We start from the raw sequence: 115,343 nt of genomic DNA on the forward strand, positions 1-115,343 counted from the left end.
ACCTCACCGGTCTTGATGTACCGGGCGAGATTGAGCTCCGGGGCGTCGAACCGCTCACGGACGCCCTCACCCCACAGCACCGACTGGGTGCCCTCGTGCTTGACCATCCCGGGCGAGACGCCCAGCCGCCATCCTCCCGGCAGCGGCTTGCCCTCCCGGTACGGCAGGAAGTCGAGCGGGGAGGGCCCGTCGGCCGCGTAGACGGCGCAGTCGGAGAGGATGGCGACCGGATAACGGCCGGTGAACGACGCGTGCTTGAGCACCTTGCGGTGCATGTTGACCCGGGTGCGGGAAATGATGGCGGCGCGGATGTCCGGCCGCCACGTCGGCCGGGACAGGGCTTGCCACGGCTGCCCGGGCTTCCAGCCCTCGCCCCGCGGACGCTCGCGCAGTTTGCCGATTCCGCCCTTCACCGTGGCCTTGATCGCGGACACCACGATCGCCATGTCGGGGTCGCGGTCCCGGTAGCCGTCCATCGCCGCGAGGAACTCCTCCGGGCTCGCCGTGCCCGGCACGCCGAGGTCGCCCATCGTCGTCACGTACGCGTCGCGCAACCGGTTGTACCAGGCGTCCAGGTAGCGGCCGTTGTCGTACCGGACGTACGCCTCGGCCGGACGAACGTCGTAGCCCAGCTCCATCGCGTAGGCGACGGTGGGCGTGGCGTACCAGGCCGGCCCCTCGGGTCGCTCGCCGGTCGGGGTGAACGGGCTGGGCAGCAGGTCACTGTCCAGATCCGCCCACTCCTTGCCGAGCTTCACACGCGACAGGTCGACATGGGAGAGGTCGACCAGCCAGGAACCGGGCAGCTTCGGGTCGAAGTCCGGCCGCTCGACGTGCGTGGGAGCGCCCAGGCCGACGACCAGCCCGTTCGCGCCCGCGGCGAAGGCCATGTTGACGTCGATGCCGACCAGGTGGCGCCGGGTGCACTCCTCGTCCGTGAGCGGTCGCGCCCAGTCGTACGCCTCCTCCCGCAGGACCTCCGCGGGGGTACGGCGATGGAAGCGCGGCAGGTCCGCGAGGAGCGGGTGGCCGTCCGGGGCCTCGCAGGGGGCACAGTCGACCGGATCCTGCCCGAGGGACCCGGGGTTGGGTTCGCTGTGCCTGCGGCCCGTCTCGTCCGGTTCGGATGCGCGGGTGGGCGGGTGCAGGGCGGTCATCAGCTCCAGGCCGGTCACCGCGGTCGATCCGCGCGGCGTCATCACCCGGGCCGCGTACGTGCCCAGGAGCCGGGCGAGGTCCGCCGGGTGGAGCCGGGCGGCGTCCGCCCAGTGCCGCGTGTCGAGCGCGCCCCACGCCGGAACGCACAGCTGCACGCAGTTGCGCGCCGAGCCCTGTGCCGGGCGGTAGATCCGGGCCCAGGGTCCGAATCCGCGCCGGGTGAGCTTCCAGTCGGCGCGCGCCAACTGCCTGACGATCTTGTGGTTCTCCGGCAGCCGTCCGGCCCGGCGCTCCTCGTCGGTGAGCTGGACGGGCAGGCCGTAGCGCCGGCACGCGGCTTCGCTGAGCACGAGCAGCGGGTCGGCGTCCTTGCCCGGTCCGGACAGCCTCGGCTGCCCGAGCCGGGCCTCCTTGAGCGTCCAGTCGACCAGGGCGGGCAGGGACTTGGCCGGTACGTCCAGGATGAGGCCGCCCGCGCAGTGCGCGAGAACGTCGCCGTCCACGACGTCCAGGACGGCGAGCGGGCCGTTCTCGAAGCGTGCGTCGCCATCCGTGGCAGCGGCCGGGGTTGGGGACGAGGTCGAGGTTGGGGGCGAGGCCGGGCCCGACCGCCTGCGCGTCGGCGGCGGCCCGCCGGCTCGTCCCGGACGCGGTGCCGTCACCGGGGCGACCGGGGTCTCCGTCGGGGCCGGGTGGGGGCGAGTGTTCCGGGAGGCGGGCTCGGCCGGGGTTTCGGGTCGCGAGTGGGCGGGTGCCTGCGGCGTCGGTGCGGTCGGTGCGGTCGGTGCGGTCGGTGCGCCGGCGGTGGCGGTGGCAAGGGAGGAGGTGAGTGGCCGGGTCGTCGGCGGCTCCTGCGGGGGCACTGCGGGCGCGGCGGCGGGGGAGTCGGGGGGATAGAGCTCCGCGAGTTTGCCGAGCAATCGCGCATAGGCGTCGCGTTCCGGTGGCCTCGGTTCCGTCTTGCCGGACTCCCAGCCGCTCGCCGTGGCGCGGCGGACCCGCAGCGCCTGGGCCACCTCGTCCACGGTCAGGCCGTGGGCCTTCCGCAGCCGCTTGCGTTCCTCCGGCGGCGGCAGCGGGGCGCGGGACGCGACCAGGGCGTCGATCGCGTCGAACAACTCCGACATGGGCACCTCCTGGGCGTCAGGCTACCGCGAGATGACACCCTTGCCGTACATTTCGCGTACGCGACGCGTACGGCAAGCGTGCTGTCCCGGTATTGGCGTCTACGCGTGACGGTCATCGGCGGCGGTACGGTCAGCCGTGCCGTATGCGAAGACGCCCCGCTATACCGAGACGCCCCAGGGTGACCCTGTCCCGGGAGTCATCAAGGACGTCCTGAGCGCCGTACCTCATTGACGTGACGTTAATGAGGTACGGCGCTCAGGACGTGTCGGTTCGCGTGCGCGTCAGGTCGCGCGACGCAGCGGGACGACGACGTTCTCGCCCAGGTGCTTGGGGTCGAGCCGGTAGTACCTGATGTGGCCGATCTTCTCCGTCTCCTCGAGCCAGCCGGCCTCGATGACCTGCTTGCGGGTACGGGAGAACACCGGAGGTGCCATGCCGACCAGTTTCGCGAGGTTCGCGGCGGTTTCCAGGATGGCACCGGACCGGTCGGTGGGGTGCAGGGCGTACAACATCACGACGAGACGCTGGTTGGCGGTCATGCCGACCGTGGCCTTCAGCAGGTCCAGGTTCTTCTGCTTGTCGTCGCTGGTCACTGGGCCTCCCACCGCGAGGGGGTCTTCTTGTCGAAACCGGGGATGTCCGGCGGGTTGCACGCCTTCACCGCTTCACGCTGCTCCAGCCCTGTCCCGTGGAAAGCAATGTAAGGGCTGATGCGGTAAAGCTTGTAGTTACCGATGCGCCCTCGCACGACCAGGATGCGGTGCTTGACCAGCTTTCTGTTGATCTTTCCCACCGCGTCCGTGGACATTCCCACACGTTTGCCGATGTCCGCTCCGGTGGCCCTCAGCGGCTCCATCCCCTCGGGGGACACGCCGATCCACCACAGCACCAGGAACTTCTGGCTCGGTGTGAACGCCTTGGACTCGGTGATCGCCTCGACTCGTGCCTTGTCGACCTGGGTGTGCCTGCCGGAGAAGGCGTACGGCGCGTAAGGGACCGGCTCGCCGGTGTCGGCGTCGACCAGCCTGCGTACTGCTCCCAAAGGGCCCTCCACGCGTGGGCTTTGACGGTGTTCGCGGCAGACGGCCGTGAGGCCGACCAAATGAACCTAACGTACATGATCAGGAAGTCAATCAACCGCGCTCGTGGGCCGTGTTCCTTGCCGGCCGACAGTACCGCCTGCCCCCCGTCGCGGGCGTCCGGCCGCGGGCCGCCGACCTGGCAGACATGTACGTGAGATCAATCTAGGGCGTTCTCAGGATCGTGGTACCCAGTTCCTGTGGACGTGGTGGCAGTTCCTCAGAACCGGGTACCACGATCGCTCGGACCGGGTACCAAGACCCGTCGATCCGCCTCTACTGCTGACGGAACTGCCTGGCAGTTCTGCCGAACTGGGTCGGACCGGGTGTATGCGCAGGTCAGAGGCCAAATGGGCGGGGGACTCTCTCCCCTTGGCGAAGGCGGGTCCACGTTCTCGCGCAGTGGCCTTCCCCGCACCCGGGCAACGGCCTTTCGTGCACCCGGGCAGCGGTCGGGCAAGCCCGGCCGCACGGGATCGACCCCGGCTGTCGGCGTGCGGCGGTCACCGGTGACGGCACCGCATGACGCGCCGACCCTGCTCCACCCGGACTCGAGTTCCTCTCCGCCCGTTCTGAACCCGCACCACCGAAAGTCAGCCACGACGACACCCGCGCTTCGAAGGCCAGGCGCGCGTGTGCCTCCAGCAACCACTGCCGGTCCCGGCCACGCCGCATCGCAGTGGCCGTACCCCGGAAGGCCCGCACTGTGCCTGGCCGGTCCGCCGTCCAGCCCGCAGGACCGGGCCACCGAACCAGGCCCCCGAACCGGACCGGTTGGGACTACTCACGTTGGTGATGGCCGCCGCTGGGGGAGCGGGCGAGACTGATCAGGCTGCGGACCCATGGGATGTCGGCGGCGACGGATACCGTGAAGAGGAGCGGGTGACGCCGTGCGACAGCTGGAGACGGCACTGATCGGCGCGGGACTGATAGCGCGGATGCACTTGGAGGCGTGGATCGCCGCCGGGGCGTCCGTGCGCGTCCACTCCCTGGACGGGCGTGCCGCGGAACTGGCCGCCGAGTTCGGGGTGAAGGCAGTGGACTCCCTGGAGGAGGCCCTGGACGGCGCGGACGCCGTGGACATCTGCTCGCCCACGGACACCCACCGGGAGATCGCCCTGGCCGCCATCGCCAGGGGGGTGGCCGTGGTGTGCGAGAAACCGCTCGCGGCCGACGTCACCGAGGCCGAGGAGATCGTCGACGCGGCAGAGAAGGCCGGTGTGCCCGTCTATCCGGCGCACGACATCCGTTTCGCGCCCGCCTACGCCCGGCTCCACGAGCTGGTGGCCGCGGGCCGTCTGGGTACGGGCACGGTGGCCCGGTTCACCGTGGCGGGGTATCACCCGCGTCCCTGGAGCGGTCATGCCTCGGCGGAGTCGGGCGGCATCCTGACCGATCAGCTGCTGCACGGCGTGGACATCGCCTATTGGCTCTTCGGAGACGTCGTACGTGTGCACGCCCTCTACCAGGGGGAGATCGCCGCGCCGGCGCCCGAGGGCACCGCCGCGGTCGGCACGGTCGTTCTCACCCACGCCGGCGGCGCGCTGAGCCAGGTGGTGAGCCGGTGGACGCCGACGCCGCAGCCGCCCATCCGTGTCACCTTCCACGTCTCGGGCACGGGAGGGACCATCGTCCACGACTCCGAGTGGCCTCAGGAGATCCAGGTGTCTGGTGGACCCGCCGGAACCTTCGGCTACTACGGGGAATCACCGTTCACCTGCGAGATCCGAGAATTCGCCCAGGCGTTGAGGGGCGGTCCCCAGCCTCGGCTGGTGGCCCACGACGCCCTGGCCGCCGTCCGCATCACCCAGGCCGCGGCACGCTCCGCCTGGACCGGACGCGCCGTCGAACTGCCCGTGAAGGGGGCTGCCGCATGAAGGTCGCCGTGTTGTCGTTCGCCCACGAGCGGGCCGCGGCGTACGCCCGGCTGCTGCATGACATGCCGGACGTGGACCTGCTCGTCGCGGACCCCGACGGCTCACCGGACGATCCGGCACGGGGGAGGGCCACGGCACACCGGCTCGGTGCCACCTACGCGGCAGACTGGGACGCGCTGTTCGGGCTGCGCCCCGATGCCGTGGTCGTCACCAGTGAGGCGGACCTTCGCCGGGGACTGGTCGAGCGGGCCGCCAAGGCCGGGGCCCACGTGCTGTGCGAGTTTCCGCCCGCCGCCGACGAGGTGGACGTCGAGGCCATGGTGCGGGTCTGCGAGGACTCGGGCGTGCGGCTGAGCATCGCCTCGCCGGTCTGTTTCGGCCCGGCGTTCACCGCCGTACGCCGGGAGATCGCCGAGGGAGAGGTCCTCGGCGGCCTCACGACGATCCACGGGGCGTACAACAGGCCACGCCCGTCCGGCGCGCAGGCGGCGCGAAGTGGAGCCCTCGGTACGAACGCGCCCCCGCTGCTCGACATGGTGGACGCGGTGCTCGGCGGCGTCGACGCCGAGCAGGTCTACGCGCAGTCGAACAGCGTCCTCGGGGCAGAGCCCGGCATGGAGAGCGCGGCCCTGGTCACGGTGCGCTACGCGGACGGTACCGTCGCCTCGGTCGACTGCAGTTGGGGTTCTCCGGAGAGCGGGCCGTTCGCGGGCGGCCCGGTCATGACCTTCATCGGCAACCGGGCGAGCGTGGAGTTCAACGCCTCCCCGCGGCTGCTCGGCGGCTTCGACTCCGGCGTGTCCGGCGAGCGGTGGGAGACGCGCGGGGACGATCCGTACGCGGTCATGCTCGGCGAGTTCGTCGCCGCGTCACGCCGGGGGAGCGGGGCGGGCCCGGACGGAGCGGCGGCCGTGCGCACGCTGCGCGTCATCCGCGCGGCGCGTGAGTCGGTACGTACCGGCCGGCCCGTCGAGGTGGCTGTGCCGCAGACCGTACTGCCCTGACCGCGCCACCGCGCCACTGGGCCACTGGGCCACTGGGCCACTGGGCCACTGGGCCACGGTGCTTGGAGGGGAAGACGGTATGGCCGGTTCCCGCCGTGGGTCCGCCGCCCTCGGGGCACTCTGATGACCTTGCTTTCGACCTCGCTACTGACCTTGCACCAGGGAGACACGCGTGACCACCATCGGCATCATCCTCGGTACCACCCGTCCCGGCCGCGTCGGGCCGCAGATCGCGGAATGGATCCAGAAGACGGCCAGTGCCCGCGAGGACGCGGACTTCGAACTGGTCGACATCGCCGACTACGCCCTCCCGCTCTTCGACGAGCCGCGTTCACCCCGGATGGGCGCCTACGAGCACGACCACACCCGCGCCTGGGCCGCCAAGATCGACCAGCTGGACGGGTTCGTCTTCGTCACGCCCGAGTACAACCGGTCGATCCCGGCCGCGCTGAAGAACGCCATCGACTTCGTCTACAACGAGTGGAACAACAAGGCCGCCGGATTCGTCGGGTACGGCAGCAACGTCAGCGGCGCCCGCGCCGTCGACCACCTGCGCCACATCGCCGGTGCCGTTCAGCTGGCGGCGGTGAGCACCCAGCTTCACCTGTCGCTCCAGGCCGACTTCGAAGGGTTCCGGACCTTCACGCCGGCCGAGCGCCACGAGGTCGCTCTCCAGCAGTTGCTCACCGAGGTGGTCACCTGGACCGACGCGCTCGCCCCGCTGCGTCAGGCCTGACCCAGCCCCCCGACGGGGTCTGACCCGGCCTCGACGGGGCCAGGTCCGACCGCCCGACGGGCGGCGACCGCCCTTTCTCACCGGCGGCATGCGGTGCACTCGACGTGCACCGCATGCCGCCGGTTCTGCTTTCCAAACGACCCCCGGAGCGCTTCCCGACGGATGCGTGGAGATCTCTCTTGGTGGAGATCTCTCTCGAATGAATTCCGCGCGGAGCTGGATCAGGATTCAAGCGCTCTGAGTTCGTATTTCCGGTGGGTGAATCAGCCCTTGGAATCAGCCCTTCGACGACCGCTCGTACTCGGCTTGAGGTTTCAGCCTCCCTACCAGTCCTGAGGATGGCACGCCGTGACCGCTCGTCTAGTCTCTCCCCTCGTAGATACGGGAAAGCGGCGTCGTCACGACGGTGAGAATGCCATCGCGGGACGCAAACGCGTATCTCATTTCCTGACGGCCGAGCGGGCATTTCCCTGATCGGGAAGGATTCCATGAGCGACGCAATCTCCTTCGAGGAGCCGTGGGCGCGTACCCATCAGTTCGATCCGCCTGCGATATTCGATTCGCTGCGCGAGAAGAATCCGCTCGCGAGCATGGTGTACCCCGACGGTCACGTCGGCTGGATCACCTCCGGCTACGAGTTGGCGCGCGAGGTCCTCAGCGACCCCAGGTTCAGCCACAGCACGGAGATCGGCCACTTCCCGGTGACGCACCGCGGACAGGTGATGCCCAACCATCCGCGGATTCCCGGGATGTTCATCCACATGGACCCGCCCGACCACACCCGCTACCGGCGCCTTCTCACGGGCGAGTTCACCGCGCGCCGGGCCAACCGGCTCACGGCACGGGCCGAGGCGGTGGCCGCCGAGCAGATCGACGCCATGCGGGAACACGGCTCGCCCGCCGACCTCGTGAAGTACTTCGCCAAGCCGCTGTCCCTGCGCGTGCTGTCCGAGCTGGTCGGCCTGCCCTACAGCGAAGTCCACCGTTACGGTCACGCGCCGACGCTCCTGCACGACCCGGAGTCGGACCCGCAGGAGGCCATCGCCGCGATGGGCCAGGCGGCCGCCTTCTTCGGCGAGGTCATCGAACGCAGGCGCGAGAAACCCCAGGACGACCTCATCAGCCGCCTCGTCGCCGACGGCGGGCTCACCACCGAAGAGCTGTGCAACATCGTCACGCTGCTCCTCTTCGCGGGCTACGAGACCACGGAGAGCGCCCTCGCCGTCGGCGTGTTCGCCCTTCTCCACCACGCCGACCAGCTGGCGGCGCTCCGTGCCGACCCCTCGAAACTCGACGCCGCGATCGAGGAACTCCTCCGCTACCTCACCGTCAACCAGTACGACACGTACCGCACCGCCCTGGAGGACGTCGAACTGGGCGGTGAGACGGTCAAGAAGGGCGACAGCGTCACGGTGTCGCTGCCCGCGGCCAACCGGGACCCGGCCAAATTCAAGTGCCCCGCCGAGCTGGACATCGACCGCGAGACCTCCGGTCACATGGCGTTCGGTTTCGGCATTCACCAGTGCCTGGGCCAGAACCTGGCACGCGTCGTACTGCGCGCCGGCTTCTCCACCCTCCTGCGCGCGTTCCCCGACCTCGGCCTCGCCATGGCCTTCGAAGAGGTGCCGTTGCGGCTCAAGGGGTCCGTCTTCGCGGTGAAGAGCCTGCCCGTCTCCTGGTGAACCCGTTTTCTCCGAAAGGACCCGCGGCACAGTGCGCACCGACCTCATCAAGCCCCTGCCCGTCGCACTCCTGGAGAACGCGGCCCGTTTCCCCGACAAGGTCGCCTTCGCGGACGACCGGCGAGCGGTCACCTACGGAGACCTCGAGGCACGGACGCGCAGACTGGCCGGACATCTGGCGCACCTCGGCGTCGAGCGCGGCGACCGGGTGGCCATCTGCCTCGGCAACACAGTGGCCACCGTGGAGAGCTACCTGGCGGTCGTGCGCGCCGGAGGCGTCGGCGTGCCGCTCAACCCCGCCTCCGCACCCGCCGAGCTGGAGTACCTGCTCACCGACAGCGGCGCCGCACTGGTCATCACCGACGCCGCACGGGCGCCGCGCTTCCGCGCCGGGCCGGCGAGGGGCCCGGGGACCGTACTCCTCGTGACCGGCGAGGTGACGCAGGGCCTGCCCGAGGGACCGGGCGTCCACGCGTACGAGGAACTGGCGGGCAACGAGCCGCCCGTGCCCGCCAGGGACGACCTCGCCCTGGACGACGTGGCCTGGATGTTCTACACCTCGGGAACGACGGGCCGCCCCAAGGGCGTGCTGTCGACACAGCGCAACTGCCTCTGGTCCGTAGCCTCCTGCTACGTACCGATCCCCGGGCTCACGGACCGGGACCGGGTGCTGTGGCCGCTCCCGCTCTTCCACAGCCTCTCGCACATCGCGTGCGTGCTGTCCGTCACCGTCACCGGCGCCACCGCCCGGCTCATGGACGGCAGCTCCGCCGACGATGTCATGCGGGTGCTGCGCGAGGACCGCTCGACCTTCCTCGCCGGCGTCCCCACCACCTACCACCACCTCGTGACGGCGGCCCGGGACAGCGGCTTCCGCGCACCGGACCTGCGCATCGGCCTGGTCGGCGGCGCGGTCACCGGTTCCGGCCTGCGCCGCGACTTCGAGGAGACCTTCGGGGTGCCGCTGGTCGACGCCTACGGCAGCACCGAGACCTGCGGCGCCATCACCATGAATCCGCCGGACGGCGCCCGGGTGGACGGCTCCTGCGGCCTGCCCGTGCCCGGCGTCGACGTCCGCATCGTCGATCCCGCCACGGGAGCCGACACCCCCACGGGAGCGGAGGGGGAGGTCTGGGTCAGCGGGCCGAACGTCATGGTGGGCTACCACAACGCCCCCGAGGCGACCGCCGAGGCGATGCGCGACGGCTGGTTCCGCACCGGAGACCTGGCCCGGCGCGACGAGGCCGGCTACTTCGCCATCCGCGGCCGGATCAAGGAACTCGTCATCCGAGGCGGGGAGAACATCCACCCCGAGGAGGTCGAGGCGGTCCTGCGCACCGTCGAGGGCGTCGCGGACGCGGCCGTCGCCGGCGCACCGCACGACACGCTCGGCGAAGTACCGGTCGCCTACGTGATCCCCGGACCGTCCGGTTTCGACCCGGAGGCGCTGATCGCCCGCTGCCGCGAGCGGCTCTCCGCCTACAAGGTGCCGGAACGCGTCCACGAGGTCACGAGCATTCCCCGCACACCGTCGGGCAAGACCAAGCGCCTCCTCCTGGCCGAGCAGCCGGGCCGACTGCGCTTCGCGGCGAGTGGACACCACGACGCACTCACGCGGGTCGAGTGGATCACCGCGACGGGCACCGCCGGCGCCCAACCGCCGAGCGGCCACTGGGCGGTGGCCGGTCCGGTGGCCGGTCCCGCAGCCGGGCTCGTGACCGGGCTCGTGGGTGCCCTGGAGACGGCGGGCGCCCAGGTGCGCCACTACGCGGACCTGGCGGCGGTACGCGCCGCGGTGACCGACGGCGACCCGGCCCCGGACGTGACGGTCCTGGTGCCGCCGCCCGCCGCCGCGTCCGGGCAGCACGCGGACGCGGTGACCGCCGGGCGGGAACGGGCCCGCCAGCTGGCCCGGGACGTGGAAACCTGGACGGCCCGACCGGAATCGGAGGCCGGCAGGCTGGTGCTCCTCACCCGGGGCGCGGTCGCGGCCACCGGGACGGACCCGGTCCAGGACCTCGCCGAGGCAGCACTGTGGGGGGTCGCGCGTTCCCTCCAGAAGACCCGGCCGCAGTCGCTGACGGTGCTGGACGTGCTGGACGAGCACGACGGCCCGGACGGCCCGGATGGTCCCGTCCCGTCCCCGGGCACTTTGGCGGCGGCACTCGCGAGCGACGAGCCGCAGATCGCGGTGCGCTCGGCGGCCCTGCTCGTTCCCCGGCTGACGCCGCTTCCCGTCACCGACCGGCCGCAGAAGGCCCCCCGGCCGGAAGCCACCGGCGCCACCACCGGCACCGTGATGGTCACCGGCGCGGACACGGAACACGGCGCGGCGCTCGCACACCGCCTGGCCACGGCCCACAACGCGACCTCCCTGCTCCTCGTCAGCGCTCCCGGCAGCCCCGACGCCACACCCGGCGACGCCCTGCCCTTCGCCGGTACGAGCGTCGTCCGGATCACCGCGGACGCGGCGCGCCCCGAGCCGCTGCGCACGGCTCTGGCCGACCTGGCCGATCTGGGGCAGCCGGTCACCGCGTTGGTGGATGCCGCCGGAGACCCCGGACTGACCCTGTGCGTCGACCACATGATCGCTGGGCAGGACCTCTCCGCCTTCGTCGTGGCGACGCCCGGCGCCGCAGGTCTGCCGGCCGGCGCCGACACCCCGGCCGCGGCCGTCGACGCCACCCTCTGCGAAGCCGTGGTGCGCAACCGCCGACTGCGGAACCTGCCCGGCGCGTTTTTGACCTGGAGCGGACGCCTGGCCGGTGCTGACGCCGACGAGAACGCGGACGCGGACACGGACACGGACACGGATGCAGACGCAGACGCCGGTGTCGGCGTCGGTGCCGGTGCCGATCGGCTGCGGCGGGAGATACTCAACGCCTTCGACGTCGCCCTGACGACCAACCCCCCGGCGCCGCTGGCCGCCCTGCCGGGCCACGCGGCAGGGCGCGGGCAAGTGCCCGCCCTCCTGCGTGCCCTGGACGGTACGCCCACACGACAGGGCGAGCCGGACGCGGCCGTCACGGTCTCCCTGCGCGACGAACTGTCCACAATGGACGACCGCGCGCAACTCGCATTCCTCGAAGACCTGGTCCGCGGGCTGGCCGCCGACGTGCTGCACCTGGCGGGCACCGGGTCGGTTCCCGCCGACCGAGCCTTCCGCGACCTGGGCTTCACCTCGATGGCCGTCGTCGCACTGCGCAACCGGCTGACGGAGCGGACCGGGCTGCGGCTGCCGACCACGGTCGCCTTCGACCACCCCACCCCGGCGGATCTGGCCGCCTTCCTGCGGTCCGAGATCCTCGGCGCCCTCCAGCCGGCACCGGTCACCGACCCGGCCCTGGCCGCCGCCGACCCCGAGGAGCCGGTCGCTATCGTCGGCATGGCCTGTCGGCTGCCCGGCGGGGTGTCCTCGCCGGAGCAGCTGTGGAGGCTGGTGGCAGACGGGGTCGACGCGGTCTCGGACTTCCCCGAGGACCGCGGCTGGGACCTGGAGGGCCTGTTCGACCCGGAGCACCCCGACCGCGCGGGTACGTCGTGCACCGACCAGGGCGGCTTCCTGGACGGGGCGGGCCTTTTCGACGCGGGGTTCTTCGGGATCTCGCCGCGTGAGGCGCTGGCGATGGACCCGCAGCAGCGGTTGCTCCTGGAGAGCTCCTGGGAAGCCTTCGAGAGCGCCGGGATCGACCCGCTCTCGCTCAAGGGCGCCGATGTCGGCGTCTTCTCCGGGCTGTTCGGCCAGGGATATGGAACCGGTGCCGTCCCGCCGGAACTGGAGGGTCTCGCGAGCACCGGTACGGCGTCGAGTGTGGCGTCGGGCCGGGTGTCGTACGTCTTCGGCTTCGAGGGCCCGGCGGTGTCGGTGGACACCGCTTGTTCGTCGTCGCTGGTGGCGATGCATCTGGCGGCTCAGGCGCTGCGCCAGGGCGAGTGCTCCACTGCCCTCGCCGGCGGCGTGGCGGTGATGGCGACACCCGACAACTTCGTGGCGTTCTCGCGGCAGGGAGCACTGTCCGCGGACGGTCGCTGCAAGGCGTTCGCGGAGGGTGCGGACGGGACGGGCTGGGCGGAGGGCGTCGGGGTCGTGGTCCTGGAGCGTCTGTCGGTGGCGCGGGAGCGCGGGCATCGGGTGCTCGCGGTGCTGCGGGGCAGTGCGGTGAACCAGGACGGTGCGTCCAACGGTCTGACGGCGCCGAGCGGTCCTTCGCAGCAGCGGGTGATCCGGCGGGCTCTGGCGAGTGCGGGGCTGGCGTCGACGGACGTGGATCTCGTCGAGGCCCATGGGACGGGGACGGCGCTGGGTGATCCGATCGAGGCGCAGGCGTTGCTGGCCACGTACGGCAAGGGGCGTGAGGCGGGGCGGCCTTTGTGGCTGGGTTCGTTGAAGTCGAATGTGGGTCATACGCAGGCGGCCGCGGGTGTGGCTGGTGTGATCAAGATGGTGCAGGCGTTGCGGCATGGTGTGATGCCGGCGACGTTGCATGTGGATGCGCCGACGTCGCAGGTGGACTGGTCGGTGGGCGGCGTGGAGTTGCTGACCGAGGCGCGGGAGTGGCCGCGTGACGGCCGTCCTCGCCGGGCCGGTGTCTCGGCCTTCGGGGTGAGTGGGACGAACGCGCACCTGATTCTGGAGGAGGCGCCCGAGGACGAGGCGCCGTCGCCGTTGCCTTCTGGTGGTGTGGTGCCGCTGGTGGTGTCGGCGCGTAGTGCGGGGTCGCTGGCCGGGCAGGCCGGGCGGCTGGCGGACTTCGTGGAGGAAGCCGGCGGGGTGTCGCTGGGTTCGGTGGCCGGTGCGTTGGTCGGTGGGCGTGCGGTGCTGGGTGAGCGTGCGGTGGTGGCGGCCGGCTCGGACGACGAGGCGCTGGTTGGTCTGCGGGCTCTGGCGCGGGGTGAGGGTTGCGCCAATCTGGTGTCCGGTGGTGCTGGTGCGCTGGGCAAGGTGGTGTGGGTGTTTCCGGGGCAGGGCTCGCAGTGGGCGGGTATGGGCCGGGAACTGCTCGACTCTTCAACCGTGTTCGCGGAGCGGATCGGAGAGTGTGCGGCGGCCCTGGAGCCGTTCATCGACTGGTCGTTGGAAGATGTGCTGCGGGGGGATGCTGACCCGGGCCTGTTGGATCGGGTCGATGTCCTTCAGCCGGCCAGTTTCGCGGTGATGGTGGGTCTGGCGGCGGTGTGGGCGTCGGTGGGTGTTGAGCCCGACGCGGTGCTGGGGCATTCGCAGGGTGAGATCGCTGCCGCGTGTGTGTCGGGTGCGTTGTCGCTGGAGGATGCGGCCCGGGTGGTGGCGTTGCGTAGTCAGGCCATCGGCGAACAGCTTGCCGGGCGTGGCGGTATGGCCTCCGTCGCCCTGAGTGAGAGCGAGGCGGTTGCGCGGCTGGAGCGTTGGGCGGATCGGGTCGAGGTCGCGGCGATCAACGGGCCGTCGTCGGTGGTGATCGCTGGTGATGCCGGGGCGCTGGACGAGGCGTTGGAGGCTCTGGCCGCTGAGGGTGTCCGAGTCCGGCGGGTGGCGGTGGACTACGCCTCCCACACCCGGCATGTGGAGGACATCCGCGAGATCCTCGCCGACACGCTCGCCGGTATCGAAGCTGCACAGCCGTCCATTCCGTTCTACTCGACCGTCACCGGCGAGTGGGTCGATCAGGCGGGTGTCCTGGACGGCGGCTACTGGTACCGCAACCTCCGCAGCCAAGTCGGTTTCGGCCCGGCGGTGGGGGAGTTGATCCGTCAGGGCCACGGTGTCTTCGTCGAGGTCAGTGCCCACCCGGTACTGGTCCAGCCGATCACCGAGACCGTCTACGCCGCCGACGGGGACACGGAAGCCGTGGTCACCGGTTCGCTGCGCCGTGAGGACGGTGGGCTGCGTCGTCTGCTGGCCTCGATGGCCGAGCTGTTCGTACGCGGTGTCACCGTCGACTGGACCGGCGTACTCCCGGCCGGGGCGACCTCGGCACGGCTCGACCTGCCGACGTACGCCTTCGACCACCAGCACTACTGGCTCCAGGCGACCGACGCCCCCACCGACGCGGCGTCCCTCGGACTGGCCGGGACCGATCACCCGCTGCTCGGCGCGGTCGTCGGCATGCCGCGCTCGGGTGGGCTGGTGGCCACCTCCAGGTGGTCGCCCAAGACGCAGCCCTGGCTCGCCGAACACCTGCTGTCCGATGCCGTCGTCGTACCGAACGCCGCTCTGGTCGAGCTGGCCATCCGGCTCGGTGACCTGGCAGCAGTCCCCTACCTCGACGAACTGACCGTCGACATGCCCATCGTGTTGCCGCAGGGAGGCGATCGCAGCATCCAGGTCGTCGTGGGCGAGTCCGACGGGGCGCGGCGGCCGGTGGAGGTCTACTCCCGTGCCGCCGACGCCCCGCTGGACGCGGAGTGGACACGGCACGCGCACGGCATGCTGGCGCCCGCCGCCGAAGGCGAGACACACGTCGTTCCCAAGCCGGGCGGTGAAGCCACCGAGATCCAGCTGGACGGCGCCGCCGCGCATGACGCGGACCGTTACGGCCTGCACCCCGCACTGCTCGACGCCGCCGTCCGTACGGTCGTCCCGGTCGGCACGGTCCCGTCCGTGTGGTCCGGTGTGGCTCTCCTCGCGTCGGGCGCCACCGCACTGCACGTGCGTCGGGGAGAGGGAGCGGGCGAGGACACACGCCTCCTGTTGAACGACCCCACGGGGCGACCCGTGATGACGGTCCAGGGCATCCGCGCGACGCCGTTCTCTCCTGAACAAGCCGGAATCGCCGGGGCGTTGACGCACGACTCGCTGTTCCGTGTCGACTGGACCCGGCTGTCGCTGCCGACCGCGGACCGGGCTCCGGTCATGGTGTCGGTCGGGAACGGCGGTGACGTCGTCGCGGCGGCAGTGGCGGACGGGCCCGTTCCCGACGTCCTGGTGTACGACGCCCGCGGCGCGTCCGCGGCGGGTGACGTCCGTGCGGCGGTCGGTGCCGTCCTCGCCGTACTGCAGGCCTGGTTGGCGGAGCCCGTACTGGAGGAGACCCGGCTCGCCGTGGTCACGGGGGCGTGCGACGCGCTGGACGCGGCGGCGGTGTGGGGGCTGGTGCGATCGGCGCAGTCGGAGCACCCGGACCGGATCGTCCTCGTGGACCTCGGCGACGACTCCCCGTCTGTGCTCGCGCTCGCGATCCCGAGCGGTGAGCCACAGCTGAGGGTGCGTGGTGGCGTCACGCAGGTGCCCCGACTCGTGCGGGTGCGCGGCACGGTGTCCGAGACCGGGCCGCTCGCCCGCCCGCTCGACCCGGAAGGCACGGTCCTGATCACCGGCGGCACCGGGACGCTCGGTGCGCTGACCGCGCGGCACATGGTCACCGCGTACGGCGTCCGTCATCTGCTCCTGGCCGGCCGGCGCGGCAGCGCTCCGCGGCTGCGCGAGGAGCTGACCGCGCTGGGCGCGTCCGTCACCGTCGCCGCCTGTGACGCGTCGGACCGGGGGCAGGTCGAGGCGCTGCTGCGGACGATACCGGCCGAGCATCCGCTGACGGCCGTCGTGCACACCGCCGGAGTCCTGGACGACGGGGTGCTCACCGAGCAGACCCCGGACCGGTTCGACACCGTGTTGCGGCCCAAGCTCGACGCGGCGCTCCACCTGCACGAGCTGACCCGGGACATGGACCTTGCCGCGTTCGTGCTGTTCTCCTCGGCGGCGGGCGTCCTCGGCAACCCGGGGCAGGCCAACTACGCCGCGGCCAACGCCTGCCTGGACGCGCTGGCACGGCAGCGGCACCGGCTCGGTCTGCCGGCCGTCTCCATCGCCTGGGGCTACTGGTCGACGGTCAGCGCCATGACCGAGCACCTGGACGCCGCGGACCTGCGGCGCAACCGGCGGATCGGCATGGCCGGCCTCACCGCCGCCGAGGGCATGGCCCTGCTGGACGCCGCCCTGGGCGCCACGGCGGAAGCGGACGGCGCGCTGCTGGCGGCGAAGTTCGAGATGGCGGTCCTGCGTGCCACGGCGGCCGACGGCCCCGTGCCGGCGCCGCTGCGCGCTCTCGCGCCGGCGCCACGCCCGGTGGCCGGAACCGCCACCCCGGCCCTGCGCGGTTCCGTGGCGGAGCGCCTCGCCGGCCTGAGCGGCACCGAGCAGACCGAGGTACTGGTCGACCTCGTACGCCGGCACGCCGCCGAGGTCCTCGGGCACGGCTCCGCCGACGCGATCCGTGCCGACCGGCCGTTCAAGGACGCCGGCTTCGACTCGCTGACCGCGGTGGAACTGCGCAACCGGCTCGTGGCCGCGACCGGCCTCACCCTCTCCCCGGCGCTGATCTTCGACTATCCGAAGCCCGCGGTGCTCGCCGAGCAGTTGCGGAACAGGCTCCTCGGTGATGTGGCGCCGCGTACGGCCGCCCTCGCCGCCACAGCCACCCCTGGCATCCCCGCCGCCCCCAGCACCCCCGCCGCCACAGCCGTCCCGGCCGTTCCGGCAGTCCCGGGCACGGGTGAGGAGCCGATCGCGATCGTGTCCATGGCCTGCCGCTTTCCCGCCGGTCTGCACAGCCCGGAGGACCTGTGGCGCGTGGTGGCCGACGGCGTCGACGTCGTCACCGAGTTCCCCGACGACCGCGGCTGGGACACCGAGCGGCTCTACGATCCGGACCCCGATCACACCGGCACGACCTACGTGCGCCACGGCGCCTTCCTCGACGACGCCGCCGGATTCGACGCGGCCTTCTTCGGCATCTCGCCCAACGAGGCGCTGGCGATGGACCCGCAGCAGCGGCTGCTGCTGGAAACGTCCTGGGAGGCCTTCGAGCGGGCCGCGATCGACCCGACGACCCTCGCCGGGCAGGACATCGGCGTGTTCGTCGGCGTCAACAGCCACGACTACAGCGTGCGCATGCACCAGGCGACCGGTGTCGAGGGCTTCCGCCTCACCGGCTCCTCCGGCAGCGTCACCTCGGGCCGGGTGGCCTACCACCTGGGCACCGAGGGTCCCGCCATCACCGTCGACACGGCCTGCTCCTCCTCGTTGGTGGCCCTGCACCTGGCGGCGCAGGCCCTCAACCGGGGCGAGTGCACGATGGCGCTGGCCGGCGGAGTGATGGTGATGGGCACCGTCGAGACCTTCGTCGAGTTCTCCCGGCAGCGCGGACTGGCGCCCGACGGTCGGTGCAAGGCGTTCGCGGACGGCGCGGACGGTACCGGCTGGTCGGAGGGCGCGGGGCTGCTGCTGGTGGAGCGGTTGTCGGACGCCCGCCGCCACGGCCACCGCGTCCTGGCCGTCGTCCGGGGCTCGGCCGTGAACCAGGACGGCGCGTCGAACGGCCTGACCGCGCCCAACGGCCCCGCGCAACAGCGGGTGATCCGCAAGGCGCTGGCCCACGCCGGCCTGCGGACCGCGGACGTGGACGCCGTGGAGGCGCACGGCACGGGCACGACGCTCGGCGACCCGATCGAGGCGGACGCGCTGCTGGCGACGTACGGTCAGGACCGGCCGGCCGACCGACCGCTGTGGCTCGGCTCGGTGAAGTCGAACATCGGCCACACCCAGGCCGCGGCGGGCGTAGCCGGCGTGATCAAGATGGTCATGGCGATGCGACACGGCATGTTGCCCCGCACCCTGCACGTGGACCGGCCGTCGACCCACGTCGACTGGTCCGCGGGTGCCGTGGAGCTGCTGACCGCAGCACGCGAATGGCCGCGCGACGGCCGCCCGCGCCGGACCGGAGTGTCCTCCTTCGGCATCGGCGGCACCAACGCGCACGTCATCCTCGAAGAAGCCCCCGACCTCCCGCCGTCCCCCGTGCCGGAGACCGAGCCGCAGCCGGGCGCCCACCGCTCCGCCCCCATACCTCCCGCACCCTCCGCGCCCCCCGTGCCTGTGCCTGTGCCCGTGCCGGTGTCGGGGCGGACATCGGCCGGACTGCGCGGTCAGGCCGACCGGCTCGCGCGCTTCCTCGACGAGCGGCCCGGTACACCGCTCACGGAGACCGCTCACGCGCTCGCCACCACACGCGCCCAACTCGACCACCGAGCCGTAGTCCTGGCCTCCGACCGGCACCAGCTCAGCGCCGACCTCACCACCCTCGCGCAGGGCGGAGTGACCCCCGCGGCCGTCACCGGCACCCCCACCACGGGCAAACTGGCCGTCCTCTTCACCGGCCAGGGCAGCCAGTGGGCCGGCATGGGCCGCCAACTCGCCGAGACCTTCCCGGTCTTCAGGGACGTCTTCGACGCCGCGTGCGATGCCGTCGACACACATCTGCGCGGACACGCGGACCGCCCGCTGCGCGAGGTCGTCCTCGGCGCTCCCGCAGCTCCCGGCAGCGAGCTGCTCGACCGCACCATGTACACGCAGGGGGCCCTGTTCGCCCTGGAGACCGCGCTGTACCGGCTCTTCGAATCCTGGGGAGTACGCCCGGACCTCTTCGCCGGACACTCCGTCGGGGAGATCACCGCCGCACACGTCTCCGGCGTCCTCCGCCTGGAGGACGCCGCCGAACTCGTCGCCGCACGCGGCCGGCTGATGCAGGCCCTGCCCGAAGGCGGCGCGATGGTCGCCGTCAAGGCCACCGAGACCGACCTCGCGCCGCTCCTCGCCCGGGCACAGGGAGAGGTCTGCGTCGCCGCGGTGAACGGCCCCGACGCGCTGGTGCTCTCCGGCGCCGAGGACGCCGTGCTCGCCGTCTCCGGCGAACTGAGCCGGCGCGGCCACAAGACACACAGGCTGACCGTCAGCCACGCCTTCCACTCCTCGCTGATGGAACCCATGGTCGACGAGTTCCGTACCGTCGCGGAGCGCCTGCCCTACCAGCCCGGTGCCGTGCGCGTCGTCTCCACCGTGACCGGCGAACTCGCCGGAGACGGACAGCTCACCACCCCCGGCTACTGGGTCGACCAGGCCCGCGCCGCGGTGCGCTTCGGCGACGCCCTCACCACGCTCGGCGAACAGGGCGCCACGACCTTCCTCGAACTGGGCCCCGGAGGCGTCCTCGCCGCACTGGCCCTCGGCTCGCCCGGCGTCCAGGAGGAGGGCTGCGTCGCCACCCTCCGCAAGGACGGCGCCGAACCCGCCGACGTCCTGACGGCGCTCGCGCACCTGCATGTGCGCGGGGTACCCCTGGACTGGCCGGCCGTCCTCGGACGTACGACGCCCGCCACCGCCACCGGGACCGAGCTGCCCACCTACGCGTTCCAGCACCAGCGGTACTGGGTCGACACCGACGCCACCACGACGGGCGGAGCCGAGGCCCTCGGCACCGTCGGCGCCGGACACCCGCTGCTCGGCACCGTCGTCGACATGCCCGGCGACCACGGCCCCGGCGGCGTCGTCCTCACCGGACGGCTGTCGCCGCGCACCCGGGGCCTGCACACCGCGCACCCGGCGGCGGACGGCGCCACCAGGGCCCCGGCCGCCGCTCTGCTGGAGATGCTCGTGAGGGCCGGCGACGAAGTGGGCTGCGGAGCCCTCGAAGACGTCACCGTCGAGACGCCGCTGTCCGTACCGGAGCACGGCCACACCGACATACGGGTCTCGGTCGACGCCCCTGGCCCGGACGGGCGTCGCCGCGCCGCCGTCCACGGCCGCACACTCGACCCCGAGCACGGACCGTGGACGTGCCACGCCCGCGCCGTCCTGGTCCCCGGAACGCCGAGACCGGACTTCGACCTGCGGTCCTGGCCGCCGCCCGCGGACGGTGCCGGCTCGCTGCCCGGCGCGCACCGCGTGTGGCAACGGGACGGACACACCTTCGCGGAACTCGCCCTTTCCGACACCTCGGCCGAGGAGGCCGCCGAGTTCACACTCCATCCGATGCTCGTCGACGCCGCGCTGCGCGTACTGGACGCCCACATCGCGGGAGGGCCACCCACGGCCGACACCCGACGCGGCGCCCGTGTCCTGTCCGACTGCGCCACTGTGGCGGTGTACGCGGAAGGCGCCGACACGCTGCGACTGCGGATCACTCCGGTGGAGGGCGACCGGCATCTCCTGGAGCTGGCGGACTCCTCCGGCGAGCCCGTCGCCGTACTGGGACCGCTGACCCTGGGCCCCGCCCCCGAAGCGCGGACCCAAGAGCACGCGGCGCCGCGCGCGGACGACACCACTGCCACCGACGCTTCTTCGGCTACGGCTACGGCTACATCCGCATTCGCATCCACGGCCGGCCCGTCACGGCGAGTGGTGGCACGCAGTGGAACGGCCGACGAGGAGTTCGCCGGACGGCTGGCCGGCCTCTCGGCCCAGGAGCAGCACCGCCTGGTGACGGACCTGCTCAAGGAGAGCGTCGCCGTCGTGCTCGGCCACCGGGACCCGGACGCGTTCGACTGGGACGCCCAGCAGTCCTTCAAGGGTCTCGGCTTCGACTCGCTCGGCGCGGTCAAGCTCCGCAATCGGCTCCGTGACCTCACCGGCGTCGAACTGCCCGCCACGCTCGTGTTCGACTACCCCACCCCTGAAGCACTGGTCGGCCACCTACGAGCCGAACTGCTCGGCGAGCAGCCGCGGACACCCGCCCCGGCCACCGTGGTCGCGCCGGCCACGGACGAGCCCATCGCGATCGTCGCCATGAGCACACGGCTGCCGGGCGGGGTGGACAGTCCCGAAGCACTGTGGGAACTCGTGACGGAACGGCGGGACGCGATCTCCGGCTTCCCCCTGGACCGTGACTGGGACCTCGACGGCCTGTATCACCCGGACCCGGACCACCCCGGTACGAGCTACACCCGCTCCGGCGGATTCCTGCACGAGGCCGCGCGGTTCGACGCCGCGCTGTTCGGGATCTCGCCGCGCGAGGCGCTGGCGATGGACCCACAGCAGCGACTGCTCCTGGAGACGTCGTGGGAGGCGCTGGAACGGGCGGGCATCGACCCGCTCTCCACCAGAGGCAGTGACATCGGCGTCTTCACCGGGATCGTCCACCACGACTATGTCACCCGGCTCCGCCACGTGCCCGAAGAAGTACAGGGCTATCTCATGACCGGTACGGCGTCGAGTGTGGCGTCGGGCCGGGTGTCGTACGTCTTCGGCTTCGAGGGGCCCGCGGTCACCGTGGACACCGCCTGTTCGTCGTCGCTGGTGGCGATGCATCTGGCCGCGCAGGCGCTGCGCCAGGGCGAGTGCTCCATGGCGCTCGCCGGCGGCGCGACCGTCATGGCCGGCCCGGACGCCTTCATGGAGTTCTCGCGTCAACGCGGCTTGTCCGCGGACGGTCGTTGCAAGGCGTTCGCGGAGGGTGCGGACGGGACGGGTTGGGCGGAGGGCGTCGGGGTCGTGGTCCTGGAGCGTCTGTCGGTGGCGCGGGAGCGTGGGCACCGGGTGCTCGCGGTGCTGCGGGGCAGTGCGGTGAACCAGGACGGCGCGTCCAACGGCCTGACGGCTCCGAACGGTCCTTCGCAGCAGCGGGTGATCCGGCGGGCCCTGGCCAATGCCCGTATCGCCGCGACGGACGTGGACGTCGTCGAGGCTCATGGGACGGGGACGGCGCTGGGTGACCCGATCGAGGCGCAGGCGTTGCTGGCCACGTACGGCAAGGGGCGTGAGGCGGGGCGGCCTTTGTGGCTGGGCTCGTTGAAGTCGAACATCGGGCACACGCAGGCGGCCGCGGGTGTGGCTGGTGTGATCAAGATGGTGCAGGCGTTGCGGCATGGTGTGATGCCGGCGACGTTGCATGTGGATGCGCCGACGTCGCAGGTGGACTGGTCGGCGGGCGGCGTGGAGTTGCTGACCGAGGCGCGGGAGTGGCCGCGTGACGGTCGTCCTCGCCGGGCGGGCGTGTCCTCGTTCGGGGCCAGCGGGACCAATGCGCATCTGATTCTGGAGGAGGCGCCTGCCGAGGAGGCGGAGGCGTCGCAGCCGTCGCCCTCTGGTGGTGTGGTGCCGTTGGTGGTGTCGGCGCGTAGTGCGGGGTCGCTGGCCGGGCAGGCCGGGCGGCTCGCGGCCTTCCTCGAGGAAGCCGGTGAGCATTCTCTGACGGGCGTCGCCGGTGCGTTGGTCGGTGGGCGTGCGGTGCTGGGTGAGCGTGCGGTGGTGGTGGCCGGCTCCGACGACGAGGCGCTGGTTGGTCTGCGGGCCCTGGCGCGGGGCGAGGGTTGCGCCAATCTGGTGTCTGGTGGCGCTGGTGCGCTGGGCAAGGTCGTGTGGGTGTTCCCGGGGCAGGGCTCGCAGTGGGCGGGTATGGGCCGGGAACTGCTGAACGCGTCGCCGGTGTTCGCGGAGCGGATCGGAGAGTGCGCGGCGGCCCTGGAGCCGTTCATCGACTGGTCACTCGTCGAGGTGCTGCGCGGGGATGCTGACCCGGGCCTGCTGGAGCGGGTCGATGTCCTTCAGCCGGCCAGTTTCGCTGTGATGGTGGGTCTGGCGGCGGTGTGGGCGTCGGTGGGTGTTGAGCCCGACGCGGTGCTGGGGCATTCGCAGGGTGAGATCGCTGCCGCGTGTGTGTCGGGTGCGTTGTCGCTGGAGGATGCGGCACGCGTGGTGGCGCTGCGCAGTCAGGCCATCGGCGAACATCTCGCCGGGCGTGGCGGTATGGCCTCCGTCGCCCTGAGCGAGAGCGAGGCGGTTGCGCGGCTGGAGCGTTGGGCGGACCGGGTCGAGGTCGCGGCCCTCAACGGACCGTCCTCCGTGGTGATCGCTGGTGATGCCGGGGCGCTGGACGAGGCGTTGGAGGCCCTGGCCGCTGAAGGTGTCCGAGTCCGGCGGGTGGCGGTGGACTACGCCTCCCACACCCGGCACGTGGAGGACATCCGCGAGATCCTCGCCGACACACTCGCCGGTATCGAAGCTGCACAGCCGTCCATTCCGTTCTACTCGACCGTCACAGGCGAGTGGATCGACCAGGCCGGTGTCCTGGACGGCGGCTACTGGTATCGCAACCTCCGGAGCCAGGTGGGCTTCGGTCCCGCTGTCGCCGGCCTCCTGGAACAGGGCCACGGTGTCTTCGTCGAGGTCAGTGCCCACCCGGTACTCGTCCAGCCGATCACCGAGACCGTCTACGCCGCCGACGGGGACACGGAAGCCGTGGTCACCGGTTCGCTGCGCCGTGAGGACGGAGGGCTGCGTCGTCTGCTGGCCTCGATGGCCGAGCTGTTCGTGCGCGGCGTCACCGTCGACTGGACCGGCGTACTCCCGGCCGGGGCTGCCTCGGCACGGCTCGACCTGCCGACGTACGCCTTCGACCACCAGCACTACTGGCTCCAGGAGGCGGAGGGGGCCGACGGGGCCGCCGACACCACGGAAGGTGCGGACTCCGATTTCTGGGAGGCGGTGGAGCACGCCGATCTGAACGCCCTCACCGAAATCCTGGAGACGGCGTCGGCCGAGGAACGCGACGCGCTGAGCAGTGTCGTGCCCGTCCTCGCCGAGTGGCGTGGGAGGCGGCGTGAGCGGTCCAGTGCGGAGAAGTTGCGCTATCACGTCACCTGGCAGCCGCTGGAACGCGAAGCCGCCGGTGTGCCGAGTGGGCGGTGGCTGGTCGTCGTACCGGCCGAGCGCCCGGACGACACCGCCCTCGACGCACTCCTGGATGAGCTGACCGGTCAAGGGTTCGGCATGGTTCTGCTGGAGGTCGATGACTCCGACCGGACGCGTGAACGCCTCGCCGAGCGGCTGGCCACCGTCTCGGCCGGACACGATGTGTCCGGAGTGCTGTCGCTGCTCGCCCTGGACGAGCGGACGTCGGGTGGCCCGCAGGACCCGCTCGCCGTCACGGCCTCGACGCTCGCGCTGATCCAGGCCCTGGCGGACAGCCCTGTCACCCAGCCTCTGTGGTGCCTCACCCGGGGCGCGGTGAACATCGGCATTCACGACACGCTCACCTCGCCGGCCCAGGCGGCCCTGTGGGGTCTCGGCCGGGCCGCCGCTCTCGAACACCTCGACCGGTGGGGCGGTCTGGTCGACCTGCCCGCCAGGACGGACGCGCGTACGGCCCAGTACCTGCTCGGTGTACTGAACGGTGCCGGCGATGAAGACCAGCTGGCGGTCCGGCGCTCGGGTGTCTACAGCCGCCGCCTGGTGCGCAAGCCGGCGCCGGACTCGGCGGCCGGTGACGGCCGCTGGCAGCCGCGGGGCACCGTCCTGGTGACCGGTGGGGCCGAAGGGCTCGGCAGACACGTCGCGGTGCGGCTCGCACTCGCCGGCGCCGACCGGCTCGTCGTCACCACCACCGCGCAGGCACCCGAGAGGGCCGTGCCGGAGCTGAGTGCCGAACTGGCCGGGCTCGGTCTGGCCACGACGGTGGAGTCCTGTGCGGACACGGACCGGGACGCCGTCACCCGTCTGCTGGCCGGTACGGAACAGCCGCTCACCGCCGTCGTGCACGCCGCCGACATCACCCGGACCAGCTCCATCGACGACACCGGCGTGGCGGATCTCGCCGAGGTGTTCGCGGCCAAGGTGGACACCGCCGTGTGGCTGGACGAGCAGTTCGAGGACACGCCGCTCGACGCGTTCGTGGTGTTCTCCTCGATCGCCGGTGTGTGGGGCGGTGGCGGGCAGGGCCCGTCCGGAGCGGCCAACGCCGTCCTCGACGCCCTGGTCGAGTGGCGACGCGCCCGAGGGCTGAAGGCGACGGCGATCGCCTGCGGCGCGCTCGACGAGATCGGCGTGGGCATGGACGAGACCGCCCTCGCCCAGCTGCGGCGACGCGGCGTGCTTCCCGTGGCGCCGCAGCTGGCGGTGACCGCGATGATCCAGGCGGTGCAGGTCAACGAGAAGTTCGTGACCGTGGCCGACATGGACTGGGGTGCCTTCGTCCCGGCGTTCACCTCGGTCCGCACCAGCCCCCTGTTCGCCGATCTGCCCGAGGCGAAGGCGGTGCTGCGGGCGGCGCGGCGCGACAGCGAGGACAGTGACGCCGCCGCGACCCTCGCCGACTCGCTGCGGGCCGTCACGGACACCGAGCAGAACCGGATCCTGCTCCGCCTGGTGCGCGGCCACGCCTCCGTCGTCCTCGGCCACGGCGGTGCGGAGGGCATCGGCCCGCGCCAGGCGTTCCAGGAGGTCGGCTTCGACTCGCTGGCCGCCGTGAACCTGCGCAACAGCCTCGGCACGGCCACCGGACTGCGGCTGCCCGCCACGCTGATCTTCGACTACCCCACTCCGGAGGCACTGGTCGGCTATCTGCGTACCGAGCTCCTCCAGCAGGCCGACGACGGGCCGGACGAGCACGAGGACGAACTCAGGCAGGTTCTGGCGTCCGTGCCGTTCGCCCGCTTCAAGGAGGCCGGCGTACTCGACGCCCTCCTGGCTCTCGCCGACAACTCCGACGGCGACGGCAGCGACGACGGCAAGGACAACGACACCGACGACGAGAACGCGGACGCGTCGCCCGCCGGGGTGCCGCGGGCCGGCACCGAGGAACTGATCGACGCAATGGACGTTGCCGACCTGGTGCAACGGGCTTTGGGCAAGACGAGCTGATCACCGATGGTCAAGGAATCGTGGAGGATGGTTATGTCCGCGCCGGACGAGCAGGTTGTCGAGGCACTGCGAGCCACGCTGAAGGAGAACGCCCGGCTTCAGCAGGAGAACAGCGAACTCGCGGCCGCGGCCACCGAGCCCATCGCGATCGTCTCCATGGCCTGCCGGTACGCCGGTGGGATCCGCAGTCCCGAGGACCTGTGGCGGGTGGTGTCCGAGGGCGCCGACGTCTACACCCCCTTCCCCGAGGACCGAGGCTGGGACCTGGAGGGCCTCTACCACCCCGACCCCGACCATCCCGGTACGACGTATGTGCGTGAGGGTGCCTTCCTCCACGACGCGGGCCGGTTCGACGCCGCGTTCTTCGGCATCTCGCCGCGCGAGGCCCTGGCGATGGACCCGCAGCAGCGGCAGCTGCTCGAAGTGTCCTGGGAGGCCCTGGAACGGGCCGGCCTCGACCCCCACTCGGTGCGGGGCAGCGACATCGGCGTCTTCGCCGGCATGGTGCACCAGGACTACGCCCCCGATCTGAGCGGCCACGAGGACTTCCTCAGCCTGGAACGCGCTCTGGGCACCGCCGGCGGCGTCGCGTCCGGACGCGTCGCCTACACGCTCGGGCTGGAGGGACCCGCCGTCACCGTCGACACCATGTGCTCCTCCTCGCTGGTGGCGACGCATCTCGCGGCGCAGGCACTGCGCCGCGGGGAGTGCTCGATGGCCCTCGTCGGCGGCTCCACGGTGATGGCCACGCCGGGCGGGTTCGTCGGCTTCGCACGGCAGCGGGCGCTGGCCTTCGACGGGCGCTGCAAGTCGTACGCCGCCGGCGCCGACGGCTCGGGCTGGGCCGAGGGTGTGGGCGTCCTGCTCCTGGAACGGCTGTCGGTCGCCGAGGAGCGCGGCCACCGGGTCCTCGCGGTGCTGCGCGGCAGCGCCGTCAACCAGGACGGCGCGTCCAACGGCCTGACCGCGCCGAACGGTCCCGCGCAGCAGCGAGTCATCCGCAAGGCTCTGACCAGCGCCGGACTCTCCCCGGCCGACGTGGACACGGTGGAGGGTCACGGCACGGGCACCGTCCTCGGCGACCCGATCGAGGCGCAGGCGCTGCTCGCCACGTACGGACAGGGCCGCGACCCGGAGAAGCCGCTGTGGCTCGGCTCGGTCAAGTCCGTCATAGGGCACACCCAGGCGGCGTCCGGTGTGGCCGGTGTCATCAAGACGGTGCAGGCGCTGCGGAACCGGGTGCTCCCGGCAACCCTGCACCTGGACGCGCCGACCCCCCAGGTGGACTGGTCGACGGGCGCGGTGAAGCTGCTGACCGAGGCGCGGGAGTGGCCGGACGACGGCCGTCCGCGCCGCGCCGGTGTGTCTTCGTTCGGGGCCAGCGGGACGAACGCCCATCTCATCCTGGAGGAAGCGCCGCGGGAGACGGCGACCGCCCACGAGGACGTGCGGGACGCCGGGCCGGCCAGCGCGGTCCCACTGGTGGTCTCGGCGGGAAGCCCGGCTTCCCTGGCCGCCCAGGCGGAACGGCTGGCGTCGTTCCTGGAGACCGGTGGCGCCGACGGTGCCTCGCTCACGGACGTCGCCGGCGCGCTGGTGACCGGCCGCGCCGTGCTGGGCGAGCGTGCGGTGGTGGTGGCCGGCTCGGACGACGAGGCACTGGCCGGACTGCGCGCCCTCGCCCGTGGCGAGAGCACGGCCGGAGTCCTTTCCGGTTCTGGGACGCCCGGCAAGGTCGTATGGGTCTTCCCGGGTCAGGGCTCGCAGTGGGCGGGCATGGGCCGGGAGTTGCTGGACGCGTCGCCGGTGTTCGCGGAGCGGATCGCGGAGTGCGCGGCAGCCCTGGAGCGGTGGGTGGACTGGTCGTTGGTCGATGTGCTGCGCGGTGATGCCGATCCGGGTCTGTTGGACCGGGTCGACGTCCTCCAGCCGGCCAGTTTCGCCGTGATGGTGGGGCTGGCGGCGGTCTGGGCGTCGGTGGGGGTCGAGCCCGACGCCGTGGTCGGGCACTCGCAGGGTGAGATCGCTGCCGCGTGCGTGTCGGGCGCCTTGTCGCTGGAGGACGCGGCGCGGGTGGTGGCGCTGCGCAGTCAGGCCATCGGCGAACAGCTCGCGGGGCGTGGTGGCATGGCCTCCATCGCCCTGAGTCAGGACGAGGCGGTCGCGCGTCTGGAGCGTTGGGCGGACCGGGTCGAGGTGGCCGCCGTCAACGGACCGTCGTCGGTCGTGATCGCCGGTGACGCCCAGGCACTGGACGAGGCCCTGGACACCCTCGAGGACCAGGGCGTGCGGGTGCGGCGCATCGCCGTGGACTACGCCTCGCACACCCGGCACGTCGAGCGCATCCGCGACACCCTCGCCGACGCCCTGGCCGGCATCGGCGCGCAGGCGCCGTCCGTTCCCTTCTACTCGACCGTCACCGGTGAATGGATCGAGGACGCCGGTGTCCTGGACGGCGGCTACTGGTACCGCAACCTCCGCGGTCAGGTCGGTTTCGGCCCGGCGGTGGGGGAGTTGATCCGTCAGGGTCACGGTGTCTTCGTCGAGGTCAGTGCCCATCCGGTGCTGGTCCAGCCGATCACCGAGACCGTCTACGCCGCCGACGGGGACACGGACGTCGTGGTCACCGGTTCGCTGCGCCGCGAGGACGGTGGGCCGCGTCGGCTCCAGACCTCGATGGCCGAGCTGTTCGTGCGCGGCGTTCCCGTGGACTGGACCAGTTTGCTGCCCGACGGCGCCACGTCGGCACGCGTGGACCTGCCGACGTACGCCTTCGACCACCAGCACTACTGGCTGCGGATGGGCGGCTCGGCCACGGACCAGGCGTCACTGGGGCTGACCGGAGCCGATCACCCGCTGCTCGGCGCGGTGGTGGAACTGCCGCAGTCCGACGGCCTGGTCTTCACCTCGCGACTGTCGCTCCAGTCACACCCCTGGCTCGCCGGGCACGCCATCGGCGGGGTCGTCATCGTCCCCGGCACGGTCTACGTCGATCTGGCCGTGCGCGCCGGCGACGAGTTCGGCCACGGCGTCCTGGAAGAGCTGGTGATCGAGGCGCCCCTGGTGCTGCCCGAGCGCGGCGGTGTGCGAGTCCAGGTCGCGGTGAGCGGACCGGGCGCGAACGGCCTGCGCACCGTGGACGTGTACTCCCTGCGCGAAGACGCCGTCGGCGAGGGCGGCACGGACGGGTGGACACGGCACGCCACCGGACTCCTGTCGGCCGCGCCCTCCGCCCGGGAGAGCGACTTCGACTTCGCCGCCTGGCCGCCGCCCGGCGCGGAGCCGGTCGACGTCGAGAACTTCTACGGCGACCTGACCGAGCGCGGCTACGCCTACGGGGCGGCCTTCCAGGGGCTGCGCGCGGTCTGGCGGCGTGGCGACGAGGTCTTCGCCGAGGCATCCCTGCCCGAGGAACAGCGCGAGGACGCGGGCAGGTTCGGTATCCACCCGGCACTCCTCGACGCCGCACTGCACACCAACGCCCTCGCCGCCCCGGACGACGGCCGCAAGGTGCTGCCGTTCGCCTGGAACGGCCTCGTGCTGCATGCCACGGGCGCCTCGGCGCTGCGGGTGCGGGTCGCACCGTGCGGCCCGGACGCCCTCTCCTTCCAGGCCGCCGACGAGACCGGTGGCCTGGTGCTGACCATGGACTCGCTGGTGTCCCTGCCGGTCTCCACCGACCAGCTGGACGCCGCGGCGGCCCACGACACCCGCGACGCGCTGTTCGGAGTGGAGTGGACCGAGCTGCCCCCGGCCCAGAGCGCCACCACCGTCCCGACGTGGACACCCCTCGCCACGGCCGAGGACGTGACGGACCTGGCCGCCCGCAGCACCGGTGGCGCTCCGGCGACGGCGGTGCTGGAGGCCGTCGCCGCCGACGACGGTGAAGGCGCCGTACTGGCTCTGACATCCCACGTGCTCCGTGTGGTGCAGGCGTGGCTGGCCGCCGACGAGCTGGAGAACTCCCGGCTCGTGGTCGCGACCAGGGGCGCGGTGCCCGCCGGTGACGGCGTGGTGACCGACCCCGCCGGGGCGGCCGTGTGGGGTCTGGTGCGCGCCGCGCAGGCCGAGAATCCCGACCGGATCGTCCTCGTCGACACCGACCCGGTCTCCGCCGACGGGCGGGCCGCCGTTCCGGCCGTCGTGCCGGACATCGTCCTGGGCGCCGTGGCGGCCGGTGACGAGCCGCAGATCGCGGTGCGCGGCACCACCCTCTCCGTGCCCCGCCTCGCCCGGGTCACCGGCCAGGTCCCCGACGACCCCGAGGTCTTCCGACCGGAAGGGACGGTCCTGCTCACCGGCGGCACCGGCTCCCTGGGCGCCCTGGTGGCCCGCCACCTCGTCACCCGGTACGGCGTACGGCACCTCGTTCTGGCCGGCCGTCGCGGCCCGGACACCGAGGGCATGCCGGAGCTGGTCGCCGAACTGACCGAACAGGGCGCGGCGGTCTCGGTGGTGGCCAGTGACGTATCCCGGCGAGGCGACGTCGAAGCCCTGCTGGCATCCGTGCCCGACGAACACCCCCTGAGCGGCGTGGTGCACCTCGCCGGCGTGCTGGACGACGGAGTGATCGGGGCACTCACCCCGGAGCGCCTCGCGACGGTGTTCGCCCCCAAGGTCGACGCGGTACGTCACCTCGACGAACTGACCCGGAACCTGAACCTCGACGCGTTCGTCGTGTTCTCGTCCGCCGCCGCCCTCATGGGGTCGGCGGGCCAGGGCAACTACGCGGCCGCGAACGCCTTCCTCGACGGTCTGATGGCCGGGCGCCGCGAGGCGGGGCTGCCCGGCCTGTCCCTGGCCTGGGGCCTGTGGGAGCAGAGCACCGGACTGACCGCCCACCTCGGCACCGTCGACCAGGCCCGGATGAGCCGTGGCGGAGTCCTCGCCCTGACGCCGGCCGAGGGGCTGCACATCTTCGACCTCGGCCTGCACATGGGCCAGGCACTCCTCGTACCGATCAAACTGGACCTGCGGACACTGCGCGGCCAGGCCGCGGAGGGCGGGGGAGTACCGCACCTGCTGCGCGGCCTGGTCCGCGCGGGCCGCCGCACCGCCCGGGCCGCCGCCGGCGACAGCGGCGCGCTGGTCCGGCGGCTCGCCGGCCTGCCCCGGGAGGAGCAGGAGAGCGTCCTGCTCTCCGTCGTGCAGAGCGAGGCGGGCGCCGTACTCGGCTTCACCAGCCAGGAACTGACCCAGGGCACACGCGGATTCAGCGACATCGGTTTCGACTCCCTGACCGCCGTGGAACTGCGCAACCGGCTCAGCGCGGCCACCGGCGTGAAACTCCCCGCCACCCTCATCTTCGACTATCCGACGCCGACCGCCCTGGCCCGCCACCTGCGCGAGGAACTCGGCGACACGGACCCCGCGGTGGCCGACCCGCCCGCCGGGGCAGCGGCAACCGCGAGCGCCGACCCCGAGGAACCCATAGCGATCGTGGGCATGGCGTGCAGGCTGCCGGGCGGCGTCACGAGCCCCGACGAGCTGTGGCGCATGGTGCGGGAGGGCCGCGAGGGCATGTCCGGCTTCCCCGAGGACCGGGGCTGGGACCTGGAGAGCCTCTTCGACGCCGACCCCGACCACGCCGGCACGTCCTACTCCACCCAGGGCGGCTTCCTGGAGGGCGCGGGCCTCTTCGACGCGGGCTTCTTCGGCATCTCGCCCCGTGAGGCCCTGGCGATGGACCCGCAGCAGCGGCTGCTCCTCGAAGCCTCCTGGGAGGCACTGGAGCGGGCGGGTATCGACCCGAGCACCGCGCGGGGAGACAACATCGGCGTCTTCTCCGGTGTCTCCATCCACGACTACCTCGAGTCCCTGAGCAACATGCCCGCCGAACTAGAAGGCTTCGTGACGACCGCCACCGCGGGAAGCGTGGCGTCGGGCCGGGTGTCGTACGTCTTCGGCTTCGAGGGCCCGGCGGTCACCGTGGACACCGCCTGCTCCTCGTCGCTGGTGGCGATGCACCTCGCCGCGCAGGCGCTGCGCCAGGGCGAGTGCACCATGGCCCTCGCCGGCGGAGTCGCCGTCATGGGATCACCGATCGGCGTCCTCGGCATGTCGCGCCAGCGGGGCCTGGCCGCCGACGGCCGCTGCAAGGCCTACGCCGACGACGCGGACGGCACCGTCCTGTCCGAGGGCGTCGGACTCGTCGTCCTGGAGCGTCTGTCGGTGGCACGGGAGCGCGGGCACCGGGTGCTCGCGGTGCTGCGGGGCAGTGCGGTGAACCAGGACGGCGCGTCCAACGGCCTGACGGCTCCGAACGGCCCGTCGCAGCAGCGGGTGATCCGCAAGGCGCTGGCCAGTGCCGGTCTCTCGGCGGCGGACGTGGACGTGGTGGAGGGACACGGCACGGGCACGGTTCTCGGCGATCCGATCGAGGCGCAGGCGCTACTGGCCACGTACGGCAAGGGGCGTGGCGCGGAACAGCCTTTGTGGCTGGGCTCGTTGAAGTCGAATGTGGGTCATACGCAGGCCGCCGCGGGCGTGGCCGGTGTGATCAAGATGGTGCAGGCCCTGCGGAACGGCGTCATGCCCCCCACGCTCCACGCGGGGCAGCCCACGACTCGGGTCGACTGGTCCGACGGCGCCATTGAGCTGCTGACCGAGGCGCGGGAGTGGCCGCGTGACGGCCGTCCCCGCCGGGCCGGTGTGTCCTCGTTCGGCATCAGCGGGACGAACGCGCATCTGATTCTGGAGGAGGCGCCCGAGGACGAGGCGGAGGCGTCGCAGCCGTCGCCCTCTGGTGGTGTGGTGCCGTTGGTGGTGTCGGCGCGTAGTGCGGGGGCGTTGGCCGGGCAGGCCGGGCGGCTCGCGGACTTCGTGGAGGAAGCCGACGGGGTGACGCTGGGTTCGGTGGCCGGTGCGTTGGTCGGTGGGCGTGCGGTGCTGGGTGAGCGTGCGGTGGTGGTGGCCGGCTCCGACGATGAGGCTGTCGCCGGTCTGCGGGCTCTGGCGCGGGGCGAGAACACGTCTGGTGTGGTTGTCGGGAGTGCCGGTGCTGGTGCGCTGGGCAAGGTGGTGTGGGTGTTCCCGGGGCAGGGCTCGCAGTGGGCGGGTATGGGCCGGGAACTGCTCGACTCCTCACCCGTGTTCGCGGAGCGGATCGCGGAGTGTGCGGCGGCCCTGGAGCCGTTCATCGACTGGTCGTTGGAAGATGTGCTGCGCGGTGATGCTGACCCGGGCCTGCTGGAGCGGGTCGACGTCCTTCAGCCGGCCAGTTTCGCTGTGATGGTGGGTCTGGCGGCGGTGTGGGCGTCGGTGGGTGTTGAGCCTGACGCGGTGCTGGGGCATTCGCAGGGTGAGATCGCTGCCGCGTGTGTGTCGGGTGCGTTGTCGCTGGAGGATGCGGCCCGGGTGGTGGCGTTGCGTAGTCAGGCGATTGCCGGGCAGCTTGCCGGGCGTGGCGGTATGGCCTCCGTCGCCCTGAGCGAGAGCGAGGCGGTCGTCCGTCTGGAGCGTTGGGCGGATCGGGTCGAGGTCGCGGCGATCAACGGGCCGTCGTCGGTGGTGATCGCTGGTGATGCCGGGGCGCTGGACGAGGCGTTGGAGGCTCTGGCCGCTGAGGGTGTCCGAGTCCGGCGGGTGGCGGTGGACTACGCCTCGCACACCCGGCATGTGGAGGACATCCGCGAGATCCTCGCCGACACGCTCGCCGGTATCGACGCTCAGCAGCCGTCGATTCCGTTCTACTCGACCGTCACGGGAGAGTGGGTCGATCAGGCGGGTGTCCTGGACGGCGGCTACTGGTACCGCAATCTCCGGAGCCAGGTCGGTTTCGGTCCCGCTGTGGCCGGCCTTCTGGATCAGGGTCACGGTGTCTTCGTCGAGGTCAGTGCCCATCCGGTGCTGGTGCAGCCGATCGTCGAGATCCTCGACGAGAGTGACGGCTCGGGTACCGGCACGGTGGTGACGGGTTCGCTGCGTCGTGAGGACGGAGGGCTGCGTCGTCTGCTGGCCTCGATGGCCGAGCTGTTCGTACGCGGTGTCACCGTCGACTGGTCCGGCGTACTCCCGGCCGGGGCTGCCTCGGCCCGGCTCGACCTGCCGACGTACGCCTTCGACCACCAGCACTACTGGCTCCAGACGGCGGGGTCGGTGACCGACGCGGCGTCGTTGGGGCAGGTGGCGGCGGATCATCCGCTGCTCGGTGCGGTGGTGCGCCTGCCGCAGACCGACGGGCTGGTCTTCACTTCCCGGCTGTCGCTGAAGGCGCAGCCCTGGCTGGCCGATCACGCCGTGGGCGGTGTGGTGCTGCTGCCGGGCACGGGACTGGTGGAGCTGGCGGTCCGGGCCGGTGACGAGGCCGGGTGCGGTGTGCTGGAAGAGCTGGTCATCGAGACACCGCTGATCGTGCCGGAGCAGGGCGGGGTGCGGGTGCAGGTCGCCGTGGGCGCGCCGGGCGAGAACGGGTCGCGCACCGTGGAGATCTTCTCCCAGCGCGAGAACGCCTCCGGCGACGGGGACGCCTGGACACGGCACGCCACCGGGCTTCTGTCTGCGTCGGCCTCGTCCCGTGGTGGGGCATACGACTTCACGGCGTGGCCGCCGCCCGGTGCGTCCGCCGTCGAGACGGGTGACCTCTACTCAGGTCTGGTGGAGCAGGGGTACGAGTACGGCCCGGCGTTCCAGGGGGTGCGGGCGGTGTGGCGGCGCGGCGAGGAGGTCTTCGCCGAGGTCGCCCTGCCCGAGGAACACCGTGAGGAAGCGGGAAGGTTCGGCATCCACCCCGCCCTCCTCGAAGCCGTTCTGAACGTCTCGTCGGTCGGTGGCGCGGCGGCGGACGGTGACGACGTTCGTCAGCCGCTCGACTGGAACGGCGTGACGCTGCACGCCGTGGGCGCCTCGGCACTGCGGGTGCGACTGCTGCCCACCGGGCCCGACGCCCTGACGCTGGAGGCGGCCGACGAGACCGGTGGCCCGGTGCTGACGGTGGACTCGCTGGTGATCAGGGCGCTGCCCGCCGAGAAGTTGGCGCGGAACGGAGACACGGCGACCGCGAACTCGCTGTTCCTCTTGGACTGGCGGGAGGCGCCCGCGCCCCCGAGTGGCGCGCCGGTTCTGACATGGACGCCGGTCGGCACCCGTGAGGACGTGGCTGGCCTGGCCGACGGGGCCGACGCTCCATCGGTGGCGGTCCTGGAGGCAGTCGGCGGCGACGGGGACGACGCGGTACTCACACTGACCTCGAAGGTCCTCGCGGTGGTGCAGGCATGGCTGACCACGGAAGGCCTGGAGGAGTCGCGCCTCGTGGTGGCGACCAGGGGCGCGGTGCCCGCCGGTGACGGCGTGGTGACCGACCCCGCCGGGGCGGCCGTGTGGGGTCTGGTGCGCGCCGCGCAGGCCGAGAATCCCGACCGGATCGTTCTCGTCGACGCCGACCCGGCATCCGCCGACGGGCCGGCCGCGGTCGTGGGCGCCGCGACGGCCGGTGACGAGCCGCAGATCGCGGTGCGCGGCACCGCACTCTTCGTGCCCCGACTCGCCCGCGCCACCGACGGACGACTCCCGGACGCTTCACCGGCGATCGCCGCCCAGGGGACCGTTCTGGTCACGGGAGGCACCGGCTCGCTGGGTGCGCTCGTGGCCCGGCACCTGGTCACACGGTACGGCGTGCGGCATCTCGTCCTGGCCAGCCGTCGGGGCCCGGAGGCCGAGGGCGCCAAGGAGCTGGTCGCCGAGCTCACCGAGGAGGGCGCGGCCGTGGAGGTCGTGGCCTGTGACGTGTCCGACCGTGCCCAGGCCGAGGCTCTGCTCGCCAAGGTGTCCGATGAGCACCCCCTGCGCGGAGTCATCCACACGGCCGGTGTCCTTGACGCCGGGGTGATCGGGGCGTTGACCCCGGAACGGCTGGCGAGGGTGTTCGCACCCAAGGTGGACGCCGTACGGCACCTGGACGAGCTCACCCGCCCCCTGGCCCTGGACGCCTTCGTCGTCTACTCGTCCGTCTCGGCGGTCTTCATGGGCGCGGGCAGCGGCAGTTACGCGGCGGCCAACGCCTACCTGGACGGCCTCATGGCCAACCGCCGGGCGGCGGGCCTGCCGGGACTGTCGCTGGCCTGGGGTCTGTGGGAGCAGACCGACGGCATGGCGGCGAACACCGACGACCTCACCCGCTCCCGGATGAACCGGCGCGGCGGCCTCCAGGCGATGACTCCGACCGAGGGCATGGAACTGTTCCACGCCGCGCTGGGGACCGGGCAGTCGCTCCTGGTGCCCGCCAAGCTGGATCTGCGAGGAGTACGGGCAGACGCCGCAGCCGGAGGGGGAGTCCCGCACATGCTGCGCGGCCTGGTCCGCGCCGGCCGCCAGTCGGCTCGGACGGGCTCCCGCCAGGACGGCGAGCTGCTGCGCCGCCTTGCGGGACTCCCCACCTCCGAGCAGGAGAAGGCCCTGGTCGACCTGGTACGCGGCCAGGCCGCGTCCGTGCTGGGGCATGACGGGCCGGACGGGGTCCGAGCGGACACGGCGTTCAAGGACACCGGGTTCGACTCGCTCACATCCGTGGAACTGCGCAACCGACTGCGGGCGGCGACGGGACTGCAGCTTCCCGCCACCTTGGTCTTCGACTACCCGAACCCGCAGGCCCTCGCCCGCCACCTGCACGGCGAACTGTTCCCGGACGGCGACACGGCCGGCCAGGACGTGGACGAGGAACGGCTGCGGCGCGCACTCGCGTCGCTCCCGCTGGCCCGGTTCCGGGCAGCCGGGCTGATGGACGCCCTGGTCAAGCTGGTCGCCCTCGACGACGGCGCACCGGCGATCGGCGCCCTCGACGACGCCGACGAGGAGAGGGCGGTCGCCGAGCTGGACGTCGACGACCTCGTGCAGCTGGCGCTCGGCGACAACTAACCCTGCGAAACCGCTGAAGGATTGGGGAAATCAAGTGAGTGCGTCGTATGAGAAGGTCGTCGAGGCGCTACGGAAGTCGGTCGAAGAGGTCGGCTCGCTGAAGAAGCGGAACCGCCTGCTCGTCGACGCCTCCCGTGAGCCGGTGGCCGTGGTCGGCATGGCGTGCCGACTGCCCGGCGGGGTCGCGGGCCCCGAGGACCTGTGGCGACTGGTCCGTGACGGCCGCGACGCCGTGACAGGGTTTCCCGAGGACCGGGGTTGGGACCTGGAGGGCCTGTTCGACCCCGATCCGGACCGTGCGGGGACCTCGTACACCAGGCAGGGCGGCTTCCTCCACGAAGCGGGCCTCTTCGACGCGGGGTTCTTCGGGATCTCGCCGCGCGAGGCGCTGGCGATGGACCCGCAGCAGCGGTTGCTCCTGGAGACCTCCTGGGAAGCCTTCGAGAGCGCCGGGATCGACCCGCTCTCGCTCAAGGGCGCCGATGTCGGCGTCTTCTCCGGAGTGTTCGGTCAGGGTTACGTCGCTCCCGGCGCCAGCGTGGTCACACCCGAGCTGGAGGGTTTCGCGGGCACGGGCGGGTCCACGAGTGTCGCGTCGGGCCGCGTCTCGTACGTCTTCGGCTTCGAGGGCCCGGCGGTGACGATCGACTCGGCGTGTTCGTCGTCGCTGGTGGCGATGCATCTGGCGGCTCAGGCGCTGCGGCAGGGCGAGTGCACCATGGCCCTCGCGGGCGGCGCCACCGTCATGGCCAACCCCGGCGCGTTCGTGGAGTTCTCGCGTCAGCGGGGCCTGGCCGACGACGGCCGCTGCAAGGCGTACGCCGACGGCGCGGACGGGACGGGCTGGGCGGAAGGCGTCGGGGTCCTCGTCCTGGAGCGTCTGTCGGTGGCGCGGGAGCGCGGGCACAAGGTCCTGGCGGTGCTGCGGGGCAGTGCGGTGAACCAGGACGGTGCGTCCAACGGCCTGACGGCGCCGAACGGCCCCGCTCAGCAGCGGGTGATCCGAGGAGCGCTGGCGAATGCGGGGCTCAGCCCGGCGGACGTCGATGTGGTGGAGGGACACGGCACGGGCACGGTCCTCGGCGATCCGATCGAGGCGCAGGCGTTGCTGGCCACGTACGGCAAGGGGCGTGAGGAGGGGCGGCCGTTGTGGCTGGGTTCGTTGAAGTCGAATGTGGGTCATACGCAGGCGGCCGCGGGTGTGGCTGGTGTGATCAAGATGGTGCAGGCGTTGCGGCATGGTGTGATGCCGGCGACGTTGCATGTGGATGCGCCGACGTCGCAGGTGGACTGGTCGGCGGGCGGCGTGGAGTTGCTGACCGAGGCGCGGGAGTGGCCGCGTGACGGCCGTCCGCGCCGGGCCGGTGTCTCGGCCTTCGGGGTGAGTGGGACGAACGCGCATCTCATTCTGGAGGAGGCGCCTGCCGAGGAGGTGGAGGCGGAACGATCGTCTGCGCCTGGTGGTGTGGTGCCGCTGGTGGTGTCGGCGCGTAGTGCGGGGTCGCTGGCCGGGCAGGCCGGGCGGCTGGCGGACTTCGTGGAGGAAGCCGGCGGGGTGTCGCTGGGTTCGGTGGCCGGTGCGTTGGTCGCTGGGCGTGCGGTGCTGGGTGAGCGTGCGGTGGTGGTGGCCGGCTCGGACGACGAGGCGCTGGTTGGTCTGCGGGCTCTGGCGCGGGGCGAGGGTTGCGCCAACCTGGTGTCCGATGGTGCTGGTGCGCTGGGCAAGGTGGTGTGGGTGTTCCCGGGGCAGGGCTCGCAGTGGGCGGGTATGGGCCGGGAACTGCTCGACTCCTCACCCGTGTTCGCGGAACGGATCGCGGAGTGCGCGGCGGCTTTGGAGCCGTTCATCGACTGGTCGTTGGAAGATGTGCTGCGGGGGGATGCTGACCCGGGCCTGTTGGATCGGGTCGATGTCCTTCAGCCGGCCAGTTTCGCGGTGATGGTGGGTCTGGCGGCGGTGTGGGCGTCGGTGGGTGTTGAGCCCGACGCGGTGCTGGGGCATTCGCAGGGTGAGATCGCTGCCGCGTGTGTGTCGGGTGCGTTGTCGCTGGAGGATGCGGCCCGGGTGGTGGCGTTGCGTAGTCAGGCCATTGCCGGGCAGCTCGCGGGGCGTGGCGGAATGGCCTCCGTCGCCCTGAGTGAGAGCGAGGCGGTTGCGCGTCTGGAGCGGTGGGCGGACCGGGTCGAGGTCGCGGCCGTCAACGGGCCGTCCTCCGTGGTGATCGCTGGTGATGCCGGGGCGCTGGACGAGGCGTTGGAGGCTCTGGCCGCTGAGGGTGTTCGGGTGCGGCGGGTGGCGGTGGATTACGCCTCCCACACCCGGCATGTGGAGGATATCCGCGAGATCCTCGCCGACACGCTCGCCGGTATCGAAGCTGCACAGCCGTCGATTCCGTTCTACTCGACTGTCACCGGCGAGTGGATCGACCAGGCGGGTGTTCTGGACGGCGGCTACTGGTACCGCAATCTCCGGAGCCAGGTCGGTTTCGGTCCCGCTGTCGCCGGCCTTCTGGATCAGGGTCACGGTGTCTTCGTCGAGGTCAGTGCCCACCCGGTACTGGTCCAGCCGATCACCGAGATCCTCGACGAGAGCAACGACTCGGGCACCGGCACGATAGTGACGGGTTCACTGCGCCGTGAGGACGGAGGGCTGCGTCGTCTGCTGACCTCGATGGCCGAGCTGTTCGTGCGCGGTGTCACCGTCGACTGGTCCGGTGCACTTCCGGCCGGGGCTGCCTCGGCCCGGCTCGACCTGCCGACGTACGCCTTCGACCACCAGCACTACTGGCTCCAGGAGGTCGCGTCGGCGACGGACGCGGCGTCGTTGGGGCAGGCGGCGGCGGATCATCCGCTGCTCGGTGCGGTGGTGCGCCTGCCGCAGACCGACGGGCTGGTCTTCACCTCCCGTCTCTCGTTGAAGGCGCAGCCCTGGCTGGCCGATCACGCCGTGGGCGGGGTCGTCATCCTCCCCGGTACCGGGCTGGTGGAGCTGGCCGTGCGGGCCGGTGACGAGGCCGGGTGCGGTGTGCTGGAGGAGCTGGTGATCGAGGCGCCGTTGGTGGTGCCGGAGCACGGCGGGGTGCGGGTGCAGGTCGCCGTGGGCGCACCGGGCGAGAACGGGTCGCGCACCGTGGAGATCTTCTCCCAACGCGAGGACACCCCCGGCGACGGGGACGCCTGGACACGGCACGGCACGGGCACGCTGTCGGTCGCGCCGTCGGCACGGAAGGCGGAGTTTGACTTCACCGTGTGGCCGCCGGCCGGCGCGGAGTCCGTCGAGATCGGTGACTTCTACGGTGACCTGAACGAACGCGGCTACGGCTACGGACCGGCGTTCCAGGGGGTGCGTGCGGTGTGGCGGCGCGGCGAGGAGGTCTTCGCCGAGGTCGCCCTGCCCGAGGACCACCGCAAGGACGCCGACCGCTTCGGCGTCCATCCCGCGCTGCTCGACGCCGCCCTCCAGGCCGGCACGATCGGGGCCGCGGGCGACGCGGAGGAGTCCGGGGAGCCGGTGCTGGCGTTCGCGTGGAACGGGCTGGTGCTGCACGCCGCGGGTGCCTCGGCGCTGCGCGTACGGATCGCACCGAACGGTCCGGACGCCCTGTCGGTCCAGGCGGCCGACGAGGCCGGTGGCCCGGTGGTGACACTGGACTCGCTGGTGTCCCGGGCGGTGTCCACCGAGCAACTGGAGACGCCGGCCGACACGACGGTGGCGAACGCGCTGTTCCGCCTGGAGTGGAGTGAACTGCCCCTGCCTCAGGGCGCGGAGTTCCCCCCGTCCTGGGTGCCGGTGACCACACCCGAGGACGTGTCGGCTCTGTCCGCGAGTGTCGGAGTACCGGCGGTGGCGGTTCTGGAGGCCGTCGGCGACGACGGGGACGACGCGGTACTCACGCTGACCTCCAGGGTCCTCGCGGTGATGCAGGCGTGGCTGACCTCGGACGGCCTGGAGGATTCGCAGCTGTTGGTCGCGACCCGGGGCGCGGTGCCCGCGGGTGACGGTGTGGTGACCGACCCGGCCGGAGCGGCGGTGTGGGGTCTGGTGCGTGCGGCCCAGTCCGAAGCCCCGGACCGAGTCCTCCTCCTGGACACGGACCCTGACGCCGAAGGCGGTGTGGACTCGGTCCTGGACTCTCTGCTGGGCCCGGTGATGGCCTGCGGTGAACCGCAGGTCGCCGTACGTGGAACGGTCATGGCGGTTCCCCGTCTCGCCCGCGTCACCGACCGCGTCACCGACCGCGTCGCGGACGCGGCAGAGGCGTTCAGCAACGAGGGGACCGTTCTGGTCTCGGGTGCCGGGTCGCTGGGCGGCCTGGTCGCCCGGCATCTGGTCACACGGCACGGCGTGCGGCATCTCGTCCTGGCCAGCCGCCGGGGCCCGGATGCCGAAGGGGCGACGGAGCTGGTCGCCGAGCTGGCCGAGCAGGGTGCGGCCGTGGAAGTCGTGGCCTGCGACGTGTCCGACCGCACCCAGGTCGAGGCACTCCTGGGCGCGGTGCCCGACGAGCACCCCCTGCGCGGTGTCGTCCACACGGCCGGCGTGTTCGACGACGGGCTGATCGGGGCGCTGACCCCGGAGCGCCTCGCGGGGGTGTTCGCGCCCAAGGTGGACGCCGTACGCCACCTCGACGAACTGACCCGTGGCACGGACCTCGACGCGTTCGTCGTCTTCTCGTCCGTGGCAGGCCTGTCCGGCGGCGCCGGGCAAGGCAACTACGCTGCGGCGAACGCCTTCATAGACGGCCTCATGAGCAGCCGCAGGGCCACGGGGCTGCCCGGTCTCTCCCTCGCCTGGGGTCTGTGGGAGCAGTCCCTCGGCATGGCCGGGCACCTCAGCGCTGTCGACCAGGCGCGGGCCAGCCGCAGCGGTGTGCTCGAGATATCGGCGGCCGAGGGCATGGAACTGTTCGACGCCGCCCTCCTGTCCGAGCGCGCGCTGCTCGTACCGGTCAAGCTGGACCTGCGGGCCGTACGTGCCGACGCGGCGGCGGGTGGCGGAGTGCCGCACCTGCTGCGTGGTCTGGTCCGCGCGGGCCGACAGCAGGCTCGAGCGGCGAGCACCGTCGCCGACGGCGGTCAGCTGTCCGACCGGCTGGCCGGACTCGCCCCCACCGAGCAGGAGACGCTCCTGCTCGACCTCGTGCGGGCCCAGGCCGCGGTCGTACTGGGCCACACCGAACCCGGCGGCGTCCGGGCCGACACGGCGTTCAAGGACGCCGGATTCGACTCGCTGACGTCCGTGGAGCTGCGCAACCGGCTGCGCGAGGCGACCGGCCTCAAGCTGCCTCCTACGCTCGTCTTCGACTACCCCTCTCCCCAGGCCCTCGCCCGGTACCTGAGCGAGGAGTTCGGTGAGGTGGCGGCGCCGGAACCGGAAGCACCGATGGTCGTCACGGCCGATACGGACGAGCCGGTCGCCATCGTCGGCATGGCCTGTCGGCTGCCCGGCGGGGTGTCCTCGCCGGAGCAGCTGTGGAGGCTGGTGGCCGACGGGGTCGACGCGGTCTCGGACTTCCCCGAGGACCGTGGCTGGGACCTGGAGGGCCTGTTCGACCCGGATCCGGACCATGCCGGTACGAGCTACACCAGTCAGGGCGGCTTCCTGGACGGGGCGGGTCTCTTCGACGCGGGGTTCTTCGGGATCTCGCCGCGTGAGGCCCTGGCGATGGACCCCCAGCAGCGGCTGCTCCTGGAGACCTCCTGGGAAGCCCTGGAAGAAGCGGGCATCGACCCCACCTCCCTGAAGGGCACGGATGTCGGAGTGTTCTCCGGTGTCTCCGGCCAGGGCTACGGGATCGGCGTGCTCGCGCCGGAAGTGGAAGGATTCGCGGGCACCGGTCTGGCGTCGAGTGTGGCGTCGGGCCGGGTGTCGTACGTCTTCGGCTTCGAGGGCCCGGCGGTGTCGGTGGACACGGCCTGTTCGTCGTCGCTGGTGGCGATGCATCTGGCGGCTCAGGCGCTGCGGCAGGGCGAGTGCTCCATGGCGCTCGCCGGCGGCGCGATGGTGATGGCGACACCCGCCACGTTCATGGCGTTCTCGCGCCAGCGAGGCCTGGCCGACGACGGCCGCTGCAAGGCGTTCGCCGAGGGCGCGGACGGCATGGGCCTGTCCGAAGGCGTCGGGATCGTGCTCCTGGAGCGTCTGTCGGTGGCGCGGGAGCGCGGGCACCGGGTGCTCGCGGTGCTGCGGGGCAGTGCGGTGAACCAGGACGGCGCGTCCAACGGCCTGACGGCTCCGAACGGTCCTTCGCAGCAGCGGGTGATCCGGCGGGCCCTGGCCAATGCCCGTATCACCGCGACGGACGTGGACGTGGTGGAGGGGCACGGTACCGGCACGGCACTGGGCGATCCGATCGAAGCCCAGGCGCTGCTCGCCACTTACGGCAAGAACCGTGACGCGGAGCGGCCGTTGTGGCTCGGCTCGTTGAAGTCGAACATCGGCCATGCCCAGGCCGCCGCGGGGGTCGCCAGCGTCATCAAGATGGTGCAGGCCCTGCGGTACGCGACCCTGCCGCCCACCCTCCACGTGGACGCGCCTACGACTGAGGTCGACTGGTCGGCGGGTGCGGTGGAGTTGCTGACCGAGGCGCGGGAGTGGCCGCGTGACGGCCGTCCGCGCCGGGCCGGTGTCTCGTCCTTCGGGGTGAGTGGGACCAATGCGCACTTGATTCTGGAGGAGGCGCCCGAGGAGGAGGCGTCGTCGCCGTTGCCTTCTGGTGGTGTGGTGCCGTTGGTGGTGTCGGCGCGTAGTGCGGGGTCGTTGGCCGGGCAGGCCGGGCGGCTTGCGGACTTCGTGGAGGAAGCCGGCGGGGTGTCGCTGGGTTCGGTGGCCGGTGCGTTGGTCGCTGGGCGTGCGGTGCTGGGTGAGCGTGCGGTGGTGGTGGCCGGCTCGGACGACGAGGCTGTCGCCGGTCTGCGGGCTCTGGCGCGGGGTGAGGGTTGCGCCAATCTGGTGTCCGGCGGTTCGGGTGCGCTGGGCAAGGTGGTGTGGGTGTTCCCGGGGCAGGGCTCGCAGTGGGCGGGTATGGGCCGGGAACTGCTCGACTCCTCAACCGTGTTCGCGGAGCGGATCGCGGAGTGTGCGGCGGCCCTGGAGCCGTTCATCGACTGGTCGTTGGAAGATGTGCTGCGCGGTGATGCTGACCCCGGCCTGCTGGATCGGGTCGATGTCCTTCAGCCGGCCAGCTTCGCTGTGATGGTGGGTCTGGCGGCGGTGTGGGCGTCGGTGGGTGTTGAGCCTGACGCGGTGCTGGGTCATTCGCAGGGTGAGATCGCTGCCGCGTGTGTGTCGGGTGCGTTGTCGCTGGAGGATGCGGCCCGGGTGGTGGCGTTGCGTAGTCAGGCGATTGCCGGGCAGCTCGCGGGGCGTGGCGGTATGGCCTCCGTCGCCCTGAGCGAGAGCGAGGCGATCGCCCGGCTGGAGCGGTGGGCGGATCGGGTCGAGGTGGCCGCGATCAACGGGCCGTCGTCGGTGGTGATCGCTGGTGATGCCGGGGCGCTGGACGAGGCGTTGGAGGCTCTGGCCGCTGAGGGTGTCCGAGTACGGCGGGTGGCGGTGGACTACGCCTCGCACACCCGGCATGTGGAGGACATCCGCGATGCTCTTGCCAAGACGCTGTCGGGTGTCGAGGCCCAGGCGCCTTCGATTCCGTTCTACTCAACTGTCACCGGCGAGTGGATCGAGGACGCCGGTGTCCTGGACGGCGGCTACTGGTACCGCAACCTCCGGAGCCAGGTGGGTTTCGGTCCCGCTGTGGCCGGCCTGCTGGATGAGGGGCACGGTGTCTTCGTCGAGGTCAGTGCCCATCCGGTGCTGGTGCAGCCGATCACCGAGATCCTCGACGAGAGTGACGGCTCGGGCACCGGCACGGTGGTGACGGGTTCGCTGCGCCGCGAGGACGGAGGGCTGCGTCGTCTGCTGGCCTCGATGGCCGAGCTGTTCGTGCGCGGTGTCACCGTCGACTGGACCGGCGTACTCCCGGCCGGGGCTGCCTCGGCCCGGCTCGACCTGCCGACGTACGCCTTCGATCACCAGCACTACTGGCTCCAGACGGCGGGGTCGGTGACCGACGCGGCGTCGTTGGGGCAGGTGGCGGCGGATCATCCGCTGCTCGGTGCGGTGGTGCGCCTGCCGCAGACCGACGGGCTGGTCTTCACTTCCCGTCTCTCGTTGAAGGCGCAGCCCTGGCTGGCCGATCACGTGGTCGGCGGTGTGGTGCTGCTGCCGGGCACGGGACTGGTGGAGCTGGCCGTGCGGGCCGGTGACGAGGCCGGGTGCGGTGTGCTGGAGGAGCTGGTGACCGAGGCGCCGTTGGTGGTGCCGGAGCACGGTGGGGTGCGGGTCCAGGTCGCCGTGGGCGGTCCGAACGAGAACGGGTCGCGCACCGTGGAGATCTTCTCCCAGCGCGAGGACGCCCCCGGCGACGGGGACGCCTGGACACGGCACGCCACCGGCATGCTGGCCGTCGTGCCGCAAGCCGGCGACAGCACTTCCGGATTCGACTTCGCCGTCTGGCCGCCGACCGACGCCCAGCAGGTGGAGCTGGACACCGGTGACCTGTACGACGGTCTGCTCGAGCGTGGTTACGCGTACGGTCCGGCGTTCCAGGGCGTGCGTGCCGTGTGGCGGCGCGGCGAGGAACTCTTCGCCGAGGTCGCTCTGCCCGACGGGGAGCGCGAGGAGTCCGGAGCCTTCGGTATCCACCCCGCGCTGCTCGATGCCGCCCTCCAGGCCGGGACCTTCGCCGTCGCGGCGGACACACCGGAGGAGGAGGCCGGGCAGCCGGTGATGCCGTTCGCGTGGAACGGCCTGGTGCTGCACGCGGCGGGTGCCTCGGCACTGCGGGTGCGGGTCGCGCCGAACGGTCCGGACGCCCTGTCCGTCGCGGCGGCGGACGAAGCGGGCGCCCCGGTGCTGACGATGGACTCGCTGGTGATGCGGGCGGTGTCCATCGAGCAGTTGGGTGCCAAGGCGGCGGAGGAGAGCCGCGACTCGCTCTTCGCGGTGCGGTGGACCGAACTGCCCTTGGTCCAGGAGGTGGAGCCCGCGCCACCGTGGCTGCCGGTGGCGACGGCCGACGAGCTGGCCGCCCTGACCGCCGGCGGTGGAGCCCCGGCGGTGGCGGTCCTGGAGGCCGTCGGCAGTGAGGGCGACGACGCCGTACTCGCGCTGGCCTCCAGAGTCCTGGAGATGGTGCAGGTGTGGCTGGGCGCCTCCGGCGGCGAGGAGTCGCGCCTCGTGGTGGCGACCCGGGGTGCGGTGCCCGCCGGCGAAGCGGGCGCGGTGACCGACCCGGCCGGGGCGGCGGTGTGGGGTCTGGTGCGCGCCGCTCAGTCCGAGAACCCCGACCGTGTCGTCCTGATCGACACCGACCCCGACGCCGAAGGCGGTGCGGAGTCGGTGCTGGACTCCGTCCTCGCGGCGGTGCTGGCCAGTGGTGAGCCGCAGATCGCGGTGCGCGGCACCACCCTCTCCGTGCCCCGCCTCGCCCGCGCAGGCGTCCCCGAGGCGGTCGAGGCTCCGGTGTTCCGGCCGCAGGGGACCGTACTGGTCTCGGGCGGCGGCTCGCTGGGCGCCTTGGCGGCCCGGCATCTGGTCACGCGGCACGGCGTGCGGCACCTGGTCCTGGCCAGTCGCCGGGGCCCGGACGCCGAGGGTGCCAAGGAACTGGTCGACGAGCTGGCCGAGCACGGGGCGACGGTCTCCGTCGTGGCCTGTGACGTGTCCGATCGTGCACAGGTCGAGCACCTGCTCGCCCGGATTCCGGAGGAGCACCCTCTGCGGGGTGTGGTGCACACGGCCGGTGTGTTCGACCCGGGGGTGATCGGAGCGCTCACCTCGGAGCGGCTGGCGAAGGTGTTCGCGCCGAAGGTGGACGCCGTACGCCACCTCGACGAGCTCACCCGCCCCCTGGCACTGGACGCCTTCGTCGCCTATTCCTCCGCCTCGTCCGTCTTCATGGGCGCGGGCAGTGGCGGCTACGCGGCGGCCAACGCCTTCCTGGACGGGCTGATGGCCCACCGGCACGCGGCGGGTCTGCCCGGGCTCTCGCTGGCCTGGGGACCCTGGGAGCAGGTCACCGGCATGGCCGGCAACATCGACGACCTCACCAGGACCCGCATGAGCCGGCGTGAAGGACGCGGCGGAGTCCTGGCGCTCCGGTCGGCCGAGGGCATGGAGCTGTTCGACGCCGCGCTGCGGTCCGAGCACTCGTTGCTCGTACCGGCCGATCTGGACCTGCGGGCCGTACGTGCCGACGCGGCGGCGGGCGGCGGAGTGCCGCACCTGCTGCGCGGCCTGGTCCGCCCGGGCCGGCAGTCGGCGCGGTCGGCCGCCGGCAGTGGTGGCGACCGGCGACAGTTGTCCGACCGGCTGGTGGGGCTTTCCGCGGCGAAGCAGGAAGCTCTGCTCCTCGGGGTCGTCTGCGCGCAGGCCGCGGTCGTGCTCGGCCACAGCGGTCCGGAGAGCGTCCGGGTGGAAATGGCCTTCAACGAAGCCGGATTCGACTCACTCACGTCCGTGGAGCTGCGCAACCGGCTGCGCGAGGCGACCGGCCTCAAGCTGCCCGCCACGCTGGTCTTCGACCACCCGACCCCGCTGGCCCTCGCCCGCTATCTGCGGACCGAACTCGCGGTCGACGAGGCGGCTCCCGCTGACGCGGTGCTGGCCGGTCTCGCCGGTCTGGAGGCGGCCATCGAGACCGCGGGAGCAGACGAAGAGGCCCGCGACCGGATCACCGCGCGTCTGCTGGAACTGCTGCGGGTGGCCGAGGCGACGGACGGCCCCGGCGAGGGACCGGGCGGTGCGGACTCGTCCGACGAGGATCTCGACACCGCCAGTGACGAGGAGCTGTTCGCGCTCGTCGACCAGCTCGACTGACGCGGTCGAGACGCAGGAGACGCACGAGACGCACCCGTGCGGGCCGCGCCCCCGTGAGCCCGGCCCGCACGGCTCCGCACGGTCCGCACGGACGGTGCGGGATCCCACCCATGGCCATCGCACACATTCATTTCCTGGGGGTTGAATCCAGTGGCTGACGAGGCAGAACTCCGCGACTATCTCAAGAGGGCCATCGTCGACGCCCGCACTGCCCGCAAGCGGCTGCGCGAGGTCCAGGAGGAGGCGCGCGAGCCGATCGCCATCGTCTCCATGGCGTGCCGGTACCCGGGGGGTGTCTCCTCGCCCGAGGAACTGTGGACGCTGGTCGCCGAAGGCGTCGACGCGGTCTCGGACTTCCCCGAGGACCGGGGCTGGGACCTGGAGGGACTCTTCGACGCAGACCCCGACCACGCGGGCACGTCGTACGTCACCCAGGGCGGCTTCCTGGAGGGCGCGGGCCTCTTCGACGCGGGCTTCTTCGGGATCTCGCCGCGTGAGGCGCTGGCGATGGACCCGCACCAGCGGCTGCTTCTGGAAACCTCCTGGGAGGCGGTCGAGCGGGCGGGCATCGACCCGCTCTCGCTCAAGGGCGCCGATGTCGGCGTCTTCTCCGGACTGTCCGGTCAGGGTTACGGTGCCGGCGCCGGTGTGGTGACCCCGGAAACCGAGGGTTTCGCGGGCACCGGCGCGTCGTCGAGTGTGGCGTCGGGCCGGGTGTCGTACGTCTTCGGCTTCGAGGGCCCGGCGGTGTCCCTCGACACCGCCTGCTCCTCGTCGCTGGTGGCCATTCACCTGGCGGCTCAGGCCCTGCGCCAGGGCGAGTGCTCGATGGCGCTCGCCGGCGGTGCGATGGTGATGGCCACTCCCGGCAACTTCGTGGCGTTCTCGCGTCAGCGGGGCCTGGCCGCCGACGGCCGCTGCAAGGCGTTCGCGGACGGGGCGGACGGCATGGGCCTGGCCGAGGGCGTCGGGGTCGTGCTCCTGGAGCGCCTGTCGGTCGCCCGAAAGCGCGGGCACAAGGTCCTGGCGGTGCTGCGGGGCAGTGCGGTGAACCAGGACGGCGCGTCCAACGGCCTGACGGCTCCGAACGGTCCTTCGCAGCAGCGGGTGATCCGGCGGGCCCTGGTCAGTGCCGGTCTCTCGGCGGCGGATGTGGACGTCGTCGAGGCCCATGGGACGGGGACGGCGCTGGGTGACCCGATCGAGGCGCAGGCGCTGCTCGCCACGTACGGCAAGGACCGTGACGGGGAAAGGCCGTTGTGGCTGGGCTCGTTGAAGTCGAACATCGGGCACACGCAGGCGGCCGCGGGCGTGGGCAGCGTCATCAAGATGGTGCAGGCGCTGCGGTACGGCGTCATGCCTCCCACGCTGCACGCCCAGCGGCCCTCAGACCAGGTGGACTGGTCGGCGGGTGCGGTGGAGTTGCTGACCGAGGCGCGGGAGTGGCCGCGTGACGGCCGTCCGCGCCGGGCCGGTGTCTCGTCCTTCGGGGTGAGTGGGACGAACGCGCACTTGATTCTGGAGGAGGCGCCCGAGGAGGAGGCGTCGTCGCCGTTGCCTTCTGGTGGTGTGGTGCCGTTGGTGGTGTCGGCGCGTAGTGCGGGGGCGTTGGCCGGGCAGGCCGGGCGGCTCGCGGCGTTTGTCGAGGAAGCCGGTGAGCGTTCTCTGACGGGCGTCGCCGGTGCGTTGGTCGGTGGGCGTGCGGTGCTGGGTGAGCGTGCGGTGGTGGTGGCCGGCTCGGACGACGAGGCTGTCGCCGGTCTGCGGGCCCTGGCGCGGGGCGAGAACACGTCTGGTGTGGTTGTCGGGAGTGCCGGTGCTGGTGCGCTGGGCAAGGTGGTGTGGGTGTTCCCGGGGCAGGGCTCGCAGTGGGCGGGTATGGGCCGGGAACTGCTCGACTCCTCACCCGTGTTCGCGGAGCGGATCGGAGAGTGTGCGGCGGCCCTGGAGCCGTTCATCGACTGGTCACTCGTCGATGTGTTGCGTGGGGATGCTGATCCGGGCCTGTTGGATCGGGTCGATGTCCTTCAGCCGGCCAGTTTCGCTGTGATGGTGGGTCTGGCGGCGGTGTGGGCGTCGGTGGGTGTTGAGCCCGACGCGGTGGTCGGGCATTCGCAGGGTGAGATCGCTGCCGCGTGTGTGTCGGGTGCGTTGTCGCTGGAGGATGCGGCGCGGGTGGTGGCGTTGCGTAGTCAGGCGATTGCCGGGCAGCTTGCGGGGCGTGGCGGTATGGCCTCCGTCGCCCTGAGCGAGAGCGAGGCGGTTGCGCGGCTGGAGCGGTGGGCGGACCGGGTCGAGGTGGCCGCGATCAACGGGCCGTCGTCGGTGGTGATCGCTGGTGATGCCGGGGCGCTGGACGAGGCGTTGGAGGCTCTGGCCGCTGAGGGTGTCCGAGTACGGCGGGTGGCGGTGGACTACGCCTCGCACACCCGGCATGTGGAGGACATCCGCGATGCTCTTGCCAAGACGCTGTCGGGTGTCGAGGCCCAGGCGCCTTCGATTCCGTTCTACTCGACCGTCACCGGCGAGTGGATCGAGGACGCCGGTGTCCTGGACGGCGGCTACTGGTACCGCAACCTCCGGAGCCAGGTCGGTTTCGGCCCGGCGGTGGGGGAGTTGATCCGTCAGGGCCACGGTGTCTTCGTCGAGGTCAGTGCCCACCCGGTACTCGTCCAGCCGATCACCGAGATCCTCGACGACAGCAACGACTCGGGCACCGGCACGATAGTGACGGGTTCGCTGCGCCGTGAGGACGGAGGGCTGCGTCGTCTGCTGGCCTCGATGGCCGAGCTGTTCGTGCGCGGTGTCACCGTCGACTGGACCGGCGTACTCCCGGCCGGGGCTGCCTCGGCACGGCTCGACCTGCCGACGTACGCCTTCGACCACCAGCACTACTGGCTCCAGGCGACCGACGCCCCCACTGACGCCACTTCCCTGGGGCTGGCCGGGACCGATCACCCGCTGCTCGGCGCGATGGTGGAGCTGCCGCACTCCGACGGGCTGGTGTTCACCTCCCGCCTGTCGCTGAAGTCTCATCCCTGGCTGGCCGAACACGCGATCGGCGGCATGGCGCTGCTGCCGGGCACGGGACTCGTCGAGCTGGCGGTCCGGGCCGGTGACGAGGCCGGCTGCGGCATGCTGGAAGAGCTGGTGATCGAGGCACCGCTGATCGTGCCGGAGCAGGGCGGGGTGCGGGTGCAGGTCGCCGTCGGCGCACCGGACGGCAACGGCGCACGCACCGTCGAGGTGCACTCGCAGCGTGACGAGGTTCCCGGCGACGGGGACGCGTGGACGAGGCACGCCACCGGAATCCTCGCCGCGTCGGCCCCGACGCGCGCAGCCGGGGTCGACTTCGCCGCCTGGCCGCCCCCGGGTGCCCGGCGGATCGAGGTCGATGCCGCCGACTTCTATGACGAACTGCGTGAGCGCGGTGTCGGCTACGGCCCGGCGTTCCAGGGAGTGCGGGCGGTGTGGCGGCGCGGTGAGGAGGTCTTCGCCGAGGTCGCCCTGCCCGAGGAACACCGCAAGGAGGCAGGAAGGTTCGGCATCCACCCCGCCCTGCTGGACGCGGCCCTGCAGACGGGCACGTTCGGTGGTGCGCTCGATGCGGACACGCCGGAGGAGGAAGCCGGTCGGCCGGTGCTGGCGTTCGCGTGGAACGGCCTGGTGCTGCACGCGGCGGGTGCCTCGGCGCTGCGGGTGCGGGTCGCGCCGAGCGGGCCGGACGCCCTGTCGGTCGAGGCGGCGGACGAGACCGGCGCCCTGGTCGTGACGATGGACTCGCTGGTGTCCCGGGCCGTGTCCGCCGAGCAACTGGACACGGCGGCGGGAACGGCCGCCGCCGACTCGCTGTTCCGCGTGGACTGGCGTGAACTGCCCCCGGCCCCGGCGGCGGAGTCGGTACCCACGTGGGCGGCGGTGGGGACCGCCGACGAGGTCGGCGCGCTGACCGAAAGCGCCGTGGCCCCACAAGCGGCGGTCCTGGAGGCCGTGGGCGGTGCGGGCGACGATGCCGTACTGGCGCTGACCTCCCGTGTTCTCACCGTGGTGCAGACGTGGCTGGCCGCGGGCGGGCTCGACGACGCGCGGCTCGTCGTCGTCACCCGGGGCGCGGTGGCCGCCGGCGGCGACGCCACGGTGACCGACCCGGCCGGGTCGGCGGTGTGGGGTCTGGTGCGGGCCGTGCAGGCCGAGAACCCCGACCGTATCGTCCTCCTGGACACCGACCAGCTCTCCGCACACCCGGCGGCCCCCACAGACCCGCCGGCCCCCGCAGATCCGGCGGACACCGTGCCGGAGGCCGTCCTCGCGGCGGTGCTGGCCAGTGGCGAGCCGCAGATCGCGGTGCGCGGAACCGCCCTCTCCGTGCCGCGCCTCGCCCGCGCCGACGCTCCCGGCACGCACCCGGTGTTCGGGCCGAGGGGGACCGTCCTGGTGTCGGGCGGCGGGTCCCTGGGTGAACTCGTCACGCGGCACCTCGTCGTCCGGCACGGCGTGCGGCACCTGGTCCTGGCCAGTCGCCGGGGCCCGGACGCCGAGGGCGTGCGGGAACTGGCCGCCGAGCTCACCGAGCACGGGGCGACGGTCTCCGTCGTGGCCTGCGACATGTCAGATCGTGCGCAGGTCGAGTCTCTGCTCGCCGGGATTCCGGAGGAGCACCCCCTGCGGGGTGTGGTGCACACGGCCGGTGTGTTCGAGGCCGGGCTCGTCGAGACCCTGACCCCGGAGCGGCTGGCGAGGGTGTTCGCACCCAAGGTGGACGCCGTACGCCACCTCGACGAGCTCACCCGTCCCTTGGCCCTGGACGCCTTCGTCGTCTACTCCTCCGCCTCGTCCGTCTTCATGGGCGCCGGCAGCAGCGGCTACGCGGCCGCGAACGCCTTCCTGGACGGACTGATGGCCCACCGCCGCGCGGCGGGTGTGCCCGGCCTCTCCCTGTCCTGGGGCACGTGGGCACACGCCACCAACATGACCACCCACCTCAGCACCGACGACCAGGCCCGGATGAGCCGGCGCGCGAACCGCGACGGAGTCGTCGCGCTCCAGCCCGCCGAGGGCATGGAGCTGTTCGACGCCGCGGTCGGCACCGTGGACTCACTGCTGGTGCCGGTCAAGCTGGACCTGCGAGGCGTGCGGGCCGGTGCGGCGGGCGGCGGAACGGTGCCGCATCTGCTGCGCGGCCTCGTACCCGCCGGCCGGCAACAGGCGCGGACGGCCGTCGCACAGGACGGCGACCTGCTGCACAGGCTGTCCGGGCTCCCCGGGCCGGAGCAGGAGGCCATGCTCCTCGACCTGGTGCGCACTCAGGCCGCGGTCGTGCTCGGCCACAGCGGGCCGGAGAGCGTCAAGGCGGAGACCGCGTTCAAGGACGTCGGATTCGACTCCCTCACGTCGGTGGAGCTGCGCAACCGGATGCGCGAGGTGACGGGCAGGAAACTGCCCGCCACGCTGGTCTTCGACCACCCGACCCCGCTCGTGCTCGCCCGCTTCCTGCGCGACGAGCTCGGCATCGGCGACGACGTGCTGTCGAGGGTGAACACGAAGATAGAAGACGTCGAGTCGCTCCTCGGTGCAGTGAGCCTCGACGAATCCATGAGGACCAGTATCGCGTTGCGCCTTCAGGGCCTGGTGGCCAGGTGCAATGGAGTGGTCGAGCAGACGGACGGTTCCACGGTCGCGGAGAAGCTGGAATCCGCATCGGCCGACGAAGTCCTCGACTTCATCGACGGAGAACTCGGGCTCGTGTGACGCCGGTTCAGGGCACCGGCACCGCCAAATCTCTCGTGAGGACTGACGAATGGCCACGGACGAAAAGCTCCTCAAGTACCTCAAGCGTGTCACCACGGAACTGCACACCCTGCGCAAGCAGGGCTCCTCGCACGCGGGTGAGCCGATAGCGATCGTGGGCACGGCGTGCCGGTTGCCGGGCGGCGTGGCGGGTCCCGAGGATCTGTGGCGGTTGGTGCGGGACGGCCGGGACGCCGTGTCGGGGTTCCCCGAGGACCGGGGCTGGGAGCTCGACGGCCTGTTCGATCCGGACCCGGACAATCCCGGCACGTCCTACACCGACCAGGGTGGCTTCCTCCAGGGTGCGGGCCTTTTCGACGCGGGGTTCTTCGGGATCTCGCCGCGTGAGGCGCTGGCGATGGACCCGCAGCAGCGGCTGCTCCTGGAGACCTCCTGGGAAGCCCTGGAGCGGGCGGGCATCGATCCCGTCTCGCTCAAGGGCACCGACGTCGGCGTGTTCTCGGGGGTCTCCAGCCAGGGCTACGGTTCCGGCGCCGGCGGCGTCGCGCCCGAGCTGGAGAGCTTCACCGGCACCGGCGTGGCGTCGAGCGTGGCGTCGGGCCGGGTGTCGTACGTCCTCGGCTTCGAAGGGCCTGCCGTGTCCGTGGACACGGCCTGCTCGTCGTCCCTCGTCGCCATCCACCTCGCCGCGCAGGCACTGCGGCAGGGCGAGTGCTCACTGGCCCTGGCCGGCGGCGCGATGGTGATGTCGACGCCGGGTACCTTCGTGGTCTTCTCCCGGCAGCAGGGCATGGCCGCCGACGGGCGGTGCAAGGCGTACTCGGACGGCGCGGACGGGATGGGCCTGGCCGAGGGCGCGGGCGTGGTGGTCCTGGAGCGGCTGTCGGAGGCCCGTGAGCGCGGGCACCGGGTCCTCGCCGTCATCCGGGGCAGCGCGGTGAACCAGGACGGCGCGTCCAACGGTCTGACGGCACCGAACGGCCCGTCGCAGCAGCGGGTGATCCGCAAGGCGCTGGCCGGGGCCGGGCTGGTCTCCGCGGACGTGGACGTGGTGGAGGGGCACGGGACCGGCACGGCACTGGGCGACCCGATCGAGGCGCAGGCGCTCCTTGCCACGTACGGGCAAGGACGCGATCCCCGGCATCCGCTGTGGCTCGGCTCGTTGAAGTCGAACATCGGGCACACCCAGGCCGCCGCGGGCGTGTCCAGTGTCATCAAGATGGTCGAGGCGCTGCGGCACGGCATCATGCCCCCGACGCTGCACACCCAGGAGCCGACGACCGAGGTCGACTGGTCGGCGGGCGCGGTCGAGTTGCTCAACGAGGCCAGGGAATGGCCGCGCAACGGCCACCCTCGGCGCGCCGGAGTCTCCTCGTTCGGTATCAGCGGCACGAACGCCCACCTGATCCTCGAAGAGGCCCCCGCCGAGGAGGAGGCCGCCGCACGCGTCGCGGAGGAGGAGACGCCCGGGGAGGAAGCCGAGGTCGCCGGCGAGGAGACGGCGCGGGCCGGGGAGGCAACGGCGGAAGCGGCCATCGCGGGTGTGGTGCCCCTGGTGGTGTCGGCGCACAGCGAAGCCTCTCTGGCGGGCCAGGCCGGGCGACTGGCCGCGTACCTGGAAGCCGGGCCGCACGCCGGATCGGAAACCGGATCGGAAACCGGACCGGAAACCGGACTGGACTCCGGACCGCACGCCGGATCGGACTCCAGGCCGCACGCCGGATCGGAAGCCGGGCCGCACGCGGTGCCGTTGCCGCGCGTGGCCGGTGCGTTGCTGTCGGAGCGGGCGCTGCTCCGGGAACGCGCGGTGATCCTGGCCGACTCGGCCCAGGAGGCCTCGGCCGGGCTCGGAGCACTGGCCCGCGGCGAGCACGCGGCCGGGGTCGTCACCGGCAGGGCGTCCGGTACGGACGGGGCGTCCGGTACGGGCGGGCCGGGCAAGGTCGTATGGGTGTTCCCGGGCCAGGGATCGCAGCGCGCGGGAGCGGGACGTGAGCTGTACGACCGCCACCCGGTGTTCGCCCGGGCCCTGGACGAGGCGTGCGAGCAGCTCGACGCCTTCCTCGCCGGGTGGATCGACCATCCCGTACGGGATGTGGTCCTGGACAGGGTGCCGGGCAGCTCCGAACTGCTGAAGCAGACGGTGTTCACACAGGCGGGCCTGTTCGCGGTCGAGACCGCCCTGTTCCGGCTCGTGGAGTCCTGGGGCGTACGGCCGGACGCGGTCATCGGACACTCGATCGGCGAGGTCGCCGCCGCGCACGCGGCCGGGGTGCTGTCGCTGCGGGACGCGGCGCGTCTCGTCGCGGCCCGGGGCCGGCTGATGCAGGCCCTGCCCCCGGGCGGGGCGATGGTCGCGGTGGCCGCCGACGAGACGGAAGTCGCCGGCCTGATCGGTGACGGTGACGGCGTCGGCGTGGAGGTCGCGGCGGTCAACGGCCCCGCCTCCGTGGTGCTCTCCGGCGACGAGGACGCCGTTCTCGCCGCGGCCGGCCGGCTGCGGGAACGAGGCCGCAAGACGAAGCGCCTCGCGGTCTCCCACGCGTTCCACTCCCTGCGCATGGAGCCGATGCTGGCCGACTTCGCCGCGGAACTGACCGAGGTGGAGTGGCGGGCACCGGCGATCCCGGTGATCTCGAACGTGACCGGGCGCCTCGCCGCGCCCGACGAACTCACCGGCCCGGAGTACTGGGCCGGGCACGTGCGCCGGCCGGTGCGGTTCGCCGAGGGGATCGCGGCCGCCGTCGAGTACGGCGCCACGCTGTTCGTCGAACTGGGCCCGGGCGCTGCCCTGACGTCACTGGTCGAGGAGACGGCCACCGCCGCCGGCGCCGACTCGACCTGCGTGGCGGCACTGCGCGACGGCCGCCCGGAGGAGCGGACCCTGCTGGCCTCGATGGCGGAGCTGTTCGTACGCGGTGTTCCCGTGGACTGGACGAGTGTGCTGCCGCGGGCCGGGTCGCGGCCGGAGGTCGTGGACCTGCCGACGTACGCCTTCGATCACCAGCACTACTGGCTCCAGACGGCGGGGTCGGTGACCGACGCGGCGTCGTTGGGGCAGGTGGCGGCGGATCATCCGCTGCTCGGTGCGGTGGTGCGCCTGCCGCAGACCGACGGGCTGGTCTTCACTTCCCGGCTGTCGCTGAAGGCGCAGCCCTGGCTGGCCGATCACGCCGTCGGCGGTGTGGTGCTGCTGCCGGGCACGGGACTGGTGGAGCTGGCCGTGCGGGCCGGTGACGAGGCCGGGTGCGGTGTGCTGGAAGAGCTGGTCATCGAGGCACCGCTGATCGTGCCGGAGCAGGGCGGGGTGCGGGTGCAGGTCGCCGTGGGCGCGCCGGGCGAGAACGGGTCGCGCACCGTGGAGATCTTCTCCCAGCGCGAGAACGCCTCCGGCGACGGGGACGCCTGGACACGGCACGCCACCGCCACCTTGACCAGCGAACCCCCCGCCCGGCGTGACGGATTCGGCTTCGCCGCCTGGCCGCCGGCCGGTGCGGAGCCCGTCGAGATCGGTGACTTCTACGGCGGCCTGAGCGGACGCGGCTACGGCTACGGACCCGCGTTCCAGGGCCTGCGCGCCGTGTGGCGGCGCGGCGACGAGGTCTTCGCCGAGGCCGCCCTGCCCGAAGAGCAACGCGAGAGCGCGGACCGGTTCGGCATCCACCCGGCGCTCCTCGACGCCGCCCTGCACGCCGGAATGTTCGGCACCGAGGCTGACACGGCTGACACGGCTGACGCGGCGGACGCGGCGGCCCAGAATCCCGGGCAGCCGGTCCTGCCGTTCGCGTGGAACGGCCTGGAACTGCATGCCGCCGGCGCTTCCGCACTGCGTATCCGCCTGAGCACCGCCGGCCCCGGCGCCGTGACACTGGAAGCGGCCGACGAGACCGGCGGCCTCGTCGTGACCCTGGACTCCCTGGTGTCCCGGCCGGTCTCCGCCGACCAACTGAAGCAGGTGACGGACTCGACGGTCGCCGACTCGCTGTTCCAGGTGGACTGGATCGAACCGCCGCCCGCCCAGCTGGCCCCCGACGCCCCCACCTGGGCGCCGGTCCGCACGGCCGACGACGTGACGGACCTCGCCCGCGGCGCCGAGGTTCCGGCGATCGCGGTGCTGGAGGCCGTCACCGCCGACGACGGTGACGGTGCGGACGCCGTACTGGCGCTCACCTCGCGGGTGCTGGGCGTGGTGCAGGCGTGGCTGGCCGCCGACGGCCTCGACGAGTCCCGGCTCGTGGTGGCGACCCGGGGCGCGGTACCCGCCGCTGACGGTGTGGTGACCGACCCGGCCGGGGCGGCCGTGTGGGGCCTGGTGCGCGCCGCGCAGGCGGAGAACCCCGACCGGATCACCCTGATCGACACCGACCCCGCCACCGAGGACGGAGCCGTGCCCGTGCTGGGCCCGGTACTGGCCGCGGGAGAACCCCAGGCCGCCGTGCGCGGCACGGCACTGAAGGTGCCCCGGCTCGCCCGTGCCGGCGGGTCCGCTCCGGACACACCCCGCGTCTTCGCCCCCCAGGGGACGGTACTGATCACGGGCGGCACCGGATCGCTGGGCGGCCTGGTCGCCCGGCACCTGGTCACCCGGCACGGCGTACGGCGGTTGCTCCTGGTCAGCCGGCGCGGCCCGGACGCCGAGGGCGCGCGGGAACTGGTCGCCGAACTCACCGAGCAGGGCGCGGCCGTGTCGGTCGAGGCCTGCGACGTGTCCGACCGCGACCAGACCGAAGCCCTCCTCGCCCGGATACCGGACGAGCACCCCCTGCGCGGCGTGGTCCACACGGCGGGCGTCCTCGACGACGGAGTCATCGGGGCACTGACCCCAGAACGCCTGGCGAAGGTGTTCGCCCCGAAGGCCGACGCCGTACGCCACCTCGACGAACTGACCCGCGAGCTCGACCTCGACGCGTTCGTCGTGTTCTCGTCCGCCTCCGGCGTGTTCGGATCAGCGGGCCAGGGCAACTACGCGGCGGCCAACGCCTACCTCGACGGGCTGATGGCCGACCGCCGGGCCGCGGGCCTGCCCGGACTCTCGCTGGCCTGGGGCCTGTGGGAACAGAACGCCGGAATGACCGCCCACCTCGGCGACGCCGACCAGGCACGGGCCGACCGCGGGGGAGTCCTGGCGATCACCGCCACCGAGGGCACGGAACTGTTCGACGCCGCGCTCGTGTCCGGGCAGGCGCTGCTCGTGCCCATCAAGATGGACCTGAGCGGGGCACGGGCCGGCGCGGCGGCCGGGGCGGCGGTCCCGCACCTGCTGCGCGGCCTCGTACCGACGGGACGCCGACAGGCACGAGCGGCGGCCGGCAAGGAGAGCGACCTGCCCCGCCGGCTGTCCGGGCTCACCGAGGCGGAAGGGGAGGCCCTGCTCCTCGACCTCGTGCGTACCCAGGCGGCGGTCGTCCTCGGCCACAGCGGACCGGACAGCGTCCGCGCGGACACCGCGTTCAACGAAGCCGGATTCGACTCGCTCACCTCGGTGGAACTGCGCAACCGGCTGCGCGAGGCGACCGGCCTGAAGCTTCCCGCCACGCTGATCTTCGACTACCCGACACCGCAGGCCCTCGCCGGCTATCTGCGTGAGGAGTTCGGGGACACGGCGACGGCCGGCGCACCGGCCACGCCCCCCGCCGCCGTCGCGGACCCCGACGAGCCGATCGCGATCGTGGGCATGTCCTGCCGGCTGCCCGGCGGTGTGACGGGCCCCGACGACCTGTGGCGGCTGGTGTCCGAAGGCCGTGAGGGCATGTCCGCCTTCCCCGAGGACCGGGGCTGGGACCTGGAAAGCCTGTTCGACCCGGACCCGGAGAGTGCGGGCACGTCGTACACCAGCCAGGGCGGTTTCGTACGGGAAGCGGGTCTCTTCGACGCCGGGTTCTTCGGAATCTCGCCGCGTGAGGCGCTGGCGATGGACCCGCAGCAGCGGCTGCTCCTCGAAACCTCCTGGGAAGCCCTTGAGCGGGCGGGCATCGACCCGACCTCCCTCAAGGGCACGGACGTCGGAGTGTTCTCCGGAGTGTCCAGCCAGGGGTACGGGGCCGGTGTGACCGCACCGGAGCTGGAGGGCTTCGCGAGCACGGGCACGGCGTCGAGTGTGGCGTCGGGCCGGGTGTCGTACGTCTTCGGCTTCGAGGGGCCCGCGGTCACCGTGGACACCGCTTGTTCGTCGTCGCTGGTGGCGATGCATCTGGCGGCTCAGGCGCTGCGGCAGGGCGAGTGCTCCATGGCGCTCGCCGGCGGCGTGACGGTCATGGCGACACCGGTCAGCTTCGTGGAGTTCTCGCGGCAGCGGGGCCTGGCCGGCGACGGCCGCTGCAAGGCCTACGCGGACGGTGCGGACGGCACCGGCTGGGCCGAGGGCGTCGGACTGGTCGTCCTGGAGCGCCTGTCGGTGGCACGGGAGCGCGGGCACACGGTCCTGTCGGTCCTGCGGGGCAGTGCGGTGAACCAGGACGGTGCGTCCAACGGCCTGACGGCTCCGAACGGTCCCTCGCAGCAGCGGGTGATCCGCAAGGCGCTGGCCAGTGCCGGTCTCTCGGCGGCGGACGTGGACGTGGTGGAGGGTCACGGCACGGGCACGGCCCTCGGCGACCCGATCGAGGCACAGGCGCTACTGGCCACGTACGGCAAGGGGCGTGACGCGGAACGGCCGTTGTGGCTGGGCTCGTTGAAGTCGAACATCGGGCACACGCAGGCGGCCGCGGGCGTGGGCAGCGTCATCAAGATGGTGCAGGCGCTGCGGCACGCGACCCTGCCGCCCACGCTGCATGTGGACGCGCCGACGTCGCAGGTGGACTGGTCGGCGGGCGGCGTGGAGTTGCTGACCGAAGCACGGGAGTGGCCGCGTGACGGCCGTCCCCGCCGGGCGGGCGTGTCCTCGTTCGGCATCAGCGGGACGAACGCGCACCTGATCCTGGAGGAGGCGCCCGAGGAGGAAGAGGCGGCGGCGGAACGATCGTCTGCACCTGGTGGTGTGGTGCCGCTGGTGGTGTCGGCGCGCAGTGCGGGATCGCTGGCCGGGCAGGCCGGGCGGCTCGCGGCCTTCGTCGAGGAAGCCGAAGCAGACGGGAGCCCTCTGACGGACCTCGCCGGGGCACTGCTCACCAGAAGGGCGTTGCAGGCAGAGCGCGCGGTGGTGGTCGCCGACTCGGACGCGGAGGCACTGACGGGCTTGCGTGCCCTGGAGCGCGGTGAGAACCCGGCGGGCCTGGTCACCGGGAAGGCCAGCGGTTCGGGTGCGCTGGGCAAGGTGGTGTGGGTGTTCCCGGGGCAGGGCTCGCAGTGGGCGCGTATGGGCCGGGAACTGCTGGATGCCTCGCCGGTGTTCGCGGAGCGGATCGGGGAGTGTGCGGCGGCTTTGGAGCCGTTCATCGACTGGTCGTTGGTCGATGTGCTGCGCGGGGATGCTGACCCGGGTCTGTTGGATCGGGTCGACGTTCTCCAGCCGGCCAGTTTCGCGGTGATGGTGGGTCTGGCGGCGGTGTGGGCGTCGGTGGGTGTGAAGCCCGACGCGGTGCTGGGGCATTCGCAGGGTGAGATCGCTGCCGCGTGTGTGTCGGGTGCGTTGTCGCTGGAGGATGCGGCCCGGGTGGTGGCGTTGCGTAGTCAGGCCATTGCCGGGCAGCTCGCGGGGCGTGGCGGTATGGCCTCCGTCGCCCTGAGCGAGAGCGAGGCGGTTGCGCGGCTGGAGCGTTGGGCGGATCGGGTCGAGGTCGCGGCCGTCAACGGTCCGTCGTCGGTGGTGATCGCTGGTGATGCCGGGGCGCTGGACGAGGCGTTGGAGGCTCTGGCCGCTGAGGGTGTTCGGGTCCGGCGGGTGGCGGTGGATTACGCCTCCCACACCCGGCATGTGGAGGACATCCGCGAGATCCTCGCTGACACGCTCGCCGGTATCGAAGCTCAGCAGCCGTCGATTCCGTTCTACTCGACCGTCACAGGCGAGTGGGTCGATCAGGCGGGTGTTCTGGACGGCGGCTACTGGTACCGCAATCTCCGGAGCCAGGTCGGTTTCGGTCCCGCTGTCGCCGGCCTTCTGGATCAGGGTCACGGTGTCTTCGTCGAGGTCAGTGCCCACCCGGTACTGGTCCAGCCGATCACCGAGATCCTCGACGAGAGCAATGACTCGGGCACCGGCACGGTGGTGACGGGTTCGCTGCGTCGTGAGGACGGGGGGCTGCGTCGTCTGCTGGCCTCGATGGCGGAGCTGTTCGTGCGTGGTGTCACCGTCGACTGGTCCGGTGTACTTCCGGCCGGGGCTGCCTCGGCCCGGCTCGACCTGCCGACGTACGCCTTCGACCACCAGCACTACTGGCTCCAGGCGACCGACGCCCCCACTGACGCCACTTCCCTGGGGCTGGCCGGGACCGATCACCCGCTGCTCGGCGCGATGGTGGAGCTGCCGCACTCCGACGGGCTGGTGTTCACCTCCCGCCTGTCGCTGAAGTCTCAGCCCTGGCTGGCCGATCACAGGGTCGGCGGAGTGGTGCTCGTCCCCGGTACCGGGCTGGTGGAGCTGGCCGTGCGGGCCGGTGACGAGGCCGGCTGCGGTGTGCTGGAGGAGCTGGTGATCGAGGCGCCGTTGGTGGTGCCGGAACACGGCGGGGTGCGGGTGCAGGTCGCCGTCGGCGCACCGGGCGAGAACGGTGCACGCACCGTGGACGTGTACTCGCGGCGCGAGGACGCCTCCCTGCGGACCGGCGCGGACGCGTGGACGCGGCACGCCACCGGCATGCTGGCCGGTGTGCCGCAACCGGGCGCCGGTACGGGAGGGTTCGACTTCGCCGCCTGGCCGCCCGCGGGCGCTCAGCCGGTGGACGTCGACGGTGGCTACGGCCTCCTCACCGAGGTGGGCTACGGCTACGGCCCGGCGTTCCAGGGCGTGCGCGCCCTGTGGCGGCGTGACGACGAGATCTTCGCCGAGGTCGCGCTGCCCGAGGAACACCGCGAGGAGGCAGGAAGGTTCGGCATCCACCCCGCCCTGCTCGACGCCGCCCTGCACTCGCCACTGCTGCAGATCGCGGGGGCGGTCGAGGCCGGTGACGGCGTCGAGGCCGGGCCGGACGGGCAGGAGTTGCGGCTGCCGTTCGCGTGGAACGGCCTGGTGCTGCATGCCGTCGGCGCCTCGGCCCTGCGGGTGCGCATCGCGCGGTCCGAGCAGGACGCGTTGTCGCTGGCGGCGGCGGACGAGGCCGGCGCCCTGGTCGTGACGATGGACTCGCTGGTGTCCCGGGTGGTCTCCGCCGAACAGCTGGATTCGGCGGCGGACACCACGCGGGCCGACTCGCTTTTCCGGGTGGAGTGGACCGAACTGCTGCCGCTCCAGGGAACGGAGATCGCGCCGTCCTGGGTGCCGGTCACCACCGCCGAGGAGGTGGCCACCCTGGCCGACGACGTGGAATCGGGCGCCCCGGCGCCGGCCCTGGCGGTCCTGGAAGCCAACGGCGGTGACGGCGACGACGCGGCGCTGGAACTGGCCACCCGGGTGCTGGAGGTTGTGCAGTGCTGGCTGGACGGACCCGGCCTGGAGGAGACACGGCTGGCCGTGGTGACCCGGGGCGCGGTGCCCGCCGGCGGGGTGGAGACGGTGACCGATCCGGCCGCGTCGGCGGTGTGGGGTCTGGTGCGCGCCGCGCAGGCCGAGAACCCCGACCGCGTCGTCCTGATCGACACCGATCCTGTCGTCACTGACCCGGTCGTCACCGATCCGGCCGACACCGATCCGGCCGACATCGCACCGGCGGACACCGATCCGGCGGACACCGATCCGGCCGACACCGCATCGGCGGACACCGCACCGGCGGACACCGATCCGGCCGACACCGCACCGGCGGACACCGCACCGGCGGACACCGCACCGGCCGACACCGCACCGATCGAAGCGGCGGTGACCGCGCTGGGTGTGGCGCTGGCCGGCGGTGAGCCGCAGGTCGCGGTGCGTGGCACCACACTCTCCGTGCCCCGGCTCGTCCGTGCCGGTGCCCAGGACACGGGCCCGGCCACGGCGTTCGGGCCGCAGGGGACGGTTCTGGTCTCTGGTGCCGGGTCGCTGGGCGGCCTGGTCGCCCGGCATCTGGTCACGCGGCACGGCGTACGGCATCTCGTCCTGGCCAGCCGCCGGGGCCCGGATGCCGAGGGAGTGGCGGAGCTGGTCGCCGAACTGGCCGAGCAGGGTGCGGCCGTGGAGGTCGTGTCCTGCGACGTGTCCGACCGCGCCCAGGTCGAGGCACTCCTGGGCGCGATGTCCGACGAGCACCCCCTGCGCGGTGTCGTCCACACCGCGGGCGTGACCGACGACGGGGTCATCGCAGCGGTGACCCCGGAGCGCCTCGCGAGGGTGTTCGCACCCAAGGTGGACGCCGTACGGCACCTGGACGAGCTCACCCGCCCCCTGGCCCTGGACCTTTTCGTCGTCTACTCGTCCGTCTCGGCGGTCTTCATGGGCGCGGGCAGCGGCAGTTACGCGGCGGCCAACGCCTACCTGGACGGCCTCATGGCCAACCGCCGGGCGGCGGGCCTGCCGGGACTGTCGCTGGCCTGGGGCCTGTGGGAGCAGACCAGCGGCATGGCGGCGGGCACCGACGACCTCACCAAGGCGCGGATGAACCGGCGCGGCGGCCTCCAGGCGATCACACCGGCCGAAGGCATGGAACTGTTCGACGCCGCGCTGGGCTCCGGACACGCGCAGCTGGTGCCCGCCAAGCTGGACCTGACGTCGCTGCGCACCCGGGCCGGGGACGGCGGGGGAGCCCCGCACATGCTGCGCGGCCTGGTCCGCGCCGGCCGCCAGTCCGCCCACACGGCGAGCACCGGCGACCACGGGAAGGCCCTGGCCGAACGGCTGGCCGGCCTGCCCGCCGCCGAGCAGGCGCAGGTGCTGCTCGACCTCGTCCGGGACCAGGTGGCCGCCGTACTGGGCCACAGCGCCACGTACCGGATCGACGCGGACCAGGGACTGTTCGAGGTCGGCTTCGACTCCCTCACCTCCATCGAACTGCGCAACCGGCTCCGCGACCTCACCGAGCGCAAGCTCCCGCCCAACCTGGTCTTCGACTATCCGACGGCAGGCATGCTCGCCGCTCACCTGCACGGGCTCATGTGCGGCGAACAGGCGGCGCTTCCCGTAGCGGTCTCCGTGTGAAGCGGCGATCCCCCCACGAGAGAAGGTGACGAGAGTGTTCGACGTGGACAGGTACCTGGCGCGCATCGGCTGTGCCGGTGACACCGGTGTGGACATCGCGACGCTGCGGAAGCTGCACAGGAACCACCTCATGGCGATCCCGTACAACGGCGCCACCCAGGACTTCAGTGACGGCGTGCGGCTCGTCGAACTCGACGAGGACGCCACGTTCGAGACGTGCGTCGTCCAGGGGCGGGGCGGCACCTGCTTCCAGCTGAACCGGCTGTTCGCCCGGCTCCTGACGGAACTGGGCTACGACGTCACACTCCTGGCGGCCAGCACCGCCGAGGGGTGGGAGGCGTCCGGGCTCGACGTGGAGCACATGTTCAACCGCGTCGCCCTGGACGGCGCCGACCGGCTCGTGGACGTCGGCTACCCCGGCCCCTCCTACACGGAGCCCCTGCTGGTCTCCGACGAGGTGCAGAGCCAGTACGGAAGCCAGTACCGCCTTGTCGACCGCGGTTCCAGGACCGCTCTACAGCGCAGGGGAAGGATCACGCGGTGGAGCGTCGTCTACACCTTCACGCTACAGGCCCGGCAGTGGAGCGACTGGAAGGAAATGGAGGAGTTCCTCGCCCGGGAGATCGCCGCGGACACCGCACCTCAGGACGGCCGGAAGATCCTGTGCGGCCGGGCCTTCGGAAACGGTCAGGCCGTCCTGAAGGGACGCCGGTACCTGACGGTCCGTGACGGCCGCGAGGAGACGCGCACGATCACGGACGACGACGAGCACCAGCGGCTGGTCTCCCACCTGCTGTCCGACGAATTCAGCTGAACCGCACTCCTGTCACCCAGCAGCGCTCCGGTCAAACGAGTTGGCACCAGAAAGGGAAGAAGATGGCGAAGGAATCAGCCGATGTGGTCGTGATCGGCGGAGGGCCGGCCGGTTCGGTCTGCGCCTACGTGCTGGCCAAGCAGGGGCACTCCGTGGTGCTCCTGGAGAAGGAGCGCGACTCCCGGTTCCACATCGGCGAGTCCCTGCTGCCGTACATGATGGGCCTGTTCGAGCGGATCGGGCTGCGGGAGACGGTCGCCGCCCAGGGGTATGTGCCCAAGTTCGGCGGCGAGTTCATCGACCCGACCGAGAAGAAGTTCTTCGAGGGCGTCTTCCGCGCGGACTTCACCAAGCAGGGTGTGGGCCGGCACGACAACGCCTTCCAGGTGGAGCGCGCCAAGTTCGACCGGATGCTCACCGAGCAGGCCGAGGCCGCCGGCGCGCGTGTCCTGCTCGGCGCGAACGTGAACGAGCTGCTCATGGACGGTGACCGGATGGTCGGCGCCCGTTACGAGCGCGACGGTGAGACGCACGAGGTGCGCGCCGCCTACGTCGTCGACGCCAGCGGCCGCTCGGGGCGGATCGCCCACCGCTTCGGGCTGCGCAAGACCCTGGAGAAGCTCCGCATGGTCGCCGTGTTCCGCCACTACAGCGGCCTCGACGAGCGCCACAACCCCGGTGTCGAGGGCGACATCCAGGTCGCCGCCCACGACGACGGCTGGGTCTGGGCGATCCCGCTGACCAAGGACACCATCAGCGTGGGCACGGTCATGCCGCGCGACGTGCTGCGCGGGTCGACCACGGAGGAGCGGTTCGACGAGCACCTGGCCCGGGTGCCGAGGATCGTCGAGCGTCTGACCGGCACCAGCCCCTCCATGGACCTCAAGGTCGAGACCGACTACTGCTACCACGCCGACACGGTCACCGGCCCCGGCTGGCTCATGGTCGGCGACGCCGGCTGCTTCGGCGACCCCATGTTCTCCGGCGGCGTCCTGGTGGCGACGGCCACCGCCGTCCGAGCCGCCGAGACGCTCGGCGAGATACTGGCCGACCCGTCGGCCGAGGACCACCGGCTGGAGCGGTACTCCAACTACTTCAAGACCGGCTACGACACCTACATCCGGCTCATCCACGCCTACTACGACGGCGAACTGGTCGCCATGGCCGCCGACGCCGCCCGCTCCACCGACCGTGAAACCCTGGAGAAGTACCTCATGCGCCTCATCGGGGGCGACTTCTGGAGCGAGCACAACTCGGTGGCGCAGGAGATGCGGCGCCGCAAGGAGTGGGACACGTTCGAGCCGTTCCAGCGGGTCTACGGCTGCCCGTCCTATCCGCACCTGGACGAGCTCGACCGCAAGGAGCGGTCCGAGGCCCGCGTCCGCCGGGTGACGGCGGGCCGGTAGGAACGTCATGGCATCCATTCCGCTGCGCCTGAGAGACCACGCGTACGACATCCACATCGGTCCCGGGGTACGTAGATCGCTCGCCGAGGTCGTCGGGCGGCTGGGCGCCGCACGGGCGGTCGTCGTGTCGGCCCGCCCGCCGGAATGGGTGCCCGACACCGGCGTGGAGACCCTGCTGCTGCCGGCCCGCGACGGGGAGCAGGCCAAGACCCTCGGCACGGTGGAGAGGCTGTGCGGCGAGTTCGTACGCTTCGGGCTCACCCGGTCCGACGTCGTCGTCTCCTGCGGCGGCGGAACGACCACCGACATGGTCGGACTCGCCGCCGCCCTCTACCACCGGGGCGTCGCGGTCGTGCACCTGCCCACCTCGCTGCTGGCCCAGGTGGACGCGAGCGTCGGCGGGAAGACGGCGGTGAACCTGCCCGCGGGGAAGAACCTCGTCGGCGCCTACTGGCAGCCGAGCGCGGTCCTGTGCGACACGGACTACCTGTCCACCCTGCCGCCGCGCGAGATGCTCAACGGCTACGGCGAGATAGCCCGCTGCCACTTCATCGGCGCTCCGAACCTGCGCGCACTGCCGCCGGCGGACCAGATCGCGGCGAGCGTGGCCCTCAAGGCCCGCATCGTGGAGGCCGACGAGCGGGACACCGGCCTGCGGCACATCCTCAACTACGGCCACACACTGGGCCACGCGCTGGAGAAGGCGACCGGGTTCGCCCTGCGCCACGGCGAGGCGGTGGCCGTCGGAACGGTCTTCGCGGGCCGCCTCGCCGGCGCCCTCGGCCGGATCGACGAGGCACGGGTGGCCGAGCACCGGGACGTCGTCCGCTCCTACGGGCTGCCCGCCGCGCTGCCCGCCGAGACCGGGACCGAGTCCGGGACCGGGACCGCGGACCTCGTGCGGCTGATGGGACACGACAAGAAGGCGGTCAGCGGACTCACCTTCGTCCTCGACGGGCCGAAGGGCGCGGAACTGGTGGAGGACGCACCGCCCGAGGTGGTCACGCGCGTCCTCGACGGGATGCCCCGGGTGCCCCTGGCGGAGCTCGTCGGTGCCGCCGCGCCCGTCACCGCCACGTCGGACACGGCACGCTCATGAGGCAGCCGACCCAGTGGCCGACCGACGCCGGCGACCCGGCACTCCCCGAAGACCCGATCCCCACCCGCGACCCCACCCCCATCGACGATCCCGTTGCCATCGACGACCCCACCCCCATCGACGACCTCACCTTCGTCCAAGACCAAGCCCCCATCGACGACCTCACCCTCGTCCAAGACCGGGCCCCCATCGACGACCGGACCCCCAACGACGACCGGACCCCCAACGACGACCGGGCCCTCACCGACGACCGGGCCGGCGCCGCCGGTCAGGTCGGCCGGAGGCTCGCCGGCAGGCTGGCGGACGCCCTCGGCCGGCCCGCCGCGCAGCAGCCGCACTGGCCCGACCCCGTCCACGCCGGGCAGGTCAGGGCGCTGCTGAGCCGCGCCGAGCCGATCGTGACGCCGGCCGAGACCGCCCGACTGCGCGACGAGCTGGCCGCGGTCGCACGGGGCGAGGCGTTCCTCCTCCAGGGCGGCGACTGCGCCGAGTCCTTCGCCGAGAACACGCCGGCCCACCAGCGGGCCAACCTGCGCACGCTGGCGGAGATGGCCGACGTGCTCACCCACCGCACCGGACTACCCGTCGTCAAGGTCGCCCGGATGGCCGGCCAGTACGCCAAGCCCCGCTCCCGGGCCGTCGACGACCAGGGGCTGCCCGCGTACCGCGGGGACATGGTCAACTCCGCCGAACCCACGAGGGCGGCCCGGACCCCCGACCCCGGCCGGATGCTGCGCGCCCACGCCGAGGCCACCGGAGCGATGGCGCTGGTCCGCAGGCTCGGCCGGGACGGCACGCCGGGCGGTGACGTCTACGTCAGCCACGAGGCGCTGCTGCTCGACTACGAGCGCTGCTCGCTGCGGGCCGACACCAGCGGACCGGAACCCCGCCTGGCCAGCGGGCTCGGGCACTTCCTGTGGATCGGCGAACGCACCCGCCGCCCCGACGGCGCGCACATCGCGTTCGCGGAACTCCTGTCCAACCCCATCGGCCTGAAGATCGGGCCGGGCACCACCCCCGAAGAGGCCGCTGCCTACGTGCGCCGCCTCGACCCGCACGCCGAACCCGGACGGCTCACGCTGATCAGCCGCATGGGGCACACCCGGGTCCGGGACGTACTGCCGCCGATCGTGGAGAAGGTCACCGCCGGTGGCCACCAGGTGATCTGGCAGTGCGACCCGATGCACGGCAACACCTACACGTCCGCGGGCGGACACAAGACCCGGCGGTGGGACGCGATCGCCGACGAGATCACCGGCTTCTTCGACGTGCACCGCGCGCTCGGCACCCACCCCGGCGGCATCCACCTCGAACTCACCGGCGACCACGTCACGGAATGCGTCGGGGGCACCGGGGGGCCGACGGAGACCGATCTGTCCGAGCGCTACCGCACGGCCTGCGACCCCCGCCTCAACGGGGTCCAGGCACGGGAACTCGCCCACGTCGTGGCCGCGCTGGCGGCCGACGGCGCCGCAGACCGGAAGGACAGGCCGCGATGACCGCACAGCCCCCCGCCGTGCCCATCCAGGGCACCACCCGTCTGTACGCCGTCCTGGGAGACCCCGTCGCCCAGGTCCAGGCGCCCGCGCTGATCAACCCCCTCCTCGCCGCACTGCACCGCGACGCGGTCGTCGTCCCGGTGCACGCCAGGCCCTCGCACCTGGAGACCGTCGTGCGCGGCCTGCGCCACGTGCGGAACCTCGACGGCATGTTCGTCACCGTGCCGCACAAGGTGGCCGTCCGGCACCTCGCGGACCGGTGCGGCACCACCGTGGACATCGTCGGCAGCGCGAACGTGCTGCGACGCGAGGCCGACGGAGGCTGGCTCGCGGAGAACTTCGACGGCTCGGGCTTCGTGGCGGGCCTCGTCGCAGCGGGCCACGACCCGAAGGGCAGCCGGGTGGCGCTCGTCGGCACGGGCGGCGCGGGCAGCGCCATCGCCGCGGCACTCCTCGCGGCCGGCGCCGACCGGCTTCACCTGTACGACACGGACGCCGCGAAACTCGACGCGCTGGCCGCCCGGCTCGACGCCCACTGGCCGGGGCGGGTGCACGCGATGAACGGACCGCGGCCGGGGGACGTCGACATCGCGGTCAACGCCACCCCGCTCGGCCTGACCACCCACGACCCGCTGCCCTTCCCACTGGAGCAACTGCCACCGGGCTGCGTCGTGGCCGACATCATCATGAAACCCCGCGAGACCCGGCTGCTGCGCGAGGCCGCCGCACGCGGACACCGTGTCCATCACGGAATTCACATGCTCGAGGGACAACTGAATTCCTACCGGGACTTCTTCGACCTTCGCTGAATTCCGCCGATCACTACCGGACCAAGGGATGCAACGGCCCCGGCAGGAACCTACTTTGGGAATGTCGTCAGCTGTTCTGTGCCTTGCATCGAGCCACATCCAGTTTCTTGGAGAATCATGAACGTGCGACAGGCGCCGGAATTTCCCCAGTGGCCGCAGTACGACGAAAAGGAGCGCGAAGGTCTCGTCCGCGCACTCGAGCAGGGCCAGTGGTGGCGTATGGGCGGAAGTGAGGTCGACTCCTTCGAGCGGGAGTTCGCGGAACTCCACGGTGCTCCCCACGCCCTGGCCGTCACCAACGGAACCCACGCCCTGGAACTGGCCCTCCAGGTCATGGGAGTGGGTCCGGGCACCGAAGTCGTCGTCCCGGCCTTCACCTTCATATCCTCCTCCCAGGCGGCGCAGCGGCTCGGCGCGGTCGCGGTCCCCGTGGACGTCGACCCGCACACCTACAACATCGACGTGACGGCGGCCGCGGCGGCCGTCACGCCCCGCACCCGCGCCATCATGCCCGTACACATGGCGGGCTTCCTGGCCGACATGGACGCGCTCTCCAAGCTCTCCGCCGACACCGGCGTCCCGCTGCTCCAGGACGCCGCGCACGCCCACGCCGCCCGCTGGCGGGGAAAGCGCGTCGGCGAGCTCGGCACGGTCGCCGCGTTCAGCTTCCAGAACGGCAAGCTGATGACCGCGGGCGAGGGCGGCGCCCTGCTCTTCCCCGACACGGAGACCTACGAGGCGGCGTTCCTGCGGCACAGCTGCGGACGTCCCCGCACCGACCGCCGCTACCTGCACCAGGTCGCCGGCACCAACCTGCGGCTCAACGAGTTCTCCGCGGCGGTGCTGCGCGCCCAGCTCGGCCGCCTGGAACAGCAGATCGCCACCCGCCAGCGCCGCTGGGCCGTGCTCTCCCCGCTCCTCGAAGCCATCGACGGCGTCGTCCCGCAGCGCGGTGACGACCGCACCGACTCCCCCTCGCACTACATGGCGATGTTCCGCCTGCCCGGCATCAGTGAGGACGACCGCAACGCCCTGGTCGACCGGCTCGTGGCGGCCGGCGTGCCGGCGTTCGCCGCGTTCCGCGCGATCTACCGCACCGACGCCTTCTGGGAGATCGGCGCCCCGGACGAGACCCCGGAGCAGGTCGCCGAGCGCTGCCCGCACACGGAGGCCATCAGCCGGGACTGCGTCTGGCTGCACCACCGTGTCCTGCTCGCCGGCGAGCAGGACATGCACCGGACGGCGGAGATCATCGCGGACGCCGTGGCCGCCGTATGAGCGTCAGGACGGCCGTGGTCGGGCTCGGCTGGGCGGGGCGGGAACTGTGGCTGCCCCGGCTGGCCGAGCACCCCGGCTTCGAGGTGGTCCACGCCGTCGACCCCGCGGCCACGGCACGGACCGCGCTCGACGCGGCACCGGGCATCCCCGTGCACCCGACGCCGGACGCGCTGACCGCCCGGGAGGTCGACCTGGCCGTCGTCGCCGTGCCCAACCACCTGCACGCCGACGTCGCGGCCGGGCTGCTCCGCAGGGGCGTCCCGGTCTTCCTGGAGAAGCCCGTGTGCCTGACCTCCGGCGAGGCCGACACGCTGGCCGCCGCCGAACGGGACGGCGGCGCCACGCTGCTGGCCGGCAGCGCCGCCCCGCACCGCGCCGACGTGGGCGCCCTGGCACGCCTCCTGCCGGAGCTGGGCCGCGTCCGCCATGTCGACCTGTCGTGGGTACGGGCGCGCGGCATCCCCCAGGCCGGCGGCTGGTTCACACAGCGCAGCAAGGCCGGCGGCGGCGTCCTCTTCGACCTCGGCTGGCACCTCCTCGACACGCTCGCCTCGCTGCTCGGACCGGCCCGTTTCACCCAGGTCCTCGGCGTCACCTCCAACGACTTCCTCGGCACCGGAGCCTGGAGCGCGGCCTGGCGGCAGGAAGAGACGCCCGCCGGGGCCGCCGGGGACGTGGAGGACACCGCGTGGGGCTTCCTCGTCCGCGACGACGGCGTCTCCGTCGGCCTCCGCGCCGGCTGGGCGTCGCACCAGGCGCGGGACGTCACCCGGATCCGGGTGACGGGCAGCGCCGCCACCGCCGAACTGCGCTGCACCTTCGGCTTCAGCCCCAACCGCCACCCCCACGCCGAGCTGACGCTGACGCGTGAGGGCACCACGACATCCCTGCCGGTGCCCCGGGAGCCCATCGGCACCGAGTACCGGCGGCAACTGGACGTCCTCGCCGACGTCCTGACCGACCCGGGCCGGCGCGGCAGGGCCGTCGGTGAGGCCCGTACGACGGTCCGCGTCATCGAGGACTTCTACGCATCGGCCCGCCGCGCGCACGAGCAACTCGCCGTGCCCGCCCATCACTAGGAGGCGAGGAAGCCCGTGAGATCACCAGTTCCGACAGGACCCGCCGGACTCGCGGAACGGCCCACCGCCCCGGGCACCGCCCGGCCGGCGACCGTCACCGGGACGCTCCGGCCGGTCAGACGCGCCGTGGTCTTCGACCTGGACGGGGTCCTCGTCGACAGCTTCGCGGTGATGTACGAGGCGTTCGCCGTCGCGTACAAGGAGGTCGTCGGCGACGGCCCCGCGCCGTTCGACGAGTACCGGCGTCACCTGGGGCGCTTCTTCCCGGACATCATGCGGATCATGGGCCTGCCGCTGGAGATGGAGGGGCCCTTCGTCCGAGAGAGCTACCGGCTTGCCCCCCAGGTACCGGTCTTCGACGGCGTGGTCGAGCTGATCACCACCTTGCGGGTACGCGGTCTCAGACTCGCCGTGGCCACCGGCAAGAGCGGTGACCGAGCGCGTTCCCTGCTCGGCCAGCTGGGCCTGCTGCCCTTCTTCGACCATGTGATCGGCTCGGACGAGGTCGCCCGGCCGAAGCCCGCCCCGGACATCGTGGAACACGCCCTGGACCTGATGGGCTTCTCGCCCGAGCAGGCCGTCATGGTCGGCGACGCGCCGACCGACATCGCCAGTGCCCACGGTGCCGGTGTGACCTCGGCCGGCGCGCTGTGGGCGCTGTCCGACACCGACGAACTGCTCGCCGCCCAGCCGGACGTCGTCCTGGCCCGCCCCGCCGACCTGCTGGACCTGTGCCCCTTCCTGCCCCGTGGCTGAGGACGGGCCGTACCTCGGTGTCGACATCGGGGGCACCAAGGTCGCGTTGCGGGTGGAGGCCGGCGCGCGGTGCGTGGCCGAGACGGTCTTCGCCTGGCAGCCGCGGCACAGCGCCGACCGCGACCTCGCGCAACTGGCCGGGCACGTCGAAGAGATACGCGGACGGCTGGCCGCGCCCCTGAGAGCGGTGGGCGTCGCCATGCCGGCGACCGTCGCGACCGACGAACGGGTCACCGCCTGGCCGAGCCGGCCCGAGTGGACCGGCACCGACCTGGGCGCGGCCCTGCGCGCGCTGGTGCCCGGCACCCCCGTCGCCTGGGCGGACGACGGCGACCTCGGCGCCCTCGCCGAGGCACGGGCAGCCGACTGCGCCGACCTCCTCTACCTGGGGGTCGGCACGGGTGTCGGCGGCGGCCTCGTCCTGCGGGGCGACCTCTGCCCGGGGCTGGGCCGCGGATCCTTCGAGATCGGGCACACGGTCGTCGAACTGGACGGCCCGCCGTGCGTGTGCGGGCGCCGGGGATGCCTCCAGGCGACGGCCTCGGGCCCGGCCACGCTGCGCGACGCGGCCCGCCTGCGGGGCGGCGACGTCACCTACGACGCGCTGCGGCGGGCCTGGCACGACGAACGCCCCTGGGCGAGAACCGCCCTGCGCCGCACCTGCCGGGCCCTGGCCGCCGCCGCGGTCAGTGTCCAGGAACTGCTCCACCCGCGGCTCCTGCTGCTCGGAGGCGGCTTCGCGAGCGGCCTGCCGGGCCTGGACACCCTCCTTGCCGCACAGCTGGCCGACCTCACCCGCCCCGGCCACCCCCCGCTCACGGTCCGCCCCGCCTCGCTGGGCGCGCTGTCGTCCCTGCGCGGCGCGGTGGAACTGGCCCGCATGAGTGCCTGAGCACCGACGCGTCCCTGAACGCCGGGTGCGGGACCGCCTCAGCGGTCCCGCTCTCCACGTACGCGGGCGTCGTGCTCAGGCCGTGCGGCGCGTCCCCCCGGCCGGCACGGCCGCCGCCAGCCGGTCGCGCAGCTCGTCGACGAGCGCGGCGGTGTCCTCGGGGCCGCTCGCGGCACCGAAGACGTGGTAGTCCGGGCGGACGAGCAACGCGGTCGCGTCGTGCTCCGCCAGGTACGCCAGGTAGCGGCCGTCCGTGTCGATCACGTCCGTCAGACCCGTCCGAGTGTCCCCGTCGTCCCCGGTGTCCGCGGTCGACCCGGCGGTCCCGGCCGGCCCGGCCGGCCCGGGCGGCGACAGGCGGACCACGTGGGTGTCGAGAGCCGCGAGGAAGGACCACCGGTCCTCCCCGAGCGCGGGGCGCGGATCGTCGGTGGTGAGCAGGACGAAACCGCGGCCCACGACCTCGTCGAACAGTCCCGTACCGCCCCCCGCACTCACCCGCGCCTGCGGCACCACCGCACCGGCCGGCGACCCCTCCCCGCCCCCCGGCGTCCGCAGCAGCCCGGCCGACAGCGGTCGCGCCGCGTCCGGCGCTCCCGGCCCCGTACGACCGCGCCGGCCCGCCAGGACGGTGGCGTCCCGTTCCGCGGCGGCGGCCGGGTCCGTCACACAGATCACCCTGCCCAGCTGCACCGACGACAGGATCGACTCCTTCACGTGCTGCCCGCGCTCCTCGGCGTAGGTGTCGAGGACGGACGCGTCGGCCAGGCCGCGCAGCGTCAGATCCAGCTTCCACGCCAGGTTGGCCGCGTCCCGGATCCCGGAACACATGCCCTGCCCGGCGAACGGCGGCATCAGATGGGCGGCGTCCCCCGCGAGCAGCACCCGGCCCGACCGCCACGCGTCGGCCCAGGTGGCCCGGAAGATGTAGGTGGTGCTGCGCAGCAGCCTGGCGGTTTCCGGGGTGACGCCGAACGGCTTGAGCAGGCGCCAGGCCGTCTCCTCCCGGTTCAGCTCGGCGCTGCTCTCGCCCGGCAGCCGCATGAACTCCCAGCGGCGGTGCCCCGGCCCGCTGCCGACGAGCGTGGTGGGCCGCGCCGGGTCGCAGATCTGGACGTTGGTGGGCGTGAACTCGCGCGGCTCGCGCAGCTCGACGTCGCACAGCAGCCACTCGTAGGAGAACCCGAGGTCGGTCATGGGGACGTCGAGGTGCTCGCGCACGAAGCTGTTGGCACCGTCGCAGCCCACGACCCAGCGCGCGACGACCGCGCGGTCCGCCCCGTCGTCGGTCTCGACGGTCAGCGTCACCCGCTCGTCCCGCTCGGTGATGTCCACGACCCGGTGGCCGCGCAGCACCGTGATGCCGGGCAGCGACGCCGCCCGGGCGGCGAGCAGTTCCTCCAGCGCGGGCTGGTGCATGGTGTTGGCGTCCGGCCAGCCGTAACGCCCCCTGGGGGAGAAGGCGATGTCCAGCAGCGTCCGCCCCGCCGCGGTGTGCCACTGGTAGCCGGTGGCCGGCTCCGTGATCCCGCCGATCCGGTCACCGATCCCGGTGGCCGCGAGCAGCCGGGCGGTCTCCCCGTCGAAGCTGGTCGCCCGCGGCAGCGTGTACGGCCGGGGACGGCGTTCGAGGACGGTCACGCGCAGGCCGCGCTGAGCGAGCAGCACCGACAGGACCGCGCCGATCGGCCCGTTGCCGACGACGGCCACATCCGTGTCCGTGTCCGTCGGCGGCTCGTACTGGTCGTGCGGGCGCATGGTGGGCATCGTCATCCCTACTCGCAGGGGTCGGTGAGCGCGAGGGCATGGAGGGCGCGGAAAGAGGCGTCGGGGAACACCACGCGCGTCCCCGTCCTGGGCCACCTGCGGGAACGCGGGACGCCGGGCCACTCACGCCTGTCCCGATTCTCCCCACGCGCCCGTGGACTCCCCCCGGAGCCGCGCTCGAGGGCTTTCCCGGAGCGCCGGATCAGCCGTCCGCGGTGAGCGCCCGGGCCGGACACAGGTCGACGGCCTCGTCGGCCGCCGGTGCCAGGGCCTTTCCGGGCTCGGCGTTCAGCACGATCACCACACCGTCGTCCTCGCCCTGGTCGAACAGCTCCGGCGCGACGCGCACGCACTGACCCGCGCCGACGCACCTGTCGGTGTCCGCGACTATCTTCACAGCGACCGCCTCCTACGGGGTGGAACAAAGCAGGCCGTCGGCCATGATGCCCGAGGAATACGAAACAGCCCTCGCGTACGGCGCGTTCGCCGGTGCCGCTCCAGCGGAATTCAAGCGCACGCGAATAAGGGCGGCCCGGAAATGCGCGCCCGCGCGGAAAAGCGCACGGGTAAGGCCTGGCACGGCCTATCAGACCGAGGGATGCCGGTCCCGCGAATCTCTTCCTATCCTCTGGCTGGATATGCACATTTCCTGAAGGGAATGAAGGCCGTGCCTCGAACCCCGGAGCAATTCGGAACATGGGTCCGCCGGTTCCGCCCGGCGACGGAGAACGGCGTCCGTCTCGTGTGCCTGCCGCACGCCGGCGGGTCCGCGAGTTTCTACTACGCCCTGTCCAAGGCGCTCGCGCCCTCGGTGGACGTACTGGCGGTGCAGTACCCGGGACGACAGGACCGGCGCCACGAACCCAACATCGACAGCCTTCCCGAACTGGCCGACCGGATCTTCGAGGTGACACGCCACCTGGACGACGACCGGCCCCTGGCGCTGTTCGGCCACAGCATGGGCGCCGTCCTCGCCTACGAGGTCGCGCTGCGCATGCGGGACGCCGGCCTTCCCACACCCGTGCGGCTCTTCGCCTCCGGCCGGCGGGCACCGTCCCGTGACCGCGACGAGCGGCTCCATCTGGGCTCGGACGCGGAGCTCCTGGCCGAGGTGCGCCGGCTGGGCGGCCCCCACGCGGCGCTGCTCGCCGAACCGGACGTGCGGGACATGATCATGCCCGCGATCCGCAGCGACTACCGCGCCGTCGAGAACTACCGCTGCGCGTCCGGACAGCGGTTGCGGTGCCCCGTGACGGTGCTCACCGGGGACAGCGACCCCCGGGTCTCGATCGACGAGGCGACGGCCTGGGAGGAGCACACCACCGGCCCGACGGAGGTCGAGGTGTTCCCCGGCGGCCACTTCTTCCTGCTCGATCAGAACGCACGCCTGGCCGGTCTTCTCGCGGACCGCCTGGTCCGCCGGACCGTCGGCACGCGTCCCGAAGCCCGCGTCTGAGGTGACCGACTTGAGCTCCGCCCCCGTACCGACCATTCCCCACGACACGCTCCTGGTGTTCCTGCTCCAACTGTCCGTCCTGCTCCTGCTGGCACTGGCCCTGGGGCGGTTGGCCGCACGCTTCAAGATGCCCGCGATCGTCGGTGAGCTGCTCGCCGGAGTGATCGTCGGGCCCTCGGTCCTCAGCCACGCGTGGCCCGCTCTCGCCGACTGGCTGCTGCCCAAGGACCCCGGCCAGATGCATCTGCTCGACGCGGTGGGGCAGGTGGGCGTCGTGCTGCTCGTCGGCATCACCGGCATGGAGCTGAAGTTCGACCTCGTCAGGCGACGCCGGCTCACCGCGGTCCGGGTGAGCCTCGCCGGTCTGCTCCTGCCCCTGGCGCTCGGCGTCGGTGCCGGCTTCCTGCTGCCCGCCTCGATCCAGTCGGACGACAAGAGCCCGACGGTCTTCGCGCTCTTCCTCGGTGTGGCCATGTGCGTCACCGCGATTCCCGTGATCGCGAAGACCCTGATGGACATGAATCTGCTGCACCGCGACATCGGGCAGCTGACCCTCGCCGCCGGTGTCATCGACGACATCGTCGGCTGGTTCCTGCTCTCCATCGTCTCGGCGATGGCGACCGCCGGGCTGAGCACCGGCACGGTCGCCACGTCCCTGCTCTACCCCATGGGCGTCGTACTGGCCGCCTGGCTGCTGGGCCGCCCCCTGGTGAAGGCGGCGCTGCGCGCGGCGGGCCGCTCCGCGTCGCCGGTACCCACCGTCGCGACGGTGGCGCTGATCGTGCTGCTGGGCGGGGCGGCGACCCAGGCGCTGCACCTGGAGGCGGTCTTCGGTGCGTTCGTGTGCGGTGCGCTGGTCGGCACGAGCGGGGAGCTGGACCGGGAGAAGCTGGCCCCGCTGCGGACCACCGTCCTCGCCTTCCTGGCACCGGTCTTCTTCGCCACGGCCGGTATCCGGATGGACCTGTCCGCGCTGGCCGAGCCCACCGTCCTGGCCGCGGCCTGCGCGGTGCTCGCCGTGGCGATCCTCGGCAAGTTCGCCGGCGCCTACGCCGGCGCGAAGATGAGCGGCCTCGGCCGCTGGGAGGGCATCGCGCTCGGCGCCGGCATGAACTCCCGCGGGGTGATCGAGGTCGTCGTGGCCATGGTGGGCCTGCAACTCGGGGTCCTCGGCGCCGAGGCGTACACCATCATCATCCTCGTCGCGATCGTCACCTCGCTGATGGCGCCGCCCGTTCTCCGCGTCGCCATGGCCCGCATCGACGAGAGCGCCGAGGCGGAGATGGGCCTGGCCGGCACCCCACCACGCGACCTGGCGGCCCCGCCGTCCGCCGCGGTGTGAGCGGCGGGGAGGGGCGAGAGGTGACGGCGACGGCGTACCGCGGCGGACGACTGCTGGCCATCAGCGACCTGCACGTCGGCCACGCCGGCAACCGTGCCCTGGTCGAGCGGATGGCACCGGAGACGGACGAGGACTGGCTGCTGGTGGCCGGCGACGTGGCGGAGACCGTCACCGACATCCACTGGTGCCTGAAGACCCTCGCGGGCCGCTTCCGCAAGGTCGTCTGGACGCCCGGCAACCACGAGCTGTGGACCCATCCGAGCGACACCGTCACCCTGCGCGGCGCCGCCCGCTACGAGCACCTGGTCGAGCTCTGCCGCGAGCTGGGCGTCACCACACCCGAGGACCCCTACCCGGTCTGGCACGGGCCGGACGGCCCGGTGGTCGTGGCGCCGCTGTTCCTGCTCTACGACTACTCGTTCCTGCCCGCCGGTTGCGCCACCAAGGACGAGGGGCTCGCCTACGCGCGCGGCACCGGCGTCCTGTGCAACGACGAGAGCCTGCTGCACCCCGATCCCTATCCCAGCCGCGAGGCGTGGTGCCGGGCCCGTGTCGCCGAGACCGAGCGCCGGCTCGCCGGGCTTCCCGACGGGACGCCGGTCGTCCTGGTCAACCACTATCCGCTGCACCGGCACCCGACGGAGGTGCTGTGGTACCCGGAGTTCGCCATGTGGTGCGGCACCCGGCTGACCGACGACTGGCACCGCAGGTTCCGCACGGCCGCGGTGGTGTACGGCCACCTCCACATCCCGCGGACCACCCACCACGAGGGCGTCCGCTTCGAGGAGGTGTCCGTGGGCTATCCCCGCGAGTGGCGCAGGCGGCAGAGCCCCCCGGGCAGGCCCCGCAGGATCCTGTGACCGGTCGGACGGGTGGACGGGTGGACGGGCTGACCGGTGGACGGGCTGACCGGTGGACGGGTGGACGGGTGGACGGGCTGACCGCGGTCCTCAGGAGGCCTTCGCGCCCTCGGGGGCCGCGCTCGGCACCCGGCTCCACGCCCGCGTCAGTTCCACGCGCGAGGCCACGTCCATCTTCCGGAAGATCTTCTTCAGGTGGAAGGCCACGGTGTGACCGGAGATGAAGAGACGATCCCCGACCTGGGAGTTGGTGAATCCCTGGCTCACCAGCTCGGCCACGGCGGCCTCGGTGTTGGTGAGCGTGCCCGTGTTCACGCCGTACTGGCCGGCGTACTGCGGATAGCGGCCCCGCCGCACCCCGAGCGAACGCAGCCGACTCACGACCCTGCGGGCGTCGCGCGGCGCCGCGGCGTTCGCGTAACCGTCCGCCGCCGATTCGAAGGCCTCGACCGCGCACCGGCGTTCGGCGGGCCGCGCGGCGAAGAGCTTCCCCGCGTCCTCACCGGCGGACGCGGCGGCCCACGGGTCCAGATGCGAGGCGGCCGCCGCGAGCACCTCGTGCGCATCGCCTTCCAGCAGTCCGGCGGCGTGCGTCGCGGCGGCGCCCACGGAACGCAGCCCGGGGTTGCGCACCGCGAGCGCACGGGACTTGGAGACCACCCGCCGGGCGAGCACCTCGTCGTCCAGCTTGCGGGTGGCCCTGACGAGCCAGGCGGCAGCGGTGGGCTGCGACGTCAGCAGCTCCAGGAGCAACCGGTCGTCCGTGACGATGCCCACGACGAGCTGGGCCGCCCGCGCCGGGCCGCCCTGCACTTCGAGGAGCTGGGCCGCGACCCAGGCGCACTGGCTCGGCCCGTGCGCGGTCCGGCCGAGCAGAGCGCAGTCCCGCAGCTGGTCGGCGAACTCCGCGCTCACGCTCATGTCGCCCTGCCGGAGGGCGCCGAGCACTGTCACGGTGTGCGCGTCGGGCAGGAACCCGTGGAGGCCGGCCCGCTGCGCCCGGTCGGCGCCCCTGCCGGCGAGATCGACGGCGGTGCCGACGTCCCCTCCGGCGAACGCGAGGTCCGCCGCACAGAGCAGAGAGGCGACGTGGAGAGGGCCGCCCGCCTCCGCCCGTGCCGCGGTCAGCTCCTCCACTTCGGCCAGGACCCGCGCCGCGGACGCCAGACGGCGCACCCGGACCAGCAGCGCCGCGTGCCAGGTTTTTGCCAATGCCTTGCAATTCCCCGTGCAATCGGGTTCTGCTTGACCAGCGGCCTTTGCCAAGCGAATACCTTCCTCCAAATCTCCGCGGGACCAGGCGGCAAAAGAGGAATCGGACAGGCCGGAGGCTTCGCCGGAGCCGTTCCGGCAGACACGTGGGACGGAGAGAACGGGGGGCAGCCGCAGGCGAAACGGAGAATCGAGCATCACATCTCCAGTCGTGGGGTCCGTGCCGTCCGAGTGGGGGGCCCGTGCGCGGACCAGGGTAGGGCGGCGGTGCGGCGGCGACGGCACGAGCCGACGCGGCGTGTAGACGGCCTCGACACGCGTACGAGCGGTTCTTGAGCGGCCCGGCCGGGCGGGGCAGGGCGGCCCGGCAGGGCGGACTATCAGCTCTGGGAGTGGTGCGCCCGCGCGTGCGGCGACAGCATGGAGGGAATGCGGACTTTGCGGCCGCGACCAGCGGGCGAATACGAATACAGAGGTGGCCTCCTTGAGTACCGTGCTTCTCTTGAACGGTCCGAATCTGGGAATTCTCGGCCGCCGGGAGCCGGAGATCTACGGCACGGACACCCTCGCCGACATCGAGGCGGCGGTCGCCGACGAACTGAGCGACCGGGGCTGGAAGGTGCTGGCCGTCCAGCACGACTCGGAAGGCGACCTCGTCGGCGCCGTTCACCGGCACAGCGACAGCACCGTGGGCGCCATCGTCAACCCCGGCGCCCTGATGATCGCCGGCTGGAGTCTCCGTGACGCCCTCGCCAGTTACGCGCCCCCGTGGATCGAGGTGCACCTCAGCAACGTGTGGGCCAGGGAACAGTTCCGGCACGAGTCGGTGATCGCGCCGCTGGCCAGCGGTGTCGTGGTCGGCCTCGGAGCCTTCGGCTACCGCCTGGCCGCCCGGGCACTGACACATCTGGCGCCGGACCCGCTCTGACCCCGGGACCGCTGAAACGTTCTCACCGGTTCCGGCCGATCGACGGCCAGGGCGAAGGCGAGGAGGCCCGGGTCGGGGGAGCCGCCGCCGTGCCGGCTCAGAGAGAGGCGGCCGCGGACGAAAGCGGCGTGGTGTTCCGGGGCGTAGCCGATCCGTCCGCGGCGGGGGCCGGGTGCGGCAGGGTCTCGCGGTGGGCCCGGGCCACGGCCACCATGCTGTCGAGGGTGTCCCGAGCCCGCAGGAGGTCGTCGATCTGCGCCGTGATGCGCGCGCGTTCGCGGGCCATGCGCTCCAGCGTGGCGTCGGAGTTGTGCTTGCTCGGGGCGTCGCGGCACGGCATGAGTTCGGCGATGGTGCCGCTGGAGAGATTGGCCGCGTACAGCCCCTGGATGAAGCGGACCCGGTCCACGTCGTGTTCCGTGTACCGCCGTTGCCCGCTCGGCGTGCGGGTGCTGGTGAGCAGGCCCCGCTGCTCGTAGTAGCGCAATGACCGCACACTCACTCCCGCGCGTGCCGCGAGTTCCCCGATCCGCATGACCGCCCTCCCTCGGTGTCTTTCCTCGGTGCCCTCCCGTTTGTCTCTGACACCGGCGTCAGGTTTCAGCGTACCCGTGCGCTTCGGCAGCCGGAACGACCGTCTCACCCCGGCGCCAGGCCTCGCGAGCCCGGCACGACCCGGACGAGAGGCCCTAGAGACACGAGCGGAGTCGTGCCTCCCCCGCGGCGAGCAGCCCGATGCCCGGGTAGTACTTGCGCTGCTGGGAGAGAACCATCGCCTTGGGCGACGCCAGGCCCACGGTCTCGCGGATCCTCGCGGCCAGCGCGCGCGACGAGACCGGGTGGACGCCCTCCGCCCGGCACCAGGCGCGGTACGCCGCGTGGAGCCGGGTCTGCTCGGCCCGCAGCGCGGGGTCGAGGGCGCACGCCTCCGAGACGAAGCGTCCGGTGTGGTCCTCGGTCTCCGCGTACGCGGCGGTGGCGACCCGTACCCGCCCCGGGCCGGTGAGGTCCTTCTCGCCGCCCAGGTAGCGCCGGGCACCCACGATCAGCCAGTCGAGGATTCCGGGGCCCTCCTCGCCCACCAGGACGTCGGCGAGGTTGTCGATCCTCCTGTCGTCGGGGACGACGCGTTCGAAGGGGATCAGGCGCATGCGGCGCCAGAAGGCGAAGCCGCCGGTGTCGACCTCCGGGCGGTGGTTGCCCAGCAGCCAGAGCTTGTGCGTCGGCGCGAAGCTGAAGAAGTCCTGCCGCATCCGGCGGGCCTTGATCCGGTCACCGCCGGTCAGCAGCTTGACGCGGGCCTCGTCGAACTTGTCACCGGGCCGGACCTCGCCGCACACGATCACCCGGCGCCCGTGCAGCTCCGCGAGATCCGCGGGATGCCCCGCGTAGGGACGCGCCATCAAGAACCCCGGGGGAGCGGCGTCCGCGTAGTCCCCGAGGAGCTTGAGCAGGACGTCGAGGAGCACCGACTTGCCGTTCTTGCCGGGACCGAACAGGAAGGGCAGCACCTGAGCGCCCACGTCACCGGTGACCGAGTAACCGAGCAGCAGCTGGAGGAAGCCGATCGTCTCGGCGCCGGCGTCGTCGTCGCCGAAGGTGTCGGCGAGGAACCCGTCCCAGCGCGGCGTCGCCATCGGCCGCGGTGCGAGAGAGGTGCAGCGGGAGTGGAGGTCCGCCTCGGGGTCGGGGGCGCGCAGGGCGCCGGTGCGCAGGTCGACGATGCCGTCCGGGGTGCACAGCGCGTACGGGTCGCAGTCCAGGCGCGCCGCGTTGAGCACCATGCCCGGGGCCGATCCGGCCTGGGCGAGCATGGCGTTGATGCCGGTGGTCGACAGGGTCCGGCACCGGTGCCGGCGCAGTGCGTCGTCGGAGTACCGGCCACGGGGATCTGACAGGGAGAGGCACTCCGCGAGGTCGCCGGCCGCCCACAGCACCGTGTCGTCCTCGTCGGGCTGCCAATGGGTGCCCGACCAGCGGTACCAGCCCAGGCCGGGGACGTGCCGGTAGCTGCCGGCGTACAGCCTCACGAACAACTCGGCGGAGCCGCGGTCGGTCAGGCTGTCGGGGAGCAGTCCCCGCGCCGGGGCCGACCCGGGAGCGGTGACCGGTATGCCGCTCATGCGCGCCCGCACCCGAGTGCCCCGGTCACGGCGGGCAGCGACCGAAGCGACTCGGCTTCCCATAAGTGGCGCCGAGCGCGGGGCCCACGCGCCGTCACGTGCCGGAAGTCAGGTCGCTTCGGTCGCTGATCCCGCCACGCGAGCGCCGGACCCGCCCCGGTGAAGGCCAAGGCCGAGATGACCCAGGACATGCACTGCTCCCCCCGCAGCGATCACGTACCCGTCGGGCGACAGGTCCGCGACAAATAAGATACGTACCCTCCGGTTTTATTCGCAAGTAGTGCCGGAGCCGCCCCTGAGCCGGTGCTCACCGGCCCGGCCGAAGTCCCGTCCCGAGCGGGCCGTGGTCCGGATCGGGTCTCGATCCGCTCCGGCGGCCGGAGCCGTTCTGTCCTCGAGCGCGCCCATCGGCTTCCCCGTTTCCTGTCAGCGGCCGTACGGCTGGTGGCGGTGGGGTCAGGATAGCTCGTTGAAAAAACCGGCGGCCCGGTTTATTGTCGCCGTACGTCATCCCTCAGTCTCCGCACGCGATCACCGTGCGAGCTCGACACACTAGGCGGTTCGCATGCCCTTCCGGCAGGTTCGTCTGATCGCGGTGAACATCGACGGTGTGCTGCTGAACGACACCTTCAGTCCGGTCATCCACCGCTTCGTGGTCCGCCGGGGAGGTGCCTACACCGCCGAGATCGAGCGGGCGGTGCTGTCCCAGACCCAGCTGCGGGCCGCGGAGGCGCTGGGCGTGCCGGGTACGGCCGCGGAGGTCGTCGCGGAGTACTTCGAGGAGCGTGAGGAGTACCTCAGGACGCATCCGGTGCGGCTCCAGGAGGGCGCGGGCCGGCTGCTGGAACGGCTGCGTTCCACCGGCGCCTCACTGGTCTGCTACGGGGGCCTCGGGCGAGCCCACTTCGACCGTCATCTGGCGCCGTTCGCCGGGTACTTCGACGGTCCCGGCTATGTGTGCACCGACACGTTCCGGCCCGGCGTACGGGAGATCGCCGAGGACGTCTTCGGGCTCGGCTGCGACCGGGCGCTCTTCATCGACGACGTGGCGCGCGTGGCCGAGGTCGCCCAGGACCTCGGGGCCGCGTTCATCGGGCACCCGAGCGCCTTCGAGCACAGCTTCCAGCGGAGGTTCATGCGCGAGGCCGGGGTGCGGCACATCGTCGCCTCCCTCGACGGGATAGACGAGCGGCTGCTCGGCACCGTCGAGGCCGAGGCGGCCGGCGGGCGGGCGCGGCCCCGGGCGGTTTCGCGCACCGGGGCGCGCGTCTCCGTGATGGCCTGACCGCGAAGAGGGCGTCCTGGACGCGACGAGCCACGAAGAGGATGTCCTGACTGCGCGGAAGTGGCTGGAAAACGAAGCGGAAACCACTGCTCCGGACTTCTTCGTCCGCCGTGCCGTTTCCGCCGGACGGGGCGGGGTATCGCCGCTCCGGTGACCCCTCGCCTCCTTGTCACCAGCGGTGTTCGGGCCTCACGGTCGAAGGGGGCGGACCGCGACCGCCTGTGAGGGAATAAGGGAGGAACCGCCCGCAGCCCTTCAATCGGGCTTGGATGACGCTGTAAGGTACCTCCTAGACGGTTTTTTCTTCGCTGGTCCAGCCCGGCAGCGGAGTGCGGTTGAGCGGAGGGAACATCCAGTGGCCCAGCAAGAACGAGCGGTCCAGACCCGTCGTGCCGTGCTGGAGGCTGCCGCGACGGTCTTCGCGGAGCACGGCTACACCGCGGCGACGGTCGCGGACATCCTCAAGACCGCAGGCGTCACCAAGGGGGCGCTCTACTTCCACTTCGACTCCAAGGAAGCGCTCGCCCAGGGCGTTCTGGAGATACAGGCCGACCTGCGGCTGCCCGAACAGGACATCAAGCTCCAGGAACTGGTGGACATCGCCATGACGGTGGCGCACCGGATGCTGCACGAGCCCGTCCTGCGGGCCGGCGCGCGGCTCTCGTCGGACCCCGTCGGCCGCAACCACTACGGAAGCGCCTGGCCGCTGTGGGTCGACGTGATGACCGGCATCATGACCCAGGCCCACCAGCGTGGCGAGACCCTGTCGCACGTGGTGCCGCGTGAGGTCGCCGAGATGGTGGTCAGCGCGTTCCACGGGGTCCAGCTCTACTCACAGCTCGAGAGCGAGCTGGAGGACGTCGAGCGCCGGGTGTCGGTTCTGCTCCAGCATCTGATGCCCTCCGTCGCCTCGCCCGCCGTCCTGATGCGCCTGGACGTCGCTCCGGACCGAGGGGCCCGTGTGGTCCAGGAGATCAGGGGGCTGGCTTCCGCCTCGGCCTGACGGTCCGTCAGCAGGCGAAGGCTCGAGGTCCGGCGGTTCGTCAGCAGGCGAAGGCTCATGGCCCGGCGGTTCGTGTTTGTGCCATCCCGCCGCGGCCGGCCGGCGCACCGCGGTCTGCCCTCGACCGGCTCCGCCGACCCGCGGGGCGACCCGGTCGCACCCCGCCCGGGGATCCATCATCGCACCACAGTTCGATCGGCGGGCCGCTGCTGTGGCCCGCCGACGAGCCGTGGCCGCACCGCCACGTCCCGCACCCGTGAGCGTCCGAGCCGCTGAAGGCGGTTCGGACGCGACGGCGACGCCGGGCGAGAGTGACGACGCACCCGGTGGGCGATCCCCGCGTCACCCGCCCCGCACACGCCGGAGGAGACAGCGCTCCCGGGGCAGAACGAACAGCGGCCCCACAACTGCCCGGCGGCGCCGGAGCGTCCCCGCGCCGAGTTGACGCGGCAGCCGACCGCACAGGCCCCTTCACGCGCTGGGCCATGTGCCGGCCGGCCGGCGTCGGTGAGCGGCTGGGCTCAGGAGTCGTCCGAGGCGACGGTCACCGCGGAGGTGAAGACGGTCGTGCCGTCCTGGCGGGCGGTCACGAGCACGCGCTCCTCGCCGTCCGCCTCCGAAGGCAGCCGGACCACCTCGATCACGCACGGAGCGTCCAGTTCCACGTAGCGGGTGAACTCGCTGGTGATGCCGGTCGGGAGGCAGGCCCGGCCCAGGAACGCGACCGCGGCCTGGCGAGCGGCCTCCAGCAGCACCATGCCCGGCACGTGGTCGACGGGGTGGTCGAAGAGCACGGGGTGGTGGGTGTCCACCCTCAGCTGCCAGCGGTCCGGTTCCGTGGTGGGGGACAGGACGACGTCCGTGGGCGACAGGCGGCCGACGGTCTGCGGCGCCGTGGGGCTCGTCAGCGGAATCGGCGCGGGCACGCCGTCGCCGACCCGGGCGGAGCGTATGCGCCGGTACACGGCAGGCGAGGTGCAGGTGAAGGTGGCGCCTCCGGTGGCGGCCACCTCGCCGTCACGGCGGATCACGACCGTGTAGTGCATCCCCGCCAGGTTCGCCCCCCGGCGCTTGACGTCCGTGCAGGTGACCCTGATGTCCAGGGCGGCGGGCGTGCCCTGGACGAGCAGGTGTCCGGGCTCGAGGTCGACCGCCAGGTCCCACATCAGGAACTGCTGGTCCAGGGGGACTCCGAACTCCGCGTGTGCCAGCAGGATCCCCGCCTGACGGATCGTTTCAGCCAGGAGCAGCGGGTCGTGGCAGCCGTCGAGGGCGGAGAAGAAGCCGTGCATGCGGGGCAGTTGGGCGGCCAGGGTGAAGTGGGTGTCGTCCACGCGCTCCCAGTCGGTGAGCATCACCTCGGCGACGCTGGCTCGGTGGACGAACTCCTTGGGGACGGTGGTCGTGAACGACGCCGGAAAGCGCGGCACCACGATGCAGAGCGGCTCTGTGGAGTGATCTCCGTGAGGCTGAGCGACGGACGTCGGGCGCTCGATGCGAAACGTGCTGGCAGACATGGTTGGTCCCCCTGAACCGCGTAGACGTGGAAGTCACGGCCTGAACGTCAGCGAAGATACATACCATCCGGTTTACTTTCTAGCGGTAGGAGTCATTCCGGCAGCAAGGCTGAGCGGAACGGCCTGCTCCGCCCGGTTGCCTCCTTGCCCCTCGCCGCTCGAAAACATCGCTCTGAACTGCGGTTTTATCGCGATCCTCGCCCGCATGCCGAGGAGTTGTGCGGACATACAGGGTCTGTTTCCGGCCAGCGGGACGTGCTCCAGAAACCGGCAAGGGTGCCCTCCAGGGACTCTGGAGTGGGCCTCCAGCGCCCTGAGGCATCGTGTTTCGCGTCCTCGGCCGAAAGGGGGGCGGCTCGTGGAGCGCGAGGGAAGGGCCTTGCTGCGGGTGGAGCGCGGAGAGGCCGACGAAGAGGAGATCGCCGCTCTCCTGACGGCGCTGTTCGTCCTGTTGGAGCGGGCTGGCCAGGGAGAACGCACCAATCCTCCGGCGACTTCCCCCGGTTGGCGGACGGCGCGGCAGGGCCTCGCGCCGCCCTTTGGTTGGCGCTGAGGGTGTCCGGCTCAGGGGTGGTGCGGGCCTGCTTCCCGCAGCTAAACCGCTAAGACGGTTTGTTAGGATGAGCCTGTATGGGCCGGGCGGGTCTTCGGCCTTGTCCCAGGAAGGGACCACAGATGGCGACGACGACTGCCCCCGGGCCGGTTGAGGCGACGAGGAACGGCATGCGCGGGCGAGTGGCCGAGCTGGACGGGGTCCGTGCGCAGGCACTGGCCGGCCCGAGCGAGAAGGCGACGGCGGCGCAGCACGCCAAGGGCAAGCTGACGGCTCGGGAGCGGATCGAACTGCTCCTGGACCCGGGCTCCTTCCGTGAGGTCGAGCAGTTGCGCCGGCACCGGGCGACCGGGTTCGGCCTGGAGGCGAAGAAGCCGTACACCGACGGTGTGATCACCGGGTGGGGCACGGTGGAGGGCCGTACGGTCTTCGTCTACGCGCACGACTTCCGGATCTTCGGCGGTGCGCTGGGCGAGGCCCACGCCACGAAGATCCACAAGATCATGGACATGGCCATCGCGGCCGGTGCCCCGCTGGTCTCCCTCAACGACGGTGCGGGCGCCCGTATCCAGGAGGGCGTCTCCGCGCTCGCCGGCTACGGCGGCATCTTCCAGCGCAACACCAAAGCGTCCGGCGTCATCCCGCAGATCAGCGTGATGCTCGGCCCGTGCGCGGGCGGCGCCGCCTACAGCCCCGCCCTGACCGACTTCGTGTTCATGGTCCGCGACACCTCGCAGATGTTCATCACCGGACCCGACGTGGTCAAGGCCGTCACCGGCGAGGAGATCACCCAGAACGGCCTGGGCGGTGCCGACGTCCACGCCGAGACCAGCGGTGTGTGCCACTTCGCCTACGACGACGAGGAGACCTGCCTCGCCGAAGTCCGCTACCTGCTCTCCCTCCTCCCGCAGAACAACCGGGAGAACCCGCCCCGCCACGAGTGCGGCGACCCCGCGGACCGCCGCGGCGACACCCTCCTCGACCTGGTCCCCGCCGACGGCAGGCGCCCGTACGACATGACCGAGGTCATCGAGGAACTCGTCGACGACGGCGAGTACCTGGAGATTCACGAACGCTGGGCGCGCAACATCATCTGCGCGCTGGCCCGCCTGGACGGCCGGGTCGTCGGCATCGTCGCCAACCAGCCCCAGGCCCTGGCCGGCGTCCTGGACATCGAGGCCAGCGAGAAGGCCGCCCGCTTCGTCCAGATGTGCGACGCCTTCAACATCCCGATCATCACCCTCCTGGACGTACCCGGCTTCCTGCCCGGCGTCGACCAGGAACACGGCGGCATCATCCGCCACGGCGCCAAACTGCTGTACGCCTACTGCAACGCCACCGTCCCCCGCGTCTCGCTCATCCTGCGCAAGGCCTATGGCGGCGCCTACATCGTCATGGACTCCCAGTCCATCGGCGCCGACCTCACCTACGCCTGGCCGACCAACGAGATCGCCGTGATGGGTGCCGAGGGTGCCGCCAACGTCATCTTCCGCCGGCAGATCGCCGACGCCGAGGACCCCGAGGCCATGCGGGCCCGCATGGTCAAGGAGTACAAGGCCGAACTGATGCACCCCTACTACGCGGCCGAACGCGGCCTGGTCGACGACGTCATCGACCCCGCCGAGACCCGCGAGGTGCTCATCAAGTCCCTGGCGATGCTCCACACCAAGCACGCCGATCCACCCTCCCGCAAGCACGGCAACCCCCCGCAGTGAACGGACGAACGACAGGCGCGGCAAGGCGGCACGGGGTGCCCTGCGTGCCGTGGAACCAGGGCCCCAGCCAGGAGACGATTGATGGTCAAGCAGGAGCGGGCGCTCCGTACTCGCCAGGCGCTGATCCGCGCCGGGGCCGAACTCTTCGCGCAGGAAGGGTTCGCGGCGGCTTCGCTGTCGACGATCAGCAGATCGGCAGGGGTCAGCAACGGCGCCCTGCACTTCCACTTCGAGAACAAGAGGGCGCTGGCGCGGGCCGTCGAGGAGGAAGCCCTGGCGATGCTGCGCCGGATCCTCCAGGAGGCGCTGGACCGGGACGCGGGCGCGCTGCCCGCTCTGGTGGACGCGACGTACGGCCTGGTGAGCCGCATCGCCGACGACGCCGTCGTACGGGCCGGCTTCGAGCTCGGTGACGACCCCGGCCGCGGTGCGGGCGCCTCGCTCCGGCGGGAGTGGCAGCTCTGGGTCGAGGAGACGGTCGGGCGTGCCGAGCGGGACGGCTGGCTCGCCCCGGGCGTCCGTGCCGCCGACGCCGTGACCGCCGTCGTGGCCGCCACGGTGGGCTTCGAGGTACTCGGCGGCGAGGACAAGGCATGGCTGGCCGAGGAGCGGGTCGAAGGCTTCTGGAAGCTGCTGCTGCCCCGCCTGACGGAGCGCCACGCCCTGGTCATCGCAGGCAGAGGGTAGTGAAGCGGGCTCGAACAGGCTGTTAACCAGCCTAAAAAGAGACCGCAGAGTCGCTAAGAATGTCCGGGTTTATGAAGATCATCTACGAGCCGAGTGGCACTCAAGCGTGATCCGTAGAATTAAACAGCGCGGTTGGTTTGGTATTGACAAACCATCCGTCCTGTTTTTTAGTGGGGTCATGCCAGAAAGCGGCTGTGTCAGGACGACTCATGCAGGGACTAGGGGAGACGGCATGGACATCGACGTTCTGGGGGCGCTCGGCGTCAGGGAGAACGGCATCTCGGTCACCCCGACGGCGCCGAAACCGCGTCAGGTGCTCGCGCTGCTCGCCCTCCAGGCGGACCAGGTGGTGCCTGTCCGGACACTGATAGACGAACTGTGGGGCGAACGTCCGCCGCGCAGCGCGCGCACCACGCTCCAGACGTACGTGCTCCAGATCCGGGAACTGATCTCGGCCGCCCTCCGGCACGATCCCGAGAACGCCGCGGGACGCACCGCCAAGGACGTGCTCGTCACCCTGCCCGGCGGGTACCTGCTCAACACGTCGGACGGCACCAGTGACGTCCGCGAGTTCGAGCGGCTGGCCGGTCTCGGCTACCGGGCCATGGACGCCGACGACTTCGCGGGCGCGGCCCGCCATCTGCGCGACGCCCTGGGGCTGTGGACCGGGGGCGCGCTGGCCGACGTGCAGACCGGGCCCCAGCTGGAGATCGAGACCAGGCGGCTGGAGGAGACCCGGCTGTGCGCGCTGGACCAGCGCTTCGAGGCCGACCTGCGGCTGGGACGCCACCGCGAACTGCTGGGCGAACTCACCGTGCTCGTCAGCCGCTACCGCACCCACGAGAACCTGCACGGCCAGCTCATGCTCGCCCTGCACCGTTCCGGCCGGCGCAGCGAGGCACTCGAGGTCTACCAGCGACTGCGCAACGCGCTGGTCCGGGAACTCGGCCTCGAACCGTCCGCGGGCCTGCGCCGCATGCAGCGCTCGATCCTCATGTCGGGCCCCGAGTCCGTGCCGGTCGGCGCGGCAGCCGGTGGCGAGCGGCTCAGCCGGGTCGGGTAGGCGGGGGAGCGGTTATGCAGGCCAGGTCGGAGAGGACGCGACGCAGGCTGGTCCGCGCCGGGGCGCGGATGTTCGACCAAAACGGCTACGCCAGCGCCTCACTCGAACAGATCGCGGACGCGGCGGGCGTCACCAAGGGAGCCCTGTACTTCCACTTCGCCTCCAAGGACCGGTTGGTCGACGCCGTGCAGGAACAGGCGCACGCAGTGCTGCGCGACTTCGCGCACCGGCAGCGCGAGGCCGGAGTGCCGGCCGTACAGAGCCTCATCGACACGTCGCACTGGCTGACGCGGGTGCTGCGCGAGGACCCCGTGGTCCGGGCCGGCCTCCGCATCACCGACGAGTGCACCGGACGGCAGCCCCCGGTCGCCGACATCCGCCAGGCGTGGACCACCGAAGTGCTGCGGCTGGTCTCCCGCGCCCGCGAGGCCGGGGAACTGCGCGAACACCTCGGCGCTCAGGGACCCGAGACCGCGCTGTCCGCGGCCGTGTGCGGACTGGCGGTGCTGTCCGGCCCCGGGGAGGACCCCGACGGCCCCGGACCCGGGGTCGCGGCGTTGTGGGAGTTCCTGCTGCCCGCCCTGGTCCCCGCCGAGCACGTGGGGCGCTACGACATCCATTCCACGAGCCTGTGCCCACGGCCCGCCGAGGTGGCCTGACCGTGGCCCGCCGAGGTGCCCTGACCGCGGCCGCCGCCTCCCCGCCCGTCTCCCGCGCGTGCCGGACCCACCATCGACCCGTCCGTCACCGGCCCTCCGGAACGGAACCCCAGGAGTCAGACCATGTCCTATGACAGCAGCCGGACACGTCCGCCCACGGCCTTCGAGCCGCCCCCCGACGACCTGCTGACCGAACTCGTCGGCATCCTCGCCGCCGTCCTGCACCTCAAGTCCGAGAAGATCGACCCGGAACAGACCTTCCGGTCGCTGGGACTCGACTCGCTGCTCACCGTCGAGTTCGTCGCCACCGTCAACGCGCGCTACGGCACCGCCGTCAAACCCGACGCGCTGTTCGACCAGCCCACCCCGCTGGCCTTCGCCCGGCACGTGACCCGTGAACGGGGAGCCTTCGGCCACGCCCGGGCCGGGACGCCGGCCCACCCCGGCGCTCGGCTCGCCCAGCCCCCGGCACCGGCCCACCGGCCGGCGCCGGGGCCCACGACACCGGCGGCGCCGGAACCCGGACGGCAGAGGACGTCCGCGCCCGAACCGGCCCCGACCGACGCCTCGGCGCGGGAGGCGGTGCTGGAGGTGCTGCGCGAGGAACTCGCCCGCATCCTGTGCTGCGACCCCTGGGAGGTCAGCACCACGGCCGCCTTCAACATCCTGGGCATCGACTCCATCCTCGGCGCGCAGTTCGTGGCGACGATCAACGAGATCTACGGCACGCGGGAGCGCGCCGTCTCGCTGTACGACCACCCGAACCTCGCGGCGATGGCCGCGCACATCACCTCCGTCACCGACCCCGGGCCGGGCCCGGGCGGGATCCCGGACCTCGCGGACCTCCTCGACGCCGTGCGCGACGACCGGATCTCCGTGGACGACGCCCTCGCCCTGCTGCCCCGGCGGGCCTGAACGGACCGGTGCCCGATGGACGAACGCGAGATCCTCACCCGGTTCAAGGCCGGAGCCCTCGGCCGGGACGACGCCGCCCGCCTGCTGACCGGAGCGCGGCAGGCCGTGACCGACGCCCCGCCCCCGCCGGCCCGGCCGGACACCGCGCTCCCGCGTGCCCGTACGGACGCCGTGGCCCCGCCCGCCGATCCGTACGCCGCGCCGGGTGCCGCGCCGCCCCGTGACGGCCCCGCCCCGGACGACCGCTACGCCGTCGTCGGCATCGCCGGCCGCTATCCCCTCGCCCCCGATCTGCACGCCTACTGGGAGAACCTGCGGACGGGCCGGGACACGTCCTCGGCCGTGCCCGTCACCCGGCCCGGCCTCACCCCGTCGGCACCCGGCCGGCGCGGACACTTCCTCGACGCCGTGGCCGAGTTCGACCCCGAGTTCTTCGGCGTCACACCCGCCGAGGCCGCCCTGACGGACCCGCAGGAGCGGCTCTTCCTGGAGGTCGCCTGGGAGGCGCTGGAGGGCGCGGGGTACACCGGCTCCCGGCTGGACGCCCTGACCGCCGCGGGCGGACAGGCACGCGCCCTGGGCGTGTTCGTCGGAGCGAGCAGCCACGACTACGCACTCCTGGCGGCGGCGGCCTGGGCCGCCGACGGACGGACGACACCCTCGGCGGGCCACTGGGGCCTGCCCGGCCGGCTGGCCGCGTCGCTGGAGCTGACCGGTCCCGCACAGGCCGTCGACACCGCCGAGTGCTCCGCCCTCACGGCCCTCCACGTCGCCGTCGGCGCGCTGCGCCGCGACGAGTGCGCGGCAGCCGTCGTGGGAGGCGTCGAACTGCTGCTGCACCCCTCACGTGTCAGGGATGGGGCGGGCGAGGGCGTCGGTGCCGTGGTGCTCAAGCCGTTGCGCCGCGCGCTGGCGGACGGGGACCACGTGCACGCCGTCGTCCGCGACACCGCCGTCGGCCGCACCGTCCGGCGCAGCGGCCGGCCCGGCGCCGCCGCACCCCACCGGACGACCGGGGCGCACGAGAGCCGCGAGACGACCTCACGGCGGATCGGATCGGCCGGCGCGGCCACCGGGATCGCGGCCCTGACCGCCGCCGTGCTGCAGGTGCGGCACGGGGTGCTCGTGCCCGGCGACGGTGAGACCACGCAGGTCCCGTGGCCGCGGTCGTGCGACGAGACGGGACGGGAGGTGCCGCGTACCGCCACGGTCGAGATCGTGGCCGACGGCGGCGCCGTGGCGCGGGCCGTGGTCGAGGAGTACCCGGGGACGATGCCCGGCGCGGCGGGCCCCGACGGGGGCGGGGGGCCGCTCCTGCTGTCCGCTCCGACCCCCGCACATCTCGCCGCCACCGCCCGCCGGCTGGCCGACTGGCTGTCCGGGACCGCGGACGCCGGCCACCCGGCGGCCGGGCCCCCGCCCGCGGGTGTGGCGCGTGCCCTGCGCGTGGGGCGCGCCGCCATGCCGTGCCGGATCGCCCTGCCCGCGTCGGACGTACCCGGGCTCGTCACCGTGCTGCGGCACTTCGCGGACACCGGGGACGTCGGTGACCAGGCCCGCACGGCCGATCTGCGCGACGGCGGAGGCGACCGACTGGGCCTCAACGACCTGCCGGAGACCCGCGACTACCTCGCCGCCCTGTGGCGCGCCGGACGTACCGCACACCTGGCCCGGCTCTGGCTGAACGGCGTCGACGTCGACTGGGCCGCACTGGAGGCCGCGTCGCCGTGGACGGCACCCGCCGAGCCGCCGCCACCGTCCGTCCGGCTGCGCCGGCCGCTGTGGCTGGGCGCGGACGGCGCCCCGGAAGAACCGGAGCCGAACGGATGAAGACCGAAGTCCTCGCGGCCGGCACAGCCCCGGCCCACCGGGACCGGCCAGAGCCCGTGAAACTGTGGTTCTGCCCCAACGACGAACTGGCTCCGGGCATCGCGGCCATCCTGGCCCGGCACTGGCTGGACGAACACGAGCAGGAGATCGCCGGCCGGTTCCTCTTCGAACGCGACCGGCGCCAGTACCTGGTGGCGCACTCCCTCGTGCGGCGCGTACTCGCCCTGGAGAGCGGGCTGCCGGAGGCCGAGGCCGTCATCTGGCGGTCCTCGCGCGGACGGCCGTTCCTGCAGAAGCCGCCGGACGGGCTGCCGCGCGGCGGCCGCGAGCTGGACTTCAACCTCTCGCACGCGGGCGGTCACAACCTGCTCGGTGTGGTGCGGCGCCACCGTATCGGCGTGGACGTGGAACGGCTCGACCGCGGCGACCAGGGCTTCGACACGATCCTGGAGACGTTCGCCGCACGGGAGCGGGACTGGGTGACGCGGGCCGCCCCCGGCCGCCCCCGCGACCGGCGGCTGCTGCGGCTGTGGACGCTGAAGGAGGCGTACTCCAAGGCGCGCGGGCTGGGTCTGGGCCTGCCCTTCGACGCGTTCTCCTTCACGCTGGCCGAGGACCGGGGCGTCCTCGGCTTCCAGCCGCCCGAGAACGACACCGAGCGGCGGTGGCGGTTCGTCGAACTGGAGCCGGTGCCCGACGTGCTGGTCGCGGTCGCCGTCCTCGCCGACTCCGACGCGCCGCCCGTCCTCCAGCTCCACCACGGCTTTCCCTGGGGCCGGTCCGCCCCGCGACTGGTGACCCTGCCCGAGCCGGTGCCGGCGACGGGATGAACGCGAGGGGACGGCTGTGGAGCTGATCGGGCGCGAGGACCGACTACGGCTGCTGGACGGTCTGCTGACGGACGCCCGGCAGCAACGGGGGAGCGCCGCCGTGATCACCGGCAGCCCGGGCACCGGCAAGAGCGCGGTGCTGCGCGCCTTCGCCGACCGGGCCGCCGGCGCCGGCGCCACGGTGCTGAGCGCGTGCGCGACCGAGGCCGAGTCGGACCTGCCGCTCGGCGTGGTGGGCCAACTCCTCAGCGGCACCGCCGGGACGGGCCCCGCGCCCGGCGGAGCCGGCGACGGGTACGCGAGCCGGCCCGAGGCGCTGTACGAGGCGCTGCGCGCGCTCGGCGCCCGGCGGCCCCTGGTCGTGACCGTGGACGACGTCCACCACACGGACGAGCCGTCCGCCCGCTGCCTGCTCTACCTGTGCGGGCGACTGGCCGCCACCGGCGTCCTGCTGGTGCTGGCCGGACGGCCTCGGACGGCGCCCTCGCTGCCACTGGCCGAGGTGCTGCGGCACCCGCGCTGCGTGCCCGTGCCCCTGCGCACCCTGTCCGAGGACGAGGTCGCCGAGTTCCTGCGCGCGGACCCGGCGGGCGCCGTCGACGCGGCGGCGGCCCGGCGGCCGGCCGCCGACTGGCACCGCTTCACGGGCGGCAACCCGCGGCTGCTGCACGGGCTGCTGGCGGACCACCGGGACTGCGGACCGGTGCGTCCGGCCCGGCCCGTAGCCGGCACCGCCTTCCGGCGTGCCGTCGTCGGCTGCCTGCGCGGCGCGGAAACCCCCGTGACACAGACCGCCAAGGCCCTGGCCGTGCTCGCGGACCAGGGGACCCTGACGCTGCTCGCCCGGTTCCTGGGCGTGCCCGAACGGGCCGTGGTCCCGCGGCTGGCCGCGCTCGAGGCGACCGGACTGCTCGACGCGGGCCGCCTGCGCCATCAGGGGGTGACCGCCGCCGTACTGGAGTCGCTGACCGCCGAGGAGAGCGCCCGGCTGCACGCCCGCGCGGCCCGCGTGCTCTACGACCGCGGCGCCGAACCGCCCGTCGTGGCCGGCCACCTCGTCGCCGCCGAAGCCGCCCGGACCGCCGACGGCGGCGCCGGCGACACCCCGGCATGGGCCGTGCCGGTGCTGGCGGAGGCGGCACGGCACGCGATGCCGGCCGGGCAGGCGCGCCGCGCCGCCGAGTTCCTGCGCACCGCCCACCGCCTGCACGACGGCGGGCGGCGCCCCGACGGCATGCTGACCGCGCTCGCCCGGGCCGAGTGGGAGAGCGATCCGGCGTCCGTCATCCGCCATCTGCCCGCCCTGGAGCGGGACCTCGCCGGACGCCGCCCGGACGACGGGCGGTGGGCCGAGGCGGCGGCCCTGCTGCTGTGGCACGGCCGGTACGAGACGGTGGCCCGGGGCGCGGCCGACGCCGGGGACGGGCCGCGGGCCCGGGAAGTGAGGACCGCGCTCGGCCACCTGTGCCCGGGTGCGGGCCTGCGGAGCGCGGCACCCGAACCCGACGCCGTGGAACGGGTGCTGGAGTCGGTCGTCCACGCCCTCGCGCCACCGCCCTCCGTACCCGCCCTGCTCGTCGCCCTGTTGTACGCCGGTGAGACGGAGCGGGCCGCGCGGTGGTGCGAACTGACCGCCGGTGCGCAGCCGGCCGGCACCACCGCGGCCCGGCAGGCCGTCGCGGCGGCCGCGGCCGCCGTGCTGCACGTCCGCACGGGCTCGTACGACACCGGCGCGGCGCACGCGGCACGGGCGCTGGCCCTGATGTCGCCCGCGGCCTGGGGAGTGGCCGTGGGCATGCCGCTGGCGGCGGCCGTGCGGGCGGCGACCGCACGGCAGGAGCACGAGGAGGCGGCCCGGCTGCTGCGCGTACCGGTGCCGGACACCCTGTTCCGTACCCGGGCCGGGCTGCACTACCTGCTGGCCAGGGGCGGTCATCTGCTGGCCGCCGGACGGGCGCGGACCGCGCTCGCCGACTTCCACGCCTGCCGCGACCTGCTGGCCGACTGGGGTGAGCCGGCGCGGGACGGACCGGACTGGCGGACCCCCGCCGACGAGGCGCTGCGCCGCCTGGGCGACACCCCGGACGGCGACCCGGCCGGCGTACTCACCCGGGCCGAGCGGCGCGTGGCGATGCTCGCCGCGGCCGGCTGCACCAACCGGGCCATCGCCGCCCGGCTGTACGTCACGCCCAGCACCGTCGAGCAGCACCTGACGCACGTCTACCGCAAGCTGCGCGTGACCTCGCGGGGCGACCTGGCGCGGTTGCCCGGTGTCCACCCCGCCGGGACGGCCGGCACCGCTCCCTGAAACCGCTCAGCGGGCGGCGGTGCGCAGACCCCGTTGGTTCTTGCGGCCCAGCAAGCCGGCCGACACGAGATCGGCGAGGGCGTCGGAGGGCTCGTGCTCCGGCGTCTCGAAGTGGTCGAACAGCCGGTGCTGGATGGCGAGGGAGACGTCCAGGCCGATGGTGTCCAGCAGCGCGAACGGGCCCATGGGGTAACCGAACCCGCGCTCCACGGCGGCGTCGGTGCGCTCGACGACGCGGTCGTCCGCGCCGGGACGGTCCAGCAGCGCCAGGGCCGCTCCCAGGTAGGGGAAGAGCAGGCTGTTGACGATGAAGCCGGTGCGGTCGGGGCACTCCACCACGGTCTTGCCCAGCCCGCGGCAGAAGGCGCGGGCGGTGGCGAGCGCGCCGGGGTCCGTGCCGGGCGCGTGCGCCAGCTCGACCAGCCGCATCACCGGCGCCGGGTTGAAGAAGTGCAGGCCGACGACGTCGGCGGGCCGGCCGGACGCCTCGGCGCAGGCGGCCACGGACAGGCTGGACGTCGTGGTCGTCAACACGGTGCCGGGAGCGCAGGCCTCGCCCAGCGCCGCGAACATCGCCCGCTTGACGTCCGGGTCCTCGGCGACCGCCTCGATCACCAGGTCGCAGTCGGCGAACGCGTCGGACCCGGTGGCGGTGACGAGCCGGTCCAGGGCCGCCTCCCTCGCGGCCGGGGCGACCTTGCCGCGGCGTACTGCCCGGGTGAGCGAGCCGGCGACGGACTCCAGCGCGGCGTCCGCCTTCGCCGCGCTCCGGGCCACCAGGACGGTGGGGTGACCGGCGAGGGCGGTGACCTCGGCGATGCCCCGGGCCATGGCACCCGATCCGAGGACGCCGACCCGGCGTACCGGCCGGGCGCCGGTCTCGTCCGGCACGTCGCCCCGCTCGCGGACGAGGGCGCCGGTCTCGTCGTAGGTGTAGAAGCCGCCGCCGCTCTTGCGGCCCAGACGCCCGGCCGCGACCATCCGGCTGAGCAGCGCCGCCGGTTCGAAGGCGGTGTCGCCCGTGCGTCGCCACAGGTCCGTCAGGGCCGCGTGCGCGGTGTCGAGTCCGATCCGGTCCAGCGTCTCCAGCGGTCCCGCCGGCAGGCCGCAGCCCAGACGCATCGCGGTGTCGACGTCCTCGTGGGAGGCGTAGCCCTCGGAGCACAGGACGACCGCGCGGTTCAGCAGTCCGAGGACCAGGGCGCCCGCGTCGGCGGCGGGTCCCGCGCCGACCTCGACCTCGGTCAGTCCCGCCGAGGCCACCAGCTCGCGCACCGCGGAGGTGGCCTGCGCCGAGGTCAGACACGTCGGCACCGGCTCGGCGGGGCCGCCCGGGGCGGGCGGGGTGAACAGGCGCAGCCCGGCGAGGTCGGCGGGGCGCCCGCAGGCGATGCCCAGCCGGGCCACGGACAGGGCCGCCGTGGTGGTCAGCAGCGGGGTGCCGGGCGGGCAGACCTCGGCGACGCGGCGCAGCACCCCGGTCTTGACGGCCCGGTCCTCGGGGACGGCCTCGACGGCCAGGCGGACGCCGTCGAGCCGCGTCAGGTCGTCCGTGAGAACCGGATCGGGTGTCCCTTCGGGGGCGGGCGAGGCCTTCGCACGGGTGCCGACCCGGGCGAGCGCGTCGAGGTCGGTGTCCACACCGACGACGGGGTGGCCCGCCGCGCGCAGCAGGAGCAACAGCGCCTCACCCACGGAGCCGAGGCCGACGACGCCGATCGGTGCGGTGGGGGTGTGCGGGGTCTGCTGGGTCATGGGGTCGGAGCCTGCCCTTCGCGGAAGCGGTTGATGGCGCCGATGTGCCGGGCGCGCAGGTCGTGGTCGGTGACACCGAGGCCCTCCTCGGGCGCCAGGCACAGCACGCCGACCTTGCCCTGGTGGAGGTTGCGGTGGACGTCGTACGCCGCCTGGCCGGTCTCCTCCAGCGGGTACACCTTGGACAGCGTCGGGTGGATCCTGCCCTTGGCGACGAGCCGGTTGGCCTCCCACGCCTCGCGGTAGTTGGCGAAGTGGGAGCCCACGATCCGCTTCAGCGACATCCACAGGTAGCGGTTGTCGTACTCGTGCCGGAAGCCGGAGGTCGAGGCGCAGGTGACGATCGTGCCGCCCTTGCGGGTGACGTAGACGGAGGCGCCGAAGGTCTCGCGGCCCGGGTGCTCGAAGACGATGTCCACGTCCTCGCCGCCGGTCAGCTCGCGGATGCGCTTGCCGAACCGCTTCCACTCCTTCGGATCCTGGGTGTGCTCGTCCTTCCAGAACCGGTAGTCCTCGGCGCTGCGGTCGATGACCGCCTGGGCGCCCATCGCCCGGCAGATGTCCGCCTTCTGCTCGCTGGAGACGACGCAGACCGGGTTGGCGCCGCCGGCCAGCGCCAACTGCGTGGCGTAGGAGCCGAGTCCGCCGCTCGCGCCCCAGATGAGCACGTTGTCGCCCTGCTTCATCTGGGCGCCGTTGCGGGACACCAGCTGGCGGTACGCGGTGGAGTTGACCAGCCCCGGCGCCGCGGCCTCCTCCCACGTCAGGTGGGCGGGCTTGGGCATCAGCTGGTTGGACTTGACCAGGGCGAGCTCCGCCAGTCCGCCGAAGTTCGTCTCGAAGCCCCAGATGCGCTGCTCGGGGTCGAGCATCGTGTCGTCGTGCCCGTCGGCCGACTCCAGCTCCACCGACAGGCAGTGCGCCACCACCCGGTCGCCCGGCCGCCACCGGTTCACTCCCGGTCCGGTGCGCAGCACCACCCCGGCCAGGTCCGAGCCGAGAACGTGGTACGGCAGGTCGTGGCGGGCGGTGTGCGGCGACAGCCGGGCGTAGCGCTCCAGGAAGCCGAACGTCGGCAGCGGCTCGAAGATCGACGACCAGACGGTGTTGTAGTTCACCGACGACGCCATCACCGCGACCAGCGCCTCGCCGGGGCCCGGCAGCGGCACCGGCACCCGCTGGACGTGCAGCGACTTGCGGGGGTCCTTGTCCTTGGAGGTCATGCCCTCGAACATCGCCACGTCCTCGCGGCGCACGACGGCGCCCCGGTACGACTCCGGCAGCCGCAGCCCGCCGAAGTCCTCCGACGAGGCGTCACCGCGGGCAACGGCATTGATGATCTCGTCCACGTGAGTTCCCGGTCCTCTCGCCACGGCTGCGCAACGGCACGTCGGACAGCAGCGTGGAACACCGGGGCGGTCCCCCGACACCCCAGTCCACCCCCGGTTTTCCGCCGGGCCCGGTTCAGGGGGGAGGTCAGGGGCGGCCTGGGGTCCCGCCGGCGCGCATGCTGGTCGTTCGGATCGAGGGAGCGAAGTGCCCCTCACTGAGGGCGAGTTGTCACTCGTAATCCGCCAGGACGCGCGTGCCGAGGGGCCTCTGATCTACCCCCTGCCGCGGTGCGTGCGCCGGGTAGGCCGGTGCGTCAGAGAGGGATGACGCGTACGTGGTCGCCGCAGAGCCCGGCCATGTCGTCGCTGTCGGAGGTCGGGACGGTGACCGGTTTCGGCTGGCGCAGGGCGACCTCGGCGAGTGCGAGCCATGTCGGTGCGGGAGTGGGTGACTTCCACGATGGTGTTCGCCCCGATCACCAGGTCGGCTCCCATGCCGTGGAGTCAGGGGGCGACCTTCTGGGGTGACGGGCCGCCGGCGAGTCGCGCGACCATCGTGTCGTAGCGGCGTACGAGGGCCTCCTGGGAGCGGCTCAGTTCGTCGATGCGCCGTTGCAGGCGGGCGATCTCCCCGCCCAGCTCCAGCGCCTCCGACAGGGTCGTGGGCCCGCCCCCGGGGAGCAGGTGGGGCGGTGCGGACAGGTCGGGGGCGTGGTTGAGGACCGCCTCCATCCGGGCCCGCAGCGCCGGCCCCGGCTCGATGCCGAGCGCCTCCACCAGCCGCCGGCGGGCCCGCTCGTAGACCCCGAGGGCCTCGGCCTGGCGGCCACTGCGGTACAGGGCGACCATCAGCAGGTCGTAGAACCGCTCGCGCAGCGGGTGGTCGATGGTCAGCTTCTCCAGTTCCCCGGTGATCTGGCCGTGCTGGGCGCAGCACAGGCTCGCCTCGTACAGCGACTCCAGCGCCGTCAGCCGGTGTTCCTCCAGCCGGTCCGCCTCGCTCGTGCACAGGGGGCCGAGCCGGCTGTCCTGGAGGGCGGGACCGCGCCACAGGGACAGCGCGCGCCGCAGCAGCCGGACCGCGTACCCCGGGTCGGCCGACACCGCCGCCCGGCCCAGGGCGGACAGCCGTTGGAAGCGCTGGACGTCGGTGGTGGCGGGGCCCAGGCTCAGCAGGTAACCGGTCGGCAGGGTGCTGATCCACTCGTGACCGTCCTGGCCCTCACCCGTCTCGGGCAGCAGCCGGCGCAGCCGCGCCACATGGGCCTGCAGGGCGTTCGGGGCGTTCGTCGGCGGCCGGTCGCCCCAGAGCTCCTCGGTGAGCCGGTCGACGGACAGGAGGCGGTCGGCGTGCAGGACGAGCGCCGACAGGAGGGCCCGTTGCTTGGAACCCGAGGGCACGATCTCCGCGCCCGTCGCGCCGTCGTGCAGCTCGACCGGTCCCAGCAGCCGGAACTCCCTCTCCCCGCCGGCCTCGGGCGCCGGTGGCCGGTGGCCGGTGGCCGTTCCACCCCGCGCGATCGGCGGGGCACCGTCCGGTGGGCGTTCCATGAGGGCTCCCTTGTCGGTCGGTCGGCGGGCCGGCGAAACGGCCGGTCCGTGGACCGGTGCGCCGGCGGGCCGGTGGTGGCCGGGCCGGCCGGCCCGGGAACCGGAGGGACATGATCCGGTCTGGTGGCGGTCGGAGGGCACAGTGATGGGCTCTTCGGACGGTAGCCGTCGCGCGACGGCTCCGGCGGGGTCCGCGAGCCCCGCTCCAGTGGTCGTACAAGCGTTCTTGAGCAGGGCCTCGACAGGGCGGAAGTCGGCCTGTGGAGAGTCACTCGAACGCCACTGGAGATACCGGGGGACACGGCCCGGGCGGGGCTAGCTTGCTCCACGGCCGACGGCTTTGAGCCACCGAGGGGCCTCGACCATTCCGACCGGTACGGGGAGGAAATCGTGGAGATACAGGTTCTGGGTCCGTTGCGCGCCGACGTCAACGGGGTCTCGATCGTTCCGACCGCGGGCAAGCCGAGGCAGATCCTCGCCCTGCTCGCCTTCTATCCGGGCCGGGTGATGCCCGTGCCCACGCTCATGGAGGAGATCTGGGGCACGAACATGCCGCAGAGCGCCATGACGACCATGCAGACGTACATACTCCAGCTGCGCCGCCGGCTCGGCACCGCGATGGGGCCCGACGCCCCCGGCCGGGCCAAGGAGGTGCTCGCCACCCGGCACGGCGGCTACCTGCTCCAGGTCCCGCCTCAGAGCGTCGACGTGCACCGCTACGAGCAACTGGTGACGGCCGGCCAGGCCGCCTTCGAGGAGGCCAGGGACGAAGAGGCCGCGGACCTGCTCCGCGACGCGCTGGCGCTCTGGCAGGGCCCTGCCCTGGTCGACGTCCGGGTGGGGCCGATCCTGGAGATCGAGGTCATGCGGCTGGAGGAGAGCCGCCTGGGCACCGTCGAGCGGCGCATAGACGTCGACCTCAGGCTCGGCCGGCACGCCGAACTCATCGCCGAGCTCACCGACCTGGTCGCCCGTCATCCGCAGCACGAGGGGCTGCACTCGCAGGCGATGGTCGCGCTGTACCGCTCCGGACGGCAGGCCACGGCGCTGGACGTCTACCGCCGGCTGCGCGGCCGGCTGATCGAGGAACTGGGCGTGGAGCCGTCGCCGCAGCTTCAGCGGCTGCACCAGGCGATGCTCACCGTCGACCCGGCCCTCGACGTGGTGTGCGGACCGCGCCGCACCTCCACCTTCAACCTGTACGCCGCCTGAGGCCGACCGCGCCCCCCGGCCTGAAAGGCCCGACTGGCCCGACTGGCCCGACTGGCCTGACAGGCCCGGCAGGCCCGGGTGCCCGCGGCCGCTGGGCGGGCGTGGCCGCCGAGGTCCCCGGACCAGTGCACCCCGCGAAGGAGGGACGGTTCATGTCCGACGCACCGCCGGTGCCGCTGCACTGCTTCGCGCACGCCGGCGCCGGGGTCTCCGTCTTCCACGGCTGGAGCGCCGGCCTGGGGGACGGCGCCCTGCCCGTGCCCCATCTGCTGCCGGGCCGCGACCGCCGGCGGCGCGAGCCCCGGGCGACCGGACGCGACGCGCTGCTGGCCGACCTGCTCGACGGCTTCCGCTCACCCGCCGGCCCCTACGTGCTCTACGGCCACAGCCTGGGCGCGCTGGTCGCCTACACCCTCGCCCGGGCGCTGCACGAGGCCGGCCTGCCCACCCCGGCGCTGCTCGCCGTGGGCGCCTGCCCGCCCCCCGACGCCGCCTCCGTGCTCTCCGACGCCTGCCGGGAATCCCCGCAGCGCCTGCGGGACCTGCTCGACACCGTCGGCGCCGGCCCCAGGGACGCGGTCCCCGGCGGCCTGTGGCAGCGCAAGGTGCTGCCGGTGCTGCGCGACGACCTGGTCCTCGCCGACGCCCTGCGCGGCGCCGCCCGGCAGCCGGTGGCCGGTCACCCCTTCCGGGTGCCGCTGCTGGTCGTCGCGGGTGCGGACGACCCGCTGGCACCGCCCTCGGCGATGGCCGGCTGGCACCGCTGGACGGCAGGACGGGTGGTCACCCGCACCCTGCCGGGAGACCACTTCTTCGTACGGGGGCATCCACTGCCCCGGCTGCTCGGGCGGACCTGCCGTGTCGTACGCCGACTGGCGGCGGGGCCCGCACCGTCGACCACCCAAGGACGAGCGTGAGGGACAGCCGATGAGACGAGTCGCCATCACCGGGATCGGGGTGGTCGCGCCCGGTGGCGTGGGCACCGCCGCGTTCTGGTCGCTGCTGACCGACGGACGCACCGCCACCCGGCCCATCACCCTTTTCGACGCCTCGGCGTTCCGGTCACGGATCGCGGCCGAGGCCGACTTCGACCCCGCCCGGCACGGCTTCACCGCCGAGGAGGCCCGACGCCTGGACCGGGCCGCCCAGTTCGGGCTGGTCGCCGCCCGGGAGGCGGTCGCCGACAGCGGCCTGGACACCGCCGCGGCGGCGGAACGCACCGGCGTCGTGCTGGGCAGCGCCGTCGGCTGCAGCACCGGCCTGGACGAGATCTACGCGTACGTCAGCGAGCACGGCGCCGACTGGCGACTGGACCACACCCGGGCCGAGGCACGGCTCGGCGACTACCTGGTGCCCAGCTCCCTGGCCGCCGAGGTCGCCCGGGACGCCGGCGCGCTGGGACCGGTCTCCGTCGTCTCCACCGGCTGCACGTCGGGCCTGGACGCGCTCGGCCACGCCGTCGGCCTCATCCGCGAGGGCAGCGCCGACGTGATGGTCGCCGGCGCCTCCGAGGCGCCGATCACCCCGATCACCCTGGCCTCCTTCGACGCCATCCGCGCCACCTCGGCCCGCAACGACGAGCCCGCGACCGCCTCGCGCCCCTTCGACCGCACCCGCAACGGCTTCGTCCTCGGCGAGGGCTGCGCCATGCTCGTCCTCGAGGAGTACGGACACGCGCTGCGGCGCGGCGCGCCCGTGTACGCCGAGATCGCCGGGTTCGCCGGCCGCTCCAACGCCTACCACATGACCGGACTGCGCCTGGACGGCGCCGAGATGGCGGAGGCCATCCGTATCGCGCTGCTGGAGGCACGGGTGAACCCCGAGGACGTCGACTACGTCAACGCCCACGGCTCCGGCACCAAGCAGAACGACAAGCACGAGACCGCCGCCTTCAAACGCGCTCTGGGCGAACACGCCCGCGAGGTCCCGGTCAGCTCCATCAAGTCGATGATCGGCCACTCGCTCGGCGCGATCGGCTCCCTGGAGATCGCCGCCTGCGCCCTGGCCATCAAGCACGACACCGTGCCGCCCACCGCCAACCTGCACGAGCCCGACCCGGACTGCGACCTCGACTACACGCCGCTGACCGCCCGGGAACAGCGCACCGACACCGTGCTCAGCGTCGGCAGCGGCTTCGGCGGCTTCCAGAGCGCGATGGTCCTCACCGGCGGCCGGCCGGAGGTGGCCGCATGACCGCCGTCGCCGGACAGGAGAGAGGGCTGATCGGTGCCCGCGACGTGACGGCCGCCGTCACCGGCGTCGGTGTCGTGGCGCCCGGCGGCGTCGGCACCGAGGCCTGGTGGGACTCCGTGCTGCGCGGCCACAACGCCATCGGCCCCGTCACCCGCTTCGACGCCTCCGGCTGTCCCGCCCGGCTGGCCGGCGAGGTCCGCGGCTTCGCCGACGAGGAACACGTCTCCGGACGGCTGCTGCCGCAGACCGACCGCGTCACCCGGCTCGCGCTCGCCGCCGCCGCCGAGGCGCTCGACACGGCCGCGCTGGACCCCGCCCGGCTGCCCGACTACGCCGTCGGCGTGGTCACCGCCAACGCGGCCGGCGGGTTCGAGTTCGGCCAGCGGGAGCTCCAGGCCCTGTGGAGCCGGGGCAGCCGGCACGTCGGCGCCTACCAGTCGTTCGCCTGGTTCTACGCGGCCAACTCCGGCCAGATCTCCATCCGGCACGGACTGCGCGGACCCAGCGGCGTGGTCGTGTCCGAACAGGCCGGCGGCCTCGACGCCGTCGCCCAGGCACGCCGCCAGCTGCGCCGGGGCGTCCAGGCCGTGGTGACCGGCGGCGCCGACTCCACCCTGTGCCCCTGGGGCTGGACCGCCCACCTGGCCGCCGGCGGCATGAGCACCGCCGAGGACCCCGGCCGGGCGTACCTGCCGTTCGACGCCGAGGCGCGCGGCCACGTCGTGGGTGAGGGCGGCGCGCTGTTCGTCGTCGAGGACGGCGACGCCGCGCGCGCCCGGGGTGCCGACGTCCTCGGCCTCGTCGCGGGCTGCGCGTCCACCTTCGACCCCGCCCCCGGCACCGGCCGCCCCCGGCTGCTCGCCGCCGCCGAACTCGCCCTGGCCGACGCCGGAATCACCGCTGCCGAGGTGGACGTCGTGTTCGCCGACGCGGCGGGTGAACGGGCCGCCGACCGGGCCGAGGCGCAGGCGCTGACCACCCTGTTCGGGCCGTTCGGCGTGCCCGTCACCGCGCCCAAGTCGATGACCGGGCGGCTGCTGTCGGGCGGCTCGGCGGTGGACCTGGCGGCGGCCCTGCTCGCCCTGCGCGACCAGGTGATCCCGCCGACCGTCGGCACGGACCGCGTCGCCGACGACTGCCCGGTGGACCTGGTGACCGGCCGGGCCCGCCCCGCCCGGCTGCGCACCGCGCTGGTCCTGGCCCGCGGCCGGGGCGGCTTCAACGCCGCGACGGTCGTACGGGCCGCCGGCTGACGACGACACCCCGGGCCGGGCGACGGCGCCCGTCGCCCGGACAACCCACGGACCCAAGGAAGAAGAGGCACATCGTGGACCGGCTGGAGCTCACCGAACTCACCGCCCTGCTGCGCGCGTGCGCCGGCGAGGGAGAAGGCATCGACCTGAACGGCGACGTCCTCGACACGCCGTTCCTCGACCTGGGCTACGACTCGCTCGCCCTGCTCCAGGTCACCGGCATCATCGAGCGCGACCACGACGTCACGCTCGACGAGGAGGCGCTGGACGAGGCGGAGACGCCGCGCCAGTACCTCGACCTCGTCAACAAGGCCCTGTCCGCGCGCACCGCCGCCTGAAGGAGGACCACCTCATGACCTCGCCGGGCGTGCCCGAGATGAGCCGCGTCGACACACCGCGCGTCGACGTCTGCGTGGTCGGCGCGGGGCCCGCCGGGCTGGCGCTCACCCTGATGCTGCTGCGTTCCGGCGTCGAAGTGGCCCTGGTGGAACGCTCCACCGGCCTGCGCCGCGACTTCCACGGCGAGATCCTCCAGCCCGGCGGACAGCGCGTCCTGGACGAACTCGGAGTGCTGTCCGCCGCCCGGGCCCGGGGCGCCCGCGAACTGGCGGGCTTCCAGGTCCTCCAGGACGAGCGGATGCTGCTCGACATCGACTACCGGCGGCTGCCGGCGCCGTACGACTGCCTGCTCGCGCTGCCCCAGCGCCACCTGCTGGACGAACTCCTCGCCGCCTGCCGGTCCCTGCCCGGACTGACCTTCCTGGAGGGGCACCGCGTCTCCGGGCTGGTGCGCGAGGGCGAGCGGATCGCGGGCGTGGTGGCGCACCGGCGCGACGGCGGCACCACCACCGTGCGGGCCGGGGTCGTGGTCGGCGCCGACGGACGCCACTCCCGCACCCGGATGCTGGCCGGCATCGACGCGGGCCGCCGCGAGGCGTTCGACCAGGACGTGGCCTGGTTCGCGCTGCCCGCGCCGGGACGCGCCACCGGCGCGGTACGGGTGCACCGCACCGGGACCGGCGCCCTGCTCGTGCACGACACCCACCCGGACCGGCTGCGCGTCGGCTGGACCCTGCCGCACCGCACCTGGAACCGGGTCGCGGCCCGCGGCATCCAGGACGTCCGCCGCGAACTGGCGGACGCCCTGCCCCCCTTCGCGGACCTGATCCACGAACATCTGCGCTCGCTCTCGGACCTCACCCTGCTGGACGTGTTCGCCGCGCAGGCCGGCCGGTGGGTGGACGACGGGCTGCTGCTGGTCGGCGACAGCGCCCACACCCACGGGCCGATCGGCGCACAGGGCATCAACCTCGCCCTTCAGGACGCGGCCGCCGCGCACCCCGTCCTGCTCGACGCCGTGGGCGCGGGCGACGCGAGCCGGGACCGGCTGCTGCCCTACGAGCGACGGCGCAGGCCCGCGGCGGCCACCGTGCACCGGATCCAGCGGATCCAGGCCAAGGCGCTGCTGGGCCGCAGCGGCCCGGTCGCCACCCGGCTGCGCTCCCGGGCCGCCTCCGTCGTCACCCGCTCCCGGATCGGCGAGCGGATCACCCACCGCATCGCCTACGGCCCCGACCCGGTCACCGTACGCACGGACCTGTTCGGCACGCCTGCGTCCGCGCCCGCGTCCGCGCCGGCACCCGCGTCCGCGCCGTCACCCGCGTCCGTGTCAGGCGTCGACGAGGGGAGCCGCGGATGAGCGCGCCGGCCGGTCCCGGGCGGCTGGTCGAGGTCGCCGACGGGGTGCACGCCCACATCCAGCCGGACGGCGGGTGGTGCCTCAGCAACGCCGGGCTGCTCACCGACGCAGGCGAATCCGTCCTCGTGGACACCGCCGCGACCCGGGCCCGGGCCCTGCGGCTGCGCGAGGCGGTGCTGCGGATCGAGCCGCGCCCGCCGCACCTGCTGGTCAGCACCCACTTCCACGGTGACCACACCTTCGGCAATCACCTCTTCCCCGAGGCACTGGTCGTCGCCCACGAACGGGCCCGGGACGACGTCACCGCGGCCGGGCTGCACCTGACCGGTCTGTGGCCCGACGTGTGCTGGGGCGACCCGGAGGTGGTGGCGCCGCAGCTGACCTACCGCGACCGGATGACCGTGCACGCGGGCTCGCTGCGCGCCGAACTGCTGCACCCCGGACCCGCGCACACGACCGGGGACACCGTCGTCTGGCTGCCCGAGCGGCGGGTGCTGTTCACCGGCGACCTCGTCATGGCCGGGGTGACACCGTTCTGCCCGATGGGATCGGTCGCCGGGTCGATCGAGGCGCTGCGCACCCTGCGGGCCCTCGGCGCGCGCACCGTCGTCCCCGGCCACGGCCCGGTGGGCGGTCCGGAGCTGTTCGACGTCAACGAGGAGTACCTGCGCCGCCTCCAGCGGCTGGCCGCCGACGGCCTGGCCGCCGGGCTGGACCCGCTGGAGACCGCCCGCGAGGCGGGGCCCGGCCCGTACGCCGACCTGCTCGACGCCGAACGGCTGGTGCCCAACCTGCACCGTGCCTTCCACGAGGCCCTGGGCGGCCGGCCCGGCGACCCGCTGGACATCCCCGCGCTGTTCGCCGAGATGACCCGCTACCACGGAGGGCTCCCGGTCTGCCGCGCCTGAACCGCGCCGGCCCGGGAGCCGTCTCACCGCGCGGCGCGGGGCGGCTCAGAAGGACAGATGGTCGGGGACGGCCCGGCGCTCACGCGTGAGCAGCCCGCCGTCCTGGATCACCAGCAGGTCCTCCACCACGCTGCTCGGTCCGATGGCCGGCACCGGGTTCCAGGGCCGGGTGACGGCCACCAGCGTGTAGTACCGCGTGTGCAGCGCCCCGTCCGGGCGGACCGAGACCCGCAGCATGTTGTACCAGTGCCGCCTGCGCACCTCCTCCGAGCGGAACCGCCGTTCGTGGGCGGCCACCAGCGCCGCCGCGATCGCCGCGCGCCCGTGGGCGGCCGGAACCGAGGGCGAGGGCGCGAAGACGCCGTCCTCGGTGAACGTCGCCGCGAACTCCTCCGCCCGCAGCTCGTCCAGCAACGCGACCTGGTCCGCGTAGAACTGCTGCACGCGCGTGTACAGGGCGGTCTCGTCGGTGGCGAGCTCTTTCCCGATGGTCTGCACCGTCATGTCGTCAGCCCCCTTCAGGCCAGGTCGTCCCGGGTGACCACACGTCGCCGGGTCTGCCACTCGCCGCCGTCGCGGACCAGCTCGTCCTCCATGACGCACACCCGCAGCAGCTCGGAGGCGCCGCCCCGGGGGGTGACGTACACCAGGGCGTAGCAGCGGGTGAGCAGCGTCCCGTCCGCACCGGGACGCACGTCGAGCATGCCGATCCAGTGCCGGTGCTGTTCGCCGCTGTCCTCCTGCCGGCGCCTGTTGCGCAGCACGTTGGCCACCAGACCCGCCCGGCCGCGCACCGGCGCGTCCAGGGTCGGCACGCCGAAGACGGCGTCCTCGGTGAACGTCGCGGCCCAGCCGTCGGCGTCGTGCAGGTCGAACAGCTGCATCTGGTGCGCGTAGAACCGCTGCACCCCCGCGTACAGGTCGCCGAACCCCGTCTGCCCGGCGAGGTCTTCGATGCGGTCGAGCGTCTCGGTGATCATGCGGACCAGCCTTTCGTTCCGTCGGATGCGCCCACTGTCCGCCGTCCGGATCGAGCATTCTTCGAACCTTCCTCAAGCGGTCCGGCAGAACGTGGGTAGCGCCCCCCGAGACCCGCTGGAGGACAAGCCGTGCCGAACCTCGCCCACCCCGACATGACGGTGGACGGCCTGCTGCGCTCGGCCGCCGTCCGTGACCCAGAGGGGCTCGCCGTACGCACCGAACACGGTGCCTGGACCTTCGGCGAACTGGACGCGTTGGCGGACCGGATCGCCGCGTTCGTGCGGCGCGAGACCGGGCGGCGCCCGGGGGCGCGGGTGGGCGTCGCCTCCGTGCTCGACCCGGTGTTCGCCGCCGCCTACCACGGTGTCGCGCGCGGCGGCGCCACGGTCGTCCTGATCAACCCGCTGATCGGCGACGACGGGCTGCGGCACGTCACCGCCGCCGCCGGCGTCGAACTCGCCCTGGTGCCCTCGGCCACCGCCGCACGGCTGGCCCGGCTGCGCGGCGCCCTGCCCGCCCTGGAGACCGTCGTGGTGACCGACCCCGCCGACGACGGGGTACCGGCCGGCTGCCTGCCGCTGGGCACCGTCCTGGACGGCCCGGCCGAGCCCGCCCTCGGGCGCCCGGGCGGCGCGGACCCGGACGCGGTCGCCTGCGTGCAGTTCACCACCGGCACCACCGGCCTCCCCAAGGGCGTCCTGCTCACCCACCGCAACCTGGTCGCCAACGCCCGGCAGACCGCCCTCGCACACGGCCTCGGACCCGGCTCGGTCACCGTCAACCACCTGCCGCTCTACCACGTCATGCACCTCAACAGCGCACTGGACGCGGGCGCCTGCCAGGTCCTGTGCCAGGACCCCGACCCGGTGACGTCACTGGCCGTCGCCGCCGGCACCGGCGCCACCCACTACTACGGGCTGCCCGCCCGCCTGCACCGGCTCGCCGCCGACGAGCGGCTGCCCCGCACCGCCCCCGCCGCCCGCGGCGGCACCCGGCTCACCGCCGTCCTGTCCGGCGGCTCGGCGCTGCTGCCCGAGGCCGCGCGCACTCTCGGCGACCTGCTCGGCGTCCCGGTCGTGCAGGGCTACGGCATGGCCGAACTGTCCCCGCTCACCCACTGTCAGCGGCCCGGCAGCCCCCACCGGCCCGGCACCGTCGGCACGCCCGTGCCCGGGACCGAGTGCCGGCTGGTGGACCTCGCCACCCGCCGCCCGGTCGAGCCCGGCTCCCTCGGGGAGGTGCAGGTCACCGGGCCGCAGCTGATGGCCGGCTACCTGGGCGAGCAGGCCGGCTCCCACCTCGGCCCGGACGGCTGGTTCAGCACCGGGGACATCGGCTCGGTCGACGACGACGGCGCGCTGCGGCTGGTGGACCGGGTCGACGACATCTTCAAGTACGACAACGAGATCGTCTCGCCCGGCCGCGTCGAGCGGGTCCTCGCCCGGGACCCGCGGGTCGCCGACTGCGTCGTCGCGGGCCTGCGCGACCCCGAGCACGGCCGGGCGGCCTGGGCCGGCGTCGTCCTGCGCGAGGAGCCGGGCGCGCGGGCCGCGGACGACGAGGTTCTGCGCCGGGTCGTCGCACGCGCCAACGAACAGCTCGCGCCCTTCGAACACATCCGGGCCGCCGAAGTCCTGTCCGCCGTACCGCGCACCCCCACCGGCAAACCGGCCCGCGGCCGTGTGCGCCAGACGCTCGCCGAGCGGGCCGCCTTCCGCAGCCGGCCCGCACTCCGCCCCTTCGACCTCCTCCAGGAGCAGACCATGGTGACCTTCGTCAACAAACTGACCGTGCACGGCGACCTCGACACCTTCCTCGCCGTCAAGCACAAGCTCACCGCCTACATGGCCGCCCAGCCCGGCTACGTCAGCCACCAGGTCATGCGGCACGCCTGGCACTCCAACGTCTACCTGGAGCTGGCCGTCTGGGAGGACGCCGACGCGCACCAGAAGGCCGTGCGCAGCGACGAGTTCCAGTCACTGGTCAAGCAGCTCGGCCCGCTCGCCAGCCCCGAGCCCGGGCTGTTCGAGACGGTGGAGGCGAGCGCCTGATGGCCGCCCTCGGGCAGCCCCGGGCCGTCGTCGTGGGCGCCGGCCCCGTCGGCCTGACCGCCGCTCACGAACTCGCCCGCAGAGGCGTCGCGGTGCGCCTGATCGACGCCGCCGACGGACCCGCGCGCACCAGCCGGGCCGTGGCCGCGCACCCGCGCACCCTGGAGACGTTCGCGCAGATGGGCATCGCCGACGCCGTGGTCGCGCGGGGCCGCCGGAACCGGGCCTTCACCATGTTCGCCCGCGGCCGCCGTCTGGTGCGCCTGGAGGCGGACTACTCCACGATGCCGACCTCCCACCCGTACTCGCTGATCGTCGCCCAGACGGACACCGAGGACGAACTGCGCCGGGCCGTGGCCCGGCACGGCGTCGACGTCGAGTGGGGCACCCGCCTGACCGCGTTCGAGCAGGACGACGACCGGGTGGTGCTGCGGCTGTCCCGCGACGGCATCGAAGAGGTCGTCGAGACCTCGTGGCTGGTCGGCTGCGACGGCGGGCACAGCACGGTGCGCAAGCTGCTCGGACTGGAACTGCTCGGGGAGACCAGCGAGACCTGGATGCTCGCCGACGCGCCCGTCGACATCGCCCTGCCGCCCGACACCATCTACTGGGCCCACACCGGCAGCCAGGCGATGATGATGGTGCCCTACGCCCGGGACGGGTACTGGCGGCTGCTCGACACCGCCCCCGGCCCCGGGGCCGCCGACGACGTCGCCGCGCGGTTCGGCGCCAAGCTGTCGGCCGGACTCGGACGCACGGCACGGGTGGGCGAACCGGAGTGGACCTCCGTCTTCACCTTCCAGCAGCGGATGGTCCGGCGGATGCAGCAGGGCCGGGTCTTCGTCGCCGGAGACGCCGCCCACGTGCACAGCCCCGCCTCCGGCCAGGGCATGAACACCGGCATCCAGGAGGCGTACAACCTGGCCTGGAAGCTGGCCCAGGTCGAGCAGGGGCACGCCGGACGGGAACTGCTGGAGAGCTACAGCGAGGAACGGGTGCCCATCGGCGAGGCCCTGCTCGGCTCCACCCGCACCGCCACCGTCCTCGTCCAGCTCAAGAACCTGCTGGCGTCCGTCGCGCTGCCCGTCGTCTTCACCGTCGTCCGCAACGTGCCGCCACTGCGGCGGGCCATCCAGCGCAAGGTCCTGGGCGGCATGTCCGGGCTGCGCATCGGCTACCTCCGGTCCTCACTGACCAGCCCCGACCCGCACCCGCACCTCTCCGGCGCCGGGCCCGCGCCCGGTGAGCGGGTCACGGCCGCGCGGGTCCACGACTCGGGCGTGACCGGCTTCCACGCCCTGCACGAGGAACTGCGCGACCCCCGCTGGTCGCTGCTGCTGGCCGCCGGGGGCACCGGTCCCGGCGACGGGCCCACCGGCGTGGCCGTCACCGCCGCCGTGCAGTACGGCGAGTGGCTGTCCGTCCGGACCCTGGGCGGCGGCCCCACCGAGGGCCCCGCCCCGCTCGCCGACCCGGACTCCGCGCTGCGCCGGGCGCTCGGCCTGGCGGCCGGCTGCTGGGTGCTGGTACGCCCGGACGGCTACGTCGCCGCGCGCGGCCGCACCCTGACCCGCACCGCGCTGGAGCGGTCACTGGCCCCGCTGCGGCCGGCCACCCGGCTCGCCGGGCAGCCGCCGCGCGAGCCGGACGTCGTACGCCCCTCACCCGTTCCCCGCACGAAGGAGGACCGAACGTGACCGCACAGCCCCCCGTCGCCCTCGTCACCGGCGGCACCAGCGGCATCGGACTGGCCGTGGCCCGTGAACTGGGCCGCGCGGGACACCGCGTCTTCCTGTGCGCGCGCACCGACATCGACGTCGAACAGACCGTCGAGGAGCTGCGGGCCGAGGGCCTGGAGGTGGACGGCAGGGCCGCCGACGTACGCTCCCGCACCTCGGTGGCCGACCTGGTGCGCGCCGCGGTGCAGACGTACGGGCCCGTCACGGTCCTCGTCAACAACGCCGGACGCAGCGGCGGCGGCGTCACCGCCGACCTCACCGACGACCTCTGGTACGACGTCATCGACACCAACCTCAACAGCGTGTTCCTGGTGACC

At 72.8% G+C, this 115,343-nt stretch carries 56 protein-coding genes and 2 pseudogenes (2 of these 58 cut by a window edge); 43 read left to right on the forward strand and 15 right to left on the reverse strand.

Going from position 1 to position 115,343, the window contains the following annotated elements:
* The 3 genes from tap to QC283_RS12490 all read right to left on the reverse strand — a co-directional run.
* Positions 1–2,285, reverse strand: the 5' portion of a protein-coding gene (gene tap / locus QC283_RS12480; RefSeq protein ID WP_279561528.1) for a telomere-associated protein Tap. Its footprint begins 25 nt before the window's first position; 2,285 of the gene's 2,310 nt are visible here — the first part of the coding sequence; its start codon is at positions 2,283–2,285; its stop codon lies beyond the left edge, outside the window.
* Between the two features lie 282 nt (positions 2,286–2,567).
* Positions 2,568–2,879: a replication initiation protein, RepL2 gene (locus QC283_RS12485; RefSeq protein ID WP_279561529.1), complete on the reverse strand. Its 312-nt coding sequence runs from the start codon at positions 2,877–2,879 to the stop codon at positions 2,568–2,570.
* Positions 2,876–3,328 carry a MarR family transcriptional regulator gene (locus QC283_RS12490; RefSeq protein ID WP_279561530.1) on the reverse strand — a complete coding sequence of 151 codons (453 nt, stop codon included), beginning with the start codon at positions 3,326–3,328 and terminating at the stop codon, positions 2,876–2,878. The genes QC283_RS12485 and QC283_RS12490 overlap by 4 nt, the downstream gene beginning before the upstream one ends.
* 927 nt (positions 3,329–4,255) lie before the next feature.
* On the opposite strand from QC283_RS12490, the gene QC283_RS12495 reads away from it, so the two are divergent.
* The 18 genes and pseudogenes from QC283_RS12495 (at position 4,256) to QC283_RS12580 (ending at position 74,300) form a co-directional block, all read left to right on the forward strand.
* On the forward strand, positions 4,256–5,242 hold the full coding sequence (locus tag QC283_RS12495) for a Gfo/Idh/MocA family protein (protein WP_279561531.1): 987 nt from the start codon (positions 4,256–4,258) through the stop codon (positions 5,240–5,242).
* A complete protein-coding gene (locus tag QC283_RS12500; protein ID WP_279561532.1) occupies positions 5,239–6,246 on the forward strand; it encodes a Gfo/Idh/MocA family protein in 1,008 nt (335 codons plus the stop codon). The genes QC283_RS12495 and QC283_RS12500 overlap by 4 nt, the downstream gene beginning before the upstream one ends.
* A gap of 172 nt (positions 6,247–6,418) precedes the next feature.
* The gene (locus QC283_RS12505; RefSeq protein WP_279561533.1) at positions 6,419–6,982 is read left to right on the forward strand and encodes an NADPH-dependent FMN reductase; all 564 of its coding nucleotides are present in this window, start codon (positions 6,419–6,421) and stop codon (positions 6,980–6,982) included.
* Between the two features lie 488 nt (positions 6,983–7,470).
* Positions 7,471–8,664, forward strand: a complete 1,194-nt coding sequence (locus QC283_RS12510; RefSeq protein ID WP_279561534.1) for a cytochrome P450 — start codon at positions 7,471–7,473, stop codon at positions 8,662–8,664.
* Between the two features lie 31 nt (positions 8,665–8,695).
* Positions 8,696–26,050 (forward strand): type I polyketide synthase, encoded by a 17,355-nt coding sequence (locus tag QC283_RS12515; protein WP_279561535.1) that lies wholly within the window; start codon positions 8,696–8,698, stop codon positions 26,048–26,050.
* Positions 26,051–26,128: 78 nt separating this feature from the next.
* The gene (locus QC283_RS12520; protein WP_443032594.1) at positions 26,129–36,901 is read left to right on the forward strand and encodes a type I polyketide synthase; all 10,773 of its coding nucleotides are present in this window, start codon (positions 26,129–26,131) and stop codon (positions 36,899–36,901) included.
* Between the two features lie 34 nt (positions 36,902–36,935).
* On the forward strand, positions 36,936–47,780 hold the full coding sequence (locus QC283_RS12525; protein ID WP_279561537.1) for a type I polyketide synthase: 10,845 nt from the start codon (positions 36,936–36,938) through the stop codon (positions 47,778–47,780).
* Between the two features lie 153 nt (positions 47,781–47,933).
* Positions 47,934–53,528 (forward strand): annotated as a pseudogene (locus QC283_RS12530) (SDR family NAD(P)-dependent oxidoreductase); the annotation flags it as partial.
* Positions 53,529–53,577: 49 nt separating this feature from the next.
* Positions 53,578–64,668: a type I polyketide synthase gene (locus tag QC283_RS12535; protein WP_279561539.1), complete on the forward strand. Its 11,091-nt coding sequence runs from the start codon at positions 53,578–53,580 to the stop codon at positions 64,666–64,668.
* A 43-nt stretch (positions 64,669–64,711) separates the two neighbouring features.
* A complete protein-coding gene (locus QC283_RS12540) occupies positions 64,712–65,482 on the forward strand; it encodes an arylamine N-acetyltransferase (RefSeq protein ID WP_279561540.1) in 771 nt (256 codons plus the stop codon).
* 62 nt (positions 65,483–65,544) lie between these two features.
* Positions 65,545–66,888: an NAD(P)/FAD-dependent oxidoreductase gene (locus QC283_RS12545; protein ID WP_279561541.1), complete on the forward strand. Its 1,344-nt coding sequence runs from the start codon at positions 65,545–65,547 to the stop codon at positions 66,886–66,888.
* A gap of 7 nt (positions 66,889–66,895) precedes the next feature.
* The gene (locus QC283_RS12550) at positions 66,896–67,987 is read left to right on the forward strand and encodes a 3-dehydroquinate synthase family protein (protein ID WP_279561542.1); all 1,092 of its coding nucleotides are present in this window, start codon (positions 66,896–66,898) and stop codon (positions 67,985–67,987) included.
* On the forward strand, positions 67,984–69,486 hold the full coding sequence (locus QC283_RS12555) for a 3-deoxy-7-phosphoheptulonate synthase (protein ID WP_279561543.1): 1,503 nt from the start codon (positions 67,984–67,986) through the stop codon (positions 69,484–69,486). Before QC283_RS12550 ends, QC283_RS12555 begins: the two co-directional genes overlap by 4 nt.
* Positions 69,483–70,295, forward strand: a complete 813-nt coding sequence (locus QC283_RS12560; RefSeq protein ID WP_279561544.1) for a shikimate dehydrogenase family protein — start codon at positions 69,483–69,485, stop codon at positions 70,293–70,295. Before QC283_RS12555 ends, QC283_RS12560 begins: the two co-directional genes overlap by 4 nt.
* A gap of 117 nt (positions 70,296–70,412) precedes the next feature.
* Entirely contained in the window at positions 70,413–71,573 is a 1,161-nt protein-coding gene (locus QC283_RS12565) for an aminotransferase class I/II-fold pyridoxal phosphate-dependent enzyme (RefSeq protein ID WP_279561545.1), read from the forward strand.
* Positions 71,570–72,652, forward strand: coding sequence for a Gfo/Idh/MocA family protein (locus tag QC283_RS12570; protein WP_279561546.1), 1,083 nt, complete (start codon positions 71,570–71,572; stop codon positions 72,650–72,652). Before QC283_RS12565 ends, QC283_RS12570 begins: the two co-directional genes overlap by 4 nt.
* 15 nt (positions 72,653–72,667) lie before the next feature.
* Positions 72,668–73,408 (forward strand): HAD-IA family hydrolase, encoded by a 741-nt coding sequence (locus QC283_RS12575; RefSeq protein WP_383531274.1) that lies wholly within the window; start codon positions 72,668–72,670, stop codon positions 73,406–73,408.
* On the forward strand, positions 73,401–74,300 hold the full coding sequence (locus QC283_RS12580) for an ROK family protein (RefSeq protein WP_279561547.1): 900 nt from the start codon (positions 73,401–73,403) through the stop codon (positions 74,298–74,300). The genes QC283_RS12575 and QC283_RS12580 overlap by 8 nt, the downstream gene beginning before the upstream one ends.
* A 75-nt stretch (positions 74,301–74,375) precedes the next feature.
* Here QC283_RS12580 and mhpA read toward each other — a convergent pair whose 3' ends face one another.
* Entirely contained in the window at positions 74,376–76,073 is a 1,698-nt protein-coding gene (gene mhpA, locus QC283_RS12585) for a bifunctional 3-(3-hydroxy-phenyl)propionate/3-hydroxycinnamic acid hydroxylase MhpA (RefSeq protein WP_443032590.1), read from the reverse strand.
* 196 nt (positions 76,074–76,269) lie between these two features.
* Positions 76,270–76,464, reverse strand: a complete 195-nt coding sequence (locus QC283_RS12590) for a ferredoxin (RefSeq protein ID WP_279561549.1) — start codon at positions 76,462–76,464, stop codon at positions 76,270–76,272.
* 270 nt (positions 76,465–76,734) lie between these two features.
* On the opposite strand from QC283_RS12590, the gene QC283_RS12595 reads away from it, so the two are divergent.
* From QC283_RS12595 to QC283_RS12605, 3 genes are read left to right on the forward strand one after another with little or no spacing between them, the layout of a single operon-like run.
* Positions 76,735–77,523: a thioesterase II family protein gene (locus QC283_RS12595; RefSeq protein WP_279561550.1), complete on the forward strand. Its 789-nt coding sequence runs from the start codon at positions 76,735–76,737 to the stop codon at positions 77,521–77,523.
* A gap of 10 nt (positions 77,524–77,533) precedes the next feature.
* Positions 77,534–78,865 (forward strand): cation:proton antiporter, encoded by a 1,332-nt coding sequence (locus tag QC283_RS12600; protein WP_279561551.1) that lies wholly within the window; start codon positions 77,534–77,536, stop codon positions 78,863–78,865.
* A gap of 20 nt (positions 78,866–78,885) precedes the next feature.
* On the forward strand, positions 78,886–79,725 hold the full coding sequence (locus QC283_RS12605; RefSeq protein ID WP_279561552.1) for a metallophosphoesterase family protein: 840 nt from the start codon (positions 78,886–78,888) through the stop codon (positions 79,723–79,725).
* A 90-nt stretch (positions 79,726–79,815) separates the two neighbouring features.
* Here QC283_RS12605 and QC283_RS12610 read toward each other — a convergent pair whose 3' ends face one another.
* Positions 79,816–80,937: a helix-turn-helix transcriptional regulator gene (locus tag QC283_RS12610; protein WP_279561553.1), complete on the reverse strand. Its 1,122-nt coding sequence runs from the start codon at positions 80,935–80,937 to the stop codon at positions 79,816–79,818.
* Between the two features lie 484 nt (positions 80,938–81,421).
* Between QC283_RS12610 and QC283_RS12615 the strand changes: the two genes are divergently transcribed.
* Positions 81,422–81,865: a type II 3-dehydroquinate dehydratase gene (locus tag QC283_RS12615; RefSeq protein WP_279561554.1), complete on the forward strand. Its 444-nt coding sequence runs from the start codon at positions 81,422–81,424 to the stop codon at positions 81,863–81,865.
* 97 nt (positions 81,866–81,962) lie between these two features.
* Here the strand turns inward: QC283_RS12615 and QC283_RS12620 are convergent, their stop codons facing one another.
* Positions 81,963–82,400, reverse strand: coding sequence for a MerR family transcriptional regulator (locus QC283_RS12620; RefSeq protein ID WP_279561555.1), 438 nt, complete (start codon positions 82,398–82,400; stop codon positions 81,963–81,965).
* Between the two features lie 154 nt (positions 82,401–82,554).
* Positions 82,555–83,988, reverse strand: coding sequence for a DNA primase family protein (locus QC283_RS12625; RefSeq protein ID WP_279561556.1), 1,434 nt, complete (start codon positions 83,986–83,988; stop codon positions 82,555–82,557).
* Positions 83,989–84,553: 565 nt separating this feature from the next.
* On the opposite strand from QC283_RS12625, the gene QC283_RS12630 reads away from it, so the two are divergent.
* Together QC283_RS12630 and QC283_RS12635 are read left to right on the forward strand one after the other, a co-directional pair.
* The gene (locus tag QC283_RS12630) at positions 84,554–85,273 is read left to right on the forward strand and encodes an HAD family hydrolase (protein WP_279561557.1); all 720 of its coding nucleotides are present in this window, start codon (positions 84,554–84,556) and stop codon (positions 85,271–85,273) included.
* Positions 85,274–85,628: 355 nt separating this feature from the next.
* Complete coding sequence (locus QC283_RS12635; RefSeq protein WP_279561558.1) at positions 85,629–86,276, forward strand: ScbR family autoregulator-binding transcription factor; 648 nt, start codon at positions 85,629–85,631, stop codon at positions 86,274–86,276.
* A gap of 521 nt (positions 86,277–86,797) precedes the next feature.
* Here QC283_RS12635 and QC283_RS12640 read toward each other — a convergent pair.
* Positions 86,798–87,793 carry a ScbA/BarX family gamma-butyrolactone biosynthesis protein gene (locus tag QC283_RS12640; RefSeq protein WP_279561559.1) on the reverse strand — a complete coding sequence of 332 codons (996 nt, stop codon included), beginning with the start codon at positions 87,791–87,793 and terminating at the stop codon, positions 86,798–86,800.
* A 358-nt stretch (positions 87,794–88,151) separates the two neighbouring features.
* Here QC283_RS12640 and QC283_RS12645 point away from each other — a divergent pair, with 358 nt between their 5' ends.
* From QC283_RS12645 to QC283_RS12685, 9 genes are all read left to right on the forward strand, one after another.
* Entirely contained in the window at positions 88,152–88,346 is a 195-nt protein-coding gene (locus tag QC283_RS12645; protein WP_279561560.1) for an acyl-CoA carboxylase subunit epsilon, read from the forward strand.
* A gap of 170 nt (positions 88,347–88,516) precedes the next feature.
* Complete coding sequence (locus tag QC283_RS12650) at positions 88,517–90,061, forward strand: acyl-CoA carboxylase subunit beta (protein WP_279561561.1); 1,545 nt, start codon at positions 88,517–88,519, stop codon at positions 90,059–90,061.
* 81 nt (positions 90,062–90,142) lie between these two features.
* Positions 90,143–90,748 carry a ScbR family autoregulator-binding transcription factor gene (locus QC283_RS12655; protein ID WP_279561562.1) on the forward strand — a complete coding sequence of 202 codons (606 nt, stop codon included), beginning with the start codon at positions 90,143–90,145 and terminating at the stop codon, positions 90,746–90,748.
* A gap of 232 nt (positions 90,749–90,980) precedes the next feature.
* A complete protein-coding gene (locus QC283_RS12660) occupies positions 90,981–91,811 on the forward strand; it encodes an AfsR/SARP family transcriptional regulator (protein WP_279561563.1) in 831 nt (276 codons plus the stop codon).
* A gap of 14 nt (positions 91,812–91,825) precedes the next feature.
* A complete protein-coding gene (locus QC283_RS12665; protein ID WP_279561564.1) occupies positions 91,826–92,470 on the forward strand; it encodes a ScbR family autoregulator-binding transcription factor in 645 nt (214 codons plus the stop codon).
* A gap of 123 nt (positions 92,471–92,593) precedes the next feature.
* Positions 92,594–93,385, forward strand: a complete 792-nt coding sequence (locus QC283_RS12670) for an acyl carrier protein (RefSeq protein ID WP_279561565.1) — start codon at positions 92,594–92,596, stop codon at positions 93,383–93,385.
* Positions 93,386–93,400: 15 nt separating this feature from the next.
* Entirely contained in the window at positions 93,401–95,215 is a 1,815-nt protein-coding gene (locus QC283_RS12675; RefSeq protein ID WP_279561566.1) for a beta-ketoacyl [acyl carrier protein] synthase domain-containing protein, read from the forward strand.
* On the forward strand, positions 95,212–96,045 hold the full coding sequence (locus QC283_RS12680) for a 4'-phosphopantetheinyl transferase family protein (RefSeq protein ID WP_279561567.1): 834 nt from the start codon (positions 95,212–95,214) through the stop codon (positions 96,043–96,045). Before QC283_RS12675 ends, QC283_RS12680 begins: the two co-directional genes overlap by 4 nt.
* 16 nt (positions 96,046–96,061) lie before the next feature.
* Positions 96,062–98,353 (forward strand): LuxR family transcriptional regulator, encoded by a 2,292-nt coding sequence (locus QC283_RS12685; RefSeq protein WP_279561568.1) that lies wholly within the window; start codon positions 96,062–96,064, stop codon positions 98,351–98,353.
* A 6-nt stretch (positions 98,354–98,359) separates the two neighbouring features.
* On the opposite strand, the gene QC283_RS12690 is transcribed toward QC283_RS12685, so the two are convergent.
* The 4 genes and pseudogenes from QC283_RS12690 to QC283_RS12705 all read right to left on the reverse strand — a co-directional run bounded on the left by QC283_RS12690 (position 98,360) and on the right by QC283_RS12705 (position 102,990).
* The gene (locus QC283_RS12690) at positions 98,360–100,108 is read right to left on the reverse strand and encodes a 3-hydroxyacyl-CoA dehydrogenase family protein (RefSeq protein ID WP_279561569.1); all 1,749 of its coding nucleotides are present in this window, start codon (positions 100,106–100,108) and stop codon (positions 98,360–98,362) included.
* Positions 100,105–101,457, reverse strand: coding sequence for a crotonyl-CoA carboxylase/reductase (ccrA, locus tag QC283_RS12695; RefSeq protein WP_279561570.1), 1,353 nt, complete (start codon positions 101,455–101,457; stop codon positions 100,105–100,107). The genes QC283_RS12690 and ccrA overlap by 4 nt, the downstream gene beginning before the upstream one ends.
* A gap of 296 nt (positions 101,458–101,753) precedes the next feature.
* Positions 101,754–101,934 (reverse strand): annotated as a pseudogene (locus tag QC283_RS12700) (hypothetical protein).
* A 9-nt stretch (positions 101,935–101,943) separates the two neighbouring features.
* Complete coding sequence (locus QC283_RS12705; RefSeq protein ID WP_279561571.1) at positions 101,944–102,990, reverse strand: AfsR/SARP family transcriptional regulator; 1,047 nt, start codon at positions 102,988–102,990, stop codon at positions 101,944–101,946.
* A gap of 390 nt (positions 102,991–103,380) precedes the next feature.
* On the opposite strand from QC283_RS12705, the gene QC283_RS12710 reads away from it, so the two are divergent.
* The 7 genes from QC283_RS12710 to QC283_RS12740 all read left to right on the forward strand — a co-directional run bounded on the left by QC283_RS12710 (position 103,381) and on the right by QC283_RS12740 (position 110,255).
* On the forward strand, positions 103,381–104,202 hold the full coding sequence (locus tag QC283_RS12710) for an AfsR/SARP family transcriptional regulator (RefSeq protein WP_279561572.1): 822 nt from the start codon (positions 103,381–103,383) through the stop codon (positions 104,200–104,202).
* Positions 104,203–104,354: 152 nt separating this feature from the next.
* The gene (locus tag QC283_RS12715) at positions 104,355–105,119 is read left to right on the forward strand and encodes a thioesterase II family protein (RefSeq protein WP_279561573.1); all 765 of its coding nucleotides are present in this window, start codon (positions 104,355–104,357) and stop codon (positions 105,117–105,119) included.
* A gap of 10 nt (positions 105,120–105,129) precedes the next feature.
* The gene (locus tag QC283_RS12720; protein WP_279561574.1) at positions 105,130–106,395 is read left to right on the forward strand and encodes a beta-ketoacyl-[acyl-carrier-protein] synthase family protein; all 1,266 of its coding nucleotides are present in this window, start codon (positions 105,130–105,132) and stop codon (positions 106,393–106,395) included.
* Complete coding sequence (locus tag QC283_RS12725) at positions 106,392–107,648, forward strand: ketosynthase chain-length factor (protein ID WP_279561575.1); 1,257 nt, start codon at positions 106,392–106,394, stop codon at positions 107,646–107,648. The genes QC283_RS12720 and QC283_RS12725 overlap by 4 nt, the downstream gene beginning before the upstream one ends.
* Positions 107,649–107,722: 74 nt before the next feature.
* The gene (locus QC283_RS12730) at positions 107,723–107,986 is read left to right on the forward strand and encodes an acyl carrier protein (protein WP_279561576.1); all 264 of its coding nucleotides are present in this window, start codon (positions 107,723–107,725) and stop codon (positions 107,984–107,986) included.
* A 14-nt stretch (positions 107,987–108,000) separates the two neighbouring features.
* On the forward strand, positions 108,001–109,347 hold the full coding sequence (locus QC283_RS12735; RefSeq protein ID WP_279561577.1) for an FAD-dependent monooxygenase: 1,347 nt from the start codon (positions 108,001–108,003) through the stop codon (positions 109,345–109,347).
* Positions 109,344–110,255, forward strand: a complete 912-nt coding sequence (locus QC283_RS12740; protein WP_279561578.1) for an MBL fold metallo-hydrolase — start codon at positions 109,344–109,346, stop codon at positions 110,253–110,255. The genes QC283_RS12735 and QC283_RS12740 overlap by 4 nt, the downstream gene beginning before the upstream one ends.
* 45 nt (positions 110,256–110,300) lie before the next feature.
* Here the strand turns inward: QC283_RS12740 and QC283_RS12745 are convergent, their stop codons facing one another.
* A complete protein-coding gene (locus tag QC283_RS12745; RefSeq protein WP_279561579.1) occupies positions 110,301–110,759 on the reverse strand; it encodes a nuclear transport factor 2 family protein in 459 nt (152 codons plus the stop codon).
* A 14-nt stretch (positions 110,760–110,773) separates the two neighbouring features.
* Positions 110,774–111,235: a nuclear transport factor 2 family protein gene (locus QC283_RS12750; RefSeq protein ID WP_279561580.1), complete on the reverse strand. Its 462-nt coding sequence runs from the start codon at positions 111,233–111,235 to the stop codon at positions 110,774–110,776.
* A 129-nt stretch (positions 111,236–111,364) separates the two neighbouring features.
* On the opposite strand from QC283_RS12750, the gene QC283_RS12755 reads away from it, so the two are divergent.
* The 3 genes in view from QC283_RS12755 to fabG are tightly spaced (each overlapping or abutting the next) and all read left to right on the forward strand, a layout consistent with a single transcriptional unit that may run on beyond the window.
* Complete coding sequence (locus QC283_RS12755; RefSeq protein ID WP_279561581.1) at positions 111,365–113,287, forward strand: AMP-binding protein; 1,923 nt, start codon at positions 111,365–111,367, stop codon at positions 113,285–113,287.
* The gene (locus QC283_RS12760) at positions 113,287–114,984 is read left to right on the forward strand and encodes an FAD-dependent oxidoreductase (protein ID WP_279561582.1); all 1,698 of its coding nucleotides are present in this window, start codon (positions 113,287–113,289) and stop codon (positions 114,982–114,984) included. The genes QC283_RS12755 and QC283_RS12760 overlap by 1 nt, the downstream gene beginning before the upstream one ends.
* Positions 114,981–115,343: the beginning of a 3-oxoacyl-ACP reductase FabG gene (gene fabG / locus QC283_RS12765; protein WP_279561584.1), read on the forward strand. It continues 420 nt past the right edge of the window; 363 of the gene's 783 nt are visible here — the first part of the coding sequence; it begins with the start codon at positions 114,981–114,983; its stop codon lies off the right edge, out of view. The genes QC283_RS12760 and fabG overlap by 4 nt, the downstream gene beginning before the upstream one ends.

Source organism: Streptomyces sp. DH41 (assembly GCF_029813785.1).
Classification (GTDB): domain Bacteria; phylum Actinomycetota; class Actinomycetes; order Streptomycetales; family Streptomycetaceae; genus Streptomyces.

Coding starts and splice junctions, on each gene's coding strand:
- QC283_RS12500 (WP_279561532.1), top strand. CDS start 5,239: ATGAAGGTCGCCGTGTTGTCGTTCGCCCACGAGCGGGCCGCGGCGTAC.
- QC283_RS12510 (WP_279561534.1), top strand. CDS start 7,471: ATGAGCGACGCAATCTCCTTCGAGGAGCCGTGGGCGCGTACCCATCAG.
- QC283_RS12535 (WP_279561539.1), top strand. CDS start 53,578: ATGGCCACGGACGAAAAGCTCCTCAAGTACCTCAAGCGTGTCACCACG.
- QC283_RS12545 (WP_279561541.1), top strand. CDS start 65,545: ATGGCGAAGGAATCAGCCGATGTGGTCGTGATCGGCGGAGGGCCGGCC.
- QC283_RS12550 (WP_279561542.1), top strand. CDS start 66,896: ATGGCATCCATTCCGCTGCGCCTGAGAGACCACGCGTACGACATCCAC.
- QC283_RS12555 (WP_279561543.1), top strand. CDS start 67,984: ATGAGGCAGCCGACCCAGTGGCCGACCGACGCCGGCGACCCGGCACTC.
- QC283_RS12560 (WP_279561544.1), top strand. CDS start 69,483: ATGACCGCACAGCCCCCCGCCGTGCCCATCCAGGGCACCACCCGTCTG.
- QC283_RS12565 (WP_279561545.1), top strand. CDS start 70,413: ATGAACGTGCGACAGGCGCCGGAATTTCCCCAGTGGCCGCAGTACGAC.
- QC283_RS12570 (WP_279561546.1), top strand. CDS start 71,570: ATGAGCGTCAGGACGGCCGTGGTCGGGCTCGGCTGGGCGGGGCGGGAA.
- mhpA (WP_443032590.1), bottom strand. CDS start 76,073: ATGACGATGCCCACCATGCGCCCGCACGACCAGTACGAGCCGCCGACG.
- QC283_RS12620 (WP_279561555.1), bottom strand. CDS start 82,400: ATGCGGATCGGGGAACTCGCGGCACGCGCGGGAGTGAGTGTGCGGTCA.
- QC283_RS12625 (WP_279561556.1), bottom strand. CDS start 83,988: ATGAGCGGCATACCGGTCACCGCTCCCGGGTCGGCCCCGGCGCGGGGA.
- QC283_RS12630 (WP_279561557.1), top strand. CDS start 84,554: ATGCCCTTCCGGCAGGTTCGTCTGATCGCGGTGAACATCGACGGTGTG.
- QC283_RS12640 (WP_279561559.1), bottom strand. CDS start 87,793: ATGTCTGCCAGCACGTTTCGCATCGAGCGCCCGACGTCCGTCGCTCAG.
- QC283_RS12650 (WP_279561561.1), top strand. CDS start 88,517: ATGCGCGGGCGAGTGGCCGAGCTGGACGGGGTCCGTGCGCAGGCACTG.
- QC283_RS12655 (WP_279561562.1), top strand. CDS start 90,143: ATGGTCAAGCAGGAGCGGGCGCTCCGTACTCGCCAGGCGCTGATCCGC.
- QC283_RS12660 (WP_279561563.1), top strand. CDS start 90,981: ATGGACATCGACGTTCTGGGGGCGCTCGGCGTCAGGGAGAACGGCATC.
- QC283_RS12665 (WP_279561564.1), top strand. CDS start 91,826: ATGCAGGCCAGGTCGGAGAGGACGCGACGCAGGCTGGTCCGCGCCGGG.
- QC283_RS12670 (WP_279561565.1), top strand. CDS start 92,594: ATGTCCTATGACAGCAGCCGGACACGTCCGCCCACGGCCTTCGAGCCG.
- QC283_RS12675 (WP_279561566.1), top strand. CDS start 93,401: ATGGACGAACGCGAGATCCTCACCCGGTTCAAGGCCGGAGCCCTCGGC.
- QC283_RS12680 (WP_279561567.1), top strand. CDS start 95,212: ATGAAGACCGAAGTCCTCGCGGCCGGCACAGCCCCGGCCCACCGGGAC.
- QC283_RS12690 (WP_279561569.1), bottom strand. CDS start 100,108: ATGACCCAGCAGACCCCGCACACCCCCACCGCACCGATCGGCGTCGTC.
- QC283_RS12705 (WP_279561571.1), bottom strand. CDS start 102,990: ATGGAACGCCCACCGGACGGTGCCCCGCCGATCGCGCGGGGTGGAACG.
- QC283_RS12715 (WP_279561573.1), top strand. CDS start 104,355: ATGTCCGACGCACCGCCGGTGCCGCTGCACTGCTTCGCGCACGCCGGC.
- QC283_RS12720 (WP_279561574.1), top strand. CDS start 105,130: ATGAGACGAGTCGCCATCACCGGGATCGGGGTGGTCGCGCCCGGTGGC.
- QC283_RS12725 (WP_279561575.1), top strand. CDS start 106,392: ATGACCGCCGTCGCCGGACAGGAGAGAGGGCTGATCGGTGCCCGCGAC.
- QC283_RS12735 (WP_279561577.1), top strand. CDS start 108,001: ATGACCTCGCCGGGCGTGCCCGAGATGAGCCGCGTCGACACACCGCGC.
- QC283_RS12740 (WP_279561578.1), top strand. CDS start 109,344: ATGAGCGCGCCGGCCGGTCCCGGGCGGCTGGTCGAGGTCGCCGACGGG.
- QC283_RS12745 (WP_279561579.1), bottom strand. CDS start 110,759: ATGACGGTGCAGACCATCGGGAAAGAGCTCGCCACCGACGAGACCGCC.
- QC283_RS12750 (WP_279561580.1), bottom strand. CDS start 111,235: ATGATCACCGAGACGCTCGACCGCATCGAAGACCTCGCCGGGCAGACG.
- QC283_RS12760 (WP_279561582.1), top strand. CDS start 113,287: ATGGCCGCCCTCGGGCAGCCCCGGGCCGTCGTCGTGGGCGCCGGCCCC.